This is a genomic window from Kitasatospora sp. NPDC023118 (assembly GCF_055560875.1).
The window spans coordinates 176,833-290,642 of sequence record NZ_JBVHHW010000004.1 but is presented as its reverse complement, the minus strand read 5'-3'; the positions used below and the strand labels follow the sequence as shown (position 1 = coordinate 290,642).

Genomic DNA, 113,810 nt, shown 5'->3' with positions numbered 1-113,810 from the left:
GACGTGGTCGGCGGTGAGCGTCCGGTCGGTGAGGTGGACGGTCTGCGGGCCGTCGGCCGGACCGTCGATCCGGTGGACGGTGTCCCGGTGGACGGTGACGGTGATGTGCGGCGGCAGGTCGGCGACGGCGCGGCGGAACACCCAGTCCAGGTAGGCGCTCTGGGCGCGCCGGGTGGGGAAGTCGGTGGGTGCGAGGCCGCGCAGCTCGGCCCGTACGGACGGGTCGGCGACCTCCCGGTAGGGTGCGAACTCGTCCTGCCGCCGGGCCCATTGGGCCAACGAGGGGCCGGGGCGGACCGGACCGTCGATGGTGGCGCGCTCGTCGGTGAACATGGTGACGTCCTCGGCCATCGAGTTCATCCGCAGCAGCGGGGACTGGTCGTGGCGCCAGATCCGGCCCGCGCCGGGCGGGTGTGGGTCGACCACGTGGATGTTCAACGGCCGCTCGGCGGGCAGGAGTTCGGCGGCGTTGGCGGCGATCCGCTCCAGCAGCCCGGTGCCGCGCGGTCCGGCGCCGACGATGACGAGTGCGCTCATTGCGCCCGGCTCGCCGCGCTCGGCAGGGGCATGCGCCCACGCGCACCTTTCGGTGATTCGCTCGCTTCGCTCGCTCATGACCGCACCACCTTGGCGAAGGCCGCGCGGGCGCGCTGGAGCGGGGTGGGCGGCAGGCCGTCCCGGGTGGCTCCCTTGGCGAAGTGCCGTTCGACGTAGTACTGCCCGATGGACAGCAGGGTGGTGACCACCAGGTACCAGATGGTGGCGACCATCAGCATCGGGATGACCTGGTAGGACTGCAGGTAGACCAGCTGCACCGAGTAGAGCAGGTCGGAGACGGCCAGCACGCTGACGATGCTGGTGCCCTTGAGCGCGCCGATCAGCATGTTCCCGGCGGTCGGCACGATCGAGCGCATCGCCTGCGGCACCACGATCCGGCGCAGCACCCGCCAGCGGCTCAGCCCGAGCGCGGCAGCCGCCTCCAGCTGGCCGCGGTCGACGGAGAGGATGCCGCCGCGGATCACCTCGGCGGCGTATGCGGTCTCCAGCAGGGTGAGGCCGATGACGGCGGTCAGGGTGGGGCCGATCAGGTTGACGGTCTTCACGGTGACGAACTCGGGGCCGAAGGGGATGCCGAGGCCGAGGGTCGGGTAGAGCGCGCCGATGTTGAAGAAGAACAGCAGCTGCACCAGCGGCGGGGTGGACCGGAAGATCCAGATGTAGCCCCAGCTGAGGGTGCGCAGCACCGGGTTGGCGGACATCCGCATGGTGGCGAGGACGGTGCCGAGGACGAAGCCGAGGGCGAGGGTGACGGCGGTCAGCCAGAGGGTCAGGGTGAGGCCGTCCAGCACGGACCGCGCGGTGAACCAGTCGGCGACCACGCTCCACTGGAAGGCCCGGTTGCGGATCACCGAGTTGACCGCCATCGCGGCCAGCAGCAGCGCGACCGCGGCGGCGGCCCACTGGCCGGGCTTGCGGCGGGCGACGATCCGGCCTTCGGGCTCGGGCTCGGGTGCCGGTGGCGGGGCGGGGCTCTCGGCGCGGGCGGGGGTGGGCAGGACGTCCTGCGGGGTGGCCATGGCGGCGGCTCCTGGGCGGAGTGCGGGCGGGGAGGGGTACGGAGGTGGTCACGTACGCGGGTCTCTGGCGCCGGCCCGCGTCCCTCAACACGGCCGGCGCATGGCACTGCACTCCGCATCGATCGTACGCATGCGCGATCGACGGCTGTCAAGGGTGACCAAGGCGTGGTCGGGTCCGGCCGGAGCGTGTTGGAAAAGCGACAGGAGATCGCAACAGTGCGGCAATGATGGGTGGTTGACGTACCGCTCGGCCGACTGCTCAACTTGAGGCCATGTACGCCGAGCAGCCCCTGGTCACCCGCGACCACATCGACTTCGGTCGGGTGTGGTCCGCGGCGTGTCGCGGCTGACCCGGCAGCGGGCCGCCCGTCCGGCCTGATCTCCCAGCGGGGAGTCCTCCCTCGGCTCGCCCCGTCACGGGCCCGGATCCGTCGCCGATGACCGGCGACGCGTCAGGCCCTCGCTGCCGCCGATGACTTCGCACCGCACTCCGGCAGTTCCCCCTTCCTCACCCCTTCACCGTCACGTACCCGACGGCCGCCCCGCCGCGGCCGCCACCGGTGTGCCCGCCCGCAGTCCGCCGGACTCCGCTCACCCGAAAGGTTCCGCCATGCCCGTCGAATTCCTCGGCGTCGCCGCCACCGGCGACGGTTCGGAGACCGGCCCGCGCACCACCGCCGCCTTCGACCGCGACCAGCTGATCGCGGTGCGGGCGTGAGCGACGGGCGGAACAGCGGGTTCCGGCGGGTCACCCTGGACGACCCGCTGGTCGAGCCGCTGCTGCGCGAGCTCACCCACGAGTACGTCAGCCGCTACGGCCCCGACGCGCACCAGGAGATGACCCGCTACCCGGGCGAGGCCTTCGCCGAGCCGCACGGCGTGCTGCTGCTCCTGCTGGAGGACGGCGAGCCGGTGGCCGGCGGCGCGTACAAGCGGTACGACGAGCACACCGCCGAGCTGAAACGGATGTGGACCCACTCCGCGCACCGCCGCCGCGGCCTGGCCCGGCGGGTGCTGGCCGAGCTGGAGCGGACGGCTGTCGCCGCCGGGTACCGCCGGACGTACCTCACCACCGGCCCGCGCCAGCCCGAGGCCAAGGGCCTCTACCTGGCGGCCGGCTACACCCCGCTGTTCGACGTCACCGCCGACCCGATGACCATCGGCCCGCTCCCCTTCGAGAAGCCCCTGCCGGTCCTGCTCCCGACCCACTGAAAGGCCCCTCGTGAGAACCACCACCGCCTCCCGCCGCCTGCTCGCGGCCGCCGCCCTGCTGCCGGTCCTGGCGCTGGCCGCGTGCGGCTCGGACCCGGAGATCGCGGGCGCGGCGGGGGCGAGCGGGTCCGCCGCCGCCACCGAGGACGTCGTCTCCGGTCTGAGCAGGTCCGAGGCCGCCGCCGCCCTGCTGCCCGAGGAGGTGCGGGCGTCCGGGGTGCTGAAGTTCGGTTCGTCCTTCGGTGCCCCGCCCAGTGCCTTCTACGCCGACCAGGTCAGCAGGAAGCCGGTCGGGGTGGACGTGGACTTCACCGACGCGGTGGCCAAGCTGCTCGGCCTGACCGTGCAGCGCGAGGAGGCCGCCTTCGAGACCATCCTGCCCGCCCTGGACAGCGGCAAGTTCGACGTCGGCACCGGCAACTTCGGGGTCACCACCGCCCGTCTGAAGACCATCGACTTCGTCACCTACATCGACGACGGCCAGGGCTTCGCGGTGAAGAAGGACAACACGACGATCCAGCCGATCACCGACCTGACCCAGCTCTGCGGGCTGACCATCGGCACCGGCGCCGGCACCACCTTCGAGACCACGCTCAACGGCAAGAAGGGAGTCTGCGCCGACGCCGGGAAGAAGCCGTACGAGGTCAAGGCGTTCAGCGAGGGCGGCGCGCTGCTGACCGGCCTCCAGCAGGGCCGGGTGGACGTCGAGATGTCCACCATCAACGGCCTGCGCCACCAGGCCGCGCAGGAGGCCGCCGGGACCCGCTTCCTCAACGAGTTCCACCGGCTGGACGTCGGCTTCGCCTTCAAGAAGGGCTCCAGGCTCACCCCGGCCTTCCAGGCGGCGGTCAACCAGCTGATCAAGGACGGGACGTACCAGCGGATCCTCAAGAAGTGGGGACTCGCCGACTCGGCCATCCCGCAGTCGCAGATCAGCCCGCCCGAACACCCCTGAGCCCCGGCTCCGCCGAACGCGGCGCAGGGCCTGTCGAAGGAGTTCCCGATGTCCGTCAGCACCCAAGCACCACCGTCCCCGTCGAGACCGGCGCCCGGCCTCGACCCAGGCGAGCTGGACGGCCTGCGGACCGTCCCCGCCCGGCACCCGTGGCGCTGGGCGACCGGGATCGCCGCCCTCGTCCTGCTGGCCCAGTTCGCCCACGGCCTGGCCACCAACCCTGCCTGGGACTGGGCCACCTTCCGGCTCTACTTCACCGCCGACACCATCCTCCAGGCGATCGGCCGCACCCTCGAACTCACCGCCTACGGCACCGTGCTGGGCTTCGCGCTCGGCGCCGTGGTGGCCGCGATGCGACTCTCCCGCAGCGCGATCCTCCAGGCCGTCGCCTGGGCCTACGTCTGGGTCTTCCGCTCGATCCCGCTGATCGTCCAGCTGGTGTTCTGGTTCAACCTCTCCTACCTCTACAAGCGGTTCGGCTTCGGCATCCCGTTCGGCCCGACCTTCGGCGAGTTCGAGACGGTCGGCGTGCTCGGCGCGCTGGGCGCCGCGGTGCTCGGACTCGGGCTGCACCAGGCCGCGTTCGCCGCCGAGATCATCCGCGGCGGCGTCGTCGCGGTGGACGCCGGCCAGCGCGAGGCCGCCGCCGCGCTCGGCCTCCCGCGCTGGCGGCAGGGCTGGCGGATCGTGCTGCCGCAGGCCATGCGCGGCATCCTGCCGGCCGCGGCCAACGAGGTGGTCTCGCTGCTCAAGGGCACCTCGGTGGTCTACGTGATGGCGATCGGCGAGCTGTTCTACCAGACCCAGGTCATCTACGGCCGGACCGGCCGGGTGGTGCCGCTGCTGATGGTCGCCACCGCCTGGTACGTGGCGCTGACCACCGTGCTGTCGATCGGCCAGTACTACGTCGAGCGCTACTTCTCCCGGGGCGCCCGCCGCACCCCGCCGCCCACCCCGCTGCAGCGCCTGCGGGCCTTCGCGCGGAGCCTGCCCGCCCGTACCTCCGGAGGACGTCCATGACCACGCTCACCAAGCCGCAGACCGCCCCGATGGTGCAGGTCCGCGGCCTGCACAAGAGCTTCGGCCCGCTGGAGGTCCTGCGCGGGGTCGACCTGGACGTCCCGGCCGGCTCGGTCACCGTGGTGCTCGGTCCGTCCGGCTCCGGCAAGTCCACCCTGCTGCGGGCGATCAACCACCTGGAGAAGCTCGACCGCGGCTACGTCGCGATCGACGGCGAGCTGATCGGCTACCGGCGCTCCGGCGACCGGCTGTACGAGCTCAAGGAGCGCGAGGTGCTGCGCCAGCGCACCGGCATCGGCTTCGTGTTCCAGAACTTCAACCTCTTCCCGCACCTGACCGTGCTGGAGAACCTGGTCGAGGCGCCGATCGCCGCGCTGGGCCGCCCCCGCGCCGAGGCCAGGTCCACGGCGCTGGCGCTGCTGGAGCGGGTCGGGCTGGCCGACAAGGCCGCCGCGTACCCCCGGCAGCTGTCCGGCGGGCAGCAGCAGCGCGTCGCCATCGCCCGGGCGCTGGCCCTGGAGCCCAAGGTGCTGCTGTTCGACGAGCCCACTTCGGCGCTCGACCCGGAGCTGGTCGGCGAGGTGCTGGACGTCATCGAGGACCTCGCCCGCAGCGGCACCACGATGATCGTGGTCACCCATGAGATCGGCTTCGCCCGCGAGGTCGCCGACACCGTCGTCTTCATGGACGGCGGCGTGGTGGTCGAGCAGGGCCCGCCCGCCGAGGTCCTGGACCGCCCGCGGCACGAGCGCACCCGGGCCTTCCTGGCCAAGGTGCTGTGAACCCGGTAAATCTCCCGAACCCCCTTTCACCGAGCAGGAGTTCCGCCATGTCCCTACCCCGTCGCGCCCTCGTGACCGCCGCCGCGCTCGCCGCCGCCCTCACCCTGGCCGGCTGCGGCAGCGGAGCCACGGGCGCCGCGGCGGACCTCGCCCCGGCCAGGGGCGGCACCGCGCCGAACGGCACCGTGGTGAACCTGTCGGCCAGACAGGACCGGGTGACCACCGCCAAGGTCGACGCGATCGCGGCGCTGGTGCCGGAGGAGATCAGGAAGCGGGGCACGCTGAAGGTCGTCGACTCCATCGGCACCACCCCGCCGCTGGACTTCTACGCCGACGACGACAAGACGATCATCGGCGTCGAGCCGGACATCGCCTCGCTGATCGGCAACGTGCTCGGCCTCAGGGTCGAGTTCAACCCGGTCTCCTGGGAGAACATCTTCGTCGGCCTGGACAGCGGCAAGTACGACGTCGGCCTGTCCAACATCACCGTCACCGAGGAGCGCAAGGAGAAGTACGACTTCGCCACCTACCGGCTGGACGTCCTCGGCTTCGAGGCGAAGAAGGGCAGCGGCCTCAAGGTCACCGGCGCCAGGGACCTGGCCGGTCGCACGGTCGGCGTCGCCACCGGCACCAACCAGGAGAAGCTGCTGCTCTCCTGGAGCGAGGAGAACGTCAGGGCCGGCCTCAAGCCGATCGACATCAAGTACTTCTCCGGCACCGAGTACTACCTCGCGCTCTCCTCCGGCCGGATCGACGTCTACACCGGGCCCAATCCCAGCCTGGCCTTCCACGCCGTGCAGACCGGCGAGACCGAGGTGGTCGGCACCTACTCGGGCGGCGGCGCGGACGTCCTCGGCAAGATCGCGGCGACCACCCACAAGGACAACGGCCTGGTCCAGGCGCTGAACCGGGCGATCGACGAGGTGATCAGGAACGGCACGTACGGGCAGGTGCTCAAGCGCTGGGGCCTGGACGGCGAGGCGGTGCGGACCTCCGAGATCAACCCGGTCGGCCTGCCCAAGCCCAAGCCCTGAGGGTCTTCCCCGTTCACCCGTTCACCCGTTCGTCCCCGCCCGCCGCTATGGTGACCCATCCGACGGCGAACGACGTACGGGCGCGGTCGAGTTGGGGGAGGGCATGCACAAGGGCGAGGTGCTCGACGGTCGCTTCCGCTTGGACGAGTGGCTGGGCAGGGGCGGCTTCGGCGTGGTCTGGCGGGCGACCGACAACTGGCTGGAGCGGGAGGTCGCGGTCAAGCTGCTGCTGGCCGAGCACGCCGCCGACCGGGAGGCCGTCGGGCGCTTCGTCCGCGAGGCCAAGGTGGCGGGCGGCCTCTCCAACCCGCACATCGTCACGGTGCACGACTACGGCCGGGTCGCCGACGGCGACGGGGAGATCCACTACCTGGTGATGGAGGTGGTCCGCGGCCGGCCGCTGTCCGCGATCCTCAAGGACGGCCTGCCCGACCACGGGCGCGCGCTGGCCTGGATGGGGCAGGTCTGCGAGGCGCTCGACGCTGCGCACCGCAGCGGCGTCATCCACCGGGACATCAAGCCCGAGAACGTCATGATCGCGGACGGCGGGGACCGGGCGAAAGTGCTGGACTTCGGCATCGCCCGGCTGCTCACCCAGTCCACCGGGCTCACCTCCACCGGCAACGTGGTCGGCACCGTCCCGTACCTGGCGCCCGAGTGCTGGTCCGGCGGCACCGTGGACGGCCGGGCCGACCTCTACGCGTTCGGCGTGATGCTGTACGAGGTCAGTACCGGCCGACGGCCGTTCCACGCCGACTCCCCGTACGAGTACATGCACAAGCACATGGCGGCGACCCCGCCGCGGATCCGCAGCCACGACCCGGCGCTGGCCGAGCTGGTCGCCCAGCTGCTCGCCAAGCGGCCCGCCGACCGGCCGGCCGACGCCGCCGAGGTGCTGGAGCGGCTGCGCCGGATCCGGCCCGGGATGCTGCGGCCGGACGACCCCAGCCCGGAGCAGCTGCGCCGCCGCGCCGACCAGGCCTGGCAGCGCGGCGCCGACGGCAGGGCGGCGGAGGCCGTGGAGATGCTGCTGAAGCTGGTCCCCGACTTCGCCCGGATCTGCGGCCGGGCCGACCCCCGCACCCTGCGCACCTGCCACGACCTGGCCCTCTGGCTGGCCCGGGACGGCGGCCGGGGCGCCGCCGTCGAACTGCTGGAGGCGCTGACGCTGGAGCCGGGCGCCGCCCCGGAGGCCCGGGCCGACCTGCGGCGCGACCTCGCGCACTGGCAGCGGGAGGCCGCCCGGCTCGGCCCGGGCGAGGGGAGGAGCCTAGACCTGGGGATGCTGCTCGGCGGCGGCGCGCAGGGCCGCTGAGGCGCCGACGGCGATCGGGTCGCCGTGCCCGAAGACCACCGTCTCCACCGGCAGGGCGGCCAGCCGGTGGAAGGAGGCGAGGGCCTGCGCCGGGTCGGTGTTGAACACCCCGGGCCGGGTCTGGCCCTGGACGTTGGACACGGTGTCCCCGGCGAACAGCACCCCGGGCCCGGGCAGGTGCAGCGCGATGCTGCCGTCGGTGTGCCCGGGCACGTGCACGACCACCGCGCCGCCGCCGATGTGCAGCACGTCCCCGTCCTCGATCTCGCGGTGCACCGGGCAGGGCTCGGCGGGCGGGATCGGCGGCAGGCCGTCCCACAGCTGCTGCTCGAAGGCGTTCAGCACGGGCGGCGCCGCCGGCTGCTCGCGCCGGACGACCGGCGCCTCCAGCCGGTGCGCCACCACCTCGGCGCTCCAGCGGCGGGCCAGCTCGGCGGCCGAGCCGGTGTGGTCCTCGTGGTGATGGGTGAGCACGATCCGGCGCAGTGCGGCCGGATCCAGCCCGATGGCGCGGATGCCCTTCTCGATCCCGTCCGCCGACCCGGCGATGCCGGTGTCGACCAGGGTCAGTCCGTGGTCGTCCCGCCACAGGTGGGCGGTGCCGAACTCCAGGGCGATCGTGTGCAACTCGTCGCGTACCCGGGTGATCTCCATGCCCGCATCCTGCGCCCTCGGGCGCCGTCGCACGCCCGCGTTCGCTCTGGGCCCGTCCCCGGCGTCGGCGGCCCGCTCCCGGCGGATCCGGGTGTCAACCGTACGGGTCGCCGATTCGGGCCCCCGGGCTCCTGTGGGATTTGATGGGAATTCGCCCAACGGGACGCTCTGGTCCGCCGCCCCGGGCCGTTGATATACCTCGTTGCCAGACTCGGGAGCGGTGTCCGCGCCGCCCCGGTGAGCTGCGACGAAAGGCTGACGGATCGATGAAGCTCCTCCGTGTCGGACCCCCAGGCGCCGAGCGCCCGGTCGTGCTGGGCGAGGACGGCACCGCGTACGACCTCTCCGGGCGGGCCCGCGACCTCGACGGGGCCTTCCTGTCCGGGCTGGACACCGCCGAGCTGGCCCGGGAGGTGGCCGCCGGACTGCTGCCGGTGGTGGACCTGGACGGCCTGCGGGTGGGCGCGCCGGTGGCCCGGCCCGGAAAGGTGGTCGGCATCGGGCTCAACTACCGCGACCACGCGGCCGAGGCCGGGGCCGCGATCCCGGCCGAGCCGGTGATCTTCCTCAAGCCGAGCTCCACCGTGGTCGGCCCGTACGACGAGGTGCTGGTGCCGCGCGGCGGCGAGAAGACCGACTACGAGGCCGAGCTGGCCATCGTGATCGGCCGCACCGCCCGCTACCTGGACTCGCACGCCGAGGCCGCCGGGGTGATCGCCGGCTACACGATCGCCAACGACGTCACCGAGCGGGCCTTCCAGTTCGAGCGCGGCGGCCAGTGGGACAAGGGCAAGTCGGCGGAGACCTTCACCCCGCTCGGGCCCTGGCTGGTCACCGCCGACGAGGTGGCCGACCCGCAGGCGCTGGCGCTGCGGCTCTGGGTCAACGGCGAGCAGCGGCAGGACGGGAACACCGCGGAGATGATCTTCCCGGTGCTCGAACTCGTCCGCTACGCCAGCCAGTTCATGGTGCTGGAGCCCGGCGACGTGATCGTCACCGGCACCCCGGCCGGGGTCACCCTGGGCCGCCCGGGCACGCCGTTCCTCGCCCCGGGCGACGTGGTCGAGATCGAGATCGACGGCCTCGGCCGCCAGCGCCAGGTGCTCGGCAAGGCCTAGCCCCGGGCGCACCCGGCCCTTGGCACGGGGGTCGGGAGCCCAGCCCGGGTCACCGCCCGCCCAGCACCGCGCGCAGCCGCCCGGCCCGGTCCGTCCGCGGGCCGTCCAGCGAGAGCAGCCCCGCCAGCACCTCCGCCGTCTGCGGATCGTGCAGCGCCGTCGCCGCCGCCATCGCCGTGAACTGGTCCACCAGCCAGTCGCGCAGCTCCGCCACCGGCAGCGCGCGCCCCTCGTCCAGCCAGCTCAGCGACGCGCCCTCGACCACCGCGATCCACGAGCGCACCAGCAGGGTCAGCCGCGGCCCGGGCTCCCGCACCCCCAGGTGCCGTACCGTCCGCTTGAGCGCCACCCGCCGGACGTCGTCCACGATCGCCGAGGTCCGGGCCGTCTCCACCACCGAGCCGCCGCGCAGCAGCGCCGAGTAGCCGGCCTCGTGCTCGGCCACGAAGTCGAAGTAGCCGTCCAGTACCGCCGCCAGCTGCTCGGACGGCGTCCCGCTCGGCGGGACGGTGAACCGGCTGGTCAGCTCGTCCGCTGCGGTGCGCAGCGCGGCCTCGTACAGCTGCTGCTTGCCGCCCGCGAAGTAGCGGTAGACCAGCGGCCGGGAGGCCCCGGCGGCCTCGGCGACGTCGTCGAGGCCCACCTCCTCGGGCGGCCGGGAGGCGAACAGCTCCAGGGCGACCGCGATCAGCTGCTCGCGCCGCTGTTCGACCGGCAGCCGCCGGTAGCCGGTGCGGCGCGGGCGCGGGCCGGGTTCGGCCGGGGCGGGGACCGGGTCGGCTGCCGTGGTGGGGCGGGCTTCCATGGTCGTCAGCGTAATGGCCGTCGGACGGATCGGGACCTGTCGGGCACGGATCTTTCCGAACGGGTGTTTGCGATGCCCACCGTCCGTCAAATCCCGGGCCGGTGCAGGTCAACCGGTCTGCGGCAAGGGCTTGCAATCGGCCCCGGCAACGCGATGATGGCCGAATGGCTGAAGAACCGATCACCTCCGACGGCGACACCCCGCGCCGCATCGCCGACGACTACGTCCGCGCCCTGGCCGACCTCGACCCGCTGACCGCGGTGTACCTCGGCCTCGACCCCGAGGACGACCGGCTGCCCGACCTCTCCCCTGCCGGCACCGAGGCGATCGCCGACCTCGGCCGCCGCACCCTGGCCCGGCTGGACGAGGCCGAGCGGGCCGGCGCCGCCGAGGGCGAGGACGAGGACGAGGCCGAGCGCCGCTGCGCCCGACTGCTGCGCGAGCGGTTGAGCGCCGAACTCGCCGTCCACGACGCGGGCGAGAACTTCCGCGCGGTGCGCAACCTGGCGTCCCCGGTGCACAACACCCGGGAGGCCTTCACCCTGATGCCCACCGGCACCGAGGCCGAGTGGCGGGTGGTCGGCCGTCGGCTGGCCCGCCTCCCGCTGGCGCTGGAGCAGTACCGGCAGACCCTGGCCGAGGGCGTCGAGCGCGGCCTGTTCTCCGGCCCCCGTCAGGTGGCGACGGTGATCGGGCAGTTCGGCGAGTGGCTGGACGGGGAGGTGCCCGGCGGCTGGTTCGGGCAGTTCGTCCAGGACGCGCCCCAGGCCGTGCACGCCGAGCTGTCCGCCCACGCGGTGGCCGCCGCCGAGGCACTGGCCGCGCTGCGCGACTGGATGCGCGACGTGTACGCCCCGGCCGCCGCCGACACCCCGGACCCGGTCGGCCGCGAGCGCTACGCCCGCTGGGTGCGCTACTGGACCGGCGCCGACCTGGACCTGGACGAGGCCTACGCCTGGGCCTGGGGCGAGTTCCACGACCTGTACGCGCAGATGACGGTCGAGGCCGGGAAGGTCCGTCCGGGCGCCGACCCGATGGCGGCGATGAAGTGGCTGGAGACGGACGGCCCGGCCATCGAGGGCGCCGAGCCGACCCGGGAGTTCCTGCAGGGCCTGATGGACCAGGCGGTCCGGGACCTCCAGGGCACCCACTTCGACCTGGCCGAGCCGGTCACCCGGGTCGAGTCGCGGATCGCCCCGGCCGGCAGCGCCGCCGCGCCGTACTACACCGCGCCCTCGCTGGACTTCAGCCGCCCCGGGCGGACCTGGCTGCCGCTGCTCGGCAAGGAGCGCTTCCCGGTCTGGGACCTGGTCTCCACCTGGTACCACGAGGGCGTCCCGGGCCACCACCTGCAGCTCGCGCAGTGGAACTACGTCGCCGACCGGCTCTCCACCTACCAGGTGAGCCTCGGCGGGGTCAGCGCCAACCTGGAGGGCTGGGCGCTGTACGCCGAGCGCCTGATGGACGAGCTCGGCTACCTCACCGACCCGGGCCACCGCCTCGGCTACCTCAACGCCCAGATGATGCGGGCGCTGCGGGTCATCATCGACATCGGCATGCACCTCGGCCTGGACTTCCCGGCGGACTCCCCGTACAAGCCGGGCGAGCCGGTGAGCCCGGGGCACGCCCGCGAGTTCTTCGGGCTGTACTGCGGCCTGTCCGCCGACTTCCTGGACAGCGAGCTGGTCCGCTACCTCGGCCTGCCCGGTCAGGCGATCGGCTACAAGCTCGGCGAGCGCGCCTGGCTGCGCGGCCGGGCGGCGGCGAAGGCGGCGCACGAGGCGCGCGGCGAGGAGTTCGACCTCAAGGCCTGGCACATGGCGGCGCTCTCGCAGGGCTCGCTGGGCCTGGACGACCTGGTCGCGGAGCTGTCGGCGCTGTAGGAGCCGTACGGAACAGTGCGGAACAGTGCGGAGCCGCACGGAGGGGCCCCGGGACTCGGTCGCGAGTCCCGGGGCCCTGGTCCGGACCGGTCCGACTGACGGCGATCCGATGGAAAGCTTGCAGCAAGGCCTTGCAGTCAACCTCCGGCGCCTGCTTGACTCCTGGCGACCGTCCAGGGACCAAGGAGGCGCCGCCATGCTGCCCGACACCACGCCGGCCGAGTTCGACCTGCTCGTCGTCGGCGGCGCCGGAGTGGACACCATCGTCCGGGTCGAACGGCTGGAGATCCCGCCCGGCGACTCCCGGTTCGTCGAGCCGGTGCGCGACTACGTCGGCCACACCGGCAACGGTGTCGCCCTCGGCGCCCACCGGCTCGGCCTGCGCACCGCCTTCCTGGACTTCCTCGGCGACGACCCGCAGGGCGACCTGGTCCGCGCCCACTACCGGCGCCACGGCCTGCACTTCGCGCACCTGGTGAGCCCGCACGGCACCCCGCGCGGAGTCAACCTGGTGGACGCGGCCGGCCGCCGGTTCTCCTTCTTCGACGGCCGCCACCCCGCCGACCTGCGGCTGCCGCGCGCGTTCCACCTCCCGTACGCCGAGCGCAGCCGGCACGTCCACCTCTCGATCACCGGCGTCAACCGGGACATGTACGGCGACCTCCACCGGCTCGGCCGCACCACCTCCACCGACCTGCACGACTGGGACGGCGTCGACCCGCACCACCGCGACTACGCCCTCAACTCCGACCTGGTGTTCCTCTCGGTGGCCGGCTGCCGTGGCCGGCACGAGCAGGTGATGCGCGCGATCCTCGCCGAGGGCCGGGCCACCGTGGTCACCGCCACCGCGGGCGCCGAGGGCTGCCACCTGCTCACCCGCGAGGACGGCGTCCCGCGCCATCTGCCCGCCGTCGACCCGGGCCGCCCGGTGGTCGACACCAACGGCGCCGGGGACGCCTTCGTCGCCGGCTTCCTGTACGCCTGGTTCCGCGGCCACCCGCCGCTGGACTGCGCCCGGGCCGGCTCGGCGGCCGGCGCCTTCGCCTGCACCACCGCCGGTACGCACACCGACTTCATCACCGCGACCGAACTCGATACCCTGCTGCTCCGGTGACCGATTTCTCATCGACCTCCAAGCCCGCGGTAACAACCTTTCCAGGCTGAGGCGGCATAGTCGTTGAGCGCACGCCGCCACCGACCAGGGCAGGAGAGACAGGCATGGGTCAGCACCGCCGCAAGAGGTCGCGCCGCCACCGTCTGCTCGCCCCCTCGCTGTTCACCGCGCTGTCCGCCGTCGTGGTAGCCGCGGTGGTGACCGGGACGCACGGGCTGGACCTGTCCGACGCGACGGCCGCCGGGAAGGCGGCCCGCAGCGTCCGGGCCGCCGCGCCGATGCCGACCGCCAGCCCGAGCGCCACCGCGGCCGATCCCGCCCCGCCCGCCCAGGCCTCGGCCAGCACGCCGAGCGACAGCCCGACCCCCGGCGCCGCGCCGACCCCCACCGACAGCCCCGCCGCCACCCCGACGGCCACCCCCGACACCCGCAGCGCCGCCCTCGGCACCACCGCCGTCGCCCCCGCCGACGACAAGGAGGCCTCCACCGTGGGCGCGCTGTTCAGCGGCTCGGTGGGGGCCGGCAACCACTTCTGCACCGCCAGCGTGCTGCACAGCGCGACCGGCAACCTGCTGCTGACCGCCGCGCACTGCATCACCAGCACCGACGGCGTGATCTTCGCCCCCGGCTACCGCGACGGCTCCGCCCCGTACGGGACCTGGCAGGTGACCGCGGTCCACACCGCCAGCGGCTGGTCCCAGAACGGCGACGTGGACGAGGACTTCGCGATCCTGGAGACCGCCCCCAGCAACGGCCGCAAGGTCGAGGACGTGGTCGGCGGCAACCGCCTGGGCGCCGGCGAGCCGTTCGGCGCCACCGTCCGCCTCTACGGCTACCCGGCCGACGCCGAGACGCCGAGCCTGTGCACCAACACGACCGCCCAGCAGAGCGCCTACCAGCGCGTCATCCAGTGCCCGTCCTACCCGGCCGGCACCAGCGGCGGCCCGTGGATCAACGCCGCCACCGGCGACGTGGTCGGCGCCATCGGCGGCTACCAGCAGGGCGGCGACAGCGACGACACCTCGTACAGTGCCTACTTCGACCACACCATCGCGGACCTGTACTCCCAGGCCGAGTCCGCCGCGTCCTGAGCGCCCGGCCGGCGCGGGGGAGCGGAACGGCCCGCGCCCCCGCCGGTGCCCGCGCACGAGGGTCCGACCCCGCCACCGCCGGTCCCCTCCCGGGCCCGGACATGACGAAGGCCCAGATCCGTGGATCAACTCCACTGATCTGGGCCTCAGTTGCACTTGCCGCGAAGTGCCCCCGGTAGGATTCGAACCTACGCACCCGCCTCCGGAGGGCGGTGCTCTATCCCCTGAGCTACGGGGGCCTGTTGGCCTGTCGGCCGCTTCCGCGTTCCGACGGAATGAACACTACCAGGCTTCGGCCGCGGTCCGTGCACGGGTTTCCGGAAAGATCGTCGGGCGGGCCCGGAGGGCGGAAGTGCCCAAAGGCCGGACGGGGCGGCGGGGCCGCCGATACCCTCGGTGAGGTGTCGGGAGTGTCCGGGCGGGTCCTCGTGGTGGACGACAGCGAGGTGATCCGCCAGCTGATCAGGGTCAACCTGGAGCTCGAAGGCTTCGAGGTGGTGACCGCCGCCGACGGCGCCGAGTGCCTGGAGGTGATCCGCCGGGTGAAGCCCGACGTGGTGACCCTGGACGTGATGATGCCCCGGCTGGACGGCCTGCGGACCGCGGCCCGGCTGCGGGCGACCCCGGACACCCGCCGGCTGCCGATCGCGATCGTGAGCGCCTGCACCCCGGCGGATCTGGACCTGGGGGAGACCGTCGGCGTGGACGGCTACCTCGGCAAGCCGTTCGACCCGGCCGACCTGGTGGCCCTGGTCCGGCGCCTGATGCGACTCACCGGGCAGCCCGAAGGGTTTCGCCCTGAGCGAACAGATCGCACGGATCGCGGCTGACGCCCCTGGCGGAACGGCGCGGCGGCGTCTCAACCGGTAAACCGAGTGGCGGGCGGACACCCCGTCTCGCCTACGCTTGGCGTCGTGACCCCCGCAGACCTTTCCCAGGCAATCCAGGCCGCAGTGAGCTCCGCCGTCGAGGCGGGCGAGCTGGCCGTCGCCGTGCCCGAGCACGTGACGGTCGAGCGGCCCAAGAACCGGGACCACGGCGACTACGCGACGAACGTGGCCCTCCAGCTCGCCAAGGCGGCCGGCAAGCCGCCGCGAGCCGTTGCCGAGGTTCTGGCCGAGCGCCTGCGAGGGATCACCGGCGTCGCCGAGGTCGACATCGCCGGTCCGGGCTTCCTGAACATCACCCTGGACACCGCCACCGCCGGTGCGCTGGCGCGCACCATCGTCGAGGCGGGCGAGGCCTTCGGCCGCAACGAGGCCCTCAAGGGCCTGAAGATCAACCTGGAGTTCGTCTCCGCCAACCCGACCGGCCCGATCCACATCGGCGGCGTCCGCTGGGCGGCCGTCGGCGACTCGCTGGCGCGCGTGCTGCGGGCCTCCGGTGCCGACGTCACCACCGAGTACTACCTCAACGACGCCGGCGTGCAGATCACCAAGTTCGCCGCCTCGCTGCAGGCCGCCGCGAACGGCCGCGAGGTGCCCGAGGGCGGCTACGTCGGCGAGTACATCGTCGACATCGCCAAGACGCTCACCGACGCGATCCCGGGCGTGCTCGACCTGCCCGAGGCCGAGCAGCTGCAGGTCTTCCGCACCGAGGGCCTCAAGCTCATGGTCGCCGAGATCAAGCGCTCGATGGACGAGTTCGGCACCCACTTCGACGTGTGGTTCTCGGAGAAGACGCTGCACGACTCCGGCGCCGTCGAGAAGGCCATCGACCGGCTGCGCGAGCAGGGCCACGTCTTCGAGCGGGACGGCGCGGTCTTCCTGCGCACCACCGACTTCGGCGACGACAAGGACCGCGTCCTGATCAAGGCCGACGGCGACAAGACCTACTTCGCCGCCGACGCCGCCTACTACCTGTCCAAGCGGGACCGCGGCGCCGAGGTCGCGCTGTACATGCTGGGTGCCGACCACCACGGTTACGTCAACCGCCTCAAGGCCATCTCGGCCTGCGCGGGCGACGACATGAACCGCAACATCGAGGTGAAGATCGGCCAGTTCGTGAAGATGCTTCGCGACGGCGAAGAGGTCCGCATGTCCAAGCGGGCCGGCAACATCATCACGATCGACGACGTGGTCGAGTGGATCGGCGTGGACGCCGCCCGCTACACCCTGGCGCGCTCCTCCACGGACTCGACGATCACGCTGGACATCAACCTGCTGACCAGCCAGTCCAACGAGAACCCGGTCTTCTACGTCCAGTACGCCCACACCCGGATGTGCGGCGTGGCGCGCAAGGCCGCCGAGCTGGGCGTGGACAAGGGCACGGCCGAGCAGTTCAAACCCGAACTGCTCGCCACCGAGTGGGAGAACGACATCCTCGGCGCTCTCGGCGAGTTCCCGCGCATCCTCGCCACCGCCGGCGAGCTGCGCGAGCCGCACCGGGTCGCGCGCTACCTGGAGGACCTCGCGGGCAAGTACCACCGCCTGTACGAGAACTGCATGTTCCTGCCGAAGGGCGACGAGGAGCTCTCCGACACGCACCGTGCCCGGCTCTGGCTGGTCGAGGCCACGCGCACGGTCATGGCCAACGGCCTCACGCTCCTGGGCGTGACGGCGCCCGAGCGGATGTAGGCACCACCCCCAAGCGCACAGCGGGGGCGGCTGACGGTCAACGGGGACCGTCGCCGCCCCTCGCCATAGGTCTCGAAGGACAGACGAGCATGAGCCGTTCCGCACACCCCGCAGGCCCCCGCCACGGCGACGTGCTGCCCGAGGGCCACTACCAGGCCCCGCCGGCCGACCTGAACGCGCTGGACCCCAAGGTCTGGTCGCGCACCGTCGCCCGCGACGCCGAGGGCGTGGCCACCGTCGGCGGGATCGACGTCAAGCAGCTGGCGGCCGAGTTCGGCACCCCGGCCTACGTGCTGGACGAGGAGGACTTCCGGACCCGGGCCCGCGCCTGGCGGGACGCCTTCGGCTCCGACGCGGACGTCTACTACGCCGGAAAGGCCTTCCTCTCCAAGGCGATCGTGCGCTGGCTGCACGAGGAGGACCTCAATCTCGACGTGTGCAGCGTCGGCGAGCTGGCGGTGGCGCTGGCCGCCGGGATGCCGCCGGAGCGGATCGCGCTGCACGGCAACAACAAGTCGGTGGACGAGCTCGAACACGCGGTGAAGAGCGGTGTCGGGCACATCGTGGTCGACTCCTACGAGGAGATCGAGCGCCTCGCCGCGATCGCCGCCCGCCACGGCGTGCGCCAGCAGGTGCTGATCCGGATCACCGTCGGCGTCGAGGCGCACACCCACGAGTTCATCGCCACGGCGCACGAGGACCAGAAGTTCGGCCTGTCCCTGAACGGGGGAGCGGCCGCCGAGGCGGTGCGCCGGGTGCTCGGCCGCGACAGCCTGGAGCTGCGCGGCATCCACTCGCACATCGGCTCGCAGATCTTCGACACGGCCGGCTTCGAGGTGGCCGCCCGCCGGGTGGTCGGCCTGCTGGCGCAGATCCGCGACGAGCACGGCGTCGAGCTGCCCGAGATCGACCTCGGCGGCGGCCTCGGCATCGCGTACACCAGCGAGGACGACCCGCGCGAGCCGGCCGAGATCGCGGCCGCGCTGGCCGACATCGTCCGCCGCGAGTGCGCCGCCGCGAACCTCGACACCCCCCGGCTGAGCGTGGAGCCGGGCCGGGCGATCGTCGGCCCGACCGCGTTCACCCTGTACGAGGTCGGCACGGTCAAGCCGCTGGAGGGCCTGCGGACCTACGTCAGCGTGGACGGCGGGATGTCCGACAACATCCGCACCGCGCTGTACGACGCCGAGTACTCGGTGGCCCTGGTGTCGCGCACCAGCGAGGCCGAGCCGATGCTGGTCCGGGTGGTCGGCAAGCACTGCGAGTCCGGCGACATCGTGGTGCGGGACGCCTTCCTGCCGGCCGACCTGACCCCGGGCGACCTGATCGCGGTGCCTGCCACCGGCGCCTACTGCCGCTCGATGGCGAGCAACTACAACCACGCCCTGAGGCCCCCCGTGGTCGCCGTCAAGGACGGTGCGGCCCGGGTGATCGTCCGGCGCGAGACGGAGGAGGATCTCCTGCGCCTGGATATCGGATGACGAAATTCTCGTCTCAGATCATGGAACGACCGTAGATCCGTGCGGAAAGTCCCCGAGACTGGTACGGACCGAAGTTCCCGGCGGCCCCGAAAACCCGCCGGAAATACCGAAGCACGATGAATGCAGAGCGGAGTCGGATGATGCGTACGCGCCCGCTGAAGGTGGCGTTGCTGGGTTGTGGTGTGGTGGGCTCCGAGGTGGCGCGCATCATGACGACGACGGCCGACGACCTCGCCGCTCGCATCGGTGCCCCGGTCGAGCTCGCCGGGATCGCGGTCCGCCGGGCCGGCCGGGTCCGCCCCGGGGTGCCCGAGCACCTGATCACCACCGACGCCGAGGCCCTGGTCAACCGGGGCGACATCGACGTGGTGGTCGAGGTGGTGGGCGGCATCGAGCCGTCCAAATCGCTGATCCTGTCCGCCTTCGAGCAGGGCGCCTCGGTGGTCAGCGCCAACAAGGCGCTGCTCGCCAGGGACGGCACCGAGCTGCACGCCGCGGCCGCCGAGGCCGGGGTGGACCTGTACTACGAGGCCGCGGTGGCGGGCGCGATCCCGCTGCTGCGCCCGCTGCGCGAGTCCCTCGCGGGGGACAAGGTCAACCGGGTGCTGGGGATCGTCAACGGCACCACCAACTTCATCCTCGACAAGATGGACACCACCGGCGCCGGCTACTCGGAGGCGCTGGAGGAGGCCACCGCGCTCGGCTACGCCGAGGCCGACCCGACGGCCGACGTCGAGGGCTTCGACGCCGCCGCCAAGGCCGCGATCCTGGCCGGCATCGCCTTCCACACCAAGGTCACCGCGGCGGACGTCTACCGCGAGGGCATCACCGAGGTGACCGCCGCCGACATCGCCTCCGCCAAGGAGATGGGCTGCGTGGTCAAGCTGCTCGCGATCTGCGAGCGGGCGGCCCACGGCGAGTCCGTCACCGCGCGGGTCCACCCGGCGATGATCCCGCTGTCGCACCCGCTGGCCTCGGTCCGCGAGGCGTACAACGCGGTGTTCGTCGAGGCCGAGGCGGCCGGCCGGCTGATGTTCTACGGCCCGGGCGCGGGCGGCTCGCCGACCGCCTCCGCGGTGCTCGGCGACCTGGTCGCGGTCTGCCGCAACAAGCTGGCCGGCGCCCCCGGTCCCGGTGACTCCGTGTACACCCGGCTGCCGGCCAAACCGATGGACGAGGTGGTCACCCGCTACCACGTCAGCCTGGACGTCGACGACCGCGCGGGCGTGCTCGCCCAGGTCGCGTCCGTGTTCGCCGAGCACGGCGTGTCCATCGACACCGTGCGCCAGCAGGGCCGCGACGGCGACGCCTCGCTCGTCGTGGTCACCCACCGTGCCACCGACGCCGCGCTGTCGGCGACGGTCGACAAGCTCCGCGCGCTGGACAGCGTGCGGGACGTGGCCAGCATCATGAGGGTCGAAGGGGAGTAAGGAACGATGATGAGCGGCGTTGCCGAGAACGCGGCCAGAAGCACCCACACCCACCAGTGGCGCGGGCTGATCGAGGAGTACCGGGACCGCCTGCCGGTCACCGCGGCCACCCCGGTGGTCACCCTGCTGGAGGGCGGTACGCCCCTGGTCCCCGCCCAGGTGCTCTCCGAGCGCACCGGCTGCGAGGTCTACCTCAAGGTCGAGGGCGCCAACCCGACCGGCTCCTTCAAGGACCGCGGGATGACGATGGCCATCTCCAAGGCCAAGGAGGAGGGCGCGCAGGCGGTCATCTGCGCGTCCACCGGCAACACCTCGGCCTCCGCCGCCGCGTACGCGGTGCGGGCCGGGATGGTCTCCGCCGTGCTCGTCCCGCAAGGCAAGATCGCCCTCGGCAAGATGGGCCAGGCGCTGGTGCACGGCGCCAGGATCCTGCAGGTCGACGGGAACTTCGACGACTGCCTGACCCTGGCGCGCGAACTGTCCGAGAAGTACCCGGTTGCCCTGGTCAACTCGGTGAACCCGGCGCGGATCGAGGGCCAGAAGACGGCGGCCTTCGAGATCGTCGACATGCTCGGCGACGCCCCGGACATCCACGTCCTGCCGGTCGGCAACGCGGGCAACATCACCGCGTACTGGAAGGGCTACCGCGAGTACGCGACCGACGGGATGTCCTCGCGCACCCCGCGGATGTGGGGCTTCCAGGCCTCCGGATCGGCCCCGATCGTGGACGGCGCACCCGTCCTCAAGCCGCAGACGATCGCGACCGCGATCCGGATCGGCAACCCGGCCTCCTGGGACCACGCGCTCGCCGCCCGGGACGAGTCCGGCGGCCTCATCGACAAGGTGACGGACCGTCAGATCCTCGCCGCCTACCGGCTGTTGGCCGCGCAGGAGGGCGTCTTTGTGGAGCCCGCCTCGGCCGCCTCGGTGGCCGGTCTGCTGGCGAAGGCGGAGGCCGGCCTGGTCGACCCGGGCCAGCGGATCGTCTGCACCGTGACCGGCAACGGCCTCAAGGACCCGGACTGGGCGGTGGCCGGCGCGCCGCAGCCGCAGATCGTCCCGGTCGACCCGGAGGCCGCGGCCCAGCGGCTCGGACTGCTCGACTGACAACGGGGCCTGACGCTTCGACGGGCCGGCCCTTTCGGGGGTCGGCCCGTCAAAGCTCTCCACTGACTCTTTTGTGTCAATTCCGTATCGCATTCCGATCCGATTCCGCCCCTCTCTTTGACGGAGAGGGGTGCGCATTCCGGCCAGAACCGGCAACACACCAGATCGAAGGCCCGCGGGGTGTACCACTGGGGAACCTCTCTTCGATACTCTGGCTTCGGCCGTGTGGCACATGCCCCGGGCCCGTCCTGGTACGGGTCGCGCCGACGACTGTGGCCGCCCGCCCCGTGGGGCCCTCGGCCCTTTTCCCACCCCTGCACCGACGACGCGCTCCGCGCTCGCCCGATTTCCCCAGGAGAGTCCACCGTATGGCCGGTCCTGCGTTCCGTGCCGCCGCCGTCCGGGTCCGGGTTCCCGCGACCAGCGCCAACCTCGGTCCGGGCTTCGATGCCTTCGGACTCGCGCTGGGTCTGTACGACGACGTGGTCGTCCGGGTCGCCGACTCGGGCCTGACCGTCGACATCGCCGGCGAGGGCGCCGAGACGCTGCCCCGGGACGAGCGCCACCTGCTGATCCGCTCGATGCGGGCCGCCTTCGACCGGCTCGGCGGCCAGCCGCGCGGCCTCGAAGTGGTCTGCGCCAACCGGATACCGCACGGCCGCGGCCTGGGCTCCTCCTCGGCCGCCATCTGCGCCGGCATCGTGGCCGCCCGGGCCGTCACCATCGGCGGCCCGTCCGCGCTGGACGACGACGCGCTGCTGGCCCTCGCCTCCGAGCTGGAGGGCCACCCGGACAACGTCGCGGCCTGCCTGCGCGGCAACTTCACCATCGCCTGGACCGACGAGGAGTCGGCCAAGGCGGTCGCCATGGAGCCCTCGGAGCAGGTCGTCCCGGTGGTGTTCGTCCCGGCCGCCGAGGTGCTCACCGAGACCGCCCGAGGCCTGCTGCCGAAGACCGTCCCGCTGGCCGACGCCGCCGTCAACGCCGGCCGCTCCGCGCTCATGGTGGAGGCGCTGACCAGGCGGCCCGAGCTGCTGCTCGCGGCCACCGAGGACCGGCTGCACCAGGACTACCGCGCCACCGCCATGCCGGACAGCGCCGCACTGGTCGGCGCACTGCGCGCGGAAGGCGTCCCCGCGGTCATCTCCGGGGCGGGGCCGACCGTGCTGGCGCTCACCGACGAGGCGGGCGTCGACAAGGTGCTCTCCTTCGCCGGCCACCACGGCCACGGCGGGGACCCGGCGTTCGCCGCACACCGGCTCGGCGTCGACCGGACCGGGGCCACCGTGCTCCCGCTGGACGTCTGAGCAGCCACGTCGGGCCCGGCGTCGAGCCGGGCCGTCCGGACACGATTGGCAGGCCCGAGGTCGGGGAATGTCTGAGGGGGTCGGTAGTGTTAATCTCATTGCTGCACCATGTGCCCTCCGGGGCTCGGTGCGCCGCGTCCCGATCCCAGCACTCCACGGCCGTGGAGTCGTGGCGATGTCCGGGGCGACGATTCTCCGGGAGCCCACCGCAGCGCGTACGCAGCCTGCCTGCGCGACATGCGGCCGCATCCCGAAGCCGTGACGGCACCTGACTCCCACCCGCGGCCTCCAACCTCGAGGCCAGGACGGGCGGAGCGCGGGTCACCGTCACGCGACGGGGGCCCGGGATTCGCAGGCAGCGTGGGGGCAACGCCCTCAGGGGAGGTCGACACACGACCGGCCCACGCGCCACCTCAGCACCACCGTGCTTCATGCACCGCACCTCGCAGCTCTCCCTCGACGGGCTCCCGCCATTCGAGGGATCACCGCCTCGGACCGACGCAGTCGAGCGTTGGTCAGGACAGCACAACCGGTCGCCGAGCCAGACAGGCCGACGTCCGCTCCAGGGAAGGACCCTTAGTGAGCGACTCCACCGATCTGATGGGCGCGCGCCCGGACGCCGAGGCGTCGGACGCAGCCGCCGCCCCCGCTGCCCCGGCACGCCGCCGCCGCAGTGCCGCCGCGGGCCTGGACGGTATGGTCCTCGCCGAGCTGCAGAAGCTCGCCGCGGACCTGGGCATCACCGGTACCGGACGCATGCGCAAGAGCCAGCTGATCGAGACCATCAAGGAGAAGAGCGGCGGGGACCCGCTGCTCGCCGCCGGTGGCGCCCCGGCCGCCAAGCGCACCGCCGCCAAGGCGGACGCCGAGGCCCCGGCCGAGAAGCCGGCCCGTCGCAGCAAGGCCGTGGCCGCCGCCGAGGCGCCGGCCGCCGAGCCGCAGGCCCAGATCGAGATCCCGGTCCAGGCCGCCGCCGAGACCGCCGCGCCCGCCCGTACCGAGCGCACCCGCCGCCGGGCCACCGCCGCCGCCGGTGCCCCGACCGCGCCGGTCGCCGCCGAGGCCGCCGCCGAGGCCGCCACCGTCGCGGTGGCCGAGCCCAAGCAGGCCGAGCGTCCGGCCGAGACCCGCGGCTTCGAGGGCCGCGAGGACGGTCGCGAGACCCGTCGCGACCGCCGCGAGCGCCGTGACCGCCGCGAGGGCGGCGAGCGCACCGAGCGTCAGGACGCCGGCGAGGCCCAGGCCGGACAGGACGGCGAGTCGCGCGAGTCGCGCCGCGACCGCCGCAACCGCCGCGAGCGCGCCGACCGCCAGACCCAGCAGGGTCAGCAGCAGGGCCAGGCCGACCAGCAGACCCGCCAGCAGGCTCAGCAGCAGCCGCAGGTCCAGCAGGGCGGCTACGACGACGACGAGTTCGGCGAGGGCCGCCGGGGCCGTCGCGGCCGGTACCGCGACCGCCGTGGCCGTCGCGGCCGCGAGGGCTTCGAGACCGGCACCGTCGAGCCGCAGATCGGCGAGGACGACGTCCTGATCCCGGTCGCGGGCATCCTCGACATCCTCGACAACTACGCGTTCGTGCGGACCTCCGGCTACCTGCCGGGCCAGAACGACGTCTACGTCTCGCTCGCCCAGGTCCGCAAGAACGGCCTGCGCAAGGGTGACGCCATCACCGGTGCGGTGCGCCAGCCGCGCGAGGGCGAGCGCCGCGAGAAGTTCAACGCCATGGTGCGGCTGGACTCCGTCAACGGCATGGACCCGGAGACCGGCCGCGGCCGCCCCGAGTTCAACAAGCTCACCCCGCTCTACCCGCAGGAGCGGCTGCGCCTGGAGAGCGACCCGGGCGTGCTGACCACCCGGATCATCGACCTCGTGTCGCCGATCGGCAAGGGCCAGCGCGGTCTGATCGTCGCGCCGCCGAAGACCGGCAAGACCATGGTGCTGCAGGCGGTCGCCAACGCGATCACCCACAACAACCCCGAGTGCCACCTGATGGTCGTCCTGGTCGACGAGCGTCCGGAGGAGGTCACCGACATGCAGCGGTCGGTGAAGGGCGAGGTCATCTCCTCGACCTTCGACCGCCCGGCCGAGGACCACACCACCGTCGCCGAGCTGGCCATCGAGCGCGCCAAGCGCCTGGTGGAGCTGGGCCACGACGTGGTCATCCTGCTGGACTCGATCACCCGCCTGGGCCGCGCCTACAACCTGGCGGCGCCGGCCTCCGGCCGCATCCTGTCCGGTGGTGTCGACTCGACCGCGCTGTACCCGCCGAAGAAGTTCTTCGGTGCCGCGCGCAACATCGAGAACGGCGGCTCGCTGACCATCCTGGCCACCGCGCTGGTCGAGACCGGCTCGCGCATGGACGAGGTGATCTTCGAGGAGTTCAAGGGCACCGGCAACATGGAGCTCAAGCTCGACCGCAAGCTCTCGGACAAGCGCATCTTCCCGGCCGTCGACGTGGACGCCTCCAGCACCCGCAAGGAGGAGATCCTGCTCGGCAGCGAGGAGTTGGCCATCGTCTGGAAGCTGCGCCGGGTGCTGCACGCGCTCGACTCGCAGCAGGCGATCGAGCTGCTCCTGGACAAGATGAAGCAGACCAAGAGCAACGCCGAGTTCCTGATGCAGATCGCCAAGACCACCCCCGGCTCCGGCGACTGACCGCGGCCGCACGGCTGTCGAAGCACGGAACCCCGGATCGCGCGAGCGGTCCGGGGTTCCGTGCTTCGGCACGCCGACCAGCGGGTCGGCGGCTTTGTTCCAGAGTTGGGACAACTTGGGGCTATTCGATCATCTTGTCCGTTTTACTCTGGTCCGTATGGCCGAGCACAAGAGGGTCCCGGGTCGCCGCCGCAAGGTCCTGCGGGTGGCCGCCTGCGCGTCCGCCGCACTCGTCGTCCTCGGTGGCGGGGCGGCCGGGTACGCGTACCTGAAGCTCAACGGCAACATCAAGAGCGTCGACATCGACGGCCGCCTCGGTGACGCCCGCCCCCCGGCGGCCACCGACGGCTCCTTCAACATCCTGGTGCTGGGCTCCGACTCCCGGGCCGGCGAGAACGGCGACCTGGCCGGCGGGGGCACCGGCGACACCGCCCGCTCCGACACCGCGATGGTGGTGCACGTCAGCCAGGACCACGCGCGGGCCTCCGTCGTCTCCGTCCCGCGCGACACCCTGGTCGACCGCCCGGACTGCACCGACGCGAACGGCAAGGCCGTCCCGGCCGCCAGGCGCGCGATGTACAACAGCGCCTTCGAGGCCGGCGGCGCGGCCTGCGCGGTGAAGACCACCGAGCAGCTCACCGGGCTGCGGATGGACCACTACCTGCAGGTCGACTTCGCCGGCTTCGCCCGGGTCGTGGACGCGATAGGCGGGGCCACCGTGTCCACCACGGTGGCCATCCACGACAAGGACAGCGGGCTCGACCTGCCGGCCGGCGAGCACCACCTCGACGGGCAGCAGGCGCTGGCCTTCGTCCGCACCCGGCACGGCGTCGGCGACGGCAGCGACCTCGGCCGGATCGAACTGCAGAAGCAGCTGGTCAAGTCGTTGCTCCAGCAGGCCGGCGGGATCGGGCTGTTCTCCAACCCGGTCAAGCTGTGGTCGATCGGCGACACCATGACCAAGAGCGTCACCACCGACTCCGCGCTGGGCTCGGTGAACTCCCTGGTGGGGCTGGTCCAGGAGCTCAAGGGGATCGGTCCGGACCAGCTGACCATGGTCACCCTGCCGGTCGAGACCGCCCCCGGCGACCCCAACCGGGTGGTCCCGCAGCAGCCGCAGGCCCAGCAGCTCTGGACGGCGCTCAAGGCCGACCGGCCCGTCCCGCAGGCGGTCGTCTCGGCCCAGCCGCAGAACCCCGCCCAGGCGGCCCCCACGGCCTCCCCGACGGCCTCCGCGACGGCTGTCCCGACGGCCGTCCCGAAGCCCGCCGCGACGGCCACGGCACGACGCTGACGGCATCCGGACGGCGCCCGGAATATCCCGGAACAAGCCCCCGTTTTGGAAGGTGCGGCCGGTCTGGCAGACTGGTCCGTCGGTCCCGGTTCACGAGCGGCACTCAGCCGCCGACCCGGTGCCCTCCCGAAACCTAGGAGAACCCCTTGAAGTCCAACGTTCACCCGGAGTACGTGGTCACCCGCGTGACCTGCACCTGCGGCGCCGAGTTCACCACCCGCTCGACCGAGACCAGCGGCGAGATCCGCGCCGAGGTCTGCTCGCAGTGCCACCCGTTCTACACCGGCAAGCAGAAGATCCTCGACACCGGTGGCCGCGTGGCCCGCTTCGAGGCCCGCTTCGGCAAGCAGCACAGCGCGAAGGCCTAGCGCTCCCTCGGCGCCGGTTCCCGGCGCCCCCGTACTCGTTCCGGGGGCGCTGGGGACCGGCGCCGTTCGCTTCCCCCACGCGTTCCGCACGCCCCGCGTCCACCACCTCGCACGTTCCTAGCCCCGGGAAGAAGGCCACCCCATGTTCGAGGCAGTCGAAGAGCTCCTCGTCGAGCACGCCGACCTCGAAAAGAGGCTGGCCGACCCGTCCGTCCACTCCGACCAGGCGAACGCCCGCAAGCTGGCCAAGCGGTACGCCGAGCTGACCCCGATCACCCGGGTCTACCGGGAGTGGCGGCAGGCCGGCGAGGACATCGAGGCCGCGCGCGAACTCGCGGCCGAAGACCCGGAGTTCATCTCCGAGGTGAAGGACTCCGAGCAGCGTCGCGACGAACTGACCGAGGAGCTGCGGCTGCTGCTGGTGCCGCGCGACCCGAGCGACGACAAGGACGTCATCCTGGAGATCAAGGCGGGCGAGGGCGGCGAGGAGTCCGCGCTGTTCGCCGGCGACCTGCTCCGGATGTACCTGCGCTACGCGGAGCGGATCGGCTGGAAGACCGAGGTCATCGACTCCAACGAGTCCGACCTCGGCGGCTACAAGGACGTCTCGGTGGCCGTCAAGACCAAGGGCAACACCGAGCCCGGCCAGGGCGTCTGGGCCCGGCTGAAGTACGAGGGCGGCGTGCACCGCGTGCAGCGCGTCCCCGCCACCGAGTCCCAGGGCCGCATCCACACCTCCGCGGCGGGCGTGCTGGTCACCCCCGAGGCCGAGGAGGTCGAGGTCGAGATCCACGCCAACGACCTGCGCATCGACGTCTACCGCTCCTCCGGCCCCGGCGGCCAGTCGGTCAACACCACCGACTCCGCGGTCCGGATCACCCACCTGCCGACCGGTATCGTGGCGTCCTGCCAGAACGAGAAGAGCCAGCTGCAGAACAAGGAGCAGGCGATGCGCATCCTGCGTTCGCGGCTGCTGGCCGCCGCGCAGGAGGAGGCCGAGCGCGAGGCCTCGGACGCGCGTCGCAGCCAGGTCCGTACGGTGGACCGCTCCGAGCGGATCCGGACGTACAACTACCCCGAGAACCGCATCTCGGACCACCGCACGGGGTTCAAGGCGTACAACCTGGACCAGGTCCTGGACGGCGACCTGAACGCGGTGATCCAGTCCTGCGTCGACAAGGACGCGGCGGCCAAGCTCGCCGCGGCCCAAGAGAACTGAGACCGGCGCGCCCCAGCCCGACGCAAGCCTGAAGCCGGAGCGCAGAAACAAGAGGTCGTACGGATGAACCTGCTGCTCGCCGAGGTGGCCCAGGCCACCCAGCGGTTGGCCGCGGCCGGCGTGCCGTCGCCGCGCTTCGACGCGGAGGAACTCGCCGCCTACGTCCACAACGTCAAGCGCAGCCAGCTGCACACGGTGAAGGACGCCGACTTCGACGCCCGCTACTGGGAGGCGGTCTCGCGCCGCGAGGCGCGCGAGCCGCTCCAGCACATCACCGGGCGGGCGTTCTTCCGCTACCTCGAACTGGAGGTCGGCCCCGGGGTGTTCGTGCCCCGGCCGGAGACCGAGACGGTCGTCGAGTGGGCGATAGACGCGGTGCGCGACATGGACGTCGCCGAGCCGCTGGTGGTCGACCTGTGCTCCGGCTCCGGCGCCATCGCGCTCGCCCTGGCCCAGGAGCTGCCGCGCTCGACCGTGCACGCCTTCGAACTCGACGAGGGCGCGCTGGAGTACACCCGGCGCAACATCGAGGCCAGCCCGGACCGCGCGCGGGTCACCCTGCACGCCGGGGACGCCACCAAGGCCTTCGAGGACGACCGCTCCTGGGACGGCCGCTTCGACCTGGTCATCTCCAACCCGCCGTACATCCCGCTCACCGAGTGGGAGTACGTCGCGCCGGAGGCCCGCGACCACGACCCGCAGATGTCGCTGTTCTCGGGCGAGGACGGCCTGGACACCATCCGCGGCATCGAGCGGGTGGCCGCACGGCTGCTGCGCCCGGGCGGCGCGGTGGTGATCGAGCACGCCGACCAGCAGGGCGGCCAGGTGCCGTGGATCTTCAACGAGGAACGCGGCTGGACGGACACCGCCGACCACCGCGACCTGAACAACCGGCCGCGCTTCACGACCGCCCGAAGGGTCGGGTCGTGAACATCGAACGCAGCACGACCGCCCGAAGGGTCGGGTCGTGAACATCGAACGCAGCACGACCGCCCGAAGGGTCGGGTCGTGAACATCGAACGCAGCACGACCGCTCGTAAATCCGCGCTGTGAACACCGTGATGAGCCATTCCGGAAGGGGACCGCACCGATGAGCCGCCGCTACGACTGTTCCGACGCCGGGGACCGCGCCACCGGCCTGCGCGAGGCCGCCTCGGCCATCCGCCGCGGCGAACTCGTCGTGCTGCCCACCGACACCCTGTACGGGGTCGGCGCGGACGCCTTCTCCCCGGAGGCCGTCGGCGACCTGCTGGCCGCCAAGGGCCGCGGCCGCAACATGCCCTCGCCCGTCCTGGTCGGCTCGCCGACCACCCTGCACGGTCTGGTCACCGACTTCTCCGAGCAGGCCTGGGAGCTGGTCGACGCCTTCTGGCCCGGCGGGCTCACCCTGGTCGCCCGGCACCAGCCCTCGCTGCGCTGGGACCTCGGCGAGACCCGCGGCACCGTCGCGGTCCGGATGCCGCTGCACCCGGTCGCCATCGAGCTGCTGAACAACACCGGCCCGCTGGCCGTCTCCAGCGCCAACAAGACCGGCGGGCCGTCCCCGGCGACCTGCGACGAGGCGCAGGCCCAGCTCGGCGACGCGATCTCGGTCTACCTGGACGGCGGCCAGGCCGATCACGCCACCGCCTCGTCCATCGTCGACGTCACCGGCAAGGTGCCGGTCCTGCTGCGGGCCGGCGCGATCAGCATCGAGCAGCTGAGGGAGGTCGTCCCCGACCTGGAGGCCGGAAGTTGACACCCACCGCCTCGCTCCATGACGGGCCCGGCATAGCGCCGTACCTGGCCGTGGGCCCCAGGCCGCTGGACCACTTCCGGATCCTGTTCGTCTGTACCGGGAACATCTGCCGCTCGCCGATCGCCGAGCGGCTCACCCGGCGTGAGCTGGACACCCGGCTCAGCCCCCGGGTGGCCGGCCGCATGCTGGTGGAGAGCGCCGGCACCTGGGGCCACGTGGGCGCGCCGATGGAGGACCACGCCGCGACCGTGCTCGACGAGTACGGCGCCGACAGCGGCGGCTTCACCGGCCGCGAGCTGCTCGACGAGCACGTGGTGGAGGCCGACCTGGTGCTCACCGCGACCCTGGACCACCGCGCCCAGGTGATCTCGATGGGCCACGAGGCGGGGCTGCGCACCTTCACGCTGAAGGAGTTCACCCGCCTGGTGCGGACGATCGACCCGGGCACCCTGCCCGACCCCCGCCGTGGCGCCGACGTCACCGAGCGGGCCCGCGCGCTGGTGCGGGCGGCCGCCGCGCTGCGTGGCTGGCTGCTGGCCGCCACCCCGGAGTCGGACGAGCTGGAGGACCCGTACGGGGCTCCGATCGGCATGTTCCGCAACTGCGGCGAGGAGATATTCCACGCGGTCGAGCCGGTGGTCACCGCGCTCACCGGCATTTCCGCGCCGCGCTGAGCCCTGGCTCCGAACGGCCCCGCGTCGCCGCGCCGGGTGGCGCAGGCGGTCCTACTCTGAGTAGACCGTCCATGCCGCGCCTGGGAGCCCTGCCATGACCGTCACCGATGCCGCTGCCGGCTCGACCGCGACGAGGGGGCGCCCGTGGGCGTCCGAGGCGCTGCACCGGGCGGATCCGCAGATCGCCGACCTGCTGGCCGCCGAGGCCGAGCGGCGGGCCGAGACCATCCAGCTGCTGGCGGGGGAGAACCTGACCAGCCCCGCCGTCCTCGCGGCGCTGACCGGGCCGCTGATCGACAAGTACGCCGAGGGCTATCCGGGCCGCCGGCACCACACCGGCTGCGCGCTGGCGGACGCCGCGGAGCTGCTGGCGATCGACCGGGCCCGTGAACTGTTCGCCGCCCCGCACGCCAACGTCCAGCCCCGGTCCGCGACTTCGGGGATGCTGGCGGCCTACGCGGCGCTGCTGCGGCCCGGTGACGGGGTGCTGGCGATGTCGCTGGAGCACGGCGGCCACCTCAGCTGCGGCTCGCGGGCGAACTTCTCCGGCCGCTGGTTCGCCTTCACCGGCTACGGCGTGCGCGAGAGCGACGGCCTGATCGACCTCGACCAGGTGCGCGACCTGGCCCGGCTGCACCGCCCCAAGGCCATCGTGGCGGGCTCGATCTCCTACCCCCGGCACCCGGACTGGGCGGCCTTCCGGGAGATCGCCGACGAGGTGGACGCCTACCTGATCGCCTCCGCCGCGCAGACCACCGGCCTCATCGCCGCCGGGGAGGCGCCCTCCCCGGTGCCGTACGCCGACGTCACGGTGGCGGCCACCCACAAGCTGCTGCGCGGCCCGCGCGGGGGCCTGCTGCTGTCCACCGCGGAGCTGGCCGAGCGGGTGGACCGGGCGGTGTTCCCGTTCAGCCAGGGCGGTGCGGCGATGAACGAGGTAGCCGGCAAGGCGGTCGCCCTCGCGGAGGCCGCGAAGCCCGCCTACCGGGCCTACGCGCGGCGGGCGGTGGCCGGGGCGCGGGCACTGGCCGCGGGGCTCGCAGAGGCCGGAATGCGCCCCCTGACGGGCGGTACCGACACCCACCTGGTGACCGCCGACGTGAGCCCGCTCGGGGTGACCGGCGCGGAGGCCGAGCGGCGCTGCGCGGCGGCCGGGCTGCTGCTCGGCAAGTGCGCGCTGCCGTACGACCCGGCGCCGCCCGCCGAGGCCTCCGGGATCAGGCTGGGCACGGGCACGGTGACCAGCCAGGGGATGGGCGAGGCGGAGCTGTCCGACATCGCCGGGCTGATCGCGCGACTGCTCGCCGGGGAGGCGGCCGCGCCGGTCGCGCGGCGGGTCCGGGAGCTGGCGGCGGTCTTCGCGGAACCCCGCTGAAGGCCTGAGCGGGCGACGGCGGGCGAACCGACCAAGAGGTGTCGTCCACGGGTATCCGGTTTCTCCTACCCGGGAAGGCGAACCGCGATGCACATCATGGGCGTCCGACTCAATAAGGTGTGTGCCGTGGCGACGCACCTCGAACCCCGGGAAGGCAGGGGAGTACCTTCGGTACCTCCCCGTTCGACAGTGATGCAGGAGGCCAGTGGTGCGTGAGTATCTGCTGGTGCTGTTCTGCACCGCCGCCGTCACCTACCTGCTGACCGGCCCGGTCCGGAAGTTCGCCATCGCGGCCGGCGCGATGCCCCCGGTCCGCGCCCGTGACGTGCACCGCGAGCCCACCCCGCGCCTCGGCGGGATCGCCATGTTCGGCGGGCTGTGCGCGGGCATCCTGGTCGCCTCGCAGCTGGACAACCTGAGCAAGGTGTTCTCCCAGGGCAGCGACATCCGCGCGCTGCTGTCCGGCGCCGGGATCATGTGGCTGCTGGGCGTGCTCGACGACAAGTGGGGCGTGGACGCGCTGGTGAAGCTCGGCGGTCAGATGATCGCCGCCGGTGTGATGGTCTGGCAGGGCGTCACGGTGATCACCCTGCCGGTGCCCGGGGTGGGCGCGGTCGCGGTGAGCCCGACCCAGGGCATGGTCATCTCGGTCACCCTGGTCGTCGTCATGGTCAACGCGGTGAACTTCATCGACGGTCTGGACGGCCTGGCCGGCGGCATGGTCTGCATCGCCGCGATGGCGTTCTTCCTGTACAGCTACCGGCTCTGGTACGGCTACGCGATCACCGACGCGGCCCCCGCCGTGCTGTTCAGCGTGCTGCTGATCGGCATGTGCCTGGGCTTCCTGGCGCACAACATGCACCCCGCGCGGATCTTCATGGGCGACTCCGGCTCGATGATGCTGGGTCTGATGCTGGCCGTCGCCGCGATCTCGATCACCGGCCGGGTCGACCCGGACCTGATCAACAACGAGACCGGCTCGCAGACCGCCACCGTGCACGCCCTGGTGCCGATCTACATCCCGCTGCTGCTGCCGCTGACGGTCATCGCGCTGCCGCTGGCCGACCTGCTGCTCGCGGTGGTGCGTCGCACCTGGGCCGGTCAGTCCCCGTTCGCCGCCGACAAGCGCCACCTGCACCACCGACTGCTCCAGGTCGGGCATTCGCACAGCCGTGCCGTACTGATCATGTACTTCTGGGCCGCGCTGATCGCCTTCGGCACGGTGGCGTTCTCGGTGACCAACACCGGCCGCACCGTGGTGCTGACCCTCGCCGGGCTCTGCCTGGTCGGCCTGGTAGTGCTGCTGACCCCGCGGTTCCGGCCGCGCGCCCCGCGGGCGGTGCAGTCCTTCGTCCCGCCTCGGTACCGGCGGCAGTCCTCCGCTCCGATGGCTGAACTGTCGGCGAAGGACAAACAACTTCTGGGTGAAGCCAGCCGCGGCTCCTCCGCACCCTCAGGCCACGACAAGGCCACCGGCCGTCGCTAGTGGGAGAGTTGACGTTCCGTCAAATAGCCTCACCCATGCGGTGGATTCGTTGCGCCGCCGGTGTGACAGGAGCCACACGTTCATGGTAAAGCTCTCATCAAATAGTTTGTGATACCGTTCACGAGTACCGAGAACACGCCGAAAGACCTGACAGGTGGAGGACTTCCGTCCCTGGTCGGTCTCCCTCGACGGGCCCGCCGCTTTCGCGGGCGGCCCGGCGGCGGCCCGCTCGGTCCGGTGCCACCACCACCGTTGTGCCTGTCACCACCGTTGTGCCTGTCACCACCGTCTGTGCCCGTCCCCCGCCACATCGACATGCCGCCGGAGCTGCCGACATGCCGTCCACCGACGCCCGGATCCTCCGAGGCGCCGCGATTCCCACTGCGGTCGCCGGGATCATCGCCATGGCGATCTCGTTCGCCGTCGCCGGTGGGAAGGGGCTGCTCGGCGCCCTCATCGGCGCACTGCTCGTGATGGCCTTCTTCAGCTTCGGCCAGTTCGCGCTGGACCGGCTGACCAGGTCGAACCCGCAGCTCATGATGGCCGCGGCGCTCCTGGTGTACACCACTCAGATCCTGCTGGTCGGCATCGTCCTGGCGGTGTTCAAGAACACCGAGCTCTTCAACCGGCAGGCCTTCGCCTTCACCCTGCTCGGCTGCGCCCTGATCTGGACGGGCTTCCAGGTGCGCGGCGCGCTCAAGGCCAAGACCTTCTACGTCGACCCCGACGCCTCGGAAAACAAGGGTGACAAGCCCTCCGGCAAGGGTCGTCAACAGTGACGAGGCCCAACTGTCCCCCCAACGAGGGGGGCGGTGTTTATGCCGCACTGACGGGCTGCTATCGTCCGTCGCAACAACGGAGTACGGGAAGAGGCCAGGTCTGTCCGGACAGTGGACGGATCGCCCCCCGGATCCGCGCAGTCTTCGATGATCTCGCTGTGGTGCAGCGCACTGCCGCGCGGGATCGGCGAGAAACCCATCAAGTTCCAGTGCCGCTCCGTGGTCGCAGGCCACGCCGACACACCGAGGTTGCCGTAATCATGCGTCACGACGAAGGAGTCCGTGGTGAGTGCTGAACTCACGCCCCTCGCCTCAGGCAGTTGCCACTTCGGGGACGCTGGCTGCGGCTTCCCGGCCCCGGGTCTGAACGAGTTCCAGTTCAAGCCGATCTTCTCGGTCGGCGGCATCGACTTCAACAAGCCGATGCTGCTGTCGATCCTCGTCGCGCTGCTGGTGGTCGTCTTCTTCTGGGCCGCCTTCGCCAAGCCGCGCCTGGTGCCGGGCAAGCTGCAGCTGGTCGGTGAGATCGGCTACGACTTCGTCAAGCGCTCCATCGTGATGGAGACGATCGGCAAGAAGGGCGAGAAGTACGTCCCGATGCTGGTCTCGATGTTCTTCTTCATCTGGTTGATGAACATCATGTCGATCATCCCGTTCGCGCAGTTCCCCGTGACGGCGGCGATCGCGTTCCCGGCCGGCCTCGCGGCCGTCGTGTGGATCACCTACATGACGCTGACCTTCAAGAAGCACGGCTTCGTCGGCGGTCTGAAGAACCTCTGCTGGCCCTCGGGCATCCCCGGCTGGGTCATGTTCATCCTGGTGCCGATCGAGTTCTTCTCGAACATCTTCGTGCGCCCCTTCACGCTCGCGGTCCGAGCCTTCGCGAACATGTTCGCCGGCCACCTGCTGATCGTGATGTTCTCCATCGCCTCCTGGTACCTGCTCAGCCCGACCCTGGGCGCGCTGTACGGCTCGGCCTCCTTCATCGTGGCCGTCGCGCTGACCGCCTTCGAGCTGCTGGTCCAGTTCCTGCAGGCCTACATCTTCGTGATGCTGGCCAGCAGCTACATCGCCGGTGCCCTGGAAGAGGCGCACTGAGCCAGGGGCCCTCGGCCCCACCTGAACCACCTCCCGGATCGCCCGGTGGCCAATCACCACCGGTTCACCACCCCTGCAAAGGACAACGTCAATGAGCAGCATCCTCGCCGAGGGCAACGTCTACGGTTCCGTCGCCTCCATCGGCTACGGCCTCGCCGCGATCGGCCCCGGCATCGGCGTCGGTCTGATCTTCGGCAACGGTGTCCAGGCCATGGCCCGTCAGCCCGAGGCTGCCGGTCTCATCCGTTCCAACATGTTCATCGGCTTCGCGCTGACCGAGGCGCTCGCCCTCATCGGCATCGTCATGCCGTTCGTCTTCGGCAACAAGTAATCCTGCCGCAGACCCTTTCGAGGAAGGTCCAGAAATGAGCATCGTGGCTCAGCTCGCGGCTGAGGAGAAGATGAACCCTCTTCTCCCCAACACGCCCGAGATCGTTATCGGCCTGCTCTGCTTCTTCATCGTCTTCGGTCTGCTCGGCAAGAAGCTCCTCCCCAGCATCGAGAAGGTGCTGTCGGAGCGCCGGGACGCCATCGAAGGCGGCATGGAGCGCGCCGAGGCCGCTCAGGCCGAGGCCCAGGCCCTGCTTGAGCAGTACCGCGCCGAGCTTGCCGAGGCGCGCCACGAGGCTGCCCGCATCGTCGAGCAGGCTCGCGAGCAGGGTGCCGCCCAGCTTGCCGAGATGCGCGAGGAGGGCCAGCGTCAGCGCGAGGCCATCGTCGCCGCCGGTCACGCGCAGATCGAGGCCGACAAGAAGCAGGCGACTGCCGCCCTGCGTCAGGACGTGGGTTCGCTGGCCACCCAGCTGGCTTCCCGCATCGTCGGCGAGTCCCTTGAGGACAACGCCCGGCAGAGCGGCGTGATCGACCGCTTCCTGGACGAGCTGGAGGCCAAGGCCGCCGTTGCTCAGGGTGCGGCCAAGTGATCGGCGCCAGCCGCGAGGCTCTTGCCGCCGGTCGGCAGAACCTGGAGAGCCTGACCGACTCCACCTCGGTGGACGCGGCCAAGCTCGCCGAGGAACTCACCGCCGTCACGGCCGTGCTGGACCGCGAGGTCTCGCTGCGCCGCGTCCTGACCGACCCGTCCCGGTCCGGCCAGGACAAGGCCCAGCTGGTCACCTCGCTGCTGACCGGTCAGGTCTCCGGCGAGGCCGTCGACCTGGTCTCCGGTCTGGTCCGCTCCCGCTGGTCGGGTTCGCGTGACCTGGTGGACGCGACCGAGGAGCTCGCCGCGTACGCCGAGATCATCGCCGCGGACAGGGCCGGCGTCCTGGACGACGTCGAGGACGAGCTGTTCCGTTTCGGCCGGGTGGTGAGCGGCTCGCACGAGCTGCGCGCCGCGCTGACCGAGCCGAAGGCCGGCGCCGTCGCCAAGGCCGAGCTGATCAAGAAGCTGCTCGGGGGCCGCGCCAACGCCGGTACCGTCCGGCTGGTCACCGCCATCGTCAACGCGCCGCGTGGCCGTAGCCTGGAGCAGGGCCTCGAGTCCTACTCGAAGCTCGCCGCCGCGCGCCGCGGCCGCGTGGTGGCCCTGGTCACCAGTGCGGTGCCGCTGTCGGACACCCAGAAGGAGCGCCTGTCCGGTGCTCTGGGCCGGATGTACGGCCGTCAGGTCCACCTGAACATCGACATCGACCCCGAGGTCGTCGGCGGTGTCCGGGTGCAGATCGGCGACGAGATCATCGACGGCACCGTGTCGAGCCGCCTCGAAGGCGCTCGCCAGTCGCTCGAAGGCTGAGCACCCAAGCAGCACATCCGACCCTCGGTCGGGAAACCGGTTCCCCAAGGAGCCGGCAAATCGTACGGCCGGTTCATACGACCCGGCCGAGAGTCGAGTACTTGCGGCCCTCAATGGCGGGCCGAGGATCGCAAACTAGGAGAGCAGGGAAGCCTGATGGCGGAGCTTACGATCCGTCCGGAGGAGATCCGGGACGCGCTGGCCGACTTTGTCCAGTCGTACCAGCCGGACGCCGCCTCTGTGGAAGAGGTCGGCACGGTCACTGACGCGGCGGACGGCATCGCGCATGTCGAGGGCCTGCCCTCGGTCATGGCGAACGAGCTGCTGAAGTTCGAGGACGGCACGCTCGGCCTCGCGCTGAACCTCGACACCCGCGAGATCGGTGTCGTCGTCCTGGGTGAGTTCGGCGGCATCGAAGAGGGCCAGACCGTGCGCCGCACCGGCGAGGTCCTCTCGGTCCCCGTCGGCGACGGCTACCTCGGCCGCGTCGTGGACCCGCTGGGCAACCCGATCGACGGCCTGGGCGAGATCGCGGCCAGCGGCCGCCGCGCCCTGGAGCTGCAGGCCCCCGGCGTCATGGCCCGCAAGTCGGTCAAGCAGCCGCTGCAGACCGGCATCAAGGCCATCGACGCGATGACCCCGATCGGCCGCGGCCAGCGCCAGCTGATCATCGGTGACCGCCAGACCGGCAAGACCGCGGTGGCCGTCGACACGATCATCAACCAGCGCGACAACTGGCGCTCGGGCGACCCGGAGAAGCAGGTCCGCTGCATCTACGTCGCCGTGGGTCAGAAGGGCTCCACCATCGCGTCCGTCCGCGGCGCCCTGGAGGAGGCCGGCGCGCTGGAGTACACCACCATCGTGGCCGCTCCCGCCTCCGACCCGGCCGGCTTCAAGTACCTCGCGCCGTACACCGGTTCGGCCATCGGCCAGGAGTGGATGTACGACGGCAAGCACGTCCTGATCATCTTCGACGACCTGTCGAAGCAGGCCGAGGCCTACCGCTCCGTCTCCCTGCTGCTGCGCCGCCCGCCGGGCCGCGAGGCCTACCCGGGTGACGTCTTCTACCTGCACTCCCGCCTGCTGGAGCGCTGCGCCAAGCTGAACGACGCCCTGGGCGGCGGCTCGATGACCGGTCTGCCGATCATCGAGACCAAGGCCAACGACGTCTCGGCGTACATCCCGACCAACGTCATCTCCATCACCGACGGCCAGTGCTTCCTGGAGTCCGACCTGTTCAACGCCGGCATCCGCCCGGCCGTGAACGTCGGTATCTCGGTCTCCCGCGTCGGTGGCTCCGCCCAGATCAGGGCCATGCGCTCGGTCGCCGGCCGTCTGCGTCTGGACCTCGCCCAGTACCGTGAGCTGGAGGCCTTCGCCGCCTTCGGTTCCGACCTGGACGCGGCCTCCAAGGCCCAGCTGGAGCGCGGTGCGCGCATGGTCGAGCTGCTGAAGCAGGGTCAGTACCAGCCGTTCCCGGTCGAGGAGCAGGTCGTCTCCATCTGGGCCGGCACCACCGGCAAGATGGACGACGTCCCGGTCGCCGAGATCCGCCGCTTCGAGCGCGAGTTCCTGGACCACGTGCGCCTGCAGCACAAGGACCTGCTCGCCGGCATCGTCGAGACCGGCCTGCTCGCCGACGGCACCGTCGACGCGCTGACCACGGCGATCGAGGCCTTCAAGCAGGGTTACCAGACCGCTGACGGCAAGCTGCTCTCCGAGCAGGCCTGAGTCCGGCAACGAGGGAAAGGACGTAACGACCCATGGGAGCACAGCTTCGGGTCTACAAGCGCCGGATCCGCTCTGTCACCGCGACGAAGAAGATCACCAAGGCGATGGAGATGATCTCCGCGTCGCGCATCGTCAAGGCGCAGCGCGCGGTGGCCGCCTCCACTCCGTACGCCGATGAGCTCACCCGGGCGGTGACGGCGGTGGCCACCCGGTCCAACGCCAAGCACCCGCTCACCACCGAGAACCCGGACGCCAAGCGCGCCGCCGTCCTGCTGATCACGGCGGACCGCGGCCTGGCGGGCGGTTACTCGACCAACGCCATCAAGGCGGCGCAGACGCTCACCGAGCGCCTGCGCGGCGAGGGCAAGGACGTGGTGACGTACATCATCGGCCGCAAGGGTGTCTCGTACTACACGTTCCGCGGTCTGACCATCGCGGAGTCGTGGACGGGATTCTCGGACAAGCCGACCTACGGTGACGCGAAGACCGTGGCGGCCGACCTGATCGAGGCCTTCACGGCCGAGACCGGCGGTGTGGACGAGCTCCACCTGATCTCGACCGAGTTCGTGTCCATGCTGACGCAGAACGCGGTGGAGGCGCGGCTGCTGCCGCTGAAGCTGGACGAGGTCCAGCTCAGCGACCAGTCGCCGGCCAAGTCGGAGATCTTCCCGCTGTACGACTTCGAGCCGTCGGCGGAGGGCGTCCTGGACGCGCTCCTGCCGCGGTACGTCGAGAGCCGGATCTACAACGCGCTGCTGCAGTCGGCCGCTTCCGAGCACGCCGCCCGCCGCCGCGCGATGAAGAGCGCGACGGACAACGCCGGCGAGCTCATCAAGTCGCTCACGCGGCTTGCCAACTCGGCCCGCCAGGCCGAGATCACCCAGGAAATCAGCGAGATCGTCGGTGGCGCCAACGCGCTCGCTGACGCGAGCCGCGGGAGCGAATGAGAATGACCACCACTGTTGAGCCGACCACGGCGACGGGCCGCGTCGCGCGGGTCATCGGCCCGGTCGTCGACGTGGAGTTCCCCGTCGACGCGATTCCGGACATGTACAACGCCCTGCACGTCGAGGTGGACAACCCCGACGGCAGCGGCAAGAAGACCCTGACCCTTGAGGTCGCCCAGCACCTCGGCGACGGCATGGTCCGCGGCATCTCGATGCAGCCGACCGACGGCCTGGTCCGTGGTTCGCAGGTCACCGACACCGGCGCGGCCATCTCCGTGCCGGTCGGCCAGATCACCAAGGGCAAGGTCTTCAACGCCCTCGGCGACGTGCTGAACGTGGATCAGGCGGAGTTCGACCAGCAGGTCGAGGTCCGCTGGCCGATCCACCGCAAGGCCCCGGCGTTCAAGGACCTCGAGTCCAAGACCGAGATGTTCGAGACCGGCATCAAGGTCATCGACCTCCTCACCCCGTACGTCCAGGGCGGCAAGATCGGTCTGTTCGGTGGTGCCGGTGTCGGCAAGACCGTTCTGATCCAGGAGATGATCTACCGCGTCGCCGAGAACTTCGGTGGTGTGTCGGTGTTCGCCGGTGTCGGCGAGCGCACCCGTGAGGGCAACGACCTCATCGACGAGATGGTCGACTCGGGCGTTCTGGACAAGACCGCGCTGGTCTTCGGCCAGATGGACGAGCCGCCGGGCACCCGTCTGCGCGTCGCGCTGTCCGCGCTGACCATGGCGGAGTACTTCCGTGACGTCGAGAAGCAGGACGTGCTCCTCTTCATCGACAACATCTTCCGGTTCACCCAGGCCGGTTCCGAGGTGTCGACCCTGCTCGGCCGCATGCCCTCCGCGGTGGGCTACCAGCCGAACCTGGCCGACGAGATGGGCCTCCTGCAGGAGCGCATCACCTCGACCCGCGGTCACTCGATCACCTCGATGCAGGCGATCTACGTCCCCGCGGACGACCTGACCGACCCGGCCCCGGCCACCACCTTCGCCCACCTGGACGCGACCACCGTTCTGTCGCGCCCGATCTCGGAGAAGGGCATCTACCCGGCCGTCGACCCGCTGGACTCCACGTCCCGCATCCTCGACCCGCGGTACATCACGCAGACCCACTACGACACGGCCGTCCGTATCAAGGGGATCCTGCAGAAGTACAAGGACCTCCAGGACATCATCGCGATCCTCGGCATCGACGAGCTGTCCGAAGAGGACAAGATCACGGTGCACCGTGCGCGTCGCATCGAGCGCTTCCTCTCGCAGAACACCTACGTGGCGAAGCAGTTCACCGGTGTCGAGGGCTCGACCGTTCCGCTGTCGGAGACCATCGAGGCCTTCAACGCGATCGCGGACGGCAAGTACGACTCCGTCCCGGAGCAGGCCTTCTTCATGTGCGGTGGCATCGAGGACCTCGAGAAGAACGCCGCCGAGCTGGCGAAGAAGTAAGCGCGGCCGGTAGCAGCTGAGTGACCGTGAGGGGTGGCCCCCGAGCCTGGGGTCCACCCCTCACGTCGCATCGGCTGTGATTCCGGTCAAATCCGTGCCGCCGGTTTCATGCCGGGGGCGCGGGGCCGTTATTCTTACCGAAACTCCCGAGTAATCGGGCGTTGCATGAGCCTAGGAGCCCACGTTGGCTGAGCTGCACGTCGAGCTGGTCGCAGCCGACCGCAAGGTGTGGTCCGGTGCGGCCACCATCGTCGTCGCCCGTACGGCCTCCGGTGACACCGGCATCATGCCGGGCCACACCCCGGTGCTGAGCGTGCTGGAGACCGGCCCGGTCACCATCCGCACGGTGGACGGCGGGACCGTGATCGCCGCTGTGCACGGCGGCTTCATCTCCTTCGCCGACAACAAGCTGTCTCTGCTCGCGGAGATCGCCGAGCTGGCGGACGAGATCGACGTCGCGCGTGCCGAGCGCGCACTGGAGAAGGCCAAGTCGGACCTGGACGCGCACGCCGAGCGGCGCGCCGAGGTGCGTCTGTTCGCGGCGCGCGGCCTCAAGGCCCACGCCTGAGTGTGCCGGACCCCGGCTTAGCGGGGTCGACCGACGGTCCCGGGGACGCGCGAGCGTGACCCCGGGACTGTCGTCGTAGTTGGTAGGTCAGCGCGGTCGCTTCATACGACCGTAACGGGGAACGCGGGTAGCGAGGAGGTAGGTGAGCATGGTCCTCGCGCTTGTGGTGTGTGCGGCGGTCGTGGCGCTGGGAGTGATCGGCCTGATGGCCTTCGCCGTGCGCCGCCGCCTGATCCAGCGGGTCGGCGGCACGTTCGACTGCAGTTACCGGCTCAAAATGCCCGCCGACGCCTCGACGCAGCCCGACCTCGACGAGAACGGCAAACCCACCTCAGCCCCGGTCCCCCCGACCGACGGCAAGGGGTGGGTTTTTGGTATCGGCCGGTACAGCGGCGATTCGATCGAATGGTTCCGGGTCTTCTCGTACGCCCCGCGCCCGCGCAAGGTGCTGCCGCGCCGGGAGATCGAGGTGCTCGGCCGGCGCTACCCGGAGGGCCAGGAGGAGCTGGCGCTGCTCTCCGGCTCGGTGGTGCTGCGCTGCCTGCACAACGGGGCGCCGCTGGAGCTGGCGATGAGCGAGGACGCGCTCACCGGATTCCTGGCCTGGCTGGAGGCCGCCCCGCCCGGCCAGAGGGTTAACGTCGCCTAACCCGTCGGGCTAGGGTGGCCGCATGGTCAATCTGACGCGCATCTACACCCGTACCGGGGACGACGGCACCACCGCGCTCGGCGACATGAGCCGGACCACCAAGACCGACCCGCGGCTGATGGCGTACGCCGATGCCAACGAGGCGAACGCGGCGATCGGGGTGGCGGTGGCGGCCGGTGGGCTGGCCGAGGACGTGGTGGCCGTGCTCACCCGGGTCCAGAACGACCTGTTCGACGTGGGCGCGGACCTGTCCACCCCCGTGGTCGAGGACCCGCAGTACCCGCCGCTGCGGGTGCTGCAGTCCTACATCGACCGGCTGGAGGGGGACTGCGACCACTACCTGGCCCAGGTGGAGAAGCTGCGCAGCTTCATCCTGCCCGGCGGCACGCCCGGCGCGGCCCATCTGCACCTGGCCTGCACGGTGGTGCGGCGGGCCGAGCGCTCCACCTGGGCGGCGATCGCGGAGTACGGGGACTCGGTCAACCCGCTGACCGCGAAGTACCTCAACCGGCTCTCCGACCTGCTGTTCATCCTGGCCCGGGTGGCCAACAAGGAGCGCGGCGACGTGCTCTGGGTGCCGGGGGAGAACCGCTAGCCCCGCTCGGCCGGGGCCTGCTCCACCACGACCCGGCCGTTCTCGACCCGCACGCCGGCCGGCGGCTCCTTGGGCCAGATCGAGAAGCAGCCGGCCACGATCACGTTCACGACCGCCGCGATGCCCAGCTTCCAGTACCACTGGCCGAAGGTGCCGAAGTGGGCGGAGCCCGCGGAGAGCGGGACGAGCAGGGTGATCAGACCCAGGGTGATCACGGCGGACACGACGGTGCGGCCGGCCACCTGCCACTCGTACCTGGTCCGCTCCGGGCCGTACTTCGGCGAGGGCAGCGGCTCGGGGCCGCCGGCGAAGCGGTGCAGGAAGTGCCGGTCGGCCCAGCGGACCAGCGAGGGGCCGTAGCCGACCGAGAAGCCGGCGTAGCTCGCGGCGAGGGCGTGCATCCAGCCCGCCTCGGCGCCGCCGCGCAGGTTGAGCACGGTGAGCGCGTACAGGGCGAGGTCCACCACCGGCAGGCCGATCAGCAGCGCGGTGCTGGTGCGGCGCCAGCGCAGCAGGTAGCGGGCGGAGAGCGCGAGGCCGAGCACGATCCACCAGGAGATCTCGGCCGCGACGATGAGGGTGACGATCACGTTCTGCTCCCGGTCGTATCGGCGGTGTCTCCAGCCTCGTGCGCGGGCGCGGCCGTGTCGTCGTCGCGCGGTGCCGTCCGGAGCTGCATCTTTCGATGTAGCGGCCTCCTCCGTGGACGGGAGCCGGTGCGGGGGCCGGGGATGGTGAGATGGGGGTGTGCTCGTACCGTCCGTCCCCCCGCGCCGGCTGGACCGGCTGATCGCCCTGGCCGGGCTGCTCGGCGGCGCGCTGCTGATCGTCTTCAGGGTGTACGACCGGCCCGAGCGCAATCCGCTCTGGTTGGTGCTGCTGACGTTGGTGGTGATGGCCGGGCTGGAGCTGGTCCGGCGGACCCGGCCGGTGCTCGCGGTGACGGTGGGTGGGCTGGCCTGCGCGCTGTGCCTGCTCACCGGCAGTCTGCTGGCGACGCTGATCATGTACACCGATCTGCTGTACGCGGCGGTGGTCTACGGCACCCGGCGGATGTCGAAGGTGCTGCACCTGACCAACGGGTCCACCGTGCTGGTGCTCTCCGGCTTCGCGCTGTACTACGGGGGTACCTCGGCCGGGCTGCTGATCGTGGTGGTCAGCTCGCTGCTCTTCCTGGCGCCGGTGTGGACCGGTGACGTGGTGCGCAAGCACCGGCGGGAGGCGGAGACCGAGCGGCTGCGCGCCGAACAGACCGCGCTGCTCTCGGAGATGGACCGGCGTGAGGCGGTCGGCGCCGAACGGGCGAGGATGGCACGGGAGTTGCACGACGTGGTGGCCAACCACCTGTCGGCGATCGCGATCCACGCCACCGGTGCGCAGTCGGTGGCCAGGCGGCGCCGGCTCGCCGAGGACGATCCGCTGGTGGAGGTGCTGGCCGTGATCCGGGAGAACAGCGTCCAAGGATTGGCCGAAATGCGTCGCGTGATCGGACTGCTCCGGGACAGCGGCGGGGGAGAGGTCGACGAGTCCTACGCGGCGCCCGACCTGGCCGCGGTGGACGCCCTGCTGGCGAAGGCCCGGGCGGCCGGGCAGGACGTGGGGCTGGAGTTCGAGCTGACCGAGGACGGCGAGCGCGGCGAGGTCCCGGTGCCGGTCGGGTTGGCCGCGTACCGGATCGTCCAGGAGTCGCTGACCAACGTGCTCAAGCACGCCGGGCCGGGGCTGGTCACCCTGCGGCTGGAGTTCGGGCCCGAGGAGCTGCGGATCGCCGTCGACAGCCCGTACCGGGGCGGGCCGGGCCGCGAACTGCCAGGCGCCCGGGCGGGACTGGTGGGCATGGCGGAGCGGGCCGGGCTGCTCGGCGGCAGCTTCGAGGCCGGGCCGCGGGACGGCGGGTGGAGCGTGCGCGCGGTGCTGCCGCGCGGCCGGGAGAGCGAGGGACGGGCATGACGATCCGGGTGCTGGTTGCCGAGGACCAGGCGGCGGTACGGGCCGCGCTGGTGATGATCCTGCGGGCCGAGCCCGGGTTCGAGGTGGTCGGGCAGGCCGCCGACGGTGAGGAGGCCGTCCGGCTGGCGCTGGAGCTGCGGCCGGACGTGGTGCTGATGGACGTGCAGATGCCGCGGCTGGACGGCGTCTCGGCGACCCGGCAGGTGGTCGCCGCCGGGGCCGCCCAGGTGCTCGTGCTGACCACCTTCGACCTGGACGAGTACGTCTACGGCGCGCTGCGGGCCGGCGCGGCCGGGTTCCTGCTCAAGGACCTGGAGGCGGACACCCTGATCGAGGGCATCCGCACGGTGGCCCGCGGGGACGGCATGCTGGCGCCCTCGGTGACCAGGCGGCTGATCGGCGTCTTCGCCCGCCCGGAGCGGCAGGTCGGGCCCGAGGCGAGGGCGGCGGTGGCCGGGTTGACCGCCCGCGAGCGGGAGGTGCTGGCCTGCATCGGGGTGGGGCTGTCCAACGGGGAGATCGCGAGCCGGCTGGAGATGGCGGAGGCGACCACCAAGACCCACGTCAGCCGGATCCTGGCGAAGCTGCGGCTGCGCAGCCGGGTGCAGGCGGCGATCCTGGCCCAGGATCTCGGTCTGACCATCTGAACCATCTGAACCGTCTGGACCGTCTGGACCGTCTGAACCGTCTGGCCGACGTCCTGAGCGACTGACCAGGTCGGTTGCAGATCACACTCCCGATTGCTACTGCGCGGGCGGTTCGAGCACTAGAGTCCCGGAATTGAGCGATGCGGCTCTCTCGGGCGGCGACCCCTGCCCTGAGCCGCCTTCAGGGCCCGCCCGCGGGGCGGCGACGGCATCGGGAGACCCAGCCATGAGCAATGCGTCCAGCAAGCAGATCGCCGTGATCGGTGCCGGCCTGATGGGCGCCGGCATCGCCCAGGTGTCCGCGCAGGCCGGCCACCCGGTGGTGCTGCGGGACGTCACCGAGGAGGCGCTGCAGCGCGGTCTCGCCGGCATCCGCGCCTCGTACGAGAAGTTCGTCGCCAAGGGCAAGCTGAGCGCCGAGGACGCCGAGGCCGCGCTGGGCCGGATCACCACCACCACCGACCTGGGCGCCGTCGCCGAGGCCGACATCGTGGTCGAGGCCGTGTTCGAGCAGCTGGACGTCAAGGAGGCCGTCTTCCGCGAGCTGGACAAGCTCGCCAAGGACGGCGCCGTGCTGGCTTCCAACACCTCCGCCATCCCGATCACCCGGATCGCCGCCGCCACCGCGCGCCCGGAGTCGGTCGTCGGGGTGCACTTCTTCTCGCCGGTCCCGATGATGAAGCTGGTCGAGCTGGTCCGCGGCTACAAGACCAGCGACGAGACGCTGGCCGTCGCGCGCGCCTACGCCGAGGGCGTCGGCAAGGAGGTCGTGGTGGTCAACCGCGACGTGGCCGGCTTCATCACCACCCGCCTGATCACCGCGCTGGTCGTCGAGGCCGCCAAGCTGTACGAGTCGGGCGTGGCCACCGCCGAGGACATCGACACCGCCTGCCGGCTCGGCTTCGGCCACGCGATGGGCCCGCTGCAGACCGCCGACCTGACCGGCGTGGACATCCTGCTGCACGCCGCCCGCAACATCTACACCGAGACCCAGGACGAGAAGTTCGCCGCCCCGGAGATCATGGCCCGCATGGTCACCGCCGGCGACCTCGGCCGCAAGAGCGGCCGCGGCTTCTACCCCTACGAAGGCAAGTGAGCCGACAAGGCTGAACGACCTGGCGGGCCGTGCGATCGGAGCATCGTACGGCCCGCTGTGCCGGGGGGTGAGTTTCCTCACGCCGGGTGCCGCAGACGGGTGATTTGGGCGGTAATCGAGCGTAGGTGTGGAGAGTTCCTGCGTATATTCCCTCGGACGAGTGAAGTTGCTTCAGATCAGGGCGGAAACCAGCAACCTGCGGCGTTGCTCCACCGTCAGATGAGGGAACCCGGCATTCCGACCGGGGCCGGGCGCGAGTCGAGCCGTCACCGGCGTCCCGCCCGGGAAGCCCCACCCCGATTCAGGGGCCACCCGCTGCCGAGCCCGTCGCGGCCGGGGCGGGCCAACCCGACCAGGCCACCGAGGCGAAGGAGGAGAGCATGCGCATCACCGGCGACCACACGGCGCTGGCCATCGAAGGCCGCCTCGACGTGCGCACCGCCGCCGACGCGCGGGCCCGGCTGCACCAGGCCGTGGACGGCGGCCTCGGCGACCTCGTGCTCGACCTCGGCCGACTGGAGTTCTGGGACGCCACCGGCCTCGGCGTGATCATGGGCACCCACCGGCGGGCCGGCCGGATCGGCCGCCGGCTCGTGCTGCGCTCCGTCCCCGCACAGCTCCAGCGGCTCCTGGTGGCGACCAAGCTGCACCGCATCCTGGCCGTCGACGGCGGCGTCGCAGAGGCGCACGTCCTCTAGCCACCGCGGCTGCCCCGCACCTTTCCCGGACCGGACCGCACTGCGCGGGCGGGCCCGGATGTGCGAGAGTCTGCCCGTCAGAAGACGGCCGTCCGGGGCCCGCCCGCGGCCGCGACCGAAACGTGTGCCGCCCGGCGCGGGGCGCCGGCGGCCGAGCACGATGCGGAGCAGAACGTGGCACAGCCAACCGGGGAGTTCCGGCAGGAGGCCGTCCGCACCCGTGGCGGGGAACTGGTCTCCGGCGGCCTGCTGGTCGGTCTCGGAGCCCCGGACGGCTCCGAGGCCAGGCCTTGCCCGGAGGAGTGGCGCCCCCGCCCGCGCCGGATCGAACGCAGCGAGCCCGCCCGCGGCCCGGTCGGCGGCGTCGGCCGCGCCGTCGGCCCGCTCGCCCTCGGCGCCGGGCCCACCGACCTGCCGCTGCTCGACCGCGAGGCCGACATCGCCGAACTGCTCGGCCTGCTCGCCGAGGGCCGCTCGATACGCCTGGTCGGCCAGGCCGGCTCGGGCCGCAGCACCCTGCTGTCGGCCGTCGCCGAGGCCGCGGCCGACCTCGCCCCCGGTGGCGTCGTCCAGCTCTGCGGACACCGCCGCACCGCAGCCGACCTGCTCCAGGACCTCTTCGCGGCCACCCACCACGCCCCCGGCCACCGGCCCGACCCCGGCCAGCTGGCCGCCCACCTCGCCGAGATCCGCGCCGTCGTCGTGATCGACGAGACCGAGCCGACCGGCGCCGAGCTGGAGGAACTGCTCGCCGCCGCCCCCGGCTGCGCCTTCCTGATCTCGGTCGCCCCGGACAGCCCGCCGCTGCCGGGCGACTCCCGCATGCAGGACCACGCCGTCGCCGGGCTCTCCCGCTCAGCCTGCCTCACCCTCGCCGCCCGGCTCGCCGGACGGCCCCTGGACGTGGCCGAGAAGGCCTGGGCGGTCGACCTCTGGTTCGAGTCCGAGGGCCTGCCGCTGCGCTTCGTGCAGGCCGCCGCGCTGCTGCGCCAGCGGGACGTCGCGGTGGACGCGCTGGTCGCCGCCGAGGACGACCGGCGGGACGTCTTCGGCGCGGTCGACGAGCCCGTCCACGACCCCGACCCGGCGGTGCGCGAGAACGCGCTGCGCCGCACCGTGCCGCTGCCCTCGGTCGCCGAGACCGCCTCGCCCGCCGTCCGGCTCGCCGAGGGCCTGAGCGAGCCCGCGCAGGCCGTGCTGCGGCTTGCCGTGGCGCTCGGCGGCGAGTGCCCCACCGCGCCGCACCTGCCCGCGCTGATCGACGTCGGCCAGGGCGAGAGCGCGCTGGCCGAACTCGCCGACGCCGGGCTGGCGGTGTCCATCGGCGGGCACCACCGGCTCACCGCCGGGGCGCTGGACCTGCTCGCCCCGCACTGGCCGGCCCGCGGCTGCGTGGACGGCGCCGCCCAGCACTTCGCCTGGTGGGTCGGGCACAGCTCGGTCTCGCTGGAGCAGATCGCCGCCGAGGCCGAGGTGGTCATCGGCGTGCTGCTGGCCGACCGGAGCTCCGGCCGGCACGAGGCGGTGGTCCGGCTGGCCCGGGCGGCGGCGCCCGCGCTGGCGCTGGCGCTGCGCTGGGGCGCCTGGGAGCGGGTGCTGCAGCTGGGCCTGGAGGCGGCCCGGCGCACCGGCGCGACGGTCGACCAGGCCTGGTTCCACCACGAGCTGGGCGTGTACGCGATCTGCGTCCAGCAGCCGTCCCGGGCGATCGCCGAGCTGGAGACCGCGCTCACCCTGCGGGCCTCCGCCGGGGAGCAGCGCGGGGTCGCCGCGGCGGGCCGGATGCTCGACCTGCTGCGTGCCGACGGCCGGCAGCTGCCCGCCGCCGCGGTCGCGGCGGCGGCACCGGGCCGCGGCCCGGTGATCCGCAAGATCGCCGCCCGGGTGCCGGCCGGCCTGAAGGCCCGGGCCGGGAAACGGCGCCGGGTGGTGGTGGCCTCCGCGGTCGTGCTCACCTTCGGGGTGCTCGGCACGGCGGTGGCGATGAGCATCACCGGGCCCGAGGAGCACAAGGGGAACGACCCGCACGGGCGGTTGGACGACGTCGGCGACACCAGTAACGCGCCGATGCCGCTGCCGTCCGCCAGCAGCAGCCCGGGGACGGCCGGTACGGGCAGGACCGAGCCGGGCAGCCCGGCGGGGACGGGCACCAGCCCGGAGCCTGCGGCCAGCGGCAGCGCGTCGCACTCGCCGAGCGCCTCGCCGACCAGGAAGCCGAGCTCCTCGCCTGGGGCCACCGGGTCGGACGCCCCGCAGCAGCCGCAACCGCAGCGGCCCGCACCGGGGCAGCCGCAGCCGCCGGTGCAGCAGCCGGGGCAGCCGCAGCCGCCTCAGCCGCCGGGGACGCAGCCCTCGCAGCAGGTGCCGAGCCACACGGCGTCCGCGACGCCGACCGGCTCGGCCACGCCGCCGCCGACGACACCGCCCCCGTCGTCGGCGAGCCCGTCCGGGGCGCCGACCCCGACCGCTACGACGAGCTGAGCGATCAGAACAGCTTGAGCTTGTCGTCGTCGATGCCGCGCAGCTCGTCGTAGTCCAGCACCACGCAGCCGATGCCCCGGTCAGTGGCCAGGACGCGGGCCTGGGGCTTGATCTCCTGCGCGGCGAAGACGCCCTTGACCGGGGCCAACAGCGGGTCCCGGTTGAGGAGTTCGAGGTAGCGGGTGAGCTGTTCGACGCCGTCGATCTCGCCGCGGCGCTTGATCTCGACGGCCACCGTGGCGCCGTCGGAGTCGCGGCAGAGGATGTCGACCGGGCCGATCGCGGTCGGGTACTCGCGGCGGATCAAAGACCAGCCGGCGCCGAGCACCTCCATCCGGTCCGCGAGCAGCTCCTGGAGGTGCGCCTCGACGCCGTCCTTGATCAGGCCCGGGTCGACCCCGAGCTCGTGGGAGGAGTCGTGCAGCACCTCCTCCAGCGTGATGATGAGCTTCTCGCCGGCCTTGTTCTCCACCGTCCAGGCCCCGTCGGCCTCCTTGAGGGCGCACGGCGGGGACATCCAGTTGAGCGGCTTGTAGGCGCGGTCGTCGGCGTGGATGCTGACGCTGCCGTCGGCCTTGACCAGGATGAGCCTGGTGGCGGAGGGCAGATGGGCGGAGAGCCGACCGGCATAGTCGACTGAGCAGCGGGCAATTACGAGACGCACGGTCGACCACGCTAGCCCACCGGGGCCAGTTGATGCGATTCCGCGACGACCGGGTGAAGAAAGCGCGAACCCCGCGAACATGGAGGTTCGGCGGTCCCGCCACCGTCCGTCGCGCTCTGGCGCCCACGACATCAGGTCGCTACGGTGTGTGACGGCACGGCTGCGGGGTCGCTGTCAACGGGGATGGAGACATCGGATGAACGATCCGACAGGATCTGGCCAATCTGGTGCAGCGCCGCGTATTTCCGGAGCAATCCCCAGGAACGACCAGCCTGCTCCGCCGTTGACTGCCACGCTGTTCTGACGCGGTCGGTGTCCGGGACGTCACGTCCCGTGGTGCCTCCGCCTTCGCAAAGGGTGCCGGAAACGCCCGTCCCACGGTGTTCCGGACATCACGTGCGATTTCGCCCACCCTCGCTGTGAGCTTGGACTACGCATGACCACCCGGGCGCCGCGCGGGTGGACCGTGAGAGGAGAATCCATGTCGCTCGACGTCTCACCGGCCCTGCTGGAGAAGGCTGAGCGGGGCGAGGTCGACGAGCGGGAATTCGTCGACTGCGTCCGCGTCTCGCTGCCGTATGCCTGGGACCTGATCAGCTCGCTGGTCGCCCAGGCGAAGGTCGACGGCACCGACTTCGCCGACAACCAGGTACCGCCGCCCAGCGAGCAGGCCCGCGGCCAGCTGCTGCGCGCCCTGGCCAGCGATGCCATCCGGGGCGCCCTGCAGCGCCACTTCGGGGTGCGGCTGGCGTTCCAGAACTGTCACCGGGTGGCGGTGTTCCTGCCGTCGGAGGCCAACGAGGCGCGCTACGGCCGCTTCACCTCCGTCCGGGAGCAGCTGCTCAACCAGTCCGAGGAGCTGCGGGACTGCTGAGCCAGGCGGTGCCGGCCGCCCCCGTCCCCCGGTGCGGGGGGAGGGGCGGCGGCCACGCCCGGTCTCAGGAGAGCTGCGGCAGCACCTCGGAGCCGAGCCGGGCGATGTTGTGCAGGGTCGCCTCGCGGTCGCCGCTGCCCTCCGCGAGCAGGGCGAACCGCCGGATGCCGGTGCGCTCGGCGGTGGCCAGCAGCCGGTCGGCGCACTGCTTCGGGGTGCCCACCGCGTGCAGGTCGCAGAGGAGTTCGGTGTACTGGTGCGGGTCGCGCATCTTCCGCTCGCGGCCGTCCACGGTGCGGTGCGCGCCCAGCCCGTACTCGAACCAGTCGGGCATCGCGTTCAGCAGGGTGGCCCGGGCCTGCGAGGCGCGGTCGTCCACCTGGGCCACCCCGGCCGCGACGTGCTGGCGGCTGATCCGGCGCAGCTGCTCCTCGCCGCGCCCGGCGGCCAGCCAGGCGGCGCGGTAGAGCTCCAGCATCCGCAGCTTGTCGTCGTCGCCGGAGTGCATGCCGAGCAGCATCGGCAGGCCGCGCTCGGCGGCCAGCCGGACCCCGTTGGGCGAGGTGCAGGCGACCACCACCGGCGGGCCGGCCACCGGCCGTCCGGCGGTGGTGAGTTCCTCCCCGGGCCCGTCGGTGTCCTGGCGCTGGCGCGGGAAGCGCACCGGGCCGGAGGGCTCGTCCAGGCCGAGCCAGCTGCCCAGGCCCGGGCGCCGCAGCGACTCGGTGGCCTGCGGCACCACCGGCACCTCGGGGAAGGAGAACTGCGGGCCGTCCGCGCCCACCCGGGAGCCGCGCAGCCAGCGCAGCAGCAGGTCCAGCCGCTCCGGGAAGCCGTTCTCGAAGGCGTCCACGCCGCTGCCGAAGACGTCCAGGTCGATCCACGGCCCGCCGCGGCCCACCCCGAGCGTGAAGCGCCCGCCGGAGGTGAGGTGCAGCAGCGCGGCCTGCTCGCCGAGCGCCACCGGGTGGCTGGTGGAGAGCACGCTGACGGCGGTGCCGACGCCGATCCGGCGGGTGCGGCCGAGTAGCAGCGCGGCCAGTGTCGCGGCGTTCGGGCAGACCCCGTACGGGACGAAGTGGTGCTCGGCCAGCCAGACGCTGTCCAGGCCCGCGCGTTCGGCCTCGACGGCGGCCCGGACGGTGCGCTCCAGCGCCTCGCCGTGGGTCTGCCCGGGGAACTGCGCGGACAGCAGGAACGCGCCGACCCGGACCGGGGCGGTGTCCGGCGGCTGCGCGCCGGTGCGCTGCGCGGCGGTCAGCGGTTCGCCCGCGACGGCGGTCAGCGGCGGCACGGTGGTCAGCACCGGGCCCGGGGCGGGCGGCCGGACGCCGACGGGCCGACGGGTCTCGGCGCGGGGGCTGGTCTTGGTCATCGGGGGCCTCCTCGGGTGCACGCAGGGTCTGCGAGCCCCGCCTGTTCCCTTCGTGGGTATCCGATGTCATGTGCCAATGGCACGCGGAACCCTGAATTTCGCCGATGGTCGGGTGGATCTCGGCAAAAACGCCGGACCGCCGGCCGAACCCGTGATAGAGGCCGTTCAAAGAGGGGTCGGGCGCCACAGGGCCTGTCCCTCGGGCCCGTGCCGGGCCCGAGGGACAGGCCATAGGCTGGAACGACTTCGAACCCCCGGAAGAGAGGCAGTCCGCCGTGCCCCGCCGCAACCGGATCAAGATCGCCGCCCCCCGCGAGAGCGCCGAACCGACCACCCCGCGTGGCGGATCGCTGCGCCGTACCGAGCGCTACCAGGGCGACGACTGGGTGGTCCAGACGGTCGCCGGCACCTCGGACCGGCACTACCGCTGCCCGGGCTGCGACCAGGAGATCCCGTCCGGGATGGGCCACGTGGTGGCCTGGCCGATGCACGGCGCCGGGGTGGACGACCGGCGGCACTGGCACCGCGCGTGCTGGGGGGCGCGTGAGCGCCGGGCCTCCGACATCCTGCGAGGCCGCGGCGCTCCGCGCTACTGACCACCCCCCGGGGTGCCGAACTCCCTCACGCGTCGCGGTCCTTGAGCACCAGCGCGCCGCCGACCAGGGCCGCGGCGGTCCAGGCCAGGCAGATCGCGAAGCCCGCCCACGGCCCGTACGGCTGGCCGTTCTGCTCGTACACCAGCAGCATCCGCGAGCCCGCGTAGTCCGGGAAGTAGTGGGCCAGGGTCTTGACCTTCGGTACCGCCGAGAGGATCGGCGAGAGCAGGAAGAAGAACGGCACCAGCACGCCGAGGGCGAGCGTCTGGTTGTGCAGCATGGCGGTGACGCCGGCCGAGAACAGGCAGAGCATCGTCAGGTACAGCGCGGCGCCGAACACCGCGCGCAGCACGTTCGGCTCGCCGAGGGTGGTGGAGTGCGTGCCGAGCAGCGACTGGCCGACGAAGAAGGTGACGAATGCGGTCACCAGCGAGACCGTCAGGGCCAGCGCGCCGAGCACCATCGCCTTGCCGGTGAGCAGGGTGCCGCGCTGTGGGACGGCGGCCAGGGTGACCCGGATCATGCCGCTGCTGTACTCGTTGCCGATCGCCAGCACGCCGAAGACGATGATGGCCAGCTCGCCGAGCATGATGCCGGAGAAGGCCGTCCCGGTGGCGTCGAACGCGGCCTGCTCGTGGCGCCGGAACTCGGTGAAGTTGCTGTTGGTGAGCAGGGAGAGCAGCGCGCCGATGCCCACGGTGACCACGAAGGTCAGCGCGAGGGTCCAGACGGTGGAGCGGACGCTGCGGATCTTCGTCCACTCGGAGCGCAGGATCGCCGGGAAGGACGTCATCTCAGTTCTCCTCCTGCCGCACCGCGGCGGCCGGCCGCTTGCCGTCCGCCTTCCAGCCGCCGCCCCAGGGGCCGGGCGCGCCGGCCGCGTCCCGGCCCGGCCCGTCGCCCGCGTGGTACTCCACCGCGTCCGCCGTCATCTGCATGAACGCCTCCTCCAGCGAGGCCTGCTGCGGGCTGAGCTCGTGCAGCACCACGCCGTGCGCCGCGACCAGTTCGCCGAGGTCCGCGATGTCGCCGCCGACCACCTCGTAGGAGCCGTCCGGGCCCGGCTCGTGCCGCAGGCCGGCCGCGGCGAGCACGTCGAGCAGGCGCTCGGGCTGCGGGCTGCGCATCCGTACGGCGGAGCGGGAGTTGCGCCGGATGAACTCCGGCATCGGCAGGTCGGCGAGCAGCCGGCCCTTGCCGATGACCACCAGGTGGTCGGCGGTGACGGCCATCTCGCTCATCAGGTGGGAGGAGACGAAGACCGTGCGGCCCTCGCCGGCCAGGCGCTTCATCAGGTTGCGGATCCAGAGGATGCCCTCCGGGTCCAGGCCGTTGACCGGCTCGTCGAACATCACGATCTCCGGGTCGCCGAGCAGGGCGGAGGCGATGCCCAGGCGCTGGCCCATGCCGAGCGAGAAGCCGCGGGCCCGCTTGCGGGCGACCGGGGTGAGGCCGACCAGGGCGAGCACCTCGTCCACCCGGCGCTCGGGGATCCGGTTGCTCTGGGCGAGCCAGAGCAGGTGGTCGCGGGCGGTGCGGCCGGGGTGGACGGCCTTGGCCTCCAGCAGCGCGCCGATGTACTTGAGCGGCTCGCTGAGCTGCCCGTAGCGCCTGCCGTCGATGGTGACCCGGCCGCTGGTCGGGCGGTCGAGGTCGAGGATCATGCGCATGGTGGTGGACTTGCCGGCGCCGTTGGGGCCGAGGAAACCGGTGACCACCCCCTGGGGGACCTGGAAGCTGAGCCGGTCCACCGCGAGCGTCCTGCCGTAACGCTTCGTCAGGTCGTGCAACTCGATCATTCGGGCTCCCTTACTCCTTGTCAGGCTAGGACAAAGCGGATAACGCGGCCCGCTGAGTGGGCCCGCCGGGCGTGCCGGAATACGGTGGGCGCATGAGCCAGCGAAGCGAGCGAATCAACGAGGTGGGCGCGTGAGTCAGCTCCCCTCCGCAGTGTCGGTCCGCGAGAGCGGAACCGGAACCCCTCTCGTGCTGCTGCACGCCTTTCCGTTGAACGCCTCGATGTGGTCCACCCAGCTGGACGCGCTGCCCGGCCTGACCGGGGACGAGGTCTGGGTGCTCGCCCCCGACCAGCGGGGTTTCGGCGGCACCGAACTGGGCTCCGACGAACCCTCGCTGGACCTGGTCGCCGACGACCTCGCGCTGCTGCTGGACGCGGCCGGGATCGACCGCGCGGTGGTCGGCGGGCTCTCCATGGGCGGCTACGTGGCACTGGCCTTCGCCCGCCGCCACCCGGACCGGCTGACCGGGCTGCTGCTGGCCAACACCCGCGCCACCGCCGACACCGCCGCCGCCCGGGCCAACCGGGAGCGGATCGCCGCCGCCGTCACCGCCCGGAACAGCGTCCAGCTGCTGCTGGAGGAGAACGTGGCGGCCGGGCAGCTCGGGCCCCACTCGCAGCACCTGGTGGAGCGGGTCCAGGCGATGGTCGCCGCCGCGCCGCCGGCCTCCGTCGCCTGGGCCCAACGGGCCATGGCGGCCCGCCCGGACTCCCTGGAGGTCCTGGCAGGGCTGCGGGTGCCGCTCTCGATCGTCGCGGGCGCCCAGGACGCCCTGGTGGCCCCGGACGAGGCCGAACGGATGCTCCAGGCCCGCCCGGACGCCGAGCTGACCGTCGTCCCCGGGGTGGGCCATCTGAGCGCCCTGGAGGCGCCCGGAGCGTTCGACGCCGCCGTCCGCCGGCTGCTCGCCCGGGTGGCCGCCGGATGACCCCTGACGCGGCGGGCTGGGACTTCTCCGCACTGGAGGTGACCGGCCGGATGCCGGTGACCAACCGCGGCGAGGGACTGGTCGAACTCACGCTGGAACCGCTCGGCGAGGACTACTGGCTGCGCCCGGGGGAGACCTTCATCGTCACCTCGTACGGCGACCACGGGCCCGGGCACCCGTTCGAGGTGCAGTACTGGCCCGACTCGGTGTCGGTCTGGTGCACCTCCTGGTTCGGCACCGTCTCGGACGACGAGGGCAACCAGCTCAGCAGCGGCCACCAGCGGCCCGACGGGGCCTACCCGAGGTAGTGACGGCGAGAAAGCCGACAGGCCCTCACCCGCACGGGTGAGGGCCTGCTGTGCTGGTCCGTGCTCGCGCCCGGGGCTAGTCCGTGCTCGCGGCGCCGCCGGTCGTCAGCGCGACTGCTGGGCGGGCACGCCCATGGTGTCGTCGTTCGGCAGCGAGGCGGCGGCCACGGCCGCGCCGGTCAGCGTCGCCAGCATCTCGCGGACGTTGGTGAGCTGGGCGTTGATGCTGTCGCGACGGTTGGTCAGCGCCGCCAGCTCGCGCTCGGACTCGCTGCGGATGCGGTCCGCCTTGGCGTTGGCGTCCGCCACGATGTCCTCGGACTGGCGCTGGGCCGTCTCGACGGTCTGGCGGGCCCGGCGCTCGGCGTCGGTGCGCAGCTTCTCGGCCTCCAGACGCAGCTGCTCGGCCCGGTGCTCGATCTCGGCCAGGCGCTTCTCGGCCTTGGCCTGACGGGCGGCCAGGTCGCGCTCGGACTGCTCGCGGCGCTTGGCGAGGTTGGTCTCGAACTCCAGCGCGGCCTGAGCGGCCTTGGTGCGGGTCTCCTCGAAGAGGGCGTCCGCCTCCTCACGCTTGTTCTGGGCGTCCTTGTTGGCCTCGGCGCGCAGCTGGGCGGAGTCGCTCTTGGCCTTGTCGACGATCCGCAGACCCTCGTCCTCCGCCTTGGCCTTGCGGTCCTTGGCGTAGTTCTCGGCCTCGGTGCGGACCTGCTGGGCGGCGGCCTCGGCCAGCTCGCGGTGCTGCTCGGCGGCGCGGTGCGCCTCGTCGCGCAGGTCCTTGGCCTCCTCCTCGGCGAGCCGCAGGATCTTCTCGACCCGGGCGCCGAGGCCGGCGTAGGAGGGCTCCTGCTCGGCGACCGCCGCCTGGGCGGTCTGGGTCTCCAGGTGGAGCTCCTCGATGCGCTTCTCCAGCGCGCTGATCCGGGTCAAGGCACTGTCGCGGTCGGCCACCAGCTTGGTGATCCGCTCGTCGACCTGGGCGCGCTCGTACCCACGGCGCACCAGGTCGAAGCCGTGGGGGGAGTGACTGTCGCTCATGGGACTCTGGGCTTCCTGTCGTCAAACCGCTGAGGTGGTTGAGGGAATCCTGACACGGTACCGGAGTGTCGACGGCGAAATGCCGTTCTCTCACGGACAATGACCGCCAATGTCCGCTCAATCGGGTGGTGGGTTCTTGGAGCGATTGCCACCCGACCGGGGGGAGCCAACTCCGGCACCGGCCTTGGCGCCCCCGTCCTTCTTGGTACTGCTTCCCCCGTTGGTCTGGGCGACCGGTGACGGTGCCTCGAACGCCTCCAGCGCCGACAGCACGTCCTGGACCCTGGAGATCTCGGTGTTGATGTCCTTGCGGCGGCGCACCAGCTCGTCCAGCTCACGCCGGCCCTCGTCGGTGACCCGCTCGGCCTCGGCCTTGGCCTCGGCGACCAGCCGCTCGGCCTCGGCCTTGGCCAGCTCGATCTGCTCGTCGGCGGTGCGGTCGGCCTCCCGCAGCCGCTTCTCCGCCTCGGCGGCCGCACTCTCCAGCCGCTCCTCGGCCTCGGTCTCGGCCGACTGCAGCTTGGCCTCGGCCTTCTCGATCAGCGCCTCGGCGCGGTCGGTGGAGCTGGCGAGCTTGGTCTCCGCCTCCTTGAGCAGGCCCTCGGCCTTGCGGACGGCGGAGAGCCGGACCTTGCTGGCCTCCGCGGAGGCCTCCGAGGTCAGCTCGCCGGCCCGCTCCTCGGCGGCCGCGACCAGGGCGGCGGCGCGCTCCTCGGCCTCGGCGACGGTGGCCACCGCCTGCTCCTCGGCCTCGGTCAGCTGCTCCTGAGCGGCCGTCACCAGGGCGTCCACCCGCTCGCCGGCCGACTTCATGGCCGCCGCGTTCTCCTTGCGGGCACGCTCGTGCAGCGCCTCGACCTCCGCGTCGGTGCGCTCTCGCAGCTCCTCCGCGCGCTCGCGGATGGCGGTGGCGTCCCGGCGGGCCTCGGCGAGCAGCGCGTCGGCGTCGGAGCGGCCCTTCTCGACCTCGGCCTGACCGGCCGCCTCGCCGGCCGCGACCAGGCGGTCCGCCTCCTTGCGGGCGGCGGCGACCATCGCGTCCGCCTGCTCCTCGGCGGCGGCGGTGGTGGCCAGCGCGGTGGTCTGGGCGTCCTCGCCGAGCGCCTCGGCGTCCGCGAAGGCCTTCTCCAGGACGGACTTGGCCTGGTCGCGGGTGGCCTTGTCGAACTGCTCGGCGGCCTCCCGGGTCTGCGCGTCGTAGGCGTCGGCGCGGGCGTGGGTGGCGCTGTCGTACTCGTCGGCCAGGGAGCGGGTGGCGAGGGCGTACTCCTCGGCCTCCGCGCGCAGCCCGGCGGCCAGCTCCTCGGCGTCGGCGACCGTCCGGGCGGCCTGGGCCTCGGCGTCGGCCACCGTCCGGGCGGCCTGCGCGTCGGCGTCCGCGCGCAGCCGCTCGGCGGCCTCCTGGGCGGCGCGCAGCTCGGCCTCGGCGTCGGCGCGCAGCTGCTCGTCGTAGGCCTGGGCCTCGGCGCGGCGGCGGCTCAGGTCGGCCTCGACGGCCTCGCGCTCGGCGGCGAGCTCCAGCTCGGTCTGCTCGCGCAGGGCGGTGGTCTCGGCCTCGGTGCGGGCGCGCAGGTCGGCGGTCTCCCGGTCGGCCAGCTCGCGCTGCTCGGCGCAGTACTCGTCGGCGGCCTCGCGCTGCTCGGCGGTCTCGCGGTCGGCGAGGGCCCGCTGGTCGGCGGTCTCCCGGTCGGCGAGGGCGCGGGTCTCGGCGGCCTCCTGCTCGGCGGTGGCGCGCAGCGCGGCGATCTGCTCGGCGGCGGCCTCGTGCAGGCCGGCCACCGACTGGCGGACCTCGGCGGCCTCGTCCTCGGCGGCGGAGACCAGCTCGGCGCCCTCGGCCCGGGCGGCGGCGACCAGGTCCTCGGCGTCGGCCACGGCCTGCTCCAGGACGGCGGCGGCCTCGGCGCGGATGCCGTCGGCGGTGGCGCGGGCCTCGGACAGCTCGCGGCCCGCCTCGGCCCGGACCGTCTCGGCCTGCTCGTTGGCCAGCGCCAGTTCGGCGGCGGCCTTCTCGCGGGTGGCCTTGGCGTCCTGGGCGGCCTCGGCCCGGCGCTGCTCGGCGGCGATACGGGCCTGTTCCAGCAGCTCGTCGGCCTCCGCGCGGCGGTCGGTCGCGAACTGCTCGGCCTCGGCGCGCTGCTCGGCGGCGGCCTGCTCGGCCTCGGTGCGGACGCGGTCGGCGTACGCCTCGGCGCTCTCGCGCTGCTCGGTGGTCTCCTGCTGGGCGAGGGCGCGCAGCTCGGCGGCGGCCTGCTCGGCCTCGGCGCGCTGGGCGGCCGCGTACTGGTCGGCGCCCTCGCGCTGCTCGGCGGCGTACCGGTCGGCGGCCTCGCGCTGCCCGGTGGTCTCGGCGGCGGTGCGCTCGGCGAGCTCGGCGGCGGCCTGCTCGGCCTCGGTGCGGACGCGGTCGGCGTAGGCCTCGGCGCTCTCGCGCTGCTCGGTGGTCTGCTGCCGGGTCAGCGCACGCAGCTCGGCCGTCTCGCGGTCGGCGCTCTCGCGCTGCTGGGCCGCGTACTGGTCGGCGGCGCCGCGGACCTCCGCGGCGTGCTGCTCGGCCGCGGCGCGGACCTCGGCGGTCTCCTGGGCGGTGCGCTCGGTCAGCTCGGCGGCGGCCTGCTCGGCCTGCTCACGGGCGGAGCGGGCGGCGGCCAGCTGCTCCGCGGTCTCCTCGCGCTCGCGCCGCAGCCCGGTGGAGGCGGCCTCCCGCTCGCGCAGGCTCTCCTCGCGCAGTGCTTCGGCGGCGGCTTCGGCCTCGGCCCGGGTACGGGCGGCCTCGGTGTCGGCCTCGGTGCGCACCCGCTCGGCGTCGGCGACCGCGGCGCCCCGGACGGCGTTCGCCCGGGCCTCGGCATCGGCGGTCAGCGCCTCCGCGGCGGCGCTCGCCTCGGCGCGCACCCGCTGGTCGAACTCGGCGGCGTCGCGCCGGAGTTCGGCTGTCTCGCGCTCGGCGGCGACCCGGTTCTCGGCGGCCGCGGCCTTGGCGGCGGCCAGGGCGTCCTGGCCCTGCTGCTCGGCGGCCGCGGTGATCTTCTCGGCCTCGGCGCGGGCCCGGGTCAGGGTCTGCTCGGCCCGCCCCTGGGTCTCGGCGGCCTGCTCCTGGGCCTGCTCGCGCAGCCGCTCGATCTCCCCGGCGGCGCCGGCGCGCAGCTCGTCCGCGTCGGCCTTGGCCCTGGTGAGCAGCTCCTCGGCGTTCTTCGCCGACTCCTCGATCTGCAGCACCGCCTGGCGGCGGGCCTCGCTGCGGGCCCGGTCGGCCTCGGCGGCGGCCTGGGCGCGCAGCTCCTCGGCCTCGGCCCGCAGCCGGGCCGCCTCGTCCTGCATCTGCTCGATCCGCTCGCGGATCGCGGCGGCGTCGTCGAGGGCGGCGTTCTGGGCCTGCTCGACGGCGGCCTGGGCCTGCTCGCGCAGCCGCTGCGCCTCGGCACGGGCCTCGGCGCGGACCCGCTCGGCCTCGGCGGCGGCCTCGCCGCGGGTGACCTCGGCGTCCTGGTTGGCCTGGCCGAGCACCTCCTCGGCGGTCTTGGCGGCCTTGGCGAGGTGGACGGTGGCGTCCTTGGCGCCGGCCGCCCGGCCCTCCTCCTCGGCCTCGCCGCGCAGCCGCTGGGCGTCGGCCTCGGCCTGCGCCCGCAGCTCGGCCACGTCCCGTTCGGCCTGGGCGCGCAGCTCGGCGATCGCGGCCTCGGCCTCGGCCTTCAGCTGGGCGGCGACCGACTCGGCGGTGGCCCGCAGCCGCTCGCTCTCCTCGGCGGCGGCGGCCTTGGCGGCGTCCGCCTCGGCCTGCCTGGTGGCGGCCACGGCACGGACGGCCTCCGCCTCGGCGCGGATGGCCTCGGACTCCTTGGTGGCCTGGGCGACCAGCCGGGCGATCTCGGCCCGGGCGGTCTGCGAACGCTGCTCGGTGGCGGCCTCGCCGTCGGCGACCTTGCGCTCGGCGGCGGCCTCGGCGTCGGCCTGGAGCTGCTCGGCGGCCTGCTCGGCCTGGGCGCGCAGCTCGGCGGCCTCCCGGCGGGTGCGCTCGGCCTCGGCGATCGCCTCGGCGCGCAGCCGCTCTATCTCGGCCTTCGCGGCGGCGAGCTGCTGCTCAGCGCGGGCCTGCTCGGCGGTGGCCTGCTCCTTGAGCCGGCCGATCTCGGCGTGGGCGACGGCCAGCTGCTGCTCGGCGGCGACATGGGCGGCGGCCAGCTCCTGCTGGGCCTGGCCGCGGGCGGCGTCCACGTCGGCGGCGGCCTGGGCACCGGCCTGCTGGGCCTGCTCGGAGGCGGCGCGCAGCAGGCGCTCGGCGTCGTTCTGGGCCCGCTGCAGGGCGGCCTCGGCGGCGGCCTGGGCCTCGCCGCGGGCGGCGTCCACATCGGCGGCGGTCTGGGCGCGGGCGTGGTCGGAGAGCGCGGCGGCCTCGGCACGGGCGGCGGCGACCATCCGCTCGGACTCGGCGCGGGCCTCCTGGAGCAGGCGCTTGGCCTCCTGCTCGGAGCCGGCCCGGGTCTGCTCGGCCCAGCCGTTGACGTGCTGCTCGGCGGAGCGGCGCAGCTCGGCGAGCTCGTCCTCCAGCTGGCGGCGGCGGGCGGCGAGCTCGGCCTCCAGCCGGGCGGTGCGCTCGGCGGCCTCGGCCATGATCCGCTGGGTCGCGGCCTGGGACTCGCGCAGCTGGCGCTCGGCGTCGGCGCGCAGCTGCTGGGCCTGCATCTCGGCGGTGCGGAGCATCTGCTCGGCCTGGCCGGAGACGGCGTCGAAGGCGCGCGGCTGGGCGAGCATGCGACGGGACTCGTGCAGCTTGGCCCGGAGCACCTCCACCTGGTAGGCGAGGTCCTCGGCATGCTCGACTGCCTTGTCCCGCTCCTTCCGAGTCCGACCCATCTCGGCCTCGAACTGGGAGAGGTGATCGTCAACCTCGTAGCGGTCGTTGCCCCGCACTCCGCGGTCCCATCCATCTCCTGGTCGCGTCCTCGACCCGGCCGGTTCCGGGCTCCCGTGTCCGGGGCGCCGGTCCGACTGGTCCTTGCATCCGCGGCCACCGGACGAACCCCCGCCAAGCCGGGTCCGTCCGCCGCGGTCGTCGGAATCCTCGGTGCGGGAGCGCGGGTGTACCGCGTTCCCCCGTCCGGGTGGACTCCTGGGCGAACTCTTGCCTGTGGAGAATGGTGACAGATCCGTCTTGCGACTGTTCAGCCGTGCCCGCGTACTGGACTCCCCTGCGACGGGCCGACCACCGGAGGGCGGACAGGCCTGTCATCGGCCGTGCCCGTCGCCTCCGTTCCGCGGAGTCTTCGCGCACCTGGGCATTGTAGTGGGAGCGCACTGCGGGGGAATGGCCGCGTGGGGGTTTTCCGGCTGTCGGACCAGGTTACTGACGGGTCGCTAGGGTACGCCGCCGTGGTGCCGCCCCGCGCGGGCGGCGCCGTTGGGGGTTTGAGGCGGCGCCACCAGGGGTTCCGGGCGGCGCCGCCAGGGCTCAGTGTCCTTCCCGCGCACCCGGCTCGGCCGAGGTGACCAGCTCGGTCAGCACGCCGCCGCAGTCCTTGGGGTGCAGGAAGGTGATCCGCGAGCCCATCGAGCCGATCCGCGGCTGGTCGTACAGGACCCGGACGCCCTTGCCCCGGATGGCCTCGGCGTCGCCGTCCACGTCGGCGGTGCCGAAGGCGATGTGGTGCACGCCCTCGCCGTTCTTCTCCAGCCATTTGGCCACGGTGGAGTCCGGCCGGGTGGGCTCCAGCAACTGGAGGTACGAGGCGCCGCCGTCGTCCGTCCCGTTGATCCGGAGCATGGCCTCGCGGACGCCCTGCTCCTCGTTGACCTCGCTGTGGAACACCTCGAAGCCGTAGGTGGCGCGGTAGAACTCGACCGTCTTGTCGAGGTCGCGGCAGGCGATGCCGATGTGGTCGATACGGGTCAGCACGGCGACCTCCGGGGCTGGTAGGAAAGAAGGTGGCACCCAGTGCAGCGTACGGCCCTTCAGGGGCGCCAGTGCCGGACGTGCGAGCCTGCTCACACGGCGCAGGGTTCACCCGGAGTGCGTTGACACGGTGTTGACTGGATGGTGCCAGTGCGCTCGATCACACCGTCGCTCCGGTGACGGGCGGAAAACAGGTCAGTACATTGAGCGCATCCTCACCTGGCCACGACGTGCGAAGGGGCCCGTCCCATGACCAACACCACCTCTGTGATCGTTGCCGGTGCGCGGACCCCGATGGGACGCCTGCTCGGCTCCCTCAAGGGCTTCTCCGGCGCCGAACTCGGCGGCTTCGCCATCAAGGGCGCGCTGGAGCGGGCCGGGATCACGGGTGAGCAGGTCCAGTACGTGATCATGGGCCAGGTGCTGCAGGCCGGCGCCGGCCAGATCCCCGCCCGCCAGGCCGCCGTCAAGGCCGGCATCCCGATGAACGTCCCGGCGCTGACCATCAACAAGGTCTGCCTCTCCGGCCTGGACGCCATCGCGCTGGCCGACCAGCTGATCCGCGCCGGCGAGTTCGACATCATCGTGGCCGGTGGCCAGGAGTCGATGACCAACGCCCCGCACCTGCTGCCGAAGTCCCGCGAGGGCTTCAAGTACGGCGCGATCGAGATGCTCGACGCGATGGCCTACGACGGCCTGACCGACGCCTACGAGAACATCCCGATGGGCGAGTCCACCGAGAAGCACAACACCCGCCTGGGCATCGCCCGCGAGGTGCAGGACGAGATCGCCGCCGCCTCCCACCAGCGGGCCGCCAAGGCGCAGGCCGACGGCGTCTTCGACGCCGAGATCGTCCCGGTCGCCATCCCGCAGCGCAAGGGCGAGCCGGTGCTGTTCAGCCAGGACGAGGGCATCCGCGCCGACACCACCGCCGAGGGCCTGGCCAAGCTGCGCCCGGCCTTCACCAAGGACGGCACGATCACCGCCGGCACCTCCTCGCAGATCTCCGACGGCGCCGCCGCCGTGGTCGTGATGAGCAAGGCCAAGGCCGAGGAGCTGGGCCTGACCTGGATCGCCGAGATCGGCGCCCACGGCAACGTGGCCGGCCCGGACAACTCGCTGCAGTCGCAGCCGTCCAACGCGATCAAGCACGCGCTGTCCAAGGAGGGTCTGGAGGTCTCCGACCTCGACCTGATCGAGATCAACGAGGCCTTCGCGGCCGTCGCCCACCAGTCGATGAAGGACCTGGGCGTCTCCTCCGACATCGTCAACGTCAACGGCGGCGCGATCGCGCTCGGCCACCCGATCGGCATGTCCGGCGCCCGCGTGGTGCTGACCCTGGCGCTGGAGCTGCAGCGCCGCGGCGGCGGCGTCGGCGCGGCCGCGCTGTGCGGCGGCGGAGGCCAGGGCGACGCGCTGATCGTGCGCGTGCCGAAGGCCTGATCGCTGACCTGGCTTCCGGGGCTGCGGACCGCCACAAGTGGTCCGCAGCCCCTTCGGCATCTGCGCTTGGAGATCCTGATGATCGATGTCGCCACGCTGGTCGAGCAGGCCCGGGAGGGCCGGCCGCGGGCGGTCGCCCGGCTGATCACGCTGGTCGAGAACGCCGCCCCGCAGCTGCGGGAGGCGATGGCCGCGCTCGCGCCGTACACCGGGCAGGCCTACACGGTGGGCCTGACCGGCTCGCCGGGGGTCGGCAAGTCCACCACCACCTCGGCGCTGGTCTCCGCTTACCGGCGGCTCGGCAAGCGGGTCGGCGTGCTGGCCGTCGACCCGTCCTCGCCGTTCTCCGGCGGGGCGCTGCTGGGCGACCGGGTCCGGATGCAGGACCACGCGACCGACCCCGAGGTGTTCATCCGCTCGATGGCCACCCGCGGCCACCTGGGTGGGCTCTCCTGGGCGGCGCCGCAGGCGCTGCGGGTGCTGGACGCGGCAGGCTGCGAGGTGATCCTGGTCGAGACCGTGGGCGTCGGCCAGTCCGAGGTGGAGATCGCCGCCCAGGCCGACACCGCCGTGGTGCTGCTGGCCCCCGGGATGGGCGACGGCATCCAGGCCGCCAAGGCGGGCATCCTGGAGATCGGCGACCTCTTCGTGGTCAACAAGGCCGACCGGGACGGCGCCGACGCCACCGCCCGCGAGCTCAACCACATGCTGGGCCTCGGCGAGGCCCGCGAGGCGGGGGACTGGCGCCCGCCGATCGTCAAGACCGTCGCGGCCCGCGGCGAGGGCGTGGACGAGGTGGTCGAGGCGCTGGAGAAGCACCGCGCCTGGCTGGAGGAGCACGGCGAACTGGCGGCGCGTCGGCGCCGCCGGGCCGCCCAGGAGATCGAGGCGATCGCACTCGCCGAGCTGCGCGCCCGGATCGGCGACCTCTCCGGCGACCGCCACCTGGCCGGGCTGGCCGAGCGGGTGGTCGCGGGCGAACTGGACCCGTACGGCGCGGCCGACGAACTGGTGGCGGGGCTGACGCAGACCTGAGCGCCCGCCTCTCTGTTCCTCCGTCGCCGCTTCGGCATGGCCGAAGCGGCGACGGCATTGCCCGGCCCTTCTCCGCAGGAAGTCGGCCAGGGCGACTTCCTGCGCAAACAGGGGTGGCTGCGGCACGACAGCAACAGCGGCCCATCACATCGGACGCCGCTGGGACTGATGCCGCTTCGTCTCTCCGCCCCGCCGGATGGGTCCGGCGGGGCGGAGAGACAGCAACCAGCTTGCCGAACTCGGAATGGCGCTGGCCTTCGAGGTGACCTCGACGGCCAGCGCCATCCACAACGGAATGCTTCCATCCGCCTACAGTGCGCTCTTGACGGTCCACGCGTCGTTCGCAAGGGTTCAGGCGCAACAGTGCGCAACTGGCTTGATACGGGAGGGCGCCATGGAACTAGAGTTCATCGGGATCGACCCCGAGACCGGCAAGGACGGCTCACCGACCGTGTGGGTGGACCACGCGCAGCGGGAGATCGTGATCCAGGGGAGGACCGCCTCAGAGGAGCTGGTGGCGGCGATCAGTGGGACTACATGGGCGCCTGACCATACTCCAGGCATCCCCGAGGGTGAGAACGTGACCCGAATCCCGGCGCGGATGGTGTCGATCTTGAGGGAGGCGTGCAATGTGGCTGAACGTTCCGGACTTTGATCAACTTCTGCACTCCGCACAGTATTCAGCGGTCCATCTTGAGATGCGCGACGCCTACGGGGTCCCGGACGAGGCGCAGGCCGTCGAACGGTTCCGGGAAACGGGGGAGTCGGACCTGGACCCGGAGTCGGAGTACTGGCATGAGTGGACGGCCATGGTGCGCGAGGCGACGATGCGGGGCGTCGCCGTCCGTCGAGCCCGGATCGTCTCCGAGCCGGTCACCCTCTACACGCGATACCTGCATGCCATGACCCCGGTCAATATCGCGGCTGGTGAAGACGTCCGTTGGCTCCCCCGCCACAACGCTTCCGACTTGGCGCTGCCTGGCAACGACTTCTGGGTGTTCGACAATCATGCCGTTCGCTTCAATCACTTCACCGGTGACGGTGATTGGGCCGACCCGCGCACCTCGTACACCGAGGACGCCGTCGTGGCGAAGCTCTGCGTATCCGCATTCGAAGCGGTGTGGGAGCGTGCGACCCCGCACGACCGATATGCCGTCTGACCGCTGAGGTACCGAGCGGACACTCCATGGCCGTATCCCCATCGTCCAGCGCCCAGGCAGCTCGGGTCGCTATTGCAACACGTCTACGCGATCTGATGCTGGACGCCCGGATCGACGGCAAGGAGCTCTCGGCCCGGTGTCAATGGCACCCATCGAAAACCTCGCGCATCCTGAGCGGGAAGTCCGTACCCTCCGAGGACGACATCCGCTCGTGGTGCACGGCGTGCGGCTCGGACGAGCAGGTGACTGACCTGATCGCCTCGTCCCGTGCGGTGGAGCTCATGTACCAGGAGTGGCGCAAGCTCCATCGCAACGGAATGCGCCAGGTCCAGGAAGAGTCCCTGGTCCAGTACGCGAGCACGGTGATGTGCCGAGCCTATGTCTCGAACGTCGTACCCGGTTTCCTCCAGACCGAGGCGTACGCAACCGCACTCATGCGCAGTATTACGGACTTCCAGGGCACTCCGGATGATGTCGCTGATGCGGTAGCGGTTCGGTTGGAGCGCGGCCGACTGTTGCGCGAGGGCAACCATCGCTTCGTCGTCCTGGCCGAGGAGACCGTCCTGCGGTACCGCATCGGTGACTCGGAAACCATGGCTGGCCAACTCGGGTACCTACTCACGGTGATGCCGCTCCCGTCCGTCTCGCTCGGCATCATCCCGTTCTCTGCGCAACGCCGCATCTGGCCGCTGGAGGCGTTCTACCTGTTCGATGACCAGGAGGCGTCGGTGGAGACGCTGACCGCAGAGATCAACGTCATTCAGCCGCGCGAACTTGCGGACTACCGCCGAGCCTTCGCCGAGCTGACCGAGATGGCCGTCTACGGAGCCTCGGCGCGCGCGCTGATCACCTCCGCGATTGCCGCTCTCAGTTGATGGTCCGCAATCAGCCGCAATCGCGTTGAGTGTCCAAGCGCTTACTCCCTACCGTCGAACTCATCGCCTGGCGTGAGAAGGTCGAAACTCTCCGCAGTCGGGCGCCGATGCCCGGTCGCGCACCCGTGGCGCGACCGGCCGAATCGATCAAGGGAGCATGGCATGAGCCCCGTGAGCACGGAACGGATCACCGGACGAGCCCTGGTCAACGACGCCCTGTTCGGGCGCTTGGTCCACAGGGTCGTTCACGACCAGGACATGGCGCCGACGCTCGCGGAGCGGGTCGTGGACCAGGCGCTCGCGTTCCTCGGTGCCTGCGCCGCCGACCCCGGCGCCCGGCTGGCGCCGTCCCGCCTCGTCGACCACGGATGGCACGCCTTCCTGATGTACACCCGCGAGTACGCCGGGTTCTGCGACCGCGTCGCGGGTAGGTTCCTCCACCACAACCCGGAGGATGGCGACAGCCTCGTGAGGGGCGCGAGCATCGCAGTCACCGTGGCCGCTCTCACGGCGGTCGGCTATCAGGTGGACACCGAGCTTTGGGCCATGTCCGCCGAATGCTCCGAGGGCAGCGGAGGTGACGGATCCGACAGCAGCGGAAGCGGTAACTGCTCGCAGTGCCACCAGGGTTGCCACAACTCCAACTGACCACCGGCCGGGGCCGGACGGCGAGAGCGCCGTCCGGCCCCGGCCCGATCCCGAGGAAACGCCATGTGCCACCAGTGGACCGACCTGCCAGTTGCGGTTCGTGATCTGATCGTCGAGCGATGCGGCGCCGTCACCGGGGTGACGGTCCCGGATGCCGGGGAGGTCGCCGACTTCGCCGCCGCCCTGGACACCGACACGGGTCGCCTGTTCGTGAAGGCCGCCCGGCTCGACAGCCCGAACCTATGGATGGCCCGCAAGGAGGCGCAGGCCGCGCCAGCGGTGAAGGGGATCGGTGCGGGCCTGCTGTGGCAGGGGGAGGCCGATGGCTGGCTGGTCACCGCCTTCGAGTACGTGCCCGGGCGGCACGCCGACTTGTCCCCTGGATCGTCGGACCTGCCGCTCATCGCCGGAACGCTGGCCGGCCTCGCCGACCGGCTGACCCCGGCGCCCGCGCTGCGGTCGTTCAGCCTTGCGCAGCGGTGGGCCGGGTCGGCGCTTTGGCCCGAGATCGCCGCCAGTGGCGGCCTGACGCCGTGGCAGGCCGAGCATGTGGACCAGCTCAGTGCGTTGGAGGGCGGGGTGTCGGATGCCGTTGCGGGTGACACGCTGGTCCACACCGACATGACCGGGTCGAACATCCTGGTCGACGGTGCCCGGGTGCGGGTCATCGACTGGTCGTGGCCGGCCCCGGCCGCCGCGTGGGTCGACACCGCTTCGCTGGTTCCCCGCCTGATCGCCGCCGGTCACACCGTCTCGCAGGCGCAGCGGTGGGCGATGACGGTCCCGTACTACGCCGCTGCCGATCCTGCGAAGGTGGCCGCCTTGGCGGCCGTGGTCGCGGCCCGGTGGCAGCTGCGCGCGATCCGGGACGGCGGTGTGTGGGCTGCACTGTCGGCGGCGGCTGAGCTGTGGGTCGCCGATCTGCTGCTGGTCAGCGCTACCCGGGGAAGTCGTCGGCGAGAACACCGGCGATGAACGCTGTCCAGGCATCGGCGGTGAAGAGGAGAGCCGGCCCCTGCGGGTCCTTGGAGTCGCGAACGGGAAGCACCCCCGGGAACCCGTCCGCGACCTCGATGCATTCGTTGTCAGGGCCGCTGAACGAGCTCTTGCGCCATATGGCGGCGGAGAGGTCGGGGGCTTTGGTCATGAGCCGAGCTCCTTGATCGAGTTGATCAGTTCCAGGGATTCCGCAGATGAGAGCGCTTTGGTGGAGACATCGTTCCAAAGCTCCAGGTACGCCTCCACCTCCGTCGCGCCCTCAAGCCACATGGAACCCGAGGGGTTGTCCAGCAGGACGACGTCCATCGCAGCCTCGGACGGGAATCCCAGGATCACGTAGGGTCCGGCCATGCTGGCGTGCGCACCAACGCTGAACGGAACGACCCGGACGGACACGTTGGGCATGGATGCGGTATTCACCAGGTGCGCGAGCTGATCCCTCATGGCAGCGGGTCCGCCAACCTGCTGGCGCAGAGCACCCTCGGCCAGCACTACCGAGAGGGACAGCGGCGGATCGGCCCTCAACCGTTGTTGCCGCATCAGGCGAACGGTTACGAACTGCTCGACCTCCTCCGGCTGTTTCCAGCGTCGACCCGCTGCGGTGAGCGCACGCGCGTAGTCCGGAGTCTGCAGCAGGGCCGGGATCATCTGGCTTTGGAATGTGCGCACCGATGACGCCACCGCTTCCAGGGCGATGAAGTCGCGGTAGGTGTCCGCGAGCACGTTGCCGTACTCGCTCCACCAGCCGCTCCCGCGCCGCCGCTTGTTTGCCGTGCGAGCCAGCTCGGCGAGGCGCTCATGAACTGCTTGTTCATCGACGCCGTAGAGCCGGAGCATCGCAGTGAGATCCGGCGTCCGAACAGGGCTACGACCATTCTCGATTCGCGAGATCTTGCCCTTGGTGCAATCCAGTGCCTCGGCTACCGCACTGGTGCTCAGGCCGGCATGCTCCCGCATGCCGCGCAGTTCCTCTCCCAACTGCCGCCCCAGCACGGTGGATGGCGCGCTCGCCACGCGATCCGGTTGCATGCGTCCTCCTCTGATCGACAGTCAGTCTGCGCTCGCCGTACGGGCGCAGGCAATCTCAATCACTCGCATCTTTTCTTCAGGCAACGTTGCGGATGATCTTCAAGTGAGCGCATGCTACATGACGTAGCACGCCGAATTCGGGGAGTGATTGCAGGCTTGCTGCCGGGCATCCCTATGCCTCGATCCGTCGCCGGGCCGATTTCCCGCCCGGGCCTCGATCTCCAACACCACCGGAGGTGGCTCCGCCGTGCCTGAAACCGACACCCCTGTCGCGACCCGCAGCTGCTGGTTCCCGCGCTCCCGCCGTTCGCCGTTGCTCGCGCGGCGGATGCTGCGGGAGTTGCTCGCCACCGTGCCGGACGGCGACCGCTACTCCGAGGTCGGCGAGTTGCTCGTTACGGAGCTGGTGGGCAATGCCGTGCTGCACTCGGGCATGCCGGGCCGGCTGATCTGGGTGTCCTTCGATGTCGACGCCACCCGCCTGCGCATCGAGGTGCACGATGCGAGCGACCGGCCTCCGGTGTCTCGGCAGCCGGACGCCACCGCCGGGTGTGGGCGCGGCCTGCTCCTCGTGGAGGCCCTCGCCGCCGAGTGGGGGCACTTCCCGCGCCCAGGTGGGGTCGGCAAGGTGGTCTGGTGCGAGTGCGCGCCCGGACCGCTCGTCGCGAAGGCGTGAGTCCGATATGTGCGAGGGCGGGGCCGTGGGGGTGTCCACGGTCCCGCCCTCGGGGTGAAGCGGTCGTTGCCTACGAGCGGCCGCGCAGGCCGCGCAGGTGTTCGGCGACCGGGGCCAGCGCCTCGTACATGGCGTCGAGTTGCTCGGGGGAGAACCGGTCGATGAAGTGGGCACGGACGCTGCGGACGTGGTCCGGGGCGACCCGCTGCATGGTCTCCCAGCCCTGCTCGGTGAGGTGGGCGTAGAGGCCGCGGCGGTCGCCGGGGCACTCCTGGCGCAGGACCAGCCCGGCGTTCTCCATCCGGGTGATCTGGTGGGAGAGCCGGCTCTTCGACTGGAGGGTGGCGGTCGCGAGGTCGGTCATCCGCATCCGGTGGTCGGGGGCCTCGGAGAGGACGACCAGGATCTCGTAGTCGTTGATGGCCAGGTTGTGGGGCTGGAGTTCGCGGCTGAGCTGGTAGTCCAGCAGCTTGGCGACCTCCAGATGGGCGCGCCACATCCGCTGCTCCCTGGCGGTCAGCCAGGGAGTCTCCTCCTCGGGCTGCGACGGAGGGGTGTCCGCAGTGCCGATCGTGTGCGTATCCATGGGGCCCAGCATAGCCGATTTAGTTCAATATTGTACAAGTTTACAGGCCGAAACGCCGTCCGAGTTCGCCCAGGTTACCGAGGCCGGGCGCGTTGGGGTTGCCGCCGGCGGGGGCCTGCTGGGGCGGTACCCCGCCGACCGGTACGCCCGCCTCGGCGTCCACCACGCCCACCGACCGCTCGGCCAGCAGCTTCTCGCTGGACTGGATCAGCACCTGCCCGGCGCCGATGAACTCGAACTGGTGCTCCTCGCCGGAGACGCCGCCGACACCGGTCAGTCGTCGCAGGCCGCCGACCACCCCGTGCAGGTACTCGTGGTCGTAGTGGTGGCACGGCGCCGGGCAGTCCGCCCAGCCGACCAGCGCCTGCGGGTCCACCCGGATCGGCGGCTCGACGAAGTGCACCGGCCCGTTGGAGGCGGCGACGAAGCGGCCGGTGCCGATCAGCGTCAGGAAGCCCGGGATGATCGACTGCTTGAGCCGCAGCGTCGGGTCGAAGGCGAGCAGGTTGCCGGAGCGCACGGTCAGGTTGCCGTCGTCCAGGTCGTAGGAGTTGAGGTCGAAGGCACGGTCGGCCAGCAGCAGCTTGCCGGTGCCCTGGGCGACCACCCAGTCCGCCGCGTGCAGCGGGGAGTTGAAGTGCTGCCCGAGCACCCGGTCGACCATCCCGGCGCCGACGCCGCGGAAGGTGATGTCGCCGTAGTAGGCGACCATCTTGCCCTTCTGCAGGAAGTAGGAGCCGTTCAGGTCGACCGCGAAGGCGTACGGGTTGACGTTGTCGTTGGCCGGCAGGGTGTACGCGTCGTACACCACCGGGCCCTCGCCGCCGTGGGTGGTCGGCAGCGGGGCCTGCGGGCCGCCGAACTGCTCCTGGGCGTAGGCCGGTTGGGGCTGTTGGGGCGGCTGCTGCGGGTAGCCGGGCGGCGGGGGCGGCGGGTAGCCGTGCGGCGGGCCGTAGTTCGGCGGCACCGGCGGCACCGCGAAGCCCGGCTGGGTCGGCTGGTCGTGCGGCGACTGCCCGTACGGCGGCTGCGGCGGCTGCGGAGGGTAGGACATCAGAGCTTCTCCTCGCTCGCCTGGACGTACACCGCGCCCTGCCCGGACAGCTCCAGCTGGAACGCCTCGCCCGAGCCGCGGCCGATCATCTCGCGCCAGCCGATCGCCGTGGACAGCTTGTTGTGCACCTCGCCGCGGTGCGCCACATACGCCTGCGGGTCGACGTGCACCGGCCGGCCCGGGGTGATCGGAAGCTCGAAGACCCCGCCGTGGGCCATCACCGCGACCGAGCCGTGGCCCTCCAGCCGGGTGGTGAACAGGCCCTGCCCGCTGACCTGGCCCCGGACCATGCCCATCACCCCGCCCTGCGAGCCGAGGAACACGGTGGACTGCCGCAGCGTGCCCTCGAAGGCGAGCAGCCGGTCCGCCTCGACGAACAGGGTGTCGCCGACCAGGTCGATCACCTGGACGTGGTGGCCGCCGTGGCCGAACATCACCCGGCCTTGGCCCTCGACGGTCATCAGCGGGGTGTCCTCGTTGGCGACCCTGCGGCCGATCATCGACATCACCCCGCCCTGGCCGCCGGTGATGTTCGGGGTGAACCGGACGTCGCCGGTGTACGCGATCATCGCGCCGCGCTGGCTGAACAGCCGCTGACCGGGCACCACCTGGGCCTCGACCAGCTTGCCGTTGATCCGGGTGAAGCCCATCAGACATCACCCCCGAGGGTGACCTTCTCCGAGGGCTGGACGTACACCAGGCCCTCGCCGGTGAACTCGACCTGGACGGCCTCGCCGCCGCCCTCGCCGATCACCGTGGTCCAGCCCGCGCCGGACTTGAGGCTGCGGTGCAGGCTGCCGGTGTGCGCGAGGTACGCGCCCGGGTCGACCCGCAGCGGCATGTCCTTGCCGACCCGCAGGATGACGGCGGGCCCGTTGGAGGTGACGGCGGCCCAGCCGTGCCCCTCCACCTTGGTGGTGAAGAGGCCGTTGCCGGAGGAGACGCCGTTCAGCCCGGTGAAGGTGGTGCCGGTGTGCAGGCCGGCCTCGGTGCACAGCAGGTTGTCCGACTCGACGTAGAGCGTCTCGCCGAACAGCTGGACCAGGTTGATCTCGGTGGCCTTGTCGGCGAAGTAGCAGGTGCCCTGTCCCTTCACCTCCATGACGGTCATCCGCTCGCCGGTGAGTCTGCGGGCGACCATGCCGCGCAGTCCGTCCCCGCCGCCGGTCAGTTTCTTGAAGGTCATCTGGCCGGTGTAGGCGACCATCGAGCCGTGCCGGGCCTTGACGGCGTCGCCGGCCAACTCGACGGCGAGCACCCGCGAGCCCTGGAGTCTGAACTGTGCCACGGCCGAAATCTAGCGTTTGCGGCCGCGGTCGGGCGAGAGGTCGGGGACGAACTGGTACGAGCCTGGGACAAAGGTGCGAGTCAGGACCGCGCGTGCGCCCCGTGGCCGGGGTGCGGGACGGTGCCGGCCGCCTCCTCGACCTCCAGCAGCGAGGCCGAGTGGCGCTCCGCCTCGAAGGCGACCGCGCCGCCGCGCAGGCCGAACAGGCGCTTGGAGAGCATGATCCAGAGCACCGCCGCGATGTTCAGGGCCAGCGTGCAGATCTTCACCGCGCTGACGTGCTCGTGCAGCTCGTAGCCCTCCAGCGGGAGGAAGGCGGCGGTGGCGACCACGGTCAGGTACTCGGCCCAGCGCCTGCCCAGCCAGAGGCCGACCGCCTCGACGATCTCGATCAGCGCGTAGGTGACCAGGGCGCCCGCGACGATCAGCAGGGTCTTCTTCTGGTAGCCGAAGGTCTTGCGGATCGTCTCGACGATCGGGGCGTGGTCCAGGTCCCAGTGGAAGTGGTCGGTGACCGGCTTGAAGATCGTCAGGTCCTCCTCGAAGACCCGCTGCACGGCCTCCTGGCTGTTGGAGAACTTCCAGATCCCCCACGCCATCAGGATGATGACGACGCCACGCAGCACCCGCTCGATGGCCAGGAAGCGCAGGATGAAGAGGTCCCGCAGGGCCTTGCCGCGCGGCACCAGCGGGGCGTTCGCGGCCGGGCCGGAGCCGTGCGGGGCGCCCAGCGCGAAGTCCCCGCAGCGCAGGCAGCGCCAGGCGTCGCCGACGGCGGTGGTGGCGTGCAGCCGGGAGGCCAGCTCGGGTTCGGTCGGCGCGTAGGTGATGTGCCCGCGCTTGGCGCAGGTCCTGCGGTCCCAGTCCCGCTTGAACATGGTGCGACTACCCCCGTGTGCGATGCCGTGAGCGCCCGGATCGGTGGGCGCGCGGGCAAGAGGATAGGGGGTGCGGGCGACGCCCTGCTGCGTTCGGCCGGGTTCTGGCGCGTGGCTGTGACATCGGGCACGGTGGCCACCCCCGGCCCGGGGTTCGGACATGTGCTCGGTGATAATGGCCGGAAGGCTTGTGAGTCGCTTCACAAGCGTGCCCACGCCTCCGACCCCCGTATTGAGGTATCCAACGTGAACAGCAGCGCCGTCCACCGCCTGCGCCTGGTCTCCGCCCCCGAGGGGATCTCCTTCGTCCTGCTGTTGATCTGCACGGCGCTGAAGTACACCACCAGCTTCAACGCCGTCCCGGTGCTCGGCCCTGTCCACGGGACCCTCTTCATCCTGTACGTGGTGTTCTGGATCCAGGCCTGGCAGACGCAGAAGTGGGACGCCAAGCGCGGCATCCTGCTGTTCGTGCTCTCGGTGCTGCCGTTCGGCGGCGTCTACGCCGAGCGGACCCTCGCCCAGGAGGAGCGCGGCGAGCTGCGGCCCGCCACCGCCGCCGCCTGACGCGAACGCGTGGACGGTCGACAGGCTGCCACGGCCTCCTCTCCCAAAGGGCCGCGGCAGCCTGTCGCCGTTTCTTGCCGGGAGTGGTCCAGGACGGGGGCCTGGTCGACGGGGCCTAGTTGACGTTCACCCCGCTCCAGGCCGCGGCCACCGCCTTGTACTCGGTGCTGGTCGCGCCGTAGAGGTCGGAGGCGGCCTTCAGGGTCGCGGTGCGGGCGGCCTTGTAGTTGGTGGTGGAGGTGAAGTAGACGGTCAGCGCGCGGTACCAGATCGCGGCCGCCTTGTCCCGCCCGATGCCGGTCACCTTCGCGCCGTTCGAGGTCGGGCTGTTGTAGCTGTAGCCGTTGATGCTCTTGGCACCGCTGCCCTCGGCGAGCAGGTAGAAGAAGTGGTTGGCGACGCCGGACGAGTAGTGCACGTCCAGGTTGCCGACGCCGGAGTACCAGGAGTCCGCGGACTGGCCGTCCAGGGAGGGCTTGTCCATGTACCGCAGCGGCTTGCCGTTGCCGAAGAGGTTGAGCTTCTCGCCGATCCAGTAGTTCGGCGGGTTGGCCGGCAGGTTGGCGTACCACTCGACCATGGTGCCGAAGATGTCCGAGGTGGCCTCGTTGAGGCCGCCGGACTCGCCGGAGTAGTTGAGTCCGGCGGTGGCGGAGGTGACGCCGTGGGTCATCTCGTGGCCGGAGACGTCGATGGCGGTCAGCGGGTGGGTGTTGCCGGAGCCGTCGCCGTACGTCATGCAGAAGCAGGAGTCGTTCCAGAACGCGTTGACGTAGTTGGAGCCGTAGTGCACCCGGCTGGTGGCGCCGACGCCGTTGTTCTTGATGCCGTTGCGGTTGAACGTCTTCTTGTAGTAGTCCCAGGTGGCCGCCGCGCCGAACTGGGCGTCCGCGGCCGCGGACTGACGGTTGGAGGCCAGGCCGTTGCCCCAGCTGTTGCTGGTGCTGGTGAAGAGCGAACCGCTGCCCGAGGTGGCGCCCTTGAGGTCGGTGGTGGACTGGTTGCCGCGGGTGGCGTCCTTGAGCGAGTAGGTCGAGCCGCTCTGGGTGGTGGTCAGCGGTACGGTGCCGACGTTGACGCCCTTGCCGGTGCCGGTCGCGGTCTGGAACTCCTCGTGGGTGGAGAGCAGTTCGCCGGTCGCCGCGTCGGTGACCACCTGCTGGCTGCTCGGGGTGCCGTCGGCCCGCTCGCCGCGCACCACCGTGCGGTGGGCCAGCCGCGGGTTGCCGTCGGCCGCCCAGACCACCAGCTCGGCCGCGCCCGCGCCGTCCACCCGGCTGAGCGCCGCCTCGTCCTCGTCGGCGGCCAGGCCCACGGTCGCCCGCACCGCGTCGGTGGCCCGTTCGGCGGCCTGGCCGGCGGCCAGGGCCGGGGTGGTGGTGGGCAGCGCCAGTCGGCCGGCGAAGGCGCGGTCCACCGAGCTCACCGAGCCGTCGGGGCGCTGGTGGACGACCAGGTCGCCGCCGAGCACCGGCAGGCCGGCGTAGGTCCGCTCGTAGCGCAGGTGCCGGGTGCCGTCGGCGTCCACCAGGGCGTCCCTGGCGACCAGCTGCTCCTGGTCGCCGAGGGCAAACTGGCCTGCGAGCGGGGCGGCTTGGGCGGCGGCCAGCGCGAGCGGCGCGGCCGACACCTGGTCGGGCGCGGGGGCGGCGGCCTGAGCGGCGGGGAGGACAGCGATCTGGACGACGCCGGCCAGCAGGGCGGTGGCGGAGAGTACGGCCGGGAGGGTCAGCTTTCGCTTCACGTAGGGGAGTTCCTTCCACGAGACCCGCGCTTTCCTGCGGGCGCGCCGCGTACCGGGGCGCCGGGGTTGGCGCCGTTGGGGCGGTAGGGCGCGGACGTGCTGCTGCCGTGCGGCTTCTGACGGACCGCCTGCTGGGTGGGGGAGGCGGTCGTCGGACGGGAGCTTGGTCAGAAGCATGACAATTCGTGGCGGGGAAGGACAGGGCGCCGCCGGGGATTGGCCAGGAATCGCCAGCGCCGGTACGGATGGTTCGACTGCCGCCCATTGCCCGGAATCCGCGGTTCGTCCCGCTGGCGGGACCCCGCCAGCCGGTCGGCCTTGACAGCCTCCGGGGCCGGCGGGGTTCCGGGCTTGGAGTGCCGGGCTCGGGTGCGAGCGCCCAGCGGCGAGCATGAGGCCGCGCGGCGCTCGGGCGCGGGCATGGGCGGACGCCCGGGGCCTGCCCTCCAACGAGGCCCCGGGCGTCCGCCCGCCGTGCGCCGTACGTCAGTTGACGTTGACGGCGCTCCAGGTGGCGGCGACGGCGTTGTACTCGGCGCTGGAGGCGCCGTACAGGTCCGAAGCGGCCTTGAGGGTTGCCGTGCGGGCGCCCGCGTAGTTGGTGGTGGAGGTGAAGTAGGTGGTCAGCGCCTTGTACCAGATCTGCGCGGCCTTGTCCCGGCCGATGCCGGCGAGGGTCGAGCCGTTGTACGTCGGGCTGTTGTAGCTGACGCCGTTGATCGTCTTGGCGCCGCTGCCCTCGGCGAGCAGGTAGAAGAAGTGGTTGGCCACGCCCGAGGAGTAGTGGACGTCCAGACCGCCGACCGAGGAGGACCAGTAGTCGGCGGACCTGCCGTCCTTGGACGGCTGGTCCATGTAGCGCAGCGGCTTGCCGTCACCGTTGATGTTGATCTGCTCGCCGATCAGGTAGTCCGGCTTGTCGGCGGCCAGGTTGGCGTACCACTCGACCATGGTGCCGAAGATGTCCGAGGTGCCCTCGTTGAGGCCGCCGGACTCGCCGGAGTAGTTGAGGCCCGCGGTGGCGGAGGTGACGCCGTGGGTCATCTCGTGGCCGGCCACGTCCAGCGCGGTCAGCGGGTGGGTGTTGCTCGCGCCGTCGCCGTACGTCATGCAGAAGCAGCTGTCGCTCCAGAACGCGTTGACGTAGTTGGAGCCGTAGTGCACCCGGCTGGTGGCGCCGACGCCGTCGTTCTTGATGCCGCTGCGGCCGAAGGTGTTCTTGTAGAAGTCCCAGGTGGCCGCGGCGCCGTACTGGGCGTCCACGGCGGCGGACTCCGGGTTGGAGACCAGGCCGTTGCCGAAGGAGTCGGTCGAGTTGGCGACCAGGGTGCCGGAGCCGGAGGTCCTGTTCTTCAGGGTGTAGGTGGACTGGCCGCCGCGGGTGGCGTCCTTCAGCTGGTACGAGGTGCCGCTCTGGGTGGTGGTCAGCGGGACGCTGCCGACGAAGACGCCCTTGCCGGTGCCGGAGGCGGTCTGCACCTGCTCGTGGGTGGAGAGCACCTGGCCGGTGGCGGCGTCGGTGACCAGCAGCTGGCTGCTCGGGGTGCCGTCGGCGCGCAGGCCCTCGACGGTGGTGCGGTAGGCCAGGCGCGGGTTGCCGTCGGTGGCCCAGACGACCAGTTCGGCCTTGCCGGCCTGGTGCACCTCGGTCAGCGGGGACTCGTCCTCGTCGACGGTGATGCCGACGGTGGACTGCACGGCGCCGGTCGCCTGGGCGGCGGCCTTGTCCGCCGGGATCTGCGGGGTGAGGCTCGGCAGGGCGAGCTGCGCGCTGACGGCCTTGTCCACGGCGGTGGTCGAGCCGTCCGCCTTCTGGTGCACCACCAGGTCTCCGCCCAGGACGGGGAGCCCGGCGAAGGTGCGCTCGTAGCGGAAGTGGCGGGAGCCGTCGGCGTCCACCACGACGTCCTTGGCCACCAGCTGCTCCTGGCCGCCCAGGGCCATGGCGTGCGCCACCTTGCCCGCCTGGCCGTTGGCCAGGGCGATCAGGTCGGCGCGCTGCTGCGCGGTCCGGGCGTGCGGGGTGGGATCCGCCTGGGCGGCGCCGGCCTGGACGACGCCGGTGAGCAGGGCGGTGGCGGAGAGTACGGCGACTGCGGCGAGCTTTCGCTTCACGGACGAGTCCTTCCGGGAAACCGCGTGTGGGCGCGGTCGCGCCTCGTCCCGGGGGCCGGGGTCGGCACCTGAGGGGCGGAACGGGCGCTGACGTGCGAGGACCCCGAGCGGTCGTGCGGCTGCCACCGGTTGGGTGGGGGTGGTGGCTGTAGAACGGGGTTGGCGGAAAGCATGACAATCGAGCAAATCAAATGACAGGTCTTGCTCATGAATTGGCCAAGTCCCGCCAAGGAGGGGGATTGTGAACGGAAGGACAAAGGGGATTTTTTACCCGGTCTTTCAGCGGGTTCCGGTCCGAACCGAGGCCTGATAGCGCGGCGTTGGGCGCTTCAGTGGTCAACCTCCGTACGCCGGTCGGCTGTTGCCCGGCGTTCACGCCGGCGCAATGTCCAGGTATGGACCTGGCCGCCCGATTGGCGGGATCCCGCCACACGTCGCGCTTGTCCACCATCAGGACAGCTGGTAGCACACGTCCCGTCCGCCGGTACGGTAAGGAGGTGGCCAAGCCCCTCGCACTCGACTTCGACCCGATCGCCCGCGCCGACGAACTGTGGGCCCGCCGCTGGGGCACCGTGCCCTCGATGGCGGCGATCACCTCGATCATGCGCGCCCACCAGATCCTGCTCTCCAGGGTCGACGCGGTGCTCAAGCCGTACGGGCTGACCTTCGCCCGGTACGAGGCGCTGGTATTGCTGACCTTCAGCCGGACCGGTGAGCTCTCGCTGTCCAAGATCGGCGAGCGGCTGATGGTCCACCCGACCAGCGTCACCAACACCGTCGACCGGCTGGAGCGGGCCGGCCTGGTCGCCCGCCGCCCCAACCCGCTGGACGGCCGCGGCGTGCTCGCCTCGATCACCCGGCGCGGCCGCGAGGTGGTCGAGGAGGCCACCCGGGAGCTCATGGCGATGGAGTTCGGGCTGGAGGAGTACGGCCCCGAGCAGTGCCGCCAGGTGTTCGAACTGCTCAGGCCGCTGCGGATCGCGGCCGGGGACTTCGCCGAGCCGGACGAGGGGGCTGCGAAGGAGCGGCCGTGAGGACGGCTACCCTCGTGGGAGCGGTGCGCGGATCCGGGCGTACCGGCCGAAACTGCCGAGCGAGGCGAGGAAGAGTATGAAGGCGACCCCCCTGCTGGGCTGGTACCGCGGCCTGGCCATTGCGACCGGTGTGGCTCTGCTGGTGTTCTGCGGCTTCATGGTGGCGAAGTACGGCTTCAGCACCGCCGAGGACGTGACCACCTACGTCGCGATGCTGCACGGCTACCTGTACATCGGGTACTTCATCGTGACCTTCCTGCTCGGGCAGAAGCTGAAGTGGCCGCTGGGCCGACTGGTGCTGACCCTGGCGGCGGGCTGCATCCCCTTCCTCTCCTTCGTCTTCGAGCGCAAGGTGGCTCGCGAGGCCGCCGAGAAGCTCCCGGCGGGCGACGGTGCCCGCCAGCCGGCCGGCGTCTGAGTCGAGCCGACCGCGCGAAACGGCGCCCCTTCCCCGCTCGGGGAAGGGGCGCCGTCGTTTTCCGGGTCCGCGTCGAACGGGTATCCATCGACAACTACTAGGACGTCCGAGTAAATTAGTAGGACGTCCTAATAGCTGTGCCGCCCGGTGCCGTGGCGGCCGTACGGAGCGGAGTTCGGCCCATGGACGCCGAGGAGATCGAGCGCGGACGGCAGCGCTGGCAGCAGCGGTACGACAAGGCCCGCAAGCGGGACGCGGACTTCACCACCCTCTCCGGCGACGAGGTCGAGCCGGTGTACGGCCCCGCCCCCGGGCAGGCCGTCGAGGGCTTCGAGCGGATCGGCTGGCCGGGCGAGTACCCGTTCACCCGCGGGCTGCACCCCACCGGCTACCGGGGCCGCACCTGGACCATCCGCCAGTTCGCCGGCTTCGGCAACGCGCAGCAGACCAACGAGCGCTACCGGATGATCCTGGACGCGGGCGGCGGCGGCCTGTCGGTCGCCTTCGACATGCCCACCCTGATGGGCTACGACTCGGACGACCCGAAGTCACTCGGCGAGGTCGGCCACTGCGGCGTGGCCATCGACTCGGCCGCCGACATGGAGGTGCTGTTCAAGGGCATCCCGCTCGGCGAGGTCACCACCTCGATGACGATCAGCGGCCCGGCTGTCCCGATCTTCTGCATGTACCTGGTCGCCGCCGAGCGCCAGGGCGTGGACCCGGCGGTGCTCAACGGCACCCTGCAGACGGACATCTTCAAGGAGTACATCGCCCAGAAGGAGTGGCTCTTCGCCCCCGAGCCGCACCTGCGCCTGATCGGCGACCTGATGGAGCACTGCGCCCAGGGCATCCCCGCGTACAAGCCGCTGTCCGTCTCCGGCTACCACATCCGCGAGGCCGGGGCGACGGCCGCGCAGGAGCTGGCGTACACCCTCGCGGACGGCTTCGCCTACGTCGAGCTGGGCCTGTCCCGCGGCCTGGACGTGGACGTCTTCGCGCCCGGCCTGTCCTTCTTCTTCGACGCGCACCTGGACTTCTTCGAGGAGATCGCCAAGTTCCGCGCCGCGCGCCGGATCTGGGCCCGCTGGATGCGTGACCGCTTCGGCGCCAAGACCGACAAGGCGCAGTGGCTGCGCTTCCACACCCAGACCGCCGGCGTCTCGCTCACCGCGCAGCAGCCGTACAACAACGTGGTGCGCACCGCCGTCGAGGCGCTCTCCGCGGTGCTGGGCGGCACCAACTCGCTGCACACCAACGCGCTGGACGAGACCCTGGCGCTGCCCTCCGAGCAGGCCGCCGAGATCGCGCTGCGCACCCAGCAGGTGCTGATGGAGGAGACCGGCGTCACCAACGTGGCCGACCCGTTGGGCGGTTCCTGGTACGTCGAGGCACTGACCGACCGGATCGAGCAGCAGGCCGAGGCGATCTTCCAGCGGATCCTCGACAAGGGGCGCGAGGACCACGAGATCGGCCCGATCACCTCCGGCATCCTGCGCGGGATCGAGGAGGGCTGGTTCACCGGCGAGATCGCCGAGGCGGCCTTCCAGTACCAGCAGGCGGTGGAGAAGGGCGAGAAGCGCGTGGTCGGCGTCAACTGCCACCCGCGCAGCGTCACCCCCGACCTGGAGATCCTGCGGGTCAGCCACGAGGTCGAGCGCGAGCAGGTGCGGGTGCTGGGCGAGCGCAAGGCAGCCCGGGACGACGCGGCGGTGCGGGCCGGGCTGGACGCCATGCTGGCGGCGGCCCGCTCGGGCGAGTCGATGATCCCGCCGATGCTGGACGCGGTGCGCGCCGAGGCGACGCTTGGCGAGATCTGCAACGCGCTGCGGCAGGAGTGGGGGACGTACCAGGAGAACGCGGCGTTCTGATCGCCTGAAGGGCGAAGCCGCCCCTTCGGCTCGGAGGCGAGCGGGCGAGTCCCCGCCCCGAGCCGAAGGGGCGCGCCGGTGTCGAAAGGGAGAAGCGACCAGCGAGGGACAAGTGCCGGAGCGCCGACCGTCGGCACCGGACCCAGAGCGCCCTGGAGGCGGGCGGGCGAATCACAGCGAGGGCGAGTAGCAGCCGCCGTACGGAGTGCCGTACGGCGGCTCCGCCGTGCCCGGAGCCAGTGTCCTCGGCCAGGGCGGTCAGCCGGTGGTGAGCGGTCCGAGCAGCAGGTCGGTGAAGCGGCGGATCCACTCGGGGGTGATCGGCTCGCCGCTGACCAGGACGCGGTGCTCGACCGTGCCCGCGATGGTGTCGAAGATGATGTCGACCTCCTCGCGGGCCGACTCGGCGTCGGTGTCCGGGTCGAGTTCGCCGCGCGCCTGGGCGGCTGCCCGGCCCTGCCGGACCAGGCGCTTCTGCGGGTCCACGATCGCCTCGCGGATCCGGCGGTGCAGCAGCGGGTCGCGGATGCCCTCGGCGAACAGCGCGAGCAGCGCGGCCTGGGTCTCCGGGCGGGCCAGCAGGTCGGCGAACTGGGCCACCACGGCCTCGATGTCGTCCCGCAGGTTGCCGAGGTCGGGCATCACCAGTTCGTCGAAGAGGCTGGCGACGGCGTCCACCACGAGCTCGTTCTTGGACGGCCAGCGGCGGTAGAGGGTGGTCTTGGCGACCTTGGCGCGGGTGGCCACGTGTCCCATGGTCAGTCCGCCCCAGCCGAGTTCGGCGAGGGCTTCGCGGGTGGCGTCGAGGATCGCGAGGTCGGCGGCGGCGCTGCGCGGGCGGCCCTTGGCCCGGGACGCGCTCGTCCCCTCCTGGACTGTGCCGCCCCGGACTGTGCTGTCCGGGACCGTGTTGTCCGGGACCGCGTTGTCCGGGCTCGCGGAGGGCTGGGCGGCCGGCACCGGGTCTCCTTGCGCTTTACTGGTAAGTAACTTGGGTGGGGCTGGTAACGGTAGCGACTGTTCGTCGATTCGGGCAGCCGGGCGGGTCCGGAAAGTGGGGCAGGTCACGTCCCCGAAGCGCCGGTTGGGCTTGCGGCCGGGGCACCGGCTCCAGTTACGCTACGACCTGTAGCGAAAGAAGTGACAACCAGGCGCCGCATCCCGTGGGACGGGGGCGGCGCGGGTGCGGGTGGGGATCCGCGCCGAACGGTTCAGGCTACCGGGGGCTCTGGAAAGAGGGGCGCACTGCCCGGAAACCCGTCGCCGCGCAGCCCGCGCGGGGCGACTTTCCGGAGGTTGGTGCCCGCGAGCAGCGCGGACGGGGGAGGATGGTGCCATGCAGCCACGGAATTCGCGTCTCAACAGCTCCGCCCTGCGCGGCGCGGTCGACCTCGCCGCAGTGAAGGCGGCCGGCGAGGCCGCCCAGAAGGCCGAGCAGGCCCGGGCCGAGCGGGCCCGCCAGGCGGCCGCCGCCGAAGCGGCCGGAGTCGCCCCCGACCAGTCCGCCGCCTACCAGCTCGTCATCGACGTCACCGAGGACACCTTCGAGGCCGAGGTCGTCCAGCGCTCCACCGAGGTGCCGGTCGTCATCGACTTCTGGGCCGAGTGGTGCGGCCCCTGCAAGCAGCTCAGCCCGATCCTGGAGGGCCTGGCCGAGGAGTACGCCGGCCGCTTCGTGCTCGCCAAGATCGACGTGGACGCCAACCAGCTGATCGCCCAGCAGTTCGGCATCCAGGGCATCCCGGCCGTGATGGCCGTGGTGGCCGGCCAGCTGGTGCCGCTGTTCCAGGGCGCGGAGAGCGCCGCCAACGTCCGCAAGGTGCTGGACCAGCTGATCCTGGTCGCCGAGCAGCGCTTCGGCATCTCCGGCGGCGCGGTCGCCCCGGGCGAGGCTCCGGCCGCCGCCCCGCAGCGGCCCGAGGACCCGGCGCTGGCCGCCGCGCACGACGCGCTGGACGCCGGCGACCTGGGCGGTGCCATCCGGGCGTACAAGAACGTGCTGACCGACCAGCCGGGCAACACCGAGGCGAAGCTGGGCCTGGCCCAGGCGGAGCTGCTGCAGCGGGTCGAGGGCCTGGACCTGCAGACGGTCCGGGCGGCGGCCGCCGCCGACCCGAAGGACGTCGAGGCCCAGCTGCGGGCGGCCGACCTGGACCTGGTGGGCGGTCACGTCGAGGACGCCTTCGGGCGCCTGGTGGACACCGTCGGCCGGACCTTCGGCGAGGACCGGGACACCGCCCGGCTGCGCCTGCTGGAGCTGTTCGAGGTGATCGGCGCCGAGGACCCGCGGGTCGTCGCGGCCCGGACGGCGCTGGCCCGCGTGCTGTTCTGAGTCCGGTGCCGGCCGCTTCCGGCCGGGTTCGGGCGGGTCGCCTGGCACCCGGTGCCTGGCACGGCGGATGACCTGCGGTGTCGCTGGAGATTTGGCGACAATCCGGTCAACCGGACAGACGTTTACCAAATCTTGATTTCACCCGTGGGTGGTCACGCTCGGTGACCACCTACGGGTGTTTCGCTGGTGTTTCCGGCGGATTTCGTCGCCACGATTCCTTCAAGGCGTCACGCAGGGTGTAATTTCGGACGTTTTCATGATCAACGTCACCTGCTGTTGCATTACCCGTCAGTAAGGCACCCCTTGTGCTTCGCCCGGGATTCAAGCACGATCGGCCACGCCCGGTCCCAGACTCCACACCCACCGACAGCCGGTCGGCCAACGCGGAGCGCGGGATCCCCACCGGGTGATCCGTCGGCCCCGGTCGGCGGTAGGGAGGGCAGGGGGGTATCCGCGGTCCCACGGCGGTTCCTGTCCTCGACCGGCCGCGCGGCCCTGCGCGGTCGCTGGTTGTCGCTCGGGGGTGATCGCCGATGTCGCCGGTCCGACCCGTCGTCCCACAAGGACGGCCGGTATCGGGACGGGAGTGCCGCGTTGCGCCGGCCGCTCCCGCGTCCGACGACGCCCAAGGCGCTCTCCGCTACCGAGGACGTAGCTCTCTCCCATCCCAGGCCCCCACCGGCGCGGGACGCGCCGCCGGGGAGCCGGAGATGTACGTCCTAGAAGGAGGACTCGCATGTCCAAGACCTACGGCAAGACCCGCTGGAAGCGCTTCGCCCTGGTGATGGTGCCGAGCGTCGCGGCCACCGCGATGGTCGGCGTCTCGATCGCCAACAGCGCGCTCGCCGCCTCGTTCAGCATTTCCGGCCAGCAGTTCAAGGTCAGCACCGACCAGCTGCACGGCACCAACTTCGCCCAGTTCGGCTCCGTCGACATCGAGGCGAACGGCAAGCCGCACCCGGTCGCGGTCTCGGCCTTCGACCACGCCGACATCACCAACCTGTGCCAGTCGGTGGTGACCGACCTGTCCGCGTTCGGCCTGGGCAAGATCACCCTGCAGCTGCACGCCGGCACCGAGGCGGGCAAGCCGGTTCAGGCCGACAACCTGCTGATCGACCTGGAGCAGCTGAAGGCGGACGCGACCTTCACCAACATCAACATCGGTCAGGACGCCTCCACGCTGTCCGGCTCGGCCACCCAGGGCTGGGCCCCGCACGCCGGTGTCACCAAGGCGGGCGGCGGCGCCGGCCTGCCGACCGGCCCGACCGGTTTCGCCCAGTCCGCCAAGGTCGCCGACCTGAGCGGCGTTCAGCAGACCGCGCGGGCCACCTCGGCCGGCACCTTCAAGCTGAACGGCCTGAACCTCGCGCTGAAGAGCGGCGACGGCGCGGGCAACGAGTGCTTCTGAGCCTCGACTGACGTTCCGGACCCCGTCTGACGGCATGCCGCCCGGTGTGCCGGGACGACGGGTCCACCTGGGGCCGGGGGCGGCGGGCGACCGCCGTTCCCGGCCCACCCCCCTTTTGTTCTTCCCTCGTAGCGACGTCGAGGAGTTGCACCATGTCCAGCGCAACGGTCGAGACGCGGCCCCGCCAGCAGAACCCCATCGGGTGGCTGTGGCGGCACTTCCGTGAATTCCGCCGCACCAGGCCCTTCTGGGGCGGCCTGCTGGCCATGATCGCCGGCGTCCCGATCCTCTACTTCCCGTACGCGCACCTGACGTTCGGCGGGCTGACCATAGCGATGTCCACCACCGCGGGTGCCGGATCGCTGATCATCGGGGTGCTGATGATCATCCTCGGCGCGACCGCCTGGTTCCAGCCCGCTGTACGGGTCTTCGGCGGCATCGCGACCATCCTGCTGACCCTGGTCTCGATCCCGGTCTCCAACCTGGCGGGCTTCGGACTGGCGCTGCTGCCCGGCCTGATCGGCGGCGGGCTGATGGTCTCCTGGGCGCCGCTGCCGGAGCCGTCCACCGAGCCGGCCAGGGGACGGCGTGCGCGCCGGGCCGGGAAGGCGGAGGGCAACGCGGTGGCGCAGAGCGTCGCCACCGAGCCCGCCGAGGCCGCCGAGGCCGCTGAAGCCGGGACCGCCGACGCCGAGGCCGCTGCGAAGGGCGCCGAGGCCGCCGAGACGCCCACCGCGAAGCTGCCCGCCCAGGGCGCGCCCAAGGAGCCCGTGGCGGCCGAGCCCGCCGCCGAGGCCGCCGTTCCGCAGCAGGGCGGTGCCGGGGACCAGGAGGAGGCGCGGTGAGCGGGACGGCCGAGCAAGCAGAGGGCGCGGCCGTCCCCGCGCAGCGCTCCGGCAGACACGCGGCGCCGCGCACGCCGGTCCGGGTCCGGCTGAGAGGCCGCGCGCTGGCGATGGCGGCGGTGCCGACCGCGCTGCTGATGGCCGCCGCCTACACGCCCAACCCGGCGGTCGCCGAGTCCGCGGCGGGCAAGCCCTGCCCCACCGCGCCCGCGGCCGTCCCGGACGTCGCACCGATCGAGACGCCCGTCCCCAAGAGCGAGCTGCCCGCGCCGCCGCCCGGCCCGTCCGGCACGCCCGGTACGGCGCCGACGGCGGCTCCGACCGCCGGGGCCACCGCCGCGCCCTCGACCGGCCCGAGCTCGGTGCCCACCCAGACGCCGACCACCGCGCCGACCGCCTCGCCGGTGAAGCCTCCGGCCGCCACGGCGCCCACCTCGCCGGTGAAGCCGCCCGTGGTCCGCTCCGCCGACACCGGCGGCTCGGGTGCGGTGAGCGCCGTCTACCAGGGCACCGGCAACGGCACGGCCACCGCGAGCCAGGCCGGACTGATCGACGACATCGTCGGCGGCATCAACCACCTGCTGAACCCCGGTGGTTCGGCCAGCCCGACACCGAGTGCCACGCCGACCGCCACCCCGGCGCCGGGCGCCCCCGCGCCGGGTCCCCAGGCCCCCGCCGCCCCGGCCCCGCGGGCCGGCACCCCGGCGCAGCCGGCCCAGCCGCAGGCCCCGGCGGCCGGCACCCAGCAGGCCGCGCCGCCCGCCGCGCAGTCCTCGGGCGGCCAGCCCGCCGGCGGGCAGCCCTCGCCGGCCGCCACCGCGCCGACCGGCAAGGCGAGCCCCAAGGCGGCCCCGTCCGCGACCCCCTCGACCGGCGCCTCCGCGACGCCCACGCCCGGCACGAGCGCCTCGGGCACGCCGTCCGCCTCGCCCACCGCGGACCCCAACTGCGCGGTGGACGCCCGGAATCTGACCGCTGGCGCGGCCTCCCCGGGGCACGTCGTCCCGGAGCAGAACTGGACGCTGCAGACCAGCCGGCTCGGCCTGCACGGCTCGGTGTTCCACGGCGTCTACGACGTGAAGACCCCGACCGGCACCAAGCGGGTGCTGAAGTTCGTGGTCGACAGCGTGGACATCGAGAACCTCGACATGTCGACCCTGGAGGGCAACGGCGTCACCTTCCACGTCCAGGGCGCCCCGGGTTCGACCTCGACCATGCGCAACGGCCCGGTCACCATGTACGTGGAGCGGCTCTCCGGCCACCTGTCCAAGGTGCTCGGCCTGCCGATCCCGATCGACCTGGGCGAGATCACCCTCACCCCGGACACCCTGCCGCGCTGGCTGTACGACCTGATCGGGTCCATCCCGGTCCCGCTGGACCTGGAGCTGACCGGGGTCACCGCCAAGCAGGCCGGCCAGTTCGGCGGCACCCTGCACATCCCCGGGATGCACCTGTTCAACGACGACGCCCCCTACAGCGACAAGTAGGCGGCGAGCAGCGGACGCCGAAACGCCGGTGGGGCGGCCCTTCCGTTCAGGAGGACCGCCCCACCGGCGTTCGCGCTAGCGGAGCGTCACTCGCCGTGGCTGCCCAGGCGGTGCACCTGCACCATGTTGGTGGTGCCGGGGATGCCGACCGGGACACCGGCGGTGACGATGACGGTGTCGCCCTCGCGCAGGACGCCCATCTTCAGCAGCTCGCGGTCGACCTGCGCGACCATCGCGTCGGTGGTGGCCACCTGCTCGGTGACGTACGACTCGACGCCCCAGCTCAGCGAGAGCTGGTTGCGGGTGGCCGCGTCCGGGGTGAACGCGATCACCGGGATCGGCGAGCGGTAGCGGGACAGCCGACGCGCGGTGTCACCGGACTTGGTGAACGCGATCAGCGCCTTGCCGTTCAGGAAGTCGCCCAGCTCGCACGCGGCGCGGGCGACCGAGCCGCCCTGGGTGCGCGGCTTGCGGCCCGGGTTGAGCGGCTGGAGGCCCTGGGAGACCAGCTCCTCCTCGGCCTTCTCGCAGATCCGGCTCATGGTGCGGACGGTCTCGACCGGGTACTTGCCGACGCTGGACTCGGCGGAGAGCATCACCGCGTCGGTGCCGTCCAGGATGGCGTTGGCGACGTCGGAGACCTCGGCACGGGTCGGGCGGCTGGCGTGGATCATCGACTCCATCATCTGGGTGGCGACGATGACCGGCTTGGCGTTGCGGCGGGCCAGCGTGATCAGCTGCTTCTGGACCAGCGGCACCCGCTCCAGCGGGTACTCCACGGCCAGGTCGCCGCGGGCGACCATGATGGCGTCGAAGGCGAGGACGATCTCCTCCATGGCCTCGACGGCCTGCGGCTTCTCGATCTTGGCGATGACCGGCACCCGGATGCCGACCTCGTCCATGACCTCGTGGACGTCCTTGATGTCGTCCGCGTTGCGGACGAAGGACAGGGCGACCATGTCGACGCCCAGACGCAGCGCGAAGCGCAGGTCCTCCTTGTCCTTCTCGGACAGGGCGGGCACGTTCACGGCCGCGCCGGGCAGGTTGATGCCCTTGTTGTTCGAGAGCACGCCGCCCTCGACCACCACGGTCTTCACCCGCGGGCCGTCGACGCTGACGACCTCCAGGGCGATGACGCCGTCGTTGATCAGGATCGGGTCGCCGGGCTTCACGTCGCCGGGCAGGCCCTTGTAGGTGGTACCGCAGATGTGCTGGTCACCGGGGACGTCCTCGGTGGTGATGGTGAACTCGTCGCCGTTGTCGACGGTCACCGGGCCGTTGGCGAAGGTCGCCAGACGGATCTTGGGACCCTGGAGGTCGGCCAGGACGCCGATGGCCTTGCCGGTGTCCTCCGAGACCTGGCGGACCTTTCGGTACCGCTCCTCGTGGTCCGCGTGGTTGCCGTGGCTCATGTTCAGTCGGGCGACGTTCATGCCCGCCTCGACGATGGCCTTCAGCTGTTCGTAGGAGTCCGTTGCCGGACCCAGGGTGCAGACAATTTTCGCTCGGCGCATATGGATCAGTCTATCCGTTCGTGTTATAGGTGCATTCGGCACGAATCGTGGGGAATCGCCGACGAAGGATTCCGAGGAGCGAGACGACGGTGTGTCAGTCCTCGGACTTCTCCCCCTCCCGATGCACCAGGGCGAAGGCCTGTCGGGCGATCTCCAGCTCCTCGTCGGTGGGCACCACCGCGACCGCCACCCGGGCGTACGCGGGCGAGATGATCCGGGGCTCGCCGGAGCGCACCGAGTTCAGCTCCGGGTCCACGGCGATGCCCAGCTCGTCCAGCCCGGCGGTGGCCGCCGCGCGAACCGGCGCCGCGTTCTCCCCGACGCCCGCGGTGAACGCGATCGCGTCCACCCGGCCGAGCACCGCGTAGTAGCCGCCGATGTACTTGCGCAGCCGGTGGACGTAGCTGTCGAAGGCGAGCTTCGCGTCCGCGTCCCCCTCGTCGGCCCGGCGCATGATCTCGCGCATGTCGTTCTCGTCGCACAGGCCGCGCAGGCCGCTGCGGCGGTTGAGCAGGTCGTCGATCTCGTCGACGGACAGCCCGCCGACCCGGTGCAGGTGGAACACCACGCCGGCGTCGATATCACCCGAACGGGTGCCCATGACCAGGCCCTCCAGGGGGGTCAGGCCCATCGAGGTGTCCACGCAGCGCCCGCCGCTGACCGCCGAGGCGGAGGCGCCGTTGCCCAGGTGCAGCACGATCACGTTGATCTCGGCCGGGTCCTTGCCGAGCAGCCGGGCGGTGGCCCGCGAGACGTACTGGTGCGAGGTGCCGTGGAAGCCGTAGCGGCGCACCCGGTGCTCGTCGGCGACGGCCTTGTCGATCGCGTACCGGGCCGAGTACTCGGGCATCGACGCGTGGAAGGCGGTGTCGAAGACGGCCACCTGCGGCAGGTCGGGCCGCAGCGCGCGGGCCACCTCGATGCCGGTGATGTTGGCCGGGTTGTGCAGCGGCGCGACCGGGATCAGTCGGCGGATCTCCTTGAGCACCTCGTCGGTGATCACGGTCGGCTCGGTGAACCGCTTGCCGCCGTGCACCACCCGGTGGCCGATCGCGGCCAGCTCGGGGGAGTCCAGCCCGAGGCCGTCGGCGGACAGCTCCTCGGCGACGGCCTTCAGCGCGGCCGAGTGGTCCGGGAAGACCTGTAGCACCTCGCGCCGCTCGCCCGCGCGCGGGGTGTGCGCCAGCCGGCCGCTGGACTCGCCGATCCGCTCGACCAGCCCGGAGGCCAGCTTGGCGCCGTCCAGCATGTCGATCAGCTGGTACTTCACCGACGAGGATCCGGCGTTGAGAACCAGAACGCGTGTTCCTTCGCTCATGCGACAGGCTCCTTGTCGTCCTGGGACTGGATGGCGGTGATCGCGACGGTGTTGACGATGTCCTGCACCAGCGCCCCGCGCGAGAGGTCGTTGACGGGCTTGCGCAGGCCCTGCAGCACCGGGCCGACGGCGACCGCGCCGGCCGAGCGCTGGACGGCCTTGTAGGTGTTGTTGCCGGTGTTGAGGTCCGGGAAGATCAGCACGGTCGCCCGCCCGGCCACCGGCGAGCCCGGCAGCTTGGTGGCGGCGACGAGCTCGTCCACCGCCGCGTCGTACTGAATCGGGCCCTCGACCAGGATGTCCGGGCGCAGCTCGCGGACCAGCTCGGTGGCCTTGCGGACCTTGTCGACGTCCGCGCCCGAGCCGGAGGTGCCGGTGGAGTAGGAGAGCATCGCGACCCGCGGCTCCACCCCGAACTGGGCGGCGGTGGCGGCGGACTGGATCGCGATGTCGGCCAGCTGCTGGGCGTCCGGGTCGGGGTTGACCGCGCAGTCGCCGTACACCAGCACCTTGTCGGCCAGGCACATGAAGAAGACGGAGGAGACGATCGAGGCGCCCGGCGAGGTCTTGATCACCTCGAAGGCGGGCCGGATGGTCGCCGCGGTGGAGTGCACCGCGCCGGAGACCATGCCGTCGGCGATGCCCTCCTGGACCATCAGGGTGCCGAAGTAGGAGACGTCGGTGACCACGTCCAGGGCCAGTTCGACGGTCATCCCCTTGTGGGCGCGCAGCCGGGCGTACAGCTCGGCGAACTGCCGGCGCAGCGGGCTGGTGGCCGGGTCGACGATCCGGAGCTGGGCGCGGTCGGCGCCCGGCTCTCCCCCGGGTTGCGGCAGGTCGATGCCCAGGCTCGCGGCCTTGCGGCGCACCGCGTCGATCTCGCCGAGCAGGGTGAGGTCGCAGATGTTGCGGCGCAGCAGGATCTCGGCCGCGCGCAGCACCCGCTCCTCGGTGCCCTCGGGCAGGACGACGTGCCGGCGGCCGGCCCGGGCGCGCTCCAGCAGCTCGTGCTCGAACATCATCGGGGTGACCCGCTCGGACCGGCCGACCTCGATCCGGTTCGTCAACTCGGCGGTGTCGACGTGCAGTTCGAACAGGCCGAGGGCGATCTCGGCCTTCCGGGGGCTGGCCGCGGTGAGCTCGCCCTCCAGGTGAGTCAGGGTGGCGGCGGTGGGCCAGCTGCCTTCGGGGACGACCGCGACCGGGGTGCCGGGGGCGAGCCGGGCGGCCAGTGCCATGACGTTGGGGCCGGGGTGCTGGCCGAGGGTCAGCAGCACGCCGGCGATCGGCGGGGCGCCGGCCGCGTGGGCGGCCAGCGAGCCGACCACCAGGTCGGCGCGGTCCCCGGGGGTGACCACCAGGGCGCCCTCGGTCAGCGCGTCCAGGAAGGTGGGCAGCATGGCGCCGCCGAAGACGAAGCCGCGCACGTCCCGGGCCAGGCCCGCGGCGTCGCCGAGCAGCACCTCGGCGCCGGTCGCCTCGACCAGCTGGGCGACGGTCGGCGCGGCCAGGGCCGGCTCCTCCGGGATGACGTAGGCGGGGATCGGCAGCTTCTCGGTGAGGGTGCGCTGGATCCGCTGCTTGGCGCTCGGGGCGGTCCGGTTGGCGATCATGGCCAGGGTCTCGCAGCCGAGGTCGGTGTACGCCCGGTGGGCGCCCAGCACCTCGGCGATCACGGCCTCCGGGTCCTTGCCCTGGCCGCCGACCACCGGCAGCACGGCGGCGCCGAACTCGTTGGCGAGGCGGGCGTTGAAGGCCAGTTCGTCCGGGATGTTGGTGTCGGCGAAGTCGGTGCCGAGCACCAGGACGGCCTGGCAGCGCCGCTCCAGCGAGCGGAAGCGGTCGACCAGGGCGGAGACCAGCTCGTCCTGCCCCTGGGCGGCCTGCAGCGCGGCGGCCTCCTCGTAGGTGAGCCCGTACAGCTCGGAGCCGGGCAGCTCGATCCGGTAGCGGCCGCGCAGCAGCTCGACCACGTGGTCCGAGCCCGGCTCTCCGGGGGCGGCCGCGTGCACCAGCGGACGGAACACCCCGACCCGGTCCACCTGGCGGGTGAGCAGTTCCATGACCCCGAGTTCGACCGCCTGTCGGCCGTCCCCCCGGTCGATGCCGGTCACGTACACGCTGCGCGCCACGTGGGTGTCTCCGTCCCGTCGCCTCGGAAGGTGGTCATCTCGACCATACCTTCACACCCCGAACGGCCGTCCGCGAGCAGAGGGCGCCCTGGGCGGCAAGGGGCGAAGGTCACCTCCGGGCGCCTGCGGGAGGGGCGCCCGGAGGGACGGGGATCAGCGTGCCGGGCGGAGCCAGATGGTGGCGAGCGGGGGGAGGACCAGTTCGGCGGAGCGGGGCTGGCCGTTCCACTCGGCCGGCTCGGCCTTGACCGGGTGGGAGTTGCCGACGCCGCTGCCGCCGTAGGTCTCGGCGTCGGTGTTCAGCACCTCCTCCCAGAGCTGCTCGCGGCCGTCCAGGGCGGGCAGGCCGACCCGGTGGCCGTGCCGGACGACGGGGGAGAAGTTGCAGACGGCGACCAGCGGGGTGCCGTCGGCGGCGAAGCGGACGAAGGAGAGCAGGTTGTCCTCGGCGGCGCCGCCGTCCAGCCAGCGGAAGCCGTCCGGGGTGGTGTCGAGCTCCCAGAGGGCGGGGGTGTCCCGGTAGATCCGGTTGAGGTCGCGGACCAGGCGGCGCGCGCCCAGGTGCTCCTGGTGCGCCGGCCACTTCTCGTCGAGCACCCACCACTGCGGGCCCTGCTCGTGGTGCCATTCCGCACCCTGGGCGAACTCCTGCCCCATGAACAGCAGTTGCTTGCCCGGGTGGGACCACATGAAGCCCAGGTAGGCGCGGTGGTTGGCGCGCTGCTGCCACCAGTCGCCGGGCATCTTGGCGACCAGGGCCTGCTTGCCGTGGACGACCTCGTCGTGCGAGATCGGCAGGATGTAGTTCTCGGAGTAGGCGTACACCATCGAGAAGGTGATCTCGTTGTGGTGGTACTTGCGGTGCACCGGCTCTTTGGACATGTAGACCAGCGAGTCGTGCATCCAGCCCATGTTCCACTTCAGTCCGAAGCCGAGGCCGCCGGCGTCGGTGGGCCGGGTGACGCCGTCCCAGGCGGTGGACTCCTCGGCGACGGTGAGTACGCCGGGGCAGCGGCGGTAGACGGTCGCGTTCATCTCCTGGAGGAACGCGGCCGCGTCCAGGTTCTCCCGGCCGCCGTACTGGTTGGGCGTCCAGCCGCCGCCCTCGCGGGAGTAGTCGAGGTAGAGCATCGAGGCGACCGCGTCCACCCGCAGGCCGTCGACGTGGAACTCCTCGCACCAGTAGACGGCGTTGGCGACCAGGAAGTTGCGCACCTCCTTGCGGCCGTAGTCGAACTCCAGCGTCCCCCAGTCCGGGTGCTCGGCGCGCAGCGGGTCGGCCGGCTCGTACAGTGGCTCGCCGTCGAAGCGGGCGAGCGCGAAGTCGTCCTTGGGGAAGTGCGCGGGCACCCAGTCGACGATCACGCCGATGCCGTGGCGGTGCAGGGTGTCCACCAGGTACCGGAAGTCGTCGGGGCCGCCGAGCCGGGCGGTGGGGGCGTAGTAGCCGGAGACCTGGTAGCCCCAGGAGCCGCCGAAGGGGTGCTCCATCACCGGCATGAACTCCACGTGGGTGAAGTTCAACTCCTTGATGTAGCGCGGCAGTTCTTCGGCGATCTCGCGGTAGGTGGTGAGATCGGGCCGCCAGGAGGCCAGGTGCAGCTCGTACACCGACATCGGCGCGCGGTGGTGCGCGGCGCGGGCCCGGCGGGCCATCCACTCGCCGTCCTGCCACGCGTACGCGGAGGAGGTGACCACCGAGGCGGTGCCGGGCGGGCACTGGGCGGCCCGGGCCAGCGGGTCGGCCTTGTCGAGCACCCAGCCCTGCCGGGTGTGGATCTCGTACTTGTACGTGGTGCCCTCGGCGAGGCCGGGGACGAACAGCTCCCAGATCCCGGAGGAGCCGAGCGAGCGCATCGGGTGGCCGGTGCCGTCCCAGTGGTTGAAGTCGCCGATCAGCCGGACCCCGGCGGCGTTCGGCGCCCAGACCGCGAAGGCGGTGCCGGGGACGCCGCCGACGGTGCGCACGTGCGAGCCGAGCGCCTGCCACAGCTGCTCGTGCCGGCCCTCGGAGATCAGGTGCAGGTCGAGCTCGCCGAGGGTGGGCGGGGTGCGGTAGCCGTCGTGCTGGCGCAGCGGCTCGCCGCCGGGGTAGGTCACCAGCAGGGTGTAGTCCGGGAGTTCGCCGCCGGCCAGCAGGCCGGTGAACAACCCGCCCTGCTGGTGGGTGAGTTCGGCCGGGCCCTGGGCGGTCTCCACCACCACCCGCTCGGCGAACGGGCGCAGCACCCGGATCGCCGTCCCGCCGTGCACCGGGTGCGCGCCGAGCAGCGCGTGCGGGTCGTGGTGCTGTCCGCCCACCAGCCGCTCCACCTCGGCCGGCGGCAGCGGCGCCTCGGGGAGGCGCAGGGCGCCCGTCGGAAGGTCCGCCGGAGGATCCGTCACGAGGGGGGCCTCGGGTGGGGTGACTCGCCCGCTCGCCTCCGGGCGCTCCGACCCGGTGCCGACGCTCTCCCCCGGCCTGGCGGCTGGGCGCTGGCCCAACGCTCCGGCACTCCCTCCTTCGTCGGTCGCTTGTCGCTCCTCGCTTTCGGCACCGGCGCGTCCTTCGGCTCGGGGCGGGTCGCAGGCTCCGGCCGAGAAGGTGGCCGGAACGGGGCGGGTGGGGCGGCCAGTCGGGTCGGGCAGCGTCACGGCGTGGTCCTCCTGCGGCGGGGGGTGGGCGTACGGCGGGGCTGGGTGGACTTCGGGCGGGACGGGGAGGGCGGGGTCAGACGGAGAGGGCGAGCCGGTTGATCGCGGCCAGAGGGATCGGCAGCCAGCTGGGCCGGTGCCGGGCCTCGTACACCACCTCGTACACCGCCTTGTCGATCTCCAGCGCCCGCATCAGCTCCGGCGAGGCCGCCGGGTCGGCGCCGCCCCCGGCGGTGTAGCCGGCGCAGAAGGCGGTGCGGTTGCGCTGGGCCCAGGCGGCGGCGAGGTGGGCCAGCTCCGGGTCGACCGGACCGCCGGCCAGCAGGTGGGCGGCCGCGTAGTCGAAGGAGCGCAGCATCGCGGCGACGTCGCGCAGGGCTGGCTGCGGCTCGCGGCGCTCGTTGACGGACTTGGCCGGCTCGCCCTCGAAGTCCAGCAGCACCCAGCCGTGCGGGGTGCGCATGGCCTGCCCGAGGTGCAGGTCGCCGTGGATGCGCTGGACCGGCAGGCCGTCCGGGTGGGCGTCGGCGAGCTGCTGGAAGGCGGTGCGCAGGGCGGCCCGGAAGCGCAGCAGTCCGGGGACGGCGGCGACGGCGCTGTCCAGCCGGTCGGCCATCGCGGTGGCGAGCCGTCCGGTCTGGATGCGGTCGAGCCGGGCGACCGGCATCGAGCGGGCCAGTACCCGGTGCACCTCGGCGGTGGCCCGGCCGAGCCGGTGGGCCTCGATGGCGAAGTTGCCGGGGGAGCGGTCGCCCTTGAGCCGGCCGACCTGGTCGAGGGCGAGTTCCCAGCCGTCCTCGGCGTCCGGCAGGTAGCGCTGCAGCAGCCCGAGGGTGGCGGGCTCGGCGCGTTCCATCCGGCTCTCGAACCAGGCGGCGACCCGGGGGATGCGGGTGGAGCCGGCCCGGGAGAGCGCGAGCGAGAGCTCCAGGTCGGGGTTGGTGCCGGGGTGGATGCGTCGGAACAGTTTGAGGATGTAGGAGGTGCCGTAGATGACCGAGCTGTTGGACTGCTCGGCGGTGGAGGCGCGGCCGGGGATGTTGGCGGGCAGTCCGGAGCCGGGGGTGCGGCGGAAGGACAGCGAGCCGAAGCGGTCGCCGGTGGCCAGGTGTTCCAGCAGGCGGCCGGTGAGCTCGGGGTCGTGCACCGCGTCGTAGAGGGCGGCGCCGTCGTAGGGGCCCTGGCTGAGCCGGCCGAGCACCGCGCTGGGCTCGATGCCCGTGGGGCCCTGCGAGCGGATGCCGAGCAGGAGTTGGTAGATGTCACCGTGCGGGGCGCCGGCCGTGGTGGCGTGTTCGACCCGTAGCAGCAGGTGCAGCAGGGCCGGGTCGCCGACCTGAAGCGGGGTTCCGACCACCGGGGTGAGCCCGGTGATGGGCCGTCCCTTCCCGGCGTACCAGCGCTGGGTGGGGAGCCACTCGGCGATCAGCGGCAGGGCCGCCTGGACGAGCTCGCTGACCCCCAGGGCGGTTCTCCGGGCCCCGGTGCCCCGCACGCCCGCCGGCGCGGCGGAACCGGCCGGGGCGTCGTGCTGCACATGAGCTTGAGAACGGGAGGTTTCGGACATGACTCCCTTTCCCCGGAAGCCGCGGACTGCCCGACGGGTCGTGGCCGGGTCCGTCAGTCTTCCGGATTTCGGCGGCGCGGCGGTCGCGGCACGCGAGCACGGCTCGGGTGTCACGCCTTCGTGTGGGTGGCCGTTGGGCTGTTCTCCGTACGCGGTGGTGCAGAGAACTCCGGGAGCGCGGGGGTTCAACTCGCGCCCCCGGAGGGTCAGGTGGTGCTGTGCGGACCGGGGTGCCGTGGAGCGCGGCGGATCGTTACTTCGGCCGCCTGGTCCCGCTCAGGCGCGGGGGCTGCCGGAGCTGGAACCAGTAGAAGCCGTGCCCGGCCAGCGTGAGCAGGTAGGGCCACTCACCGATCGACGGGAAGCGCACCCCGCCGATCAGCTCGACCGGGTACCGCCCGCCGTACTGCCGCAGGTCCAGCTCGGTCGGCTGCGCGAACCGCGAGAAGTTGTTCACGCACATGACCAGGTCCCCCTCGTACTCGCGCACGAAGGCCAGCACGGCGGGGTTGCTGGACGGCAGTTCGGTGTAGGTGCCGAGGCCGAACGCCGGATTGAGCTTGCGGATCTCGATCATGCGACGCGTCCAGTGCAGCAGCGAACTCGAACTGCTCTGCTGCGCCTCGACGTTGGTCACCTGGTAGCCGTACACCGGGTCCATGATGGGCGGCAGACTGAGCCTGCCCGGGTCGGCCGAGGAGAAACCCGCGTTGCGGTCCGGGGTCCACTGCATCGGCGTGCGCACGCCGTCCCTGTCGCCCAGCCAGATGTTGTCGCCCATGCCGATCTCGTCCCCGTAGTAGAGCACGGGCGAGCCGGGCAGGGAGAGCAGCAGGGCGGTGAACAGCTCGATCTGGTTGCGGTCGTTCTCCAGCAGCGGGGCGAGCCGGCGGCGGATGCCCACGTTGGCGCGCATCCGGGGGTCCTTGGCGTACTCCGCGTACATGTAGTCGCGCTCCTCGTCGGTGACCATCTCCAGGGTCAGCTCGTCGTGGTTGCGCAGGAAGATGCCCCACTGGCAGCCGGCGGGGATCTGCGGGGTCTTGGCGAGGATCTCGGACACCGGGTAGCGGGACTCCCGGCGCACCGCCATGAAGATCCGCGGCATCACCGGGAAGTGGAACGCCATGTGGCACTCGTCGCCGCCCCCGGTGAAGTCGCCGAAGTAGTCGACCACGTCCTCCGGCCACTGGTTGGCCTCGGCGAGCAGCACGGTGTCCGGGTAGTCGGCGTCGATCTCCTTGCGGAGCCGCCTGAGGAACTCGTGGGTCTCCGGCAGGTTCTCGCAGTTGGTGCCCTCGCGGGCGAACAGGTACGGCACCGCGTCCAGCCGGAAGCCGTCGATGCCGAGGTCCAGCCAGAACCGCAGCCCGGCGACCATCTCGTCCTGGACCCGGGGGTTGTCGTAGTTGAGGTCCGGCTGGTGCGAGAAGAACCGGTGCCAGTAGTACTGCTTGCGGACCGGGTCGTAGGTCCAGTTGGAGGTCTCGGTGTCGACGAAGATGATCCGGGCGTCCGGGTACTGCTTGTCGTCGTCGGCCCACATGTAGAAGTCGCCGTACGGCCCGTCCGGGTCCGCGCGGGAGGCCTGGAACCACGGATGCTGGTCGCTGGTGTGGTTCATGACGAAGTCGATGATCACGCGCATGCCTCGGGCGTGCGCGGCGTCGACGAACTCCATGAAGTCGGCGAGGTCGCCGAACTCCGGCAGCACCGACTTGTAGTCGGCCACGTCGTAGCCGCCGTCGCGCAGCGGCGAGGCGAAGAACGGCGGGAGCCAGAGGCAGTCGATGCCGAGCCACTGGAGGTAGTCGAGCCTGGCCGTGAGCCCCTTGAGGTCCCCGATCCCGTCGCCGTTACTGTCCTGGAAGGACCGCACCAGCACCTCGTAGAAGACCGCACGCTTGAACCACTCCGGGTCCAGGTTCTTCTTCGAGGTCTCGGGGAAGGTGTCGGGGACGGGCTCGTTCACTGTCACGCTGGGTTCCTCCGAACCGTGAGGAGGTGAGCCGGCTCGGCTGAGGGATCGAGCCGGACGTAGTTGTGCCGGCCCCAGGTGTAGACGGCGCCGGTGAGCTCGTCGTGCACCGCGAACGGGCCGTCGCCGTCGAGGGTGACGGTGGCCTCCTGGACGTGGTGCGGGTCGAGGTTGACCACCGTGATCACGTGGTCGGTCAGGCCCTCGGGGGTGGTCGCGGTCTTGGAGTAGGCGAGCACCTGCTCGTTGTCGGTGTGGTGGAAGCGCAGGTCGCGCAGCTGCCGCAGGGCGGGGTGGCGCCGGCGCAGCCGGTTCAGCACGGTGAGCAGCGGGGCGAGGGTGTCGGTGCGGTTCCAGTCGCGCGGGCGCAGCTCGTACTTCTCCGAGTGCAGGTACTCCTCGGAGCCCGGGTGGGCCGGCTCGTTCTCGTACAGCTCGTAGCCGGCGTAGATGCCGTAGCTGGGGGAGAGCGTGGCGGCGAGCACCGCGCGGATCGCGAAGGCGGCGCGGCCGCCGTGCTGGAGGAAGGCGTGCAGGATGTCCGGGGTGTTGGTGAAGAAGTTGGGGCGCATGTACGCCGCCGTGTCACCGGTGAGTTCGGTGAGGTACTCGGTGAGTTCGGTTTTGGTGTTGCGCCAGGTGAAGTACGTGTACGACTGGTGGAAACCGATCTTCGCGAGGGTGTGCATCATCGCCGGGCGGGTGAAGGCCTCCGCCAGGAACACGACATCCGGGTCGGTGCGGGCGATGTCGCCGAGCACCGTCTCCCAGAACACCAGCGGCTTGGTGTGGGGATTGTCGACCCGGAAGATCCGGACGCCGTGGGACATCCAGAACCGGAGGGTTCGAATGGTTTCCTTGACGATTCCATCCATGTCCTGATCGAAGTTGATCGGATAGATGTCCTGATACTTCTTCGGCGGGTTCTCGGCGTACGCGATGGTGCCGTCCGCGCGGTGGCTGAACCATTCCGGGTGCTTGTTCACCCACGGGTGGTCGGGGGAGCACTGGAGGGCGAAGTCCAAGGCCACCTCCAGGTGCAGGGCCCGGGCCTCGGCGACGAAGTGGTCGAAGTCCTCGATGGTGCCGAGGTCCGGGTGGATCGCGTCGTGGCCCCCCTCGGGGGAGCCGATCGCCCAGGGTGAGCCGACGTCGTGCGGACCGGCCGTCAGGGTGTTGTCCGGGCCCTTGCGGAAGGCTCGCCCGATCGGGTGCACCGGCGGCAGGTAGACCACGTCGAAGTCCATCGCGGCCACCGCCGGAAGCCGCTCGGCGGCGCTGCGCAGGGTGCCCGAAAGCGGCGGCTCGACCCCGTTCGGGTCCACCACCGCGCCCTCCGAACGGGGGAAGAACTCGTACCAGGAGCCGAACAGCGCGCGCTCGCGGTCCACCTGGAGCGGCAGCGGGCGGGAGGCGGTGAGCAGCTCGCGCAGCGGATAGCGGGCCAGCAGCTCCAGCACCTCGGGAGCGAGCGCGGCGGCCAGCCGGGACAGCGGCGGCAGCCCCGGGTCGCGCAGCGCGCCGGCAGCGGCCAGCACGTGCGCCCGGCCCTCCTTCTTCGGCACCCCGGCGGCGGCCTGCTCCAGCAGCCGGGCGCCCTCCTCCAGCACCAGCGCGGTGTCGATCCCGGCCGGCAGCTTGATCGAGGCGGCCTTGCGCCAGGTGGCGATCGGGTCGCTCCACGCCTCCACCAGGTACGACCAGCGGCCGGGCGCGGTCGGGGTGACGTACGCGCCCCAGCGGTCGGTACCCTCGGCGAGCTCGCGCATCGGCGTCCACGGGCCGCTGCGGCCGCGCGGGTCGCGCAGCACCACGTTGGCGTTGACGGCGTCGTGGCCCTCGCGGAAGACGGTCGCGGTGACCGCGAAGGTCTCGCCGACGACGGCCTTGGCCGGGCGGCGGCCGGCGTCGACGGTGGGGCTGACGTCCAGGACGGGGATGCGGCCGATCACGGTGTCGCTCTCTGTCGTCTTGCGGGCGGAGGGCTTGGTGGCGGTCTTGGTCGTGCTCTTGGTGGGGCTCTTGGCCGTGCCCTTCGCGCCGCTCCTGCGGGCAGGGGCGGTGGCGGCGGCAGCGGCCGAGGTGTCGGCTTCGGGGCCGGCGGCCGGGCGGGTGGTGGCCGTCGCGGCGGCGGTGGTGCGGCGCGTGGTGGTGGTGCGCCTGCGCGGTGCCGCGGTCCGGCCCTCCTCGGCCCCGGGTTGTCGGGCCGCTGCGGAGGGCTGTGCCGTGGAGGCCGGGGATTCGGAGGATTCGGTCCGATCCGCCCCGGACACCCTGGGCGACGGCATCGCCGGGTCTGTCCGAGTGTCAGAATCCATCCGCGCGGCGGATTCCGCGACCGCTGCGTCGAGGGTTTCGGCCACCGGTGTGGACTGGTCCCGCGTGTCGCCGTGCATGCCAAACTCCTGCCCGAGATCGGCGGCAGCTCCCGCGGGCCGGGGGGTCGGGCCAGGGGAGTACCGGGAGGACTGCTGGGTGGGGAGGACGTGCGACCGGAGCCTGCCCGCGCCGCTGTCCCCGGCAACCTGCCCGGCGCCCGCCGTGGCGGTGGCTGGACGCCCCGGAGCCCGCGCGTGTCCCGGCGCACGCCTCCGGGGGGCACGCCCCTGGCGGCTCGGTCGACCCGTGAACGAGCGGACCGGTGTCGAGGACACGCGTCGGTGCGCGGCGCGCGCCGAACGGACTAAGGGAGAACGGGAACGATCAACGCGAAAAGGATTCGGACGTGCTGCTTCACGGTGACGGGAGGCGTCCCCGCAGCATCTACGACCTTCGGTCATCCTCGCATCGGGGACAAGGTTTTCGCAGCGGTACGACAGTAGTTTCGGGCTTTGTCCGGAGTGGATGAGCAACCGGAAATGGATCTGTTCCACAGAGTTCATGCATTGGTAGCGCGACGCCCTGGAGTGTGCGCCTCGCGCGCCCCCCGTGCAGACCAATGCGCCGAATGCGATCTCATCAATAGGCCGAACGGATGCCCAATAGTCCACTTGACCCACTGTCATGGCGACCTCGAAGGCTACGCTTCACGCCTGTGAAGGCAATCCGCAGATTCACCGTCCGCACCGTCCTGCCCGAACAACTCCAGCCGTTGCACGAGCTGGCCCTCAACCTGCGCTGGTCCTGGCACCCCGAGACCAGGGACCTCTTCCGGTCCGTGGACCCGGAGGTCTGGGCGGCGACCGGGGAGGACCCGGTGCGGCTGCTCGGGGAGGTCCCGGCCGCCCGGCTCGCCGCGCTCGCCGCCGACCGGCGGTTCCTGCGCAGACTCGGCGACCTCGCCGACGACCTGCGCGAGTACCTCACCGGGCCGCGCTGGTACCAGACCCAGCTGGAGGCCGGGGCCACCCCGCCGCCCGCCGCGATCGCCTACTTCTCGCCCGAGTACGGCATCGCCGCCACGCTGCCCCAGTACTCCGGCGGCCTCGGCATCCTGGCCGGCGACCACCTCAAGGCGGCCAGCGACCTCGGCGTGCCGATCATCGGCGTCGGGCTGTTCTACCGGCACGGCTACTTCCGCCAGTCGCTCAACCGGGACGGCTGGCAGCAGGAGCGCTACCCGCTGCTGGACCCGGACGAGCTCGCCGTCAGCCTGCTCCGCGAGCCCGACGGCACCCCCTGCCGGGTCGACCTCGCCCTGCCCGGCGGCCGCACCCTGGCCGCCCACATCTGGAAGGCGCAGGTCGGGCGGGTCCCGCTGCTGCTGCTCGACTCCGACATCGAGGCCAACTCGCCCGCCGAACGGGAGGTGACCGACCGGCTCTACGGCGGCGGCAGCGAGCACCGGCTGCTCCAGGAGATGCTGCTCGGCATCGGCGGCGTCCGGGCCGTGCGCGCCTACTGCCGGCTCACCGGGCACCCGGCCCCCGAGGTCTTCCACACCAACGAGGGCCACGCCGGCTTCCTCGGCGTCGAACGGATCCGCGAGCTCGTCGCCGCCGGCCCAGCCGAAACCGGCACAGCGGGCCTGGACTTCGCCGCCGCCCTGGAGTCCGTCCGGGCCGGCACCCTGTTCACCACCCACACCCCCGTCCCGGCCGGCATCGACCGCTTCGACCGCGAGCTGGTCGCCCGCCACTTCGGCGGCGACGTCGCGCTGCCCGGCGTCCCGGTCGAGTCGGTGCTCGGGCTCGGCGCCGAGACCTGGCACGGTGGGGACCCGAAGCTGTTCAACATGGCCGCCATGGGCCTGCGGCTCGCCCAGCGCGCCAACGGGGTCTCCACCCTGCACGGCGAGGTCAGCCGCTCGATGTTCAACGGCCTCTGGCCCGGCTTCGACCCCGCCGAGGTGCCGATCACCTCGGTCACCAACGGCGTCCACGCCGCCACCTGGATCGACCCGGCCGTGGTCCGCCTCGGCGCCGCCGAGATCGGCGCCGACCGCGCCGAGGAGGCGATGACCACCGGCGAGACCCAGCGCTGGACCGGCCTGGAGCGGATCGGCAACACCGAGATCTGGGACCTGCGCCGCAGCCTGCGGGTCCAGCTGGTGGACGAGGCCCGCCGCCGGCTGCGCGCCTCCTGGCGCCAGCGCGGGGCCGGCGAGGCCGAACTCGGCTGGGTCTCCTCGGTGCTCGACCCCGACGTGCTCACCATCGGCTTCGCCCGCCGGGTGCCCTCGTACAAGCGGCTCACCCTGATGCTGCGCGACCCGGACCGGCTGCGCGCCCTGCTGCTGCACCCCACCCGGCCGGTGCAGATCGTGGTGGCCGGCAAGGCCCACCCGGCCGACGACGGCGGCAAGCGGCTGATCCAGCAGATGGTCGCCTTCGCCGACGACCCGACGGTGCGGCACCGGATCGTCTTCCTGCCGGACTACGACATGGCGATGGCCCGGCACCTCTACCCGGGCTGCGACGTCTGGCTGAACAACCCGCTGCGCCCGCTGGAGGCCTGCGGCACCTCCGGGATGAAGGCCGCGCTCAACGGCGGCCTCAACCTGTCCGTCCTGGACGGCTGGTGGGACGAGTGGTACGACGGCCAGAACGGCTGGGCGATCCCCACCGCCGACGAGGCCGCCGGCGTGCTCGACCCGGAGAGCAGCGAGGCCGAGCGGCGCGACGACATCGAGGCCGCCGCGCTGTACGACCTGATCGAGGGGCAGGTCGCCGGCCGGTTCTACGACCGGGGCACCGACGGGCTGCCGCACCGCTGGATCGCCATGGTCCGGCACACCCTGGTCACTCTCGGCCCCAAGGTGCTGGCCGGGCGGATGGTGCGCGAGTACGTCGAGCGGCTGTACGCCCCGGCGGCGCTGGCCGAGCGGGAGCTGAGGGCGGAGCTCCCGCCCCGTGCCGAAGGGAGCGTCGGCGTCGGGTCCGAGCGCCCGGAGGCGAGCGGGCGGTTCACAGCCGCCCGTGAGCTGGCGCTGTGGAAGGCGAAGGTCCGGGACGGCTGGCCGGCCGTGCGGGTCGAGCACGTCGAGGCCGACTGCCCGGCCGAGGCCCAGGAGCTGGGCAGCTCGCTGGCGCTGCGGGTGCAGGTCGCGCTCGGGGCGCTGGAGCCGGGCGACGTCGAGGTGCAGGCGGTCTCCGGCCGGGTGGACGAGACCGACGGCATCTCGGACGCCTCGGTGCTCGCCCTCAAGCCGGTCGGCGGTCCGGACCTGGACGGCCGCACCCGCTACGAGGGCTCGCTGGAGCTCGGCCGCACCGGCCCGTTCGGTTACACCGTCCGGGTGCTGCCCGCCCACCCCCGACTGGCCTCCCCGGCCGAGCTGGGGCTGGTCGCCCTCCCGGCGGAGTCGGCGGGGATGGACGCGGGGCTGCTGCGCTGACACCCGCGGGCGCTGACACCGTCCGCTGCGGCTGCCGTCCGGTGTGCTACGGACGGCGGCCGTCCGCTTGCCCTGGGTGTCGGGCGAGGGGAGCGTGGTGGTCATGACGCGAACCCTGCGGACTGCCGCCCTGGCCGCGTTCTCGGTGCTCCTTGCGGCGTGGCCGGCCCAGGCGGCCACCGCCCCCCTCGCGGCGCCACCGGCGACCGCGCGGCTGTCCGTCGAACTCTGCCCGCCGCAGGACCCGGTGGTCCCGGGCGAGGACGGGATCCTGGAGGTGAAGGTCACCAACCGGGGCCCGGCCGCCACCAGCGACGAGACCCTGGTGGTCGTGCACTTCCCGTCGCCGGGCGTGGTGGAGTCGGCGGACCCGCCGGTCACCCTTACCTACTTCGGCACCGGCAGCTCGTACCGGGTCCCGGCCGGGCTGGCGCCGGGGGCGAGCTCGGTCGAGCGGCTGTCGCTGCACGTCGCGCCGATCACCTTGCCGTTCACCACCGTCAGCGGTGACGTCCAGGCCTTCTACCCGGGTGACCCGGACCAGTCCGGCCACACCACCCCGTACAGCTTCACCACCGCCGACACCAGGGCGCACTTCATGGTCGGGGCCTCCTCCGCCTGGGAGGCCGGGCACCCCGTCCCACAGCCGGGCGACCTCACCGGCAAGCCCGGGGCGACCGTCGACCTGCCGCTGTGGGCGTACAACGCCGGTCCGTCGTACTCGCGGCACCCGATCGACGTACGGATCACGGTGCCCGAGCACACCACGCTGACCGGCACGCCGCCGTACGGCTGCACCGTCACCTCGCCGCGCGCGCTGACCTGCCACTACGCGGAGGGGCCGCGCTACCACGACGCGGTCTTCATCGACCCGGCCGTGATGATCGACTCCTCGACGGCCGCCGGGCAGGTGCTGCCGGGCGGGACGCTGGACGTGGCCGGGCAGGAGGACTGCCCCTCGCCGGACCGGCACACCGACTTCGCGGTGACGGTGGACTGACCCGGCCGCAGGAGCCGAGCGGCCCGGCCGGGTGCGTGACGGCGCACCCGGCCGGGCACAACTGTGGACCTCCTAGACGAGGCTGTCCCGCCAGGCCCGGTGGAGGGCGGCGAAGCGGCCGGAGCCGTCGATCAGGTCCCGCGGGGAGCCGTCCTCGACGATCCGGCCCTGGTCCATCACCAGGACGCGGTCGGCGATCTCCACCGTGGAGAGCCGGTGCGCGATGATCACCGCCGTCCGGCCGGCCAGCACGGTGCGCATCGCCCGCTGGACCGCCTGCTCGCCGGGGACGTCCAGGGAGCTGGTGGCCTCGTCCAGGATCAGCACGGCCGGGTCGGCCAGCAGGGCGCGGGCGAAGGCGACCAGCTGGCGCTGGCCGGCGGAGATCCGGCCGCCGCGCTTGCGCACGTCGGTGTCGAAGCCGTCCGGGAGCGCGGTGATGAACGCGTGGGCGCCGATGTCGCGGGCGGCCTGCTCGACCTGCGCGCGGGTGGCGCCGGGGCGGCCGATCGCGATGTTCTCCGCGACGGTGCCGGAGAACAGGAAGGACTCCTGGGTCACCATCACCACTGCGCGCCGCAGCTCGGGGGTGGCGAGGTCGCGCAGGTCCACCCCGTCCAGCCGGATCCGGCCGTCGGTGGGGTCGTAGAAGCGGGCCAGCAGCTTGGCGACCGTTGACTTGCCCGCGCCGGTCGCCCCGACCACCGCGACCGTCTGCCCGGCCGGGATCAGCAGGTCGAAGGGCGGCAGCACCTCCTTGCCGGTGCGGTAGGCGAAGCGGGTCCGCTCGAAGGAGACCTCGCGGGCTGTGACTCGCCCGCTCGCCTCCGGGCGCTCGGACCCGGCGCCGACGCTCTTCGCTCCGGCACTCCCTCCTTCGTCGGTCGCTGGTCGCTCCTCGCTTTCGGCACCGGCGCGCCCTTCGGCTCGGGGCGGGATTCGCCCGCTCGCCTCCGGGCGCTCCGACCCGGCGCCGACGCTCTTCGCTCCGGCACTCCCTCCTTCGGCGCGGGGCGGTGGCGGCAGCTGTACGGGCGCGGTCGGCTCGGCGACGGTCGGCTCGTGGGCCAGCAGGCCGGCGATCTTCTCCAGCGCCGCGGCGGCGGCCTGGTAGCTGTTCAGGAACATCGCCAGCTGGTCGATCGGGTCGAACAGGCGGCGCAGGTAGAGCACGAAGGCGGTGAGCACGCCCAGCTCCAGCGCGTCGTCCACCACCAGGTAGGCCCCGAACAGCACGATGCCGGTGGTCCAGAGGTTGGCGGTGGCGCGGGAGAGGCCGACGTAGCGGGCCAGTTCCAGGAAGCCCTCCGCGTTGGCCGTGGAGGACTGCGAGTTGACCACGGCGAAGGCGGCGTCGTTGGCCTTCTCGCGGCGGAAGGCCTGCACCGGGCGGATGCCGTTCATGGTCTCGGTGAAGCGCACGATCATCGAGGCCGCGGCGGTCCGTGAGCGGCGGTAGACCCGGCGGGAGCGGGTGCGGAAGGACCGGGCGACCAGGGCCAGCGGCAGGAAGGCGAGCAGCGAGGCCAGGCCGAGCCGCCAGTCCAGTACCACCAGCAGCACCGAGATGTAACAGACCGACAGGAAGACGGCCAGCAGCTCCTGGAGCCCTTCGGAGAGCAGCTCGCGCAGCGCGTCGATGTCGCTGGTGGCGCGGGAGATGATCCGGCCCGAGGTGTAGCGCTCGTGGAAGTCCAGGCTGAGCCGCTGGGCGTGCCGGAAGATCCGGCCGCGCAGCTCCAGCAGGACGTCCTGGTTGACCCGGGCGCTGATCTTGATGAACGCCCACTGCAGCAGCGGGCTGAGCAGGGCGCAACACAGGTAGCCGGCCACCACCGCGACCAGCGGGCCGGAGTCGTGCTCGCGCAGTGCCGGGATGCCGCGGTCCATCGCCACCGCGACCAGCAGCGGGCCGGACTGCAGCGCGGCCTGCTGGACCAGGATCACCACCATCGCGACGGCGATCCGGGCCCGGTGCGGGCCGAGCAGCGAGCGCAGCAGTGCCCTCGGCGCGCCGGGCGGGACGGGGATGTCCTCTTCGTCGGCCGGGGGCGGGGGCAGCTCCTCCTCGACCGGCTCGACCGGTTCGACCGGCTCGACCGGTTCGGGCTGGGAGGGCTGGGCGGACTGGACGGTGGTGGTCATCGGGCGGGCTCCCTTTCCGGGACGAAGGGGCCGTCCGACCCGAGGGCGGCCTCGCCCGACATCAGTTCGCGGTAGTGCGCGCAGTCGCGCAGCAGTTCCTGGTGGGTGCCGACGGCTTCGATCCGGCCGTCCGCGAGCACCGCGACCCGGTCGGCGAGCAGCACGGTGCTCGGGCGGTGGGCGACCACCAGGGCGGTGGTGGAGCCGAGCACCTCGCGCAGCGCCCGTTCGACCAGGGCCTCGGTGTGCACGTCGAGGGCGGAGAGGGGGTCGTCCAGCACCAGGAAGGCCGGGCCGCCGATCACCGCGCGCGCCAGCGCGAGGCGCTGGCGCTGGCCGCCGGACAGGCTCAGGCCCTGCTCGCCGACCTCGGTCTCCACCCCGGCCGGGAGCTGGTCGACGAAGCCGGCCTGGGCGGTGGCGAGGGCCGAGAGCAGCTGCCGCTCGTCCGCGCCGGGGGCGCCCATCAGCACGTTCTCCCGGACGGTGGCGGAGAACAGAGTGGGCTCCTCGAAGGCCACCGCGACCAGTTCGCGCAGCTTCTCCCGCGGCAGCTCGCGGATGTCCCGGCTGTCCAGGGTGATGGTGCCGGCGGTGGCCTCGTACAGCCGGGGGAGCAGCGTGGTGAGTGTGGTCTTGCCGCTGCCGGTGGCGCCGACCAGGGCCATCGTCTCGCCGCTGCGGACGTGCAGGTCGATGCCGGCCAGCAGGTCGGGGCTGTCGGCGGGGGCGTCGGGGTAGCGGAAGCGGACGCCGGTGAAGCGGATGCCGTCCGGGGCGCCGAGGCGGGTGGCGGTGCCCCGGTCCTCGGTCTCGGGTTCGTCCAGGACCTCGAAGAAGCGGTCGGTGGCGGTGGCGGCCTCGTTGGCGTAGGCGAGCAGCCAGCCGATCGACTCGACCGGCCAGCGCAGCGCGAGCGCGGTGGAGAGGAAGGCGACCAGGGTGCCGGCGCTCAGCTCGTCATGGGCGACCAGGTAGGCGCCGACGGCCAGGGCGCAGCCGAGGGCGATCTCCGGCAGGCCGACGATCACCGCCCACAGGTTGGCGAGCAGGTGGGCCTTGCGCAGTTCGGTATGGCGCAGCCGGTGTGACTGTTCGCGGAAGTGCTCGGCCATCGAGCGGTGGCGGCCGAAGGCCTTGAGGATGCGGATGCCGAGGATGGACTCCTCGACCACGGTGGCGAGGTCGCCGTTCTGGTCCTGGGCGAGCCGGGCGGCGCCGGAGTAGCCGGACTCGAAGCGCCGGGTGAGTACGAACAGCGGCACGGAGGGCAGCAGGGCGATCAGGGCGAGCCGCCAGTCCTGGGTGAACATCAGCACCGTGCCGGCCAGGAGTGTCACCGAGTTGACGACCAGGAACACCAGCGGGAAGGCCAGGAAGATCCGCATGGCGTTCATGTCGGTGGTGGCCCGGGAGAGCAGCTGGCCGGAGCCCCAGCGGTCGTGGAAGGAGACCGGCAGCCGCTGGAGCTTGGCGTAGAGGTCCCCGCGCATGGCGGCCTCCAGCCGGCCCAGCGGGCGGGAGAGGACCACCCGGCGGGTGTAGAACAGTGCGGCCTCGACCATGCCGAGGAGCAGCAGCAGGCCGACCGGCGGCCAGAGGCCGGCCAGGTCGTGTGAGGCGAGCGGGCCGTCGACGATCCGGCCGAGCACCATCGGGACGGCGAGGGTGCTGAGCATGGCGAGCGAGGCGGCCGACACCGAGACGGCGAGGCGGCCGCGCACGGCCCGGGCGTAGGGCCACAGGCGCAGCAGGGAGCGGACCGTGGAGCGGTGGCTCCCGGTCGCGGGGGCGTCGTCTTGTCTGTTCTCGGCCATCGCGGTGAGGGTAGGCAGAGAGCCCGTCACTTCTCATCCGGTTTTTCGCCCCTGTCGGTGGTACCCGGCGAGAACCGGCCATCCGGACGGCGGGGTGCGGGCGGAGCTCGGGGTGTGCGACACCGTTCGTGCAGGGAGGAGTGCGCCGCGCGCCTCTTGCGAGCCCCTGCCGATCGGCCGAGAGGGCGAGTACGAGCTGCCCACCGCCTTCGTGGACTACGAGCTGGAGCCGCGCGAGTACGAGCTGAGCGTCGCGCAGACCGTCCTCAAGGTCCACACCCGGGTCGCGGACCTCTACAACAAGCCGATGAACCAGACCGAGGAGCAGCTGCGGCTGACCATCGAGGCGCTGCGCGAGCGGCAGGAGCACGAGCTCATCAACAACCCGGAGTTCGGCCTGCTCGGCAACGCCGACTTCGACCAGCGGATCCAGACCCACGCGGGCGCGCCCACCCCGGACGAGTCAGCGCCTACTACTCGGCGGCGGTGCTGGTGCCGGACGCGATCGGCATCCTGGAGAACGTCGAGGTCGGTCACGCCCTGGCCTGATCACCCCACGTGGGCGGGCGCCCGCAGCAGCTGCAGCGAGCGCCCGCCCAGCACCACCGCGCCCCGCGGGTACGGCTCGCCCGTGCCCGCGGCGGCCGTGTCCACCACCGTCTCGTACGCGGCCTCCGGGGCCGCCCAGGGCTCCCCGGGCAGGGTGAACACCACCGGTTCGCGGCCCGCGTTGAGCAGCAGCAGGAAGCTGTCGTCCCTGGCTGGCCGGCCGGCGCCGTCCCGTTCGGACATCGCGGTGCCGGAGAGCAGCATGCCGAGGCAGGCGGTGGGGGCGAACCAGTCCGCCTCGGTCATCTCCTTGCCGAGCGGGGTGAACCAGGCGAGGTCCGGCTGACCGCCGGGGGCGGCGGCCCGGCCGGAGAAGAACGCCCGTTGGCGCAGCACCGGGTGGGCGCGGCGCAGCCGGATCAGCCGGGCGGTCAGGTCGCACAGCTCGCGCCAGCCGGGCTGCTCCAGCAGCGACCAGTCGAGCCAACTGACCTCGCCGTCCTGGCAGTAGGCGTTGTTGTTGCCGCCCTGGGTGCGGCCGAGCTCGTCCCCGGCGGTGATCATCGGGACGCCGGCGGAGAGCAGCACCGTGGCCGTCAGGTTGCGCATTTGGCGCAGCCGCAGCGCGTTGACCGCGGGGTCGGTGGTCTCGCCCTCGGCGCCGTGGTTCCAGGAGCGGTTGTCGTCGGTGCCGTCCCGGTTGGCCTCGCCGTTGGCCTCGTTGTGCTTGCGGTCGTAGGAGACGAGGTCGCGCAGGGTGAAACCGTCGTGCGCGGTCACGTAGTTGACGGAGGCGTACGGGCGGCGGCCGCCGCGCTGGTAGAGGTCGGAGGAGCCGGAGAGCCGGTACCCGAGTTCGCGCACGTCCGGGCGGGCGCCGCGCCAGAAGTCCCGTACGGTGTCGCGGTACTTGTCGTTCCACTCGGCCCACAACGGGGGGAAGCCGCCGACCTGGTAGCCGCCCGGGCCGACGTCCCAGGGCTCGGCGATCAGCTTCACCCGGCTGAGCACGGGATCCTGGGAGACGGCGGCGAGGAAGGGGTGCTCCATGTCGACCCCGTCCGTGCCCCGGGCCAGGGCGGCCGCGAGGTCGAAGCGGAAGCCGTCCACGCCCATCTCGGTGACCCAGTAGCGCAGTGCGTCGGTGATCAGCCGGATCACCTGCGGGCGGCGGGTGTCCAGGGTGTTGCCGCAGCCGGTGTAGTCGGCGTAGCCGCGCGGGCGGTGCGGGGCCAGGCGGTAGTAGGCGGCGTTGTCGATGCCGCGCAGCGAGAGCGCCGGGCCGAGCTCGGCGCCCTCGGCGGTGTGGTTGAACACCACGTCGAGGATCACCTCGATCCCGGCGGCGTGCAGGGCGCGGACCATTCGCTTGAACTCGCCGACCTGGCCGCCGCGCGAGCCGGAGGCGGAGTAGCCGGCGTGCGGGGCGAAGTAGCCGATCGTGTTGTAGCCCCAGTAGTTGACCAGGCCGCGGGCCTGTAGGTGGTCCTCGCTGGCGTACTGGTGCACCGGCAGCAGCTCGACGGCGGTGACGCCGAGGCGGGTGAGGTGGGCGATCGCGGCGGGGTGGGCCAGGCCGGCGTAGGTGCCGCGCAGGTGGGGCGGGATGTCGGGGTGGCGCATGGTGAAGCCGCGGACGTGGAGCTCATAGAGCACCGTCTCGGCCCACGGGGTCTTCGGGCGGTGGTCGTCGTACCAGTCGTCGTCATCGTGGACGACCACGGATCTGGGCACGTAGGGGGCGGAGTCGCGGTTGTCCCGGACGGTGTCGGCGACGTCGGCCTCCGGCCAGTTGCGGACGGCGGAGCAGGCGGCGTCGTGCGCGGTGTAACAGCCGTCGACGGCGCGGGCGTACGGGTCGAGCAGCAGCTTCGCCGGGTTCCAGCGCGCGCCGGTCCACGGGTCCCAGCGGCCGTGCACCCGGAAGCCGTAGCGGGTGCCGGGGTGTACGCCGGGCAGGAAGCCGTGCCAGATCTGGAAGTCCTGCTCGGTCAGGCGGTGCCGGCTCTCCCGGCCGTCCTCGTCGAACAGGCACAGGTCGACGGCCTCGGCGCCGGCCGCCCAGAGCGCGAAGTTGGTGCCCGTGCCGCCGAGTTGATCGGTCCGGAAGCGGGCGCCGAGCGGCTGCCAGCTGCCGGGCCACGGTGGCTCGGTCTGGCGCGGGCCGCCGTCCCGCCGTACCCCGGCTTCCAGCTCCTGCCCTGACGCCATGGCCGTCCCTCCCTGAACGGGGTGTCCCGGAACCCGTTCACCTTCTCTTTCCCGGATTGCGGGGGGAGGAAGCCGCTGAACGGGGGCTTACCGGCGGATGGCGGGGTGGGGGTGTCTCTGTGCGGGGTGTCTGTTGCGTGGGGGTGTCTGTTGTGGGGGTGGCTTTCGGGAGGGTGGGTGGCCGGGGGTGGCTCCGGGGGTGGCCGCTCCGGGGGCTGGGTGATTTTCGGACTGCCCATTCTGTTGGGTGGGGCGTTGGGTGCGGTGGCAGTCTGAAAATCACCCGTCACGCCCCTCTCCGGGCCGCCCCCTGTGCCGCCCCCTTCCGCAGCGCGTCCCTCTCGCTGGAGGGGAGGTGCGGGGTGGGTGGGGGGTTGCTGGGGGTGGGTTGGTGCTGGGGGTGGGGGTGGGGGTGGGTTCTGGGGCGGGGGCGCGGGGGGGGGGCCGCGCCCCCATCTGGTTGTTCCGGGGGGTGGGGGTGTTCCGGGGGGGACGGTGCAGGGTTTTAGGGGCGGTGGTAGG

The 113,810-nt window shown here is 72.1% G+C and carries 96 protein-coding genes, 1 tRNA gene and 1 pseudogene (1 of these 98 running past the window's edge); 65 read left to right on the top strand and 33 right to left on the bottom strand.

Annotated features, from left to right (window positions below):
* Together ACZ3UD_RS07600 and ACZ3UD_RS07595 are read right to left on the bottom strand one after the other, a co-directional pair.
* A protein-coding gene (locus ACZ3UD_RS07600) for an FAD/NAD(P)-binding protein (RefSeq protein WP_465583662.1) crosses the window boundary here: on the bottom strand, positions 1–537 show its beginning. 1,389 nt of this gene lie to the left of the window's left edge; only the first 537 of its 1,926 coding nucleotides appear in the window; its start codon is at positions 535–537; its stop codon lies off the left edge, out of view.
* 74 nt (positions 538–611) lie between these two features.
* Positions 612–1,577: an amino acid ABC transporter permease gene (locus tag ACZ3UD_RS07595; protein ID WP_465583419.1), complete on the bottom strand. Its 966-nt coding sequence runs from the start codon at positions 1,575–1,577 to the stop codon at positions 612–614.
* Between the two features lie 714 nt (positions 1,578–2,291).
* On the opposite strand from ACZ3UD_RS07595, the gene ACZ3UD_RS07590 reads away from it, so the two are divergent.
* From ACZ3UD_RS07590 to ACZ3UD_RS07565, 6 genes are all read left to right on the top strand, one after another.
* Positions 2,292–2,789, top strand: a complete 498-nt coding sequence (locus ACZ3UD_RS07590) for a GNAT family N-acetyltransferase (protein WP_465583416.1) — start codon at positions 2,292–2,294, stop codon at positions 2,787–2,789.
* Positions 2,790–2,799: 10 nt separating this feature from the next.
* On the top strand, positions 2,800–3,744 hold the full coding sequence (locus ACZ3UD_RS07585; protein ID WP_465583413.1) for an ABC transporter substrate-binding protein: 945 nt from the start codon (positions 2,800–2,802) through the stop codon (positions 3,742–3,744).
* 48 nt (positions 3,745–3,792) lie between these two features.
* Positions 3,793–4,764: an amino acid ABC transporter permease gene (locus ACZ3UD_RS07580; protein ID WP_465583410.1), complete on the top strand. Its 972-nt coding sequence runs from the start codon at positions 3,793–3,795 to the stop codon at positions 4,762–4,764.
* Positions 4,761–5,546 carry an amino acid ABC transporter ATP-binding protein gene (locus ACZ3UD_RS07575; RefSeq protein ID WP_465583407.1) on the top strand — a complete coding sequence of 262 codons (786 nt, stop codon included), beginning with the start codon at positions 4,761–4,763 and terminating at the stop codon, positions 5,544–5,546. The genes ACZ3UD_RS07580 and ACZ3UD_RS07575 overlap by 4 nt, the downstream gene beginning before the upstream one ends.
* Before the next feature lie 47 nt (positions 5,547–5,593).
* Positions 5,594–6,580 carry an ABC transporter substrate-binding protein gene (locus ACZ3UD_RS07570; protein WP_465583404.1) on the top strand — a complete coding sequence of 329 codons (987 nt, stop codon included), beginning with the start codon at positions 5,594–5,596 and terminating at the stop codon, positions 6,578–6,580.
* Positions 6,581–6,683: 103 nt separating this feature from the next.
* Positions 6,684–7,895: a serine/threonine-protein kinase gene (locus tag ACZ3UD_RS07565; RefSeq protein WP_465583402.1), complete on the top strand. Its 1,212-nt coding sequence runs from the start codon at positions 6,684–6,686 to the stop codon at positions 7,893–7,895.
* Here the strand turns inward: ACZ3UD_RS07565 and ACZ3UD_RS07560 are convergent.
* Positions 7,851–8,549 (bottom strand): MBL fold metallo-hydrolase, encoded by a 699-nt coding sequence (locus ACZ3UD_RS07560; RefSeq protein ID WP_465583399.1) that lies wholly within the window; start codon positions 8,547–8,549, stop codon positions 7,851–7,853. The genes ACZ3UD_RS07565 and ACZ3UD_RS07560 overlap by 45 nt on opposite strands.
* A gap of 266 nt (positions 8,550–8,815) precedes the next feature.
* Between ACZ3UD_RS07560 and ACZ3UD_RS07555 the strand changes: the two genes are divergently transcribed.
* Positions 8,816–9,667 (top strand): fumarylacetoacetate hydrolase family protein, encoded by an 852-nt coding sequence (locus ACZ3UD_RS07555; RefSeq protein ID WP_465583396.1) that lies wholly within the window; start codon positions 8,816–8,818, stop codon positions 9,665–9,667.
* A gap of 49 nt (positions 9,668–9,716) precedes the next feature.
* Here ACZ3UD_RS07555 and ACZ3UD_RS07550 read toward each other — a convergent pair whose 3' ends face one another.
* On the bottom strand, positions 9,717–10,472 hold the full coding sequence (locus ACZ3UD_RS07550) for a TetR/AcrR family transcriptional regulator (RefSeq protein ID WP_465583393.1): 756 nt from the start codon (positions 10,470–10,472) through the stop codon (positions 9,717–9,719).
* 164 nt (positions 10,473–10,636) lie between these two features.
* Here ACZ3UD_RS07550 and ACZ3UD_RS07545 point away from each other — a divergent pair, with 164 nt between their 5' ends.
* The 3 genes from ACZ3UD_RS07545 to ACZ3UD_RS07535 all read left to right on the top strand — a co-directional run bounded on the left by ACZ3UD_RS07545 (position 10,637) and on the right by ACZ3UD_RS07535 (position 14,560).
* Positions 10,637–12,355, top strand: coding sequence for a DUF885 domain-containing protein (locus ACZ3UD_RS07545; RefSeq protein WP_465583390.1), 1,719 nt, complete (start codon positions 10,637–10,639; stop codon positions 12,353–12,355).
* 196 nt (positions 12,356–12,551) lie between these two features.
* Complete coding sequence (locus tag ACZ3UD_RS07540) at positions 12,552–13,469, top strand: carbohydrate kinase family protein (RefSeq protein WP_465583388.1); 918 nt, start codon at positions 12,552–12,554, stop codon at positions 13,467–13,469.
* 104 nt (positions 13,470–13,573) lie between these two features.
* Complete coding sequence (locus tag ACZ3UD_RS07535) at positions 13,574–14,560, top strand: trypsin-like serine peptidase (RefSeq protein ID WP_465583385.1); 987 nt, start codon at positions 13,574–13,576, stop codon at positions 14,558–14,560.
* 167 nt (positions 14,561–14,727) lie between these two features.
* Here the strand turns inward: ACZ3UD_RS07535 and ACZ3UD_RS07530 are convergent.
* Positions 14,728–14,799, bottom strand: a tRNA-Arg gene (locus tag ACZ3UD_RS07530).
* A 171-nt stretch (positions 14,800–14,970) separates the two neighbouring features.
* On the opposite strand from ACZ3UD_RS07530, the gene ACZ3UD_RS07525 reads away from it, so the two are divergent.
* The 26 genes from ACZ3UD_RS07525 to ACZ3UD_RS07400 all read left to right on the top strand — a co-directional run bounded on the left by ACZ3UD_RS07525 (position 14,971) and on the right by ACZ3UD_RS07400 (position 42,820).
* On the top strand, positions 14,971–15,390 hold the full coding sequence (locus ACZ3UD_RS07525) for a response regulator (protein WP_380611605.1): 420 nt from the start codon (positions 14,971–14,973) through the stop codon (positions 15,388–15,390).
* A gap of 84 nt (positions 15,391–15,474) precedes the next feature.
* Positions 15,475–17,136 (top strand): arginine--tRNA ligase, encoded by a 1,662-nt coding sequence (gene argS / locus ACZ3UD_RS07520; RefSeq protein WP_465583382.1) that lies wholly within the window; start codon positions 15,475–15,477, stop codon positions 17,134–17,136.
* 89 nt (positions 17,137–17,225) lie between these two features.
* Positions 17,226–18,617: a diaminopimelate decarboxylase gene (gene lysA / locus ACZ3UD_RS07515; RefSeq protein WP_465583379.1), complete on the top strand. Its 1,392-nt coding sequence runs from the start codon at positions 17,226–17,228 to the stop codon at positions 18,615–18,617.
* Positions 18,618–18,754: 137 nt separating this feature from the next.
* Positions 18,755–20,047 carry a homoserine dehydrogenase gene (locus ACZ3UD_RS07510; protein ID WP_465583378.1) on the top strand — a complete coding sequence of 431 codons (1,293 nt, stop codon included), beginning with the start codon at positions 18,755–18,757 and terminating at the stop codon, positions 20,045–20,047.
* 9 nt (positions 20,048–20,056) lie between these two features.
* On the top strand, positions 20,057–21,154 hold the full coding sequence (thrC, locus tag ACZ3UD_RS07505; RefSeq protein WP_465583375.1) for a threonine synthase: 1,098 nt from the start codon (positions 20,057–20,059) through the stop codon (positions 21,152–21,154).
* Positions 21,155–21,522: 368 nt separating this feature from the next.
* Positions 21,523–22,461 (top strand): homoserine kinase, encoded by a 939-nt coding sequence (thrB, locus tag ACZ3UD_RS07500; protein WP_465583372.1) that lies wholly within the window; start codon positions 21,523–21,525, stop codon positions 22,459–22,461.
* 579 nt (positions 22,462–23,040) lie between these two features.
* Positions 23,041–25,116: a transcription termination factor Rho gene (gene rho / locus ACZ3UD_RS07495; RefSeq protein ID WP_465583370.1), complete on the top strand. Its 2,076-nt coding sequence runs from the start codon at positions 23,041–23,043 to the stop codon at positions 25,114–25,116.
* Between the two features lie 157 nt (positions 25,117–25,273).
* Positions 25,274–26,410 (top strand): LCP family glycopolymer transferase, encoded by a 1,137-nt coding sequence (locus tag ACZ3UD_RS07490; RefSeq protein WP_465583367.1) that lies wholly within the window; start codon positions 25,274–25,276, stop codon positions 26,408–26,410.
* Positions 26,411–26,556: 146 nt separating this feature from the next.
* Positions 26,557–26,778, top strand: coding sequence for a 50S ribosomal protein L31 (gene rpmE, locus ACZ3UD_RS07485; RefSeq protein ID WP_030235761.1), 222 nt, complete (start codon positions 26,557–26,559; stop codon positions 26,776–26,778).
* A 142-nt stretch (positions 26,779–26,920) separates the two neighbouring features.
* The gene (prfA, locus tag ACZ3UD_RS07480) at positions 26,921–27,997 is read left to right on the top strand and encodes a peptide chain release factor 1 (protein ID WP_465583363.1); all 1,077 of its coding nucleotides are present in this window, start codon (positions 26,921–26,923) and stop codon (positions 27,995–27,997) included.
* Between the two features lie 63 nt (positions 27,998–28,060).
* Entirely contained in the window at positions 28,061–28,927 is an 867-nt protein-coding gene (gene prmC, locus ACZ3UD_RS07475) for a peptide chain release factor N(5)-glutamine methyltransferase (protein WP_188302982.1), read from the top strand.
* Between the two features lie 160 nt (positions 28,928–29,087).
* Positions 29,088–29,735 carry an L-threonylcarbamoyladenylate synthase gene (locus ACZ3UD_RS07470; RefSeq protein ID WP_465583360.1) on the top strand — a complete coding sequence of 216 codons (648 nt, stop codon included), beginning with the start codon at positions 29,088–29,090 and terminating at the stop codon, positions 29,733–29,735.
* A complete protein-coding gene (locus ACZ3UD_RS07465) occupies positions 29,732–30,409 on the top strand; it encodes an arsenate reductase/protein-tyrosine-phosphatase family protein (protein ID WP_465583357.1) in 678 nt (225 codons plus the stop codon). The genes ACZ3UD_RS07470 and ACZ3UD_RS07465 overlap by 4 nt, the downstream gene beginning before the upstream one ends.
* 94 nt (positions 30,410–30,503) lie before the next feature.
* Positions 30,504–31,784 (top strand): serine hydroxymethyltransferase, encoded by a 1,281-nt coding sequence (locus ACZ3UD_RS07460; RefSeq protein ID WP_465583354.1) that lies wholly within the window; start codon positions 30,504–30,506, stop codon positions 31,782–31,784.
* A gap of 208 nt (positions 31,785–31,992) precedes the next feature.
* A complete protein-coding gene (locus ACZ3UD_RS07455) occupies positions 31,993–33,270 on the top strand; it encodes an MraY family glycosyltransferase (protein ID WP_465583352.1) in 1,278 nt (425 codons plus the stop codon).
* A 335-nt stretch (positions 33,271–33,605) separates the two neighbouring features.
* On the top strand, positions 33,606–34,049 hold the full coding sequence (locus ACZ3UD_RS07450; RefSeq protein ID WP_465583350.1) for a hypothetical protein: 444 nt from the start codon (positions 33,606–33,608) through the stop codon (positions 34,047–34,049).
* Positions 34,050–34,334: 285 nt separating this feature from the next.
* Complete coding sequence (gene atpB / locus ACZ3UD_RS07445) at positions 34,335–35,147, top strand: F0F1 ATP synthase subunit A (protein ID WP_465583347.1); 813 nt, start codon at positions 34,335–34,337, stop codon at positions 35,145–35,147.
* A 91-nt stretch (positions 35,148–35,238) separates the two neighbouring features.
* Positions 35,239–35,478, top strand: coding sequence for an ATP synthase F0 subunit C (gene atpE, locus ACZ3UD_RS07440; protein ID WP_449819444.1), 240 nt, complete (start codon positions 35,239–35,241; stop codon positions 35,476–35,478).
* Between the two features lie 34 nt (positions 35,479–35,512).
* A complete protein-coding gene (locus ACZ3UD_RS07435; RefSeq protein ID WP_465583344.1) occupies positions 35,513–36,070 on the top strand; it encodes a F0F1 ATP synthase subunit B in 558 nt (185 codons plus the stop codon).
* Positions 36,067–36,882: a F0F1 ATP synthase subunit delta gene (locus tag ACZ3UD_RS07430; RefSeq protein ID WP_465583341.1), complete on the top strand. Its 816-nt coding sequence runs from the start codon at positions 36,067–36,069 to the stop codon at positions 36,880–36,882. The genes ACZ3UD_RS07435 and ACZ3UD_RS07430 overlap by 4 nt, the downstream gene beginning before the upstream one ends.
* Positions 36,883–37,038: 156 nt before the next feature.
* Positions 37,039–38,613, top strand: a complete 1,575-nt coding sequence (gene atpA / locus ACZ3UD_RS07425) for a F0F1 ATP synthase subunit alpha (protein ID WP_465583338.1) — start codon at positions 37,039–37,041, stop codon at positions 38,611–38,613.
* A 32-nt stretch (positions 38,614–38,645) separates the two neighbouring features.
* On the top strand, positions 38,646–39,560 hold the full coding sequence (locus tag ACZ3UD_RS07420) for a F0F1 ATP synthase subunit gamma (RefSeq protein WP_465583336.1): 915 nt from the start codon (positions 38,646–38,648) through the stop codon (positions 39,558–39,560).
* A gap of 2 nt (positions 39,561–39,562) precedes the next feature.
* Positions 39,563–41,008, top strand: coding sequence for a F0F1 ATP synthase subunit beta (gene atpD / locus ACZ3UD_RS07415; RefSeq protein WP_465583334.1), 1,446 nt, complete (start codon positions 39,563–39,565; stop codon positions 41,006–41,008).
* Positions 41,009–41,192: 184 nt separating this feature from the next.
* Complete coding sequence (locus tag ACZ3UD_RS07410; protein ID WP_153462636.1) at positions 41,193–41,576, top strand: F0F1 ATP synthase subunit epsilon; 384 nt, start codon at positions 41,193–41,195, stop codon at positions 41,574–41,576.
* A gap of 148 nt (positions 41,577–41,724) precedes the next feature.
* Positions 41,725–42,225 (top strand): DUF2550 domain-containing protein, encoded by a 501-nt coding sequence (locus ACZ3UD_RS07405; protein WP_030057523.1) that lies wholly within the window; start codon positions 41,725–41,727, stop codon positions 42,223–42,225.
* A gap of 22 nt (positions 42,226–42,247) precedes the next feature.
* Positions 42,248–42,820, top strand: coding sequence for a cob(I)yrinic acid a,c-diamide adenosyltransferase (locus ACZ3UD_RS07400; RefSeq protein ID WP_465583329.1), 573 nt, complete (start codon positions 42,248–42,250; stop codon positions 42,818–42,820).
* Here ACZ3UD_RS07400 and ACZ3UD_RS07395 read toward each other — a convergent pair.
* Positions 42,817–43,410 carry a hypothetical protein gene (locus tag ACZ3UD_RS07395; protein WP_465583327.1) on the bottom strand — a complete coding sequence of 198 codons (594 nt, stop codon included), beginning with the start codon at positions 43,408–43,410 and terminating at the stop codon, positions 42,817–42,819. The genes ACZ3UD_RS07400 and ACZ3UD_RS07395 overlap by 4 nt on opposite strands.
* Before the next feature lie 157 nt (positions 43,411–43,567).
* Between ACZ3UD_RS07395 and ACZ3UD_RS07390 the strand changes: the two genes are divergently transcribed.
* From ACZ3UD_RS07390 to ACZ3UD_RS07370, 5 genes are all read left to right on the top strand, one after another.
* Positions 43,568–44,770: a sensor histidine kinase gene (locus ACZ3UD_RS07390; RefSeq protein ID WP_465583324.1), complete on the top strand. Its 1,203-nt coding sequence runs from the start codon at positions 43,568–43,570 to the stop codon at positions 44,768–44,770.
* On the top strand, positions 44,767–45,417 hold the full coding sequence (locus tag ACZ3UD_RS07385; protein ID WP_380611561.1) for a response regulator: 651 nt from the start codon (positions 44,767–44,769) through the stop codon (positions 45,415–45,417). Before ACZ3UD_RS07390 ends, ACZ3UD_RS07385 begins: the two co-directional genes overlap by 4 nt.
* A 226-nt stretch (positions 45,418–45,643) precedes the next feature.
* Positions 45,644–46,513: a 3-hydroxyacyl-CoA dehydrogenase family protein gene (locus ACZ3UD_RS07380; RefSeq protein WP_465583321.1), complete on the top strand. Its 870-nt coding sequence runs from the start codon at positions 45,644–45,646 to the stop codon at positions 46,511–46,513.
* Positions 46,514–46,893: 380 nt separating this feature from the next.
* Entirely contained in the window at positions 46,894–47,211 is a 318-nt protein-coding gene (locus ACZ3UD_RS07375; RefSeq protein WP_380611563.1) for an STAS domain-containing protein, read from the top strand.
* A 174-nt stretch (positions 47,212–47,385) separates the two neighbouring features.
* Positions 47,386–49,692, top strand: coding sequence for an ATP-binding protein (locus ACZ3UD_RS07370; protein WP_465583318.1), 2,307 nt, complete (start codon positions 47,386–47,388; stop codon positions 49,690–49,692).
* 4 nt (positions 49,693–49,696) lie between these two features.
* Here the strand turns inward: ACZ3UD_RS07370 and nucS are convergent, their stop codons facing one another.
* The gene (gene nucS, locus ACZ3UD_RS07365) at positions 49,697–50,356 is read right to left on the bottom strand and encodes an endonuclease NucS (protein ID WP_465583315.1); all 660 of its coding nucleotides are present in this window, start codon (positions 50,354–50,356) and stop codon (positions 49,697–49,699) included.
* Positions 50,357–50,837: 481 nt separating this feature from the next.
* Here nucS and ACZ3UD_RS07360 point away from each other — a divergent pair, with 481 nt between their 5' ends.
* Complete coding sequence (locus tag ACZ3UD_RS07360; protein WP_380452930.1) at positions 50,838–51,230, top strand: SCO5389 family protein; 393 nt, start codon at positions 50,838–50,840, stop codon at positions 51,228–51,230.
* Positions 51,231–51,294: 64 nt separating this feature from the next.
* Here ACZ3UD_RS07360 and ACZ3UD_RS07355 read toward each other — a convergent pair whose 3' ends face one another.
* Entirely contained in the window at positions 51,295–52,605 is a 1,311-nt protein-coding gene (locus ACZ3UD_RS07355) for an LLM class flavin-dependent oxidoreductase (RefSeq protein WP_465583311.1), read from the bottom strand.
* Positions 52,606–52,880: 275 nt separating this feature from the next.
* Here ACZ3UD_RS07355 and ACZ3UD_RS07350 point away from each other — a divergent pair, with 275 nt between their 5' ends.
* Positions 52,881–53,201, top strand: a complete 321-nt coding sequence (locus ACZ3UD_RS07350; RefSeq protein WP_465583308.1) for an ATP/GTP-binding protein — start codon at positions 52,881–52,883, stop codon at positions 53,199–53,201.
* A 25-nt stretch (positions 53,202–53,226) separates the two neighbouring features.
* Here ACZ3UD_RS07350 and ACZ3UD_RS07345 read toward each other — a convergent pair whose 3' ends face one another.
* Together ACZ3UD_RS07345 and ACZ3UD_RS07340 are read right to left on the bottom strand one after the other, a co-directional pair.
* Positions 53,227–53,994 (bottom strand): ABC transporter permease, encoded by a 768-nt coding sequence (locus tag ACZ3UD_RS07345; RefSeq protein WP_465583305.1) that lies wholly within the window; start codon positions 53,992–53,994, stop codon positions 53,227–53,229.
* Between the two features lies 1 nt (position 53,995).
* The gene (locus tag ACZ3UD_RS07340) at positions 53,996–55,000 is read right to left on the bottom strand and encodes an ABC transporter ATP-binding protein (protein ID WP_465583302.1); all 1,005 of its coding nucleotides are present in this window, start codon (positions 54,998–55,000) and stop codon (positions 53,996–53,998) included.
* A gap of 130 nt (positions 55,001–55,130) precedes the next feature.
* Here ACZ3UD_RS07340 and ACZ3UD_RS07335 point away from each other — a divergent pair, with 130 nt between their 5' ends.
* Together ACZ3UD_RS07335 and ACZ3UD_RS07330 are read left to right on the top strand one after the other, a co-directional pair.
* Positions 55,131–55,928, top strand: coding sequence for an alpha/beta fold hydrolase (locus ACZ3UD_RS07335; RefSeq protein ID WP_465583300.1), 798 nt, complete (start codon positions 55,131–55,133; stop codon positions 55,926–55,928).
* Positions 55,925–56,236 (top strand): hypothetical protein, encoded by a 312-nt coding sequence (locus ACZ3UD_RS07330; protein ID WP_465583297.1) that lies wholly within the window; start codon positions 55,925–55,927, stop codon positions 56,234–56,236. Before ACZ3UD_RS07335 ends, ACZ3UD_RS07330 begins: the two co-directional genes overlap by 4 nt.
* A 105-nt stretch (positions 56,237–56,341) precedes the next feature.
* Here the strand turns inward: ACZ3UD_RS07330 and ACZ3UD_RS07325 are convergent, their stop codons facing one another.
* The 3 genes from ACZ3UD_RS07325 to mce form a co-directional block, all read right to left on the bottom strand.
* On the bottom strand, positions 56,342–57,271 hold the full coding sequence (locus ACZ3UD_RS07325) for a coiled-coil domain-containing protein (RefSeq protein WP_030282004.1): 930 nt from the start codon (positions 57,269–57,271) through the stop codon (positions 56,342–56,344).
* A 117-nt stretch (positions 57,272–57,388) separates the two neighbouring features.
* Positions 57,389–62,182, bottom strand: a complete 4,794-nt coding sequence (locus ACZ3UD_RS07320) for a hypothetical protein (RefSeq protein ID WP_465583294.1) — start codon at positions 62,180–62,182, stop codon at positions 57,389–57,391.
* Positions 62,183–62,720: 538 nt separating this feature from the next.
* Entirely contained in the window at positions 62,721–63,164 is a 444-nt protein-coding gene (gene mce / locus ACZ3UD_RS07315) for a methylmalonyl-CoA epimerase (RefSeq protein ID WP_465583656.1), read from the bottom strand.
* A 246-nt stretch (positions 63,165–63,410) separates the two neighbouring features.
* Here mce and ACZ3UD_RS07310 point away from each other — a divergent pair, with 246 nt between their 5' ends.
* The 7 genes from ACZ3UD_RS07310 to ACZ3UD_RS07280 all read left to right on the top strand — a co-directional run bounded on the left by ACZ3UD_RS07310 (position 63,411) and on the right by ACZ3UD_RS07280 (position 69,297).
* Positions 63,411–64,604 (top strand): acetyl-CoA C-acetyltransferase, encoded by a 1,194-nt coding sequence (locus ACZ3UD_RS07310; RefSeq protein ID WP_465583291.1) that lies wholly within the window; start codon positions 63,411–63,413, stop codon positions 64,602–64,604.
* Positions 64,605–64,682: 78 nt separating this feature from the next.
* On the top strand, positions 64,683–65,639 hold the full coding sequence (meaB, locus tag ACZ3UD_RS07305) for a methylmalonyl Co-A mutase-associated GTPase MeaB (RefSeq protein ID WP_465583288.1): 957 nt from the start codon (positions 64,683–64,685) through the stop codon (positions 65,637–65,639).
* A 394-nt stretch (positions 65,640–66,033) separates the two neighbouring features.
* Positions 66,034–66,294, top strand: a complete 261-nt coding sequence (locus ACZ3UD_RS07300) for a hypothetical protein (RefSeq protein ID WP_465583285.1) — start codon at positions 66,034–66,036, stop codon at positions 66,292–66,294.
* Positions 66,269–66,799 carry a DUF6879 family protein gene (locus tag ACZ3UD_RS07295; protein ID WP_465583282.1) on the top strand — a complete coding sequence of 177 codons (531 nt, stop codon included), beginning with the start codon at positions 66,269–66,271 and terminating at the stop codon, positions 66,797–66,799. The genes ACZ3UD_RS07300 and ACZ3UD_RS07295 overlap by 26 nt, the downstream gene beginning before the upstream one ends.
* Positions 66,800–66,825: 26 nt before the next feature.
* Positions 66,826–67,674, top strand: a complete 849-nt coding sequence (locus tag ACZ3UD_RS07290; protein WP_465583279.1) for a helix-turn-helix domain-containing protein — start codon at positions 66,826–66,828, stop codon at positions 67,672–67,674.
* Positions 67,675–67,836: 162 nt separating this feature from the next.
* Entirely contained in the window at positions 67,837–68,322 is a 486-nt protein-coding gene (locus ACZ3UD_RS07285) for a glycine-rich domain-containing protein (RefSeq protein ID WP_465583277.1), read from the top strand.
* 63 nt (positions 68,323–68,385) lie between these two features.
* Positions 68,386–69,297: an aminoglycoside phosphotransferase/kinase family protein gene (locus tag ACZ3UD_RS07280; RefSeq protein ID WP_465583274.1), complete on the top strand. Its 912-nt coding sequence runs from the start codon at positions 68,386–68,388 to the stop codon at positions 69,295–69,297.
* On the opposite strand, the gene ACZ3UD_RS07275 is transcribed toward ACZ3UD_RS07280, so the two are convergent.
* On the bottom strand, positions 69,260–69,469 hold the full coding sequence (locus ACZ3UD_RS07275) for a DUF397 domain-containing protein (RefSeq protein WP_465583271.1): 210 nt from the start codon (positions 69,467–69,469) through the stop codon (positions 69,260–69,262). The two genes, ACZ3UD_RS07280 and ACZ3UD_RS07275, sit on opposite strands and share 38 nt — an antisense overlap.
* Positions 69,466–70,350, bottom strand: coding sequence for a helix-turn-helix domain-containing protein (locus ACZ3UD_RS07270; RefSeq protein ID WP_465583268.1), 885 nt, complete (start codon positions 70,348–70,350; stop codon positions 69,466–69,468). The genes ACZ3UD_RS07275 and ACZ3UD_RS07270 overlap by 4 nt, the downstream gene beginning before the upstream one ends.
* A gap of 247 nt (positions 70,351–70,597) precedes the next feature.
* On the opposite strand from ACZ3UD_RS07270, the gene ACZ3UD_RS07265 reads away from it, so the two are divergent.
* Positions 70,598–71,026, top strand: a complete 429-nt coding sequence (locus ACZ3UD_RS07265) for an ATP-binding protein (protein WP_465583265.1) — start codon at positions 70,598–70,600, stop codon at positions 71,024–71,026.
* 70 nt (positions 71,027–71,096) lie between these two features.
* On the opposite strand, the gene ACZ3UD_RS07260 is transcribed toward ACZ3UD_RS07265, so the two are convergent.
* From ACZ3UD_RS07260 to ACZ3UD_RS07240, 5 genes are all read right to left on the bottom strand, one after another.
* A complete protein-coding gene (locus ACZ3UD_RS07260; RefSeq protein WP_465583262.1) occupies positions 71,097–71,612 on the bottom strand; it encodes a MarR family winged helix-turn-helix transcriptional regulator in 516 nt (171 codons plus the stop codon).
* 40 nt (positions 71,613–71,652) lie between these two features.
* Positions 71,653–72,453, bottom strand: coding sequence for an AIM24 family protein (locus tag ACZ3UD_RS07255; protein ID WP_465583653.1), 801 nt, complete (start codon positions 72,451–72,453; stop codon positions 71,653–71,655).
* A 212-nt stretch (positions 72,454–72,665) separates the two neighbouring features.
* A complete protein-coding gene (locus ACZ3UD_RS07250; RefSeq protein WP_465583260.1) occupies positions 72,666–73,316 on the bottom strand; it encodes an AIM24 family protein in 651 nt (216 codons plus the stop codon).
* Positions 73,316–73,954: an AIM24 family protein gene (locus ACZ3UD_RS07245; RefSeq protein ID WP_380611578.1), complete on the bottom strand. Its 639-nt coding sequence runs from the start codon at positions 73,952–73,954 to the stop codon at positions 73,316–73,318. The genes ACZ3UD_RS07250 and ACZ3UD_RS07245 overlap by 1 nt, the downstream gene beginning before the upstream one ends.
* 80 nt (positions 73,955–74,034) lie before the next feature.
* Positions 74,035–74,832 carry a DUF2127 domain-containing protein gene (locus tag ACZ3UD_RS07240; RefSeq protein ID WP_465583256.1) on the bottom strand — a complete coding sequence of 266 codons (798 nt, stop codon included), beginning with the start codon at positions 74,830–74,832 and terminating at the stop codon, positions 74,035–74,037.
* Between the two features lie 246 nt (positions 74,833–75,078).
* Here ACZ3UD_RS07240 and ACZ3UD_RS07235 point away from each other — a divergent pair, with 246 nt between their 5' ends.
* Positions 75,079–75,396: a DUF3817 domain-containing protein gene (locus ACZ3UD_RS07235; RefSeq protein WP_465583254.1), complete on the top strand. Its 318-nt coding sequence runs from the start codon at positions 75,079–75,081 to the stop codon at positions 75,394–75,396.
* 115 nt (positions 75,397–75,511) lie between these two features.
* Here the strand turns inward: ACZ3UD_RS07235 and ACZ3UD_RS07230 are convergent, their stop codons facing one another.
* Positions 75,512–77,140, bottom strand: a complete 1,629-nt coding sequence (locus ACZ3UD_RS07230; RefSeq protein WP_465583251.1) for a M4 family metallopeptidase — start codon at positions 77,138–77,140, stop codon at positions 75,512–75,514.
* A gap of 486 nt (positions 77,141–77,626) precedes the next feature.
* Positions 77,627–79,255: a M4 family metallopeptidase gene (locus ACZ3UD_RS07225; RefSeq protein WP_465583248.1), complete on the bottom strand. Its 1,629-nt coding sequence runs from the start codon at positions 79,253–79,255 to the stop codon at positions 77,627–77,629.
* A 497-nt stretch (positions 79,256–79,752) separates the two neighbouring features.
* Between ACZ3UD_RS07225 and ACZ3UD_RS07220 the strand changes: the two genes are divergently transcribed.
* The 3 genes from ACZ3UD_RS07220 (at position 79,753) to ACZ3UD_RS07210 (ending at position 82,575) form a co-directional block, all read left to right on the top strand.
* Positions 79,753–80,289, top strand: coding sequence for a MarR family winged helix-turn-helix transcriptional regulator (locus ACZ3UD_RS07220; RefSeq protein ID WP_465583245.1), 537 nt, complete (start codon positions 79,753–79,755; stop codon positions 80,287–80,289).
* 76 nt (positions 80,290–80,365) lie between these two features.
* Complete coding sequence (locus tag ACZ3UD_RS07215; RefSeq protein ID WP_465583242.1) at positions 80,366–80,707, top strand: DUF3817 domain-containing protein; 342 nt, start codon at positions 80,366–80,368, stop codon at positions 80,705–80,707.
* Between the two features lie 182 nt (positions 80,708–80,889).
* The gene (locus tag ACZ3UD_RS07210; RefSeq protein ID WP_465583239.1) at positions 80,890–82,575 is read left to right on the top strand and encodes an acyl-CoA mutase large subunit family protein; all 1,686 of its coding nucleotides are present in this window, start codon (positions 80,890–80,892) and stop codon (positions 82,573–82,575) included.
* A gap of 258 nt (positions 82,576–82,833) precedes the next feature.
* Here the strand turns inward: ACZ3UD_RS07210 and ACZ3UD_RS07205 are convergent, their stop codons facing one another.
* Positions 82,834–83,385 (bottom strand): TetR/AcrR family transcriptional regulator, encoded by a 552-nt coding sequence (locus ACZ3UD_RS07205; RefSeq protein ID WP_465583651.1) that lies wholly within the window; start codon positions 83,383–83,385, stop codon positions 82,834–82,836.
* A 526-nt stretch (positions 83,386–83,911) separates the two neighbouring features.
* Here ACZ3UD_RS07205 and ACZ3UD_RS07200 point away from each other — a divergent pair.
* The 4 genes from ACZ3UD_RS07200 (at position 83,912) to ACZ3UD_RS07185 (ending at position 88,647) form a co-directional block, all read left to right on the top strand.
* Positions 83,912–84,907, top strand: a complete 996-nt coding sequence (locus ACZ3UD_RS07200; protein WP_465583237.1) for a tetratricopeptide repeat protein — start codon at positions 83,912–83,914, stop codon at positions 84,905–84,907.
* A gap of 736 nt (positions 84,908–85,643) precedes the next feature.
* Positions 85,644–86,315, top strand: coding sequence for a DUF6230 family protein (locus ACZ3UD_RS07195; protein ID WP_387617124.1), 672 nt, complete (start codon positions 85,644–85,646; stop codon positions 86,313–86,315).
* A 152-nt stretch (positions 86,316–86,467) separates the two neighbouring features.
* Positions 86,468–87,160, top strand: a complete 693-nt coding sequence (locus tag ACZ3UD_RS07190) for a DUF6114 domain-containing protein (RefSeq protein ID WP_465583234.1) — start codon at positions 86,468–86,470, stop codon at positions 87,158–87,160.
* Entirely contained in the window at positions 87,157–88,647 is a 1,491-nt protein-coding gene (locus tag ACZ3UD_RS07185) for a DNA polymerase III subunit gamma/tau domain-containing protein (protein ID WP_465583231.1), read from the top strand. Before ACZ3UD_RS07190 ends, ACZ3UD_RS07185 begins: the two co-directional genes overlap by 4 nt.
* 86 nt (positions 88,648–88,733) lie before the next feature.
* On the opposite strand, the gene pyk is transcribed toward ACZ3UD_RS07185, so the two are convergent.
* From pyk to ACZ3UD_RS07150, 7 genes are all read right to left on the bottom strand, one after another.
* Positions 88,734–90,161 (bottom strand): pyruvate kinase, encoded by a 1,428-nt coding sequence (gene pyk, locus ACZ3UD_RS07180; protein WP_465583229.1) that lies wholly within the window; start codon positions 90,159–90,161, stop codon positions 88,734–88,736.
* Positions 90,162–90,255: 94 nt separating this feature from the next.
* A complete protein-coding gene (locus tag ACZ3UD_RS07175; RefSeq protein ID WP_465583227.1) occupies positions 90,256–91,479 on the bottom strand; it encodes an acetate kinase in 1,224 nt (407 codons plus the stop codon).
* Entirely contained in the window at positions 91,476–93,611 is a 2,136-nt protein-coding gene (gene pta, locus ACZ3UD_RS07170; protein WP_465583224.1) for a phosphate acetyltransferase, read from the bottom strand. The genes ACZ3UD_RS07175 and pta overlap by 4 nt, the downstream gene beginning before the upstream one ends.
* 153 nt (positions 93,612–93,764) lie before the next feature.
* Positions 93,765–96,245, bottom strand: coding sequence for a 1,4-alpha-glucan branching protein GlgB (gene glgB / locus ACZ3UD_RS07165; protein ID WP_465583221.1), 2,481 nt, complete (start codon positions 96,243–96,245; stop codon positions 93,765–93,767).
* A 76-nt stretch (positions 96,246–96,321) separates the two neighbouring features.
* Positions 96,322–97,812, bottom strand: coding sequence for a maltokinase N-terminal cap-like domain-containing protein (locus ACZ3UD_RS07160; protein ID WP_465583218.1), 1,491 nt, complete (start codon positions 97,810–97,812; stop codon positions 96,322–96,324).
* A 253-nt stretch (positions 97,813–98,065) separates the two neighbouring features.
* On the bottom strand, positions 98,066–99,790 hold the full coding sequence (gene treS / locus ACZ3UD_RS07155) for a maltose alpha-D-glucosyltransferase (protein ID WP_465583215.1): 1,725 nt from the start codon (positions 99,788–99,790) through the stop codon (positions 98,066–98,068).
* Positions 99,787–101,742 carry an alpha-1,4-glucan--maltose-1-phosphate maltosyltransferase gene (locus ACZ3UD_RS07150; RefSeq protein WP_465583648.1) on the bottom strand — a complete coding sequence of 652 codons (1,956 nt, stop codon included), beginning with the start codon at positions 101,740–101,742 and terminating at the stop codon, positions 99,787–99,789. Before ACZ3UD_RS07150 ends, treS begins: the two co-directional genes overlap by 4 nt.
* A gap of 1,082 nt (positions 101,743–102,824) precedes the next feature.
* Here ACZ3UD_RS07150 and glgP point away from each other — a divergent pair.
* Both glgP and ACZ3UD_RS07140 read left to right on the top strand, forming a co-directional pair.
* The gene (gene glgP, locus ACZ3UD_RS07145; RefSeq protein ID WP_465583212.1) at positions 102,825–105,566 is read left to right on the top strand and encodes an alpha-glucan family phosphorylase; all 2,742 of its coding nucleotides are present in this window, start codon (positions 102,825–102,827) and stop codon (positions 105,564–105,566) included.
* A 103-nt stretch (positions 105,567–105,669) separates the two neighbouring features.
* The gene (locus tag ACZ3UD_RS07140; RefSeq protein ID WP_465583209.1) at positions 105,670–106,566 is read left to right on the top strand and encodes a hypothetical protein; all 897 of its coding nucleotides are present in this window, start codon (positions 105,670–105,672) and stop codon (positions 106,564–106,566) included.
* A 72-nt stretch (positions 106,567–106,638) separates the two neighbouring features.
* On the opposite strand, the gene ACZ3UD_RS07135 is transcribed toward ACZ3UD_RS07140, so the two are convergent.
* On the bottom strand, positions 106,639–108,711 hold the full coding sequence (locus tag ACZ3UD_RS07135; RefSeq protein WP_465583207.1) for an ABC transporter ATP-binding protein: 2,073 nt from the start codon (positions 108,709–108,711) through the stop codon (positions 106,639–106,641).
* Positions 108,708–110,528 (bottom strand): ABC transporter ATP-binding protein, encoded by a 1,821-nt coding sequence (locus ACZ3UD_RS07130; RefSeq protein WP_465583205.1) that lies wholly within the window; start codon positions 110,526–110,528, stop codon positions 108,708–108,710. The genes ACZ3UD_RS07135 and ACZ3UD_RS07130 overlap by 4 nt, the downstream gene beginning before the upstream one ends.
* A 175-nt stretch (positions 110,529–110,703) precedes the next feature.
* Between ACZ3UD_RS07130 and ACZ3UD_RS07125 the strand changes: the two are divergent.
* Both ACZ3UD_RS07125 and ACZ3UD_RS07120 read left to right on the top strand, forming a co-directional pair.
* Positions 110,704–111,015 (top strand): annotated as a pseudogene (locus tag ACZ3UD_RS07125) (Crp/Fnr family transcriptional regulator); the annotation flags it as partial.
* Positions 111,015–111,077 (top strand): hypothetical protein, encoded by a 63-nt coding sequence (locus ACZ3UD_RS07120; RefSeq protein ID WP_465583645.1) that lies wholly within the window; start codon positions 111,015–111,017, stop codon positions 111,075–111,077. The pseudogene ACZ3UD_RS07125 and the gene ACZ3UD_RS07120, both read left to right, overlap by 1 nt.
* Here ACZ3UD_RS07120 and glgX read toward each other — a convergent pair whose 3' ends face one another.
* Complete coding sequence (glgX, locus tag ACZ3UD_RS07115; RefSeq protein WP_465583202.1) at positions 111,078–113,288, bottom strand: glycogen debranching protein GlgX; 2,211 nt, start codon at positions 113,286–113,288, stop codon at positions 111,078–111,080. It lies immediately after the preceding gene.
* Between the last annotated feature and the right edge of the window lie 522 nt (positions 113,289–113,810).

Excerpts from the sequence above, each read along its gene's own strand:
- thrC (WP_465583375.1), top strand. The coding sequence starts at position 20,057 with ATGAGCGGCGTTGCCGAGAACGCGGCCAGAAGCACCCACACCCACCAG.
- ACZ3UD_RS07560 (WP_465583399.1), bottom strand. The coding sequence starts at position 8,549 with ATGGAGATCACCCGGGTACGCGACGAGTTGCACACGATCGCCCTGGAG.
- ACZ3UD_RS07290 (WP_465583279.1), top strand. The coding sequence starts at position 66,826 with ATGGCCGTATCCCCATCGTCCAGCGCCCAGGCAGCTCGGGTCGCTATT.
- ACZ3UD_RS07285 (WP_465583277.1), top strand. The coding sequence starts at position 67,837 with ATGAGCCCCGTGAGCACGGAACGGATCACCGGACGAGCCCTGGTCAAC.
- ACZ3UD_RS07135 (WP_465583207.1), bottom strand. The coding sequence starts at position 108,711 with ATGACCACCACCGTCCAGTCCGCCCAGCCCTCCCAGCCCGAACCGGTC.
- ACZ3UD_RS07400 (WP_465583329.1), top strand. The coding sequence starts at position 42,248 with ATGGTCAATCTGACGCGCATCTACACCCGTACCGGGGACGACGGCACC.
- ACZ3UD_RS07215 (WP_465583242.1), top strand. The coding sequence starts at position 80,366 with ATGAAGGCGACCCCCCTGCTGGGCTGGTACCGCGGCCTGGCCATTGCG.
- ACZ3UD_RS07450 (WP_465583350.1), top strand. The coding sequence starts at position 33,606 with ATGCCGTCCACCGACGCCCGGATCCTCCGAGGCGCCGCGATTCCCACT.
- ACZ3UD_RS07470 (WP_465583360.1), top strand. The coding sequence starts at position 29,088 with ATGAGCCGCCGCTACGACTGTTCCGACGCCGGGGACCGCGCCACCGGC.
- ACZ3UD_RS07250 (WP_465583260.1), bottom strand. The coding sequence starts at position 73,316 with ATGGGCTTCACCCGGATCAACGGCAAGCTGGTCGAGGCCCAGGTGGTG.
- lysA (WP_465583379.1), top strand. The coding sequence starts at position 17,226 with ATGAGCCGTTCCGCACACCCCGCAGGCCCCCGCCACGGCGACGTGCTG.
- ACZ3UD_RS07345 (WP_465583305.1), bottom strand. The coding sequence starts at position 53,994 with ATGACGTCCTTCCCGGCGATCCTGCGCTCCGAGTGGACGAAGATCCGC.
- ACZ3UD_RS07140 (WP_465583209.1), top strand. The coding sequence starts at position 105,670 with ATGACGCGAACCCTGCGGACTGCCGCCCTGGCCGCGTTCTCGGTGCTC.
- ACZ3UD_RS07550 (WP_465583393.1), bottom strand. The coding sequence starts at position 10,472 with ATGGAAGCCCGCCCCACCACGGCAGCCGACCCGGTCCCCGCCCCGGCC.
- ACZ3UD_RS07190 (WP_465583234.1), top strand. The coding sequence starts at position 86,468 with ATGTCCAGCGCAACGGTCGAGACGCGGCCCCGCCAGCAGAACCCCATC.
- ACZ3UD_RS07460 (WP_465583354.1), top strand. The coding sequence starts at position 30,504 with ATGACCGTCACCGATGCCGCTGCCGGCTCGACCGCGACGAGGGGGCGC.
- ACZ3UD_RS07260 (WP_465583262.1), bottom strand. The coding sequence starts at position 71,612 with ATGGATACGCACACGATCGGCACTGCGGACACCCCTCCGTCGCAGCCC.
- ACZ3UD_RS07570 (WP_465583404.1), top strand. The coding sequence starts at position 5,594 with ATGTCCCTACCCCGTCGCGCCCTCGTGACCGCCGCCGCGCTCGCCGCC.
- ACZ3UD_RS07545 (WP_465583390.1), top strand. The coding sequence starts at position 10,637 with ATGGCTGAAGAACCGATCACCTCCGACGGCGACACCCCGCGCCGCATC.
- ACZ3UD_RS07490 (WP_465583367.1), top strand. The coding sequence starts at position 25,274 with ATGGCCGAGCACAAGAGGGTCCCGGGTCGCCGCCGCAAGGTCCTGCGG.
- meaB (WP_465583288.1), top strand. The coding sequence starts at position 64,683 with ATGATCGATGTCGCCACGCTGGTCGAGCAGGCCCGGGAGGGCCGGCCG.
- glgX (WP_465583202.1), bottom strand. The coding sequence starts at position 113,288 with ATGGCGTCAGGGCAGGAGCTGGAAGCCGGGGTACGGCGGGACGGCGGC.
- ACZ3UD_RS07160 (WP_465583218.1), bottom strand. The coding sequence starts at position 97,812 with ATGTCCGAAACCTCCCGTTCTCAAGCTCATGTGCAGCACGACGCCCCG.
- atpE (WP_449819444.1), top strand. The coding sequence starts at position 35,239 with ATGAGCAGCATCCTCGCCGAGGGCAACGTCTACGGTTCCGTCGCCTCC.
- ACZ3UD_RS07510 (WP_465583378.1), top strand. The coding sequence starts at position 18,755 with ATGATGCGTACGCGCCCGCTGAAGGTGGCGTTGCTGGGTTGTGGTGTG.
- ACZ3UD_RS07280 (WP_465583274.1), top strand. The coding sequence starts at position 68,386 with ATGTGCCACCAGTGGACCGACCTGCCAGTTGCGGTTCGTGATCTGATC.
- pyk (WP_465583229.1), bottom strand. The coding sequence starts at position 90,161 with ATGCGCCGAGCGAAAATTGTCTGCACCCTGGGTCCGGCAACGGACTCC.
- ACZ3UD_RS07420 (WP_465583336.1), top strand. The coding sequence starts at position 38,646 with ATGGGAGCACAGCTTCGGGTCTACAAGCGCCGGATCCGCTCTGTCACC.
- ACZ3UD_RS07375 (WP_380611563.1), top strand. The coding sequence starts at position 46,894 with ATGCGCATCACCGGCGACCACACGGCGCTGGCCATCGAAGGCCGCCTC.
- ACZ3UD_RS07270 (WP_465583268.1), bottom strand. The coding sequence starts at position 70,350 with ATGCAACCGGATCGCGTGGCGAGCGCGCCATCCACCGTGCTGGGGCGG.
- ACZ3UD_RS07325 (WP_030282004.1), bottom strand. The coding sequence starts at position 57,271 with ATGAGCGACAGTCACTCCCCCCACGGCTTCGACCTGGTGCGCCGTGGG.
- ACZ3UD_RS07330 (WP_465583297.1), top strand. The coding sequence starts at position 55,925 with ATGACCCCTGACGCGGCGGGCTGGGACTTCTCCGCACTGGAGGTGACC.
- ACZ3UD_RS07540 (WP_465583388.1), top strand. The coding sequence starts at position 12,552 with ATGCTGCCCGACACCACGCCGGCCGAGTTCGACCTGCTCGTCGTCGGC.
- ACZ3UD_RS07385 (WP_380611561.1), top strand. The coding sequence starts at position 44,767 with ATGACGATCCGGGTGCTGGTTGCCGAGGACCAGGCGGCGGTACGGGCC.
- ACZ3UD_RS07580 (WP_465583410.1), top strand. The coding sequence starts at position 3,793 with ATGTCCGTCAGCACCCAAGCACCACCGTCCCCGTCGAGACCGGCGCCC.
- ACZ3UD_RS07535 (WP_465583385.1), top strand. The coding sequence starts at position 13,574 with ATGGGTCAGCACCGCCGCAAGAGGTCGCGCCGCCACCGTCTGCTCGCC.
- ACZ3UD_RS07575 (WP_465583407.1), top strand. The coding sequence starts at position 4,761 with ATGACCACGCTCACCAAGCCGCAGACCGCCCCGATGGTGCAGGTCCGC.
- ACZ3UD_RS07200 (WP_465583237.1), top strand. The coding sequence starts at position 83,912 with ATGCAGCCACGGAATTCGCGTCTCAACAGCTCCGCCCTGCGCGGCGCG.
- ACZ3UD_RS07595 (WP_465583419.1), bottom strand. The coding sequence starts at position 1,577 with ATGGCCACCCCGCAGGACGTCCTGCCCACCCCCGCCCGCGCCGAGAGC.
- ACZ3UD_RS07340 (WP_465583302.1), bottom strand. The coding sequence starts at position 55,000 with ATGATCGAGTTGCACGACCTGACGAAGCGTTACGGCAGGACGCTCGCG.
- ACZ3UD_RS07435 (WP_465583344.1), top strand. The coding sequence starts at position 35,513 with ATGAGCATCGTGGCTCAGCTCGCGGCTGAGGAGAAGATGAACCCTCTT.
- ACZ3UD_RS07565 (WP_465583402.1), top strand. The coding sequence starts at position 6,684 with ATGCACAAGGGCGAGGTGCTCGACGGTCGCTTCCGCTTGGACGAGTGG.
- ACZ3UD_RS07130 (WP_465583205.1), bottom strand. The coding sequence starts at position 110,528 with ATGGCCGAGAACAGACAAGACGACGCCCCCGCGACCGGGAGCCACCGC.
- ACZ3UD_RS07175 (WP_465583227.1), bottom strand. The coding sequence starts at position 91,479 with ATGAGCGAAGGAACACGCGTTCTGGTTCTCAACGCCGGATCCTCGTCG.
- ACZ3UD_RS07195 (WP_387617124.1), top strand. The coding sequence starts at position 85,644 with ATGTCCAAGACCTACGGCAAGACCCGCTGGAAGCGCTTCGCCCTGGTG.
- ACZ3UD_RS07240 (WP_465583256.1), bottom strand. The coding sequence starts at position 74,832 with ATGTTCAAGCGGGACTGGGACCGCAGGACCTGCGCCAAGCGCGGGCAC.
- ACZ3UD_RS07380 (WP_465583321.1), top strand. The coding sequence starts at position 45,644 with ATGAGCAATGCGTCCAGCAAGCAGATCGCCGTGATCGGTGCCGGCCTG.
- prmC (WP_188302982.1), top strand. The coding sequence starts at position 28,061 with ATGAACCTGCTGCTCGCCGAGGTGGCCCAGGCCACCCAGCGGTTGGCC.
- ACZ3UD_RS07300 (WP_465583285.1), top strand. The coding sequence starts at position 66,034 with ATGGAACTAGAGTTCATCGGGATCGACCCCGAGACCGGCAAGGACGGC.
- prfA (WP_465583363.1), top strand. The coding sequence starts at position 26,921 with ATGTTCGAGGCAGTCGAAGAGCTCCTCGTCGAGCACGCCGACCTCGAA.
- ACZ3UD_RS07555 (WP_465583396.1), top strand. The coding sequence starts at position 8,816 with ATGAAGCTCCTCCGTGTCGGACCCCCAGGCGCCGAGCGCCCGGTCGTG.
- ACZ3UD_RS07210 (WP_465583239.1), top strand. The coding sequence starts at position 80,890 with ATGGACGCCGAGGAGATCGAGCGCGGACGGCAGCGCTGGCAGCAGCGG.
- atpA (WP_465583338.1), top strand. The coding sequence starts at position 37,039 with ATGGCGGAGCTTACGATCCGTCCGGAGGAGATCCGGGACGCGCTGGCC.
- atpD (WP_465583334.1), top strand. The coding sequence starts at position 39,563 with ATGACCACCACTGTTGAGCCGACCACGGCGACGGGCCGCGTCGCGCGG.
- ACZ3UD_RS07295 (WP_465583282.1), top strand. The coding sequence starts at position 66,269 with ATGTGGCTGAACGTTCCGGACTTTGATCAACTTCTGCACTCCGCACAG.
- thrB (WP_465583372.1), top strand. The coding sequence starts at position 21,523 with ATGGCCGGTCCTGCGTTCCGTGCCGCCGCCGTCCGGGTCCGGGTTCCC.
- ACZ3UD_RS07355 (WP_465583311.1), bottom strand. The coding sequence starts at position 52,605 with ATGACCAAGACCAGCCCCCGCGCCGAGACCCGTCGGCCCGTCGGCGTC.
- ACZ3UD_RS07360 (WP_380452930.1), top strand. The coding sequence starts at position 50,838 with ATGTCGCTCGACGTCTCACCGGCCCTGCTGGAGAAGGCTGAGCGGGGC.
- ACZ3UD_RS07310 (WP_465583291.1), top strand. The coding sequence starts at position 63,411 with ATGACCAACACCACCTCTGTGATCGTTGCCGGTGCGCGGACCCCGATG.
- ACZ3UD_RS07275 (WP_465583271.1), bottom strand. The coding sequence starts at position 69,469 with ATGACCAAAGCCCCCGACCTCTCCGCCGCCATATGGCGCAAGAGCTCG.
- ACZ3UD_RS07405 (WP_030057523.1), top strand. The coding sequence starts at position 41,725 with ATGGTCCTCGCGCTTGTGGTGTGTGCGGCGGTCGTGGCGCTGGGAGTG.